Genomic DNA, 111,360 nt, shown 5'->3' on the forward strand with positions numbered 1-111,360 from the left:
CGCACATTACTCCGGCGGCAATACCTTGCCCGGGTTGAGAATCCCATCGGGATCCAACGCAGCCTTGATCGCGCGCATCGTCGCCAGCGTGGCCGGGCTGAACGCCTGCGCCATGAAGTCACGCTTGGCCAGTCCAATGCCATGTTCACCCGACAAGGTGCCGCCCAGCGACAGTGTCAGTTCGAAGATCTTCGGCAGCGCGGCATGCGCGCGTGCGTTCTCGTCGGCGTCATCGGGGTGATAGAGGATGTTGACGTGCAGGTTGCCGTTGCCGGCATGGCCAAAGGTGACGATGGTCAGCGTGTACTCGCGCGCCAGCGCCTGCACCCCGGCCACCAGGTCCGGAATGCGCGACACCGGCACCACCACGTCTTCATTGATCTTGCCGGGCGCTACGGTGCGCAGCGCGGGCGACAACGCCTTGCGTGCGGCCCACAGTTGATCGCGCGCGCGGCCTTCCATCGCCACGTCCAGTTCGATCATGCCGTCGCCTTCAGCAGCGCTGGCCAGCGCCTGCAGCAGGTAGGGCAGGGTGTCGTGGTCGCCATCGGCTTCCACCAGCAGCATCGCGCCGGCTTCCGGTACCTCCGCACCATTCAAGCGCAGCAGCTCCAGGCTGCGTGCATCCATGAATTCCAGGCGCGTGGGCACTACCGGCTGCGACATCAGCCGCGACACCGCAGCGGCCGCAGCATCAGCATCGCGATACAGCACGCGCAGTCCGGCCTGGCTGACCGGCAGCGGGGTCAGCTTCAGGGTGGCTTCCACGATCAGCGCCAGCGTGCCTTCGCTGCCGACCAGCAGGTGGGTGAGGTCGTAGCCGGTGGAATCCTTGGTATAGGCGCCACCGCAGCGGATCACCTCGCCGCTGCCGGTTACGGCGACCAGTCCCAGCACGTTGTCGCGGCTGGTGCCGTACTTCACCGCGCGCGGGCCGCCGGCATTACAGGCCAGGTTGCCGCCCACGCTGCAGATCTCCGCGCTGGAAGGATCGGGCGCCCAGAACAGGCCATGCGGCGCCAGTGCCTGCTGCAGGGTGCCATTGAGCACTCCCGGCTGCACCACGGCGCAGCGGTCGCCGGCACGGATCTCGACGATGCGGTCCATGCGGGTGAACGACAGTACGATGCTGCCCGGCAGCGGCACGGCCGCACCGGTGGTGCCAGTGCCCGCGCCGCGCGCGACCAGTGCCACGTGATGTGCACGGCACACGCGCACCAGTGCCTGTACCTGTTCAACATTGGCGGGCAGCGCGACGGCGGCAGGGCGCTGGTGGCGCCACGAGTTGTCCTGCGCGTTTGCCTCCAGCGCGTTGTCATCCATGCGCCAGCCCTCCGTGCCCAGCAGGGCGGACAGTTCGGCAACCAGGGCGGTGGGCAGGGCAGTACTCATGACGGTTCTCGCGGGACAGCAGGGGCAGGTTGGATCAGTTTCCAGGCGATAACCGCACCGGCCAGCGGCAGCCATACCCAGCGCAGTTCCGACAGCAGCGTGGCCAGGCCACGTGCGCTGAAGAACTGCGGGGCGAAGGGCGATACGCGGATCGGCCGCCACGGCGCGAAGAAGCGGTGTTCGCTCCACGGCCAGGCCAGGGCAACACCCAGGCCGCCGGAAGTCATCGCGTCGAGCAGGGGATGGCTGGCCGCGCAGACGAAGACGAACGCTATCGCCTGCACGGTGGATACCAACGTTGGCCCCCGCTGGGTAGGTGCCAACCTTGGTTGGCACAGGAGGCACCACAACGCTGCCAACACCGCCAATACCCCGGCAAACAACAGCGAATGGCTGGCCCCGCGATGGCCGAACGCATTGGCATAGGGAATGTGCAGGGCGAACGCCAGCACATCGGCGTCGGGCAGCATTGCCGCGACCACGCCGGCGGCCAGCAGCCACGGTGGAATGCGGCCGCGATCGGCGGCGCACCACAATGCCAGCGGCACCGCGGCATGGGTAATGATCGAAGGCATCAGTCACGCACCATCGTAGTGTCGGCCAGGCTGCGCTCTGGTAGGTGCCAACCTTGGTTGGCACAGAAGCGCCGACCAAGGTCGGCCACTACCAAAGCAAACGGTACCCATCAGCAATCATCCAACCGGAAGGCGTCGCGCAGCCACCGCAGTTGCGGCGGCTCGCCCGTGGCTTCCACTACATCGAAACGGCAGGGCGCATTGGCCAGGGCAGGGTGGTCCTGCAGGTAGAGCTGCGCGGCATGGGCCAGGCGTCGGCATTTGCGCGCATCGATGGAAGCGGCACCGCCACCGAAGTCCGAACGCGCGCGGTAGCGCACTTCCACGAACACCACGGTGCCGGCGTCCTCCATCACCAGGTCCAGTTCACCGCCGCGATAACGCACGTTGCGTGCGCGCGGCAATAAACCGGCCTGTTGCAGGTGCTGCTCGGCGGCGGCTTCCACCGCCGAGCCCCGTTGCAGGTGCTCAGCGACCACCGGCGATCGGCATCGGGCGGCCACCGCTGAAGGTGGACCACGCCGGCTGGCGCAGGATGTTGCCATTGCTGTCCAGGTACAGCGTGCCGGTGGCGCCATCCAGGCCGCCTTCGTTGGACAGCTTTTCCAGGTAGGCGCTGATTTTCCAGGCATCGGCGCCGAAGGCGAACAGGCGGCTGGCCGCACCGCGCGCGCTGGGCAGCGTCTGCGCCACCTGCGCGGCCGACGGCAGGCCGGACACGCTGCGCACGTTCCAGGCTTCGTTCGGGTAGATGATGCCGTCCAGCGCCACGTCTTCCTCCACCTTGCCGCTGCCGGTGGTCAGCTGCGAGGTGCCCACGCGGGTGGCGCCACCGGCACCGGCCAGGGCCAGCTGCGGGGCCAGCAGGCGGGCCTGCGGCGCACGCACGGCCAGGAACACGGCATCGACCTGGCCCGCATTGCGGACCTGTGCGCCCACATCACCCACTGCGTCGCTGATGCTGACGGTGGCGGCAACCGTGCCACCGCGCTGGGCGAAGCGCTGCGCGAAGGCGGCGGCGGCGCGGCGGCCGGTGTCGTCACTGCTGTTGATCACCAGCGCCTTGCTGCGCTCGCGGCCACGCAGGTATTCGGCGGCGACGATGCCATCGTCTTCCGGCGCCAGCGAGAACCCGGCGCTGCCGGCCGGCGGCGCGTCCTTGCCGCGGTTCAGGCCCAGCACCGGCACTGGCAGCTGCGCGCGGCCGTACACCGCGTCCACCTCGTCGCGACCCAGCGGGCCAACCACGAAGTCGACGCCCGAGGCGACCGCCTTGTCATAGGCGGCCAGGGCGCCGGCCGGGGTGCCGGCGGTATCGAAGAAGTTGATTTCCGGGCGGCGCCGGCTTTCGCCGTAGTACGCGGCCAGCAGGCCATCACGCACCGGCTGCGCAGCGGTGGCGAGGCGGCCACTGAGCGGCAGCAGCACGGCCATCTTCGCCGGCGGACGGTAGCCATCGCTCATGGCCGGCGGGCGCTTGCTGGTGTCGAACTGGGCTGCGCCGTCGCGGTCGAACGGGCGCGGCAGCGGCAGGCCGCGCGCAATCAGGGCGCGGCCGGCGAAGTTGTACAGCGGGTCGTTGGCCGGCAGCGCGGCGGCGCGGCTGCGCAGGGTGGCATCGTCGAGCGTGCCCAGCAGACCGGCGATCGCGGCCTGGTTCTCGTTGCGGGCGGTGCCGGTCAGCCCGGCATGGGCGCGGGCACGCTCGGTGGCGGCGGCGAAGCTGTCACCGCTGGCCTGCAGGGCGCTGGCGCGGGCCAGGTACCAACGGGTGCGCAGGCTGGGGTGCACGCTGTCGCCGTGCTCCTTCAGCAGGGCCAGGGCCTGCGCCGGCTGCTTGTCGGCCAGTGCCAGCTCGGCGCTGGTCAGCTGGAAGCGCTGCAGGCTGGCACCGCTCAGCTGGCGGGCGGTCAGCTGGCCCAGCAGGCTGCGCGCGCGGGCGCTGTCACCGGCCAGGTGCCAGGCCCAGGCCGCGTCGGCCAGGGTGTTGCTGCGGGCGGTGCCGCGCAGGGTCGCGGCCTGCGCTTCCAGCTGCAGGGCGGCGTCGCGCGGCTTGCCCTGTTCAATCAGCGCCAGCGCCTGGCTCTGGGCCGGCGATTCAGGGGCGCTGGTCAGGCTGGTGGTGGCACAACCGGCCAGCAGCATCAGCGAGAGCGACAGGGCGGAGATCCGTGCGGCGGGCTTGTTCATGATCGGGTCCATGCGATGAGGGCAGCGGCCTTGGCCAGGTACACGCTACGATTCTACCCTTGCCCCGTGAGTACCGCTGAAATGAGTGTGCCAACCCTGTACGTCGTCGCCACGCCGATCGGCAACCTGGCCGATCTGAGCCCGCGCGCGCAGGAGGTGCTGCGCTCGGTGGCGGCCATCTGTGCCGAAGACACCCGCCGCAGCGGCCAGCTGCTGTCCCATTTCGGCATCCAGCAGCCGCTGGTGGCCCTGCATGAACACAATGAAGAGGCCCTGGCGCAGCGCCTGGTGTCGCGGCTGCAGGCCGGTGAATCGCTGGCACTGGTCAGCGATGCCGGCACCCCGCTGGTCAGCGACCCCGGCTTCCGCCTGGTGCGCGCGGCCCGTGCGGCCGGCATCAAGGTCAGCCCCATTCCGGGCGCCTGCGCCGCCATTGCCGCGCTGAGCGTGGCCGGCCTGCCCAGCGACCGCTTCAGTTTCGAAGGCTTCCTGCCGGCCAAGGCCAGCGGCCGCCGCGACCGCCTGCAGGCGCTGGCCGGTGAAGTGCGCACGATGGTGTTCTATGAATCCTCGCACCGCATCGCCGAATCGCTGGCCGACATGGCCGCGATCTTCGGCGGCGAGCGCCCGGCAGTGCTGGCGCGCGAACTGACCAAGCTTTTCGAAACCGTGCTCGATGGCGATCTGGCCAGCCTGCTGGCGCGGGTGGAAGCCGACGACAACCAGCGCAAGGGCGAGTTCGTGGTGATGGTGCAGGGCGCCGGCGATGATGAAGAAGCCAAGCTGGCCGAGGGGCGCCGGGTCTACGCCAAGCTGAGCGAGCACCTGCCGCCGTCCACCGCCGCCAAGCTGGCCGCCGAGCTGACCGGCGCCCCGCGCAAGGCATTGTACGGCCGGTAGCGCCGGGCCATGCCCGGCGAGCGCGTAGCGCGGCGGGAATGAAGGATCTCCGATCCCAGCAGGGGCTCCGACCTCACGCGCCGGGGCGTCCCTGCATGCGCAACGCGAGGACGAAGGCGCTGATTTCAGCTATGACAACGTCCAGGGGCGGTGCCTGCAGGCGATTCCGGCGCAGGAAGGCTCTCCACTGTGCCTGCTTCTGGACCATGCGCAATCCCTGGTAGTGGGAGCCTTCGCGTATCGCGTCGATAGCCACCGAGGCCGTGTCGAACTGCAAGCCATCGTCCAGCTCGATCGCACATAGATCGTGCACGATCCGCATGAGCTGCTGCGGGTCAGCCGCTCCATGCCCCAGGAAGTCGGCGTCGCGGGTCGGTCGATGGGGTGCGTCGAACCAGATCGCAAAGAGCATCGCGCCCTTCAGCAGGAACTGCTGCTGGTAGCGGGACATCGACAACCGGTACAGCAGGCGCTCTACCGCGAAGCGATCAAGGACGAACTGGAACTCTTCGTCGCGCTCGCGGGCGCGGTCACGCAGCCGCTGCCGTAGGGAGCGGATGCGGTCTGACGAGGGCGTGGAGGTCATGCCAGTGCTTCAAGGTACGGACGCATCAGTCTGGCAACGCGGCACCGGCGTGCATACAACCACAGCTCATCGGCGGTGGTCGCGCCCTCGCGCAGCGCGTCCCGCAGCGCTTCGATGGCAACGTCCATCCCCACCAGATTCCGGTACTTGAAGCAGTCGGCAACGGTTTTGGCCACGCACGTCGTGCGCATCGACCGCGGTCCGGCCGGTAGGGGCTCCAGCCCCGCCTCCAGTGTCTTTTCCGACATGCGGACAACACGTAGCGGCGGCCAGTCGATACGGGGAGCACGATCCTTGTTGCCAATGGCAATCCAGACCTCGAACGGGTTCTGGGTGGTCAGGCCGTGCTGGCGCAAGGCGCTCAGCAGGCACAACCGCGGCGAAGCCGAGCGCGCTGCGACAACCTGCAGCCCGTCTTGCTCGTCCACCGGATCCTGGTCCGGCAGGACGTAGACGCCTCGGGACAGTCGCTGCAGGTCGCCAGCAGCGACCAGACGTGACAGCTGCGCGCGGGCAACCCCAGCGCGCACCAGATCGCGCGAGCGTGCCGCGCCCGTTCGCTGGATCAAGGCCTTTGCAAGGGCAAGCGGGTCCGTCATGCGCGGAGTGTTCCATAGTGCAGGTGATAAGTGAACAAATACCGACATTATGGAACGGCGCTAAGATGCGGGGTTCCGGGGGCAGGCCGCCAGGGCTGCAAACCGGGTCGGATCCCCGAAGGGGCTCCGGCCCGTCCCCTTCAAGGAGGAATGAGGATGTTGGCAATTGCACTGCCCCTGCTGCTGGCCGTGGCCGGCACAAGCGAGCCCATGAGCGAAGCGGACCTCGGCCCGGAGTATGTCGGCTACGCGCTGTTCGATCCGGGGCTGGTGGAATTCAAGCGGCTGCAGTCGGCCGGCCATTACGGCAGGTACCTGACCTACCGTATGGCACGCGACGCGCTGGAGAACTACGACGCGTGTCTGCAGGGCGACGCCGGCAACCGCGTACAGATCGAGGCGGCCTACCAGCAGTTGGTGGATAGCCAGCAGCGCCATGTCAGTGCGGCGCAGTGGCGCGAGCTGCAGCAGGCCCTGCGCGCGGCGCGCACGCGGGTGCCTGAGCGTACGCCATGGGAATGTGCCGGGTTCGTGGACAACGCGCCCTATTTCGATGCGGCGCTGGACGATGCCCTGCTGGGCGCCGCCGAGCTGGCGCGCGAGAAGGCCGGGGAAGGGGAGACGCGCAGCGATGCGCTGCGTCCTGTCCTCGGCGTTCAGATGGGTGGGCCGGCCTTGATCGAGTCCGAGCCTGGCCCAGGCCCGGCCCGCCGGGCGGGCCTGCGCATGGGCGATGAAGTGTTGGCGGTGGCAGGGACCCGGGTGAAAACCGTGTTCGGTGTCGGCCAGGCGTTGAAATCCCATGCGCCGGGCGACCGTGTGGACGTGCGCGTGCGACGTACGGAGTGGAACGGCTCGCAGCCACAGGTGCGCGAACTGACAGTGGTGGTGGAGCTGGAGTCGCGGGCGGCGGTGATGGCGCAGGAGAAGGGCCGGTAGATCCACGCCACGCATGGAATAAAGCGCCGCATGCCGCGATCAACCCGGCAGGAAGGCCGCGCGTAAGCTAGAATGTGCGCTGGCGGAGTCGGCCAGACAGTCGCGTCATCCCTTCGGGGGTGCCGAGGAAAGTCCGGGCTCCATAGGGCAAGGTGCCAGGTAACGCCTGGGCGGCGCAAGCCGACGGAAAGTGCAACAGAAAGATACCGCCTACGTCTTCTTCGGAAGGCCGGTAAGGGTGAAATGGTGCGGTAAGAGCGCACCGCGAGTCTGGCAACAGACCGGCACGGCAAACCCCACCTGGAGCAAGACCAAATAGGGATCCTTTGGCGCGGCCCGCGTTGGATCCGGGTAGGTTGCTTGAGCGTTGCGGTGACGTAACGCCTAGAGGAATGACTGTCCACGACAGAACCCGGCTTATCGGCCGGCTCCGCCTCCTTTTTCGAGCGGCGTATCCACGCATGGCGTGGATCTACTGGGCACGTTCACGCATGGCGTGGATCTACCACGCACGCCCACGCATGGCGTGGATCTACCGGGCGTGCAGTCGAGCAAGCTCGACTCTACCTAGAATGTGACGCGGCTTTCGCCGAGGAACGCGCCCTGCGCGCCGAAGCGGCGCTCGTGCATCTGGCCATGCCCGTCGTGGTCGATCAGCAGCACAGTGCTGGCGCGGGTGCCGTAGTCGTCACCGCGGATGAAGGCCGGGCTCAGCCAGCGTTCGCGCTCCAGGCCGATGCCGGTGTCGGGCAGGTCGCTGTCGGCCGGGCGGTGTTCGTCGGCCAGGGCATTCCAGAGTGGGGTCAGAGCCCTTTCGCGTTGCGAAAGGGATCCGCCCCCTTCTTCTTGCAGCCACGCCGAGAGCGCGGCCATCAGTCGCCGGGTCTTCGGCCACGGGGCGTCCAGGGCGCCGTTGGACATGCCATGCACGCCGGCCTCCAGGGTCTGCCGTTCGGCGGGGTGGTTGCCCAGGTACTCCAGGGTCTGGCCGTCGGCCAGCAGCAGGTTGAACGGCGCGTAGGCACCGGCCACGGCGGCCAGCCGGTCCATGTGCGCGCCCGCGGGATCGCGCCCGCGCAGGAAATCGGCCACCAGCGCGCCGCGCGAGGGGCCGCTCTGTGCCGCCAGCGGGTCGCGCACGTTGGTGACCACGGCCATGCGGCCGGTCGCACCCACCCCGGCCCAGCCACCACCCGAGCGCAGGTCGCGCCCGCCGAGGATCGCCGGTTCGTTTTCCCAGGGGGCCAGCGCCGCCGTCGGGCGGGCGTGGAACTCATCGCGGTTGCCGACCATCACCAACCGCCAGTGCGGGTGCTGAAGCCAGCCAAGAGCAAGCAGGCACATGGCGTCATTGTGCCCGGTTTGCGCAGTCTGTCGCCGCTTTCAGCGCGTTCCGGATGAATGCGCGGCCAATGTTTCACGCCGTCTACACGCCCCTGAACTTCGGTTCAATCTCAAAAATTGAGACGGATCAGCAACTTGTGGATAAGCCTTGAACAATTCTCTAAACATTGCTGCAAGCCATTGATGCGGCAGGCGATTTCCCTGCTGAAAAGTTGTTGACAACCCTTGGCCCGCTGCTAAGGTGGGCATCAGAGGGAAATCCGGGTGTTTTGTGGGTTTTCGTGGTTCAATGTTTCACCGGGCGAAGGAAGGGTGCACGCGTCGTGTTCCAGGGCGAGACGGCCATCACAGTTGACGACAAAGGACGCATGGCGGTTCCCACCGCCTACCGCGACCTGGTCGCGCGTGCCAGCAACAACCGTCTTGTCCTGACCTACAACCCGTTCGAAGCCGGCTGCCTGTGGCTGTACGCCGAGTCGGAATGGGAACGGGTCCGCGACGATGTGATGTCCAAACCCAACACCCAGCGCGTCGTGCGCCTGTTGCAGCAGAAGCTGGTCGGCTCGGCCGCCCACCTCGAGCTGGACGGCAACGGTCGAATCAGCATTCCCGCCAGCCACCGCGGTGCGGTGGGCATTGAAAAGAAGGCGGTATTGCTCGGTATGGGCGACAAGTTTGAATTGTGGAGCGAGCAGGCGCATCGGGCCCTGATCCAGCAGACATTGTCTGACGAGGATCTGGGTGATGGGCTTCTCGACCTGAAGTTGTGAGCCGGGGTGCCCGGATGCGCCCAGAAGCGCAGACCGGTCACCTTCCGGTGTCGCAGTCGCCGGCGGTGCACCTGCCGGTCCTGTACACCCAGGTCATCGAAGGCCTGAGGGTGATCGAAAACGGACGTTATCTGGATGGCACGTTCGGTCGTGGCGGTCATGCACGTGGCGTGCTTTCCCAGCTCGGTCCCGAGGGGCGCCTGCTGGTCATGGACAAGGATCCGGAAGCCATTGCCGTAGCCGAGCGCGATTTCGCGCCGGACCCGCGCGTGTCCATCTTCCGTGGCAGCTTCGCCCAGCTGCTGCAGTGGAACGAGACGGCCGAAGGCCTGGACGGCGTGCTGTTCGACCTGGGCGTGTCTTCGCCGCAGCTGGACGTGGCCGAGCGCGGTTTCAGCTTCGGCAAGGACGGACCGCTGGACATGCGCATGGACCCGGACAGCGGTGAAAGCGCCGCGCAGTGGATCAACCGCGTGGAAGATCGCGAGATCGCCGACGTGCTGTGGACCTACGGCGAAGAGCGGCAGAGCCGCCGCATCGCCCGTGCCATCGTGGCCCGCCGCGAGAAGCAGCCGTTCACCCGCACCGCCGAACTGGCCGAGCTGATCGCCTCGGTGATGCCGCGTGGAAAAGACAAGATCCACCCGGCCACGCGCAGCTTCCAGGCCATCCGCATCCACATCAACCGCGAGCTGGCCGATCTGGAAGCCGGCCTGGATGCGGCCGTGGAACGCCTCAAGCCCGGTGGCCGTCTGGCGGTGATCAGCTTCCACTCGCTGGAAGACCGCATCGTCAAGCAGTACATGAACCGCCTGGCCAAGGCGCCGCCGGCCAACCGCCGCCTGCCCGAAGCCGAGGTGTTCGTGCCGACCCTGGATCTGATCGGCGGCGCCATCAAGGCCACCGACGAAGAACTGGCCGCCAACCCGCGTGCCCGCAGCGCCGTGCTGCGCGTGGCGCAGAAGCGGGAGGCCGATGCATGAGCCGGCTGCTGCTGATCATCCTGTTGGCCTGCACCGTGGCCTCGGCGATCGGCGTCGTGTTCGTGCGTCACCGTCACCGGCAGACGTTCATCGAGCTGTCGCGCGCTGAGCGCACGCGCGATGACATCAACCTGGAGTTCGGCCGCCTGCAGCTGGAACAGGCCACCCTGGCCGAGGCCAACCGGGTGGACCGCATCGCGCGCGAAAAGCTCGGCATGAAGTTCCCTGAAGCCGCCGACGTGGTGGTGGTGCGCCCATGAGCAAGACCGGCCGCAACCGCCCGCGCAACGCCTTCAACCTGCGCCAGCGCCTGCGCTGGGTGGCCCTGGCGCTCGGCCTGTGCTCGGTCTCGCTGGTCGGCCGCGCCGCCTACGTGCAGATCGTCAACGCCGATTTCTACCAGCGCCAGGGCGAGGCCCGCTACCTGCGCGAGCTGCCGATCAAGACCTCGCGCGGCATGATCACCGACCGCAACGGCGAACCGCTGGCGGTGTCGACCCCGGTCGCCTCGATCTGGGTGAACCCGCAGGACCTGCTGCGTTCGCCCGAGCGCATTCCCGAACTGGCCCAGGCCGTGGGCATGTCGGTGGACGAGCTGAGCAGCCGCCTGTCGCAGAAGTCGGACAAGGAATTCATGTACCTGCGCCGTCGGATCAATCCGGACGAAGCAGAGAAGGTGGTGGCGCTGAAGATTCCCGGCGTGGCCGCACAGCGCGAGTTCCGCCGCTTCTACCCGCAGGGTGAGGCGATGGCGCATGTGCTGGGCTTCACCAACATCGACGACCGCGGCCAGGAAGGGCTGGAGCTGGCCTTCGACGAATGGCTGCGCGGCAAGGCCGGTGCCAAGCGGGTGATCCGCAACCGCAAGGGCGAAACGGTGGAAAGCGATCTGCTGCGCGCCGCCGAGCCGGGCAAGGACCTGACCCTCAGCATCGATCGCCGCATCCAGTACCTGGCGTACAAGGAACTGCGCAACGCGCTGGTGGCCAACAAGGCGGCCGGCGGTTCGATGGTGATCATGGACGTGGCCACCGGCGAGATCCTGGCCATGGTCAACCTGCCGACCTACAACCCGAACTCGCTGACCGGCGCGGTGCCCGACACGCGCCGCAACCGCGCGGTGACCGACCTGGTCGAGCCGGGTTCGACGATGAAGCCGCTGACCATTGCCACCGCGCTGCAGGCCGGCGTGGTGACCAAGGACACCGTCATCGACACCAACCCGGGTTACATGACCCTGGGCCGCTTCACCATCCGCGACGTGCCGCGCAACAACGGCGTGCTCAACGTGACCGGCGTGATCACCCGCAGTTCGAACGTGGGTGCAGCCAAGGTCGCGGCCAAGCTGCCCGACCAGACCTTCTACGATTCGATCCGCAGCTTCGGCTACGGCTCGGCACCGCACAGCGGCTTCCCGGGTGAATCGGGCGGCGTGGTGCTGCGCCCGGCGCGCTGGTCGGGTACGTCCAAGACCACCATGTCCTACGGCTACGGCCTGTCGGTCACCCCGCTGCAGATCGCCACCGCTTACTCGGCCCTGGCCAACGGCGGCAAGCTGATCGCGCCGACCTTCGTCAAGGGCCAGCGCAACGAAGGCAAGCAGATCATCGATCCGGCGGTGGCCAAGGAAGTGGTGGCCATGATGGAAACCGTGGTGACCCAGGGCGGCGCCAAGCAGGCGGCGGTGCTGGGCTACCACGTGGCCGGCAAGACCGGTACGGCGCGCAAGGCCGGCCCCGGTGGCTACGAGCGCGGCCACTACAACGCGCTGTTCGCCGGCGTGGTGCCTGCCACCAGCCCGCGCTTCGCCACGGTCATCGTCATCAACGATCCGCAGGCCGGCAAGTTCTACGGCGGCCTGGTGTCGGCGCCGGTGTACCACAACGTGATGGAAGGCACCCTGCGGCTGATGGATGTGCCGCTGGATGACCTGCAGTCCTGGCTGGCCGCCCAGCAGTCCGGAAAGATGGGGCACTCGGCCTCGATCCTGCCGGCGCCGCCGGCGGAAACCGCACTGCCGGCCGATGCCGCCGCCGAATTCGACGCCGCGCTGCCCAGCGCGCAGACCCATGTGCCGGCCCCGCCCGCGGGAGGCACGCAATGAGCCCTTCGATGTTGCTTTCGCAGTTGCTTCCCGACGTTGCCCTGGCCGGGCACGACCCCGTTCTGACCGGCCTGGTGCTGGACAGCCGTGCCGTGCGCCCCGGCAATGCCTTCGTGGCGATCGCCGGTTTCGGCGCCCATGGCCTGGGCTTCGTGGAACAGGCCCGTGCCGCCGGTGCCAGTGCCATCCTGTTTGAACCGCCGGCCCCGGCCGAGCTGCCGGCGCCGGCCGATGCCATCGCAGTGCCCGGTCTGCGCGCCCGCCTGGGCGCGATGGCCGACCAGTTCCATGGCGCGCCGTCGCGCGCGATGACCATGGTGGGCGTGACCGGTACCAACGGCAAAACCTCCACCGTGCAGCTGCTGGCCCAGGCCTGGCACCTGCTCGGCACGCCCAGTGGAAGTATCGGCACGCTGGGTGCCGGTCTTTATGGCGCGGTGGAACCGACCGGCTTCACCACCCCGCTGGTGCTGCAGATGCATGCGCTGCTGGCGCAGCTGCGCGCCGATGGTGCGCAGGCCGTGGCGATGGAAGTCAGCTCGCACGCGCTCGACCAGGGCCGCGTGGACGCGGTGCACTACGACGTGGCGGTGTTCACCAACCTCACCCGCGACCATCTGGATTACCACGGTGACATGGCCAGCTACGGCGCGGCCAAGGCACGCCTGTTCCATCGCCCTGGCCTGAAGGCCGCGGTGGTGAACCTGGACGATGCGTTCGGTCGCCAGCTGTTCGCCGGCCTGCCCGCCGGTGTGCAGCCGATCGGCCTGAGTTCGCGTGGCGCCGAGGGCGCCCACGTGCGTGCCGAGGCACTGCAGCTGGATGGCCGTGGCATCGGCTTCGACCTGGTCATCGACGGTGCGCGCGCTGCGGTGCAGTCGCCGCTGCTGGGCCGCTTCAACGTGGACAACCTGCTGGCCTTGGCCGGCAGCCTGCATGCGCTGGGCCAGCCGCTGCAGCGCATTGCGGCGGTGTTGTCGGCGCTGCAGCCGATCCGCGGCCGCATGAACCGGCTGGGCGGCGAGAACGGCCTGCCCACCGTGGTGGTGGACTACGCACACACCCCCGACGCGCTGGAACAGGCGCTGGACAGCCTGCACGGCCACCTGCAGGGCACGCTGTACTGCGTGTTCGGCTGCGGTGGCGAGCGCGATACCGGCAAGCGCCCGCAGATGGCTGCCATCGCCGAGCGCCTGGCCAACCAGGTCATCGTCACCGACGACAACCCGCGCGGCGAAGACGGCGACCTGATCGTGGCCGATATCCTGGCGGGATTCACCGACGCCTCGGCCGTGACCGTGCAGCGCAGCCGCGCGCGGGCGATCGGCCTGGCGGTGAAGCGCGCCGGCGCGGGCGACATCATCCTGATCGCCGGCAAGGGCCACGAGCCCTACCAGGAAGTCAACGGCGTGCGCCACGACTTCGATGACACCGAAGTGTCGGCTGCCGCGCTGGCCGCCAAGGCCGGGGTTCTCAGCGCGCAGGCAGGGGAGGGCATCGCATGAAGCGCACCCTGCTTTCGCTGATCGCACACTGGGCCGGTGGCGAGATCCATGGTGACGACGTGGCCATCGATGCGGTCAGCAATGACACCCGCAGCCTCGGCGCCGGCAGCCTGTACGTGGCCCTGCGCGGCGAGCGTTTCGACGGCCATGACTTCGCCGCCGATGCGCACGCGCGCGGCGCCAGTGCGCTGCTGGTCGAGCGCCTGCTGCCGCTGGACGTGCCGCAGGTGCTGGTGGCCGACAGCGAGCTGGCCCTGGCGAAGATCGCTGCAGGCATGCAGCGCGACCGTGGCACCGAGGTGTTCGCGATCACCGGCAGCAACGGCAAGACCAGCGTGAAGAGCCTGCTGCTGTCGATCCTGCAGCAGGTGGCCGCGCACGCCCACAAGGTGGTCTATGCCAACCCCGGCAACCGCAACAACGAGATCGGGCTGCCGCTGGCGGTGATCGATGCGCCGGAGGATGCCGACTACGCCGTCTACGAGATGGGCGCCGGCAAGCCGGGCGACATCGCCTACCTGACCGACATCGCCCGCCCGCGCTACGCGCTGGTGAACAACATCGCACCGGCGCACCTGGAGCGCATGGGCAGCCTGCTCGGCGTGGCGGTCACCAAGGGCGCGATCTACGCGGCGCTGCCGGCCGATGGCGTGGCGGTGATCAACGTGGACGATGCCTACGGCCGCTGGTTCGAACAGCATTTCATCGGTACCCCGGCCCGTTGCCGGGTGCTGCGCTATGGCCTGGAGCACAGCGCCGACGTGACCGCGCGCGATATCCGCGCCGGTGCGCAGGGCAGCCAGTTCACCCTGGTGTCGCCGCAGGGCGAGGTGGGCGTGGTGCTGGGTCTGCCGGGCCGCCACAACATCAGCAATGCACTGGCAGCTGCCAGCCTGGCGCTGGGTGCAGGCATCGGCCTGGACCTGGTGGCTGCCGGCCTGGCCGCCGCGCAGCCGGTACCGGGCCGCCAGATCGCCCACACCCTGCACAGTGGTGCGGTGCTGGTCGATGACAGCTACAACGCCAACCCCGGTTCGCTGGCCGCGGCCATCGATGCCCTGGCCGCTGCGCCGGAAGAGGGTTGGCTGGTGCTGGGTGACATGCGCGAGCTGGGCCCCGATGCCGAGGCCCTGCACGCACAGGCCGGCCTGCGCGCGCGCGCGGCCGGTCTGAAGCGTCTGTACGCGCTGGGCCCGCTCAGCGCCGCCGCCGCGGTTGCCTTCGGTGAAGGTGGCCGCCATTTCGCCACCCATGATGCGCTGTCGAAGGCGCTGCAGGACGAGTTGCACGCTGGTGTGCGCTGCCTGGTCAAGGGTTCCCGTGGCAGTGCCATGGACCTGATCGTCAAAGCGCTGCTGGCGCAAGGAGAGGAATCCCCGCATGTTGTATGAACTGGCTCGATGGTTGCAGCAGTTGGAGAGCCTGTTCGGGCTGTTCAACTACCAGACCTTCCGCGCGATCCTGGCCGCGCTGACGGCGCTGTTCCTGTCGCTGTGGCTTGGCCCGGCGGTGATCCGCCGGCTGGCCCAGTTCAAGGGCGGCCAGCCGATCCGTACCGACGGCCCGCAGACCCATTTCTCCAAGGCCGGCACGCCCACCATGGGCGGTTCGCTGATCCTGCTCACCGTCACCCTGTCGGTGCTGATGTGGGCCGACCTGCGCAACCGCTACGTGTGGCTGGTGCTGGCCGTCATGCTGTGCTTCGGTGCCATCGGCTGGTATGACGACTGGATCAAGATCGTGCGCCGCGACCCGAACGGTCTGAAGTCGCGCTGGAAGTACCTGCTGCAGTCGATCTTCGGCCTGGCCGCGGGCATCTTCCTGTTCCAGACCGCCGATGTGCCGGCGGCGCTGACCTTCTACATCCCGATGTTCAAGTCGGTGGCGCTGCCGCTGGCCGGCATCGGCTTCGTGGCCATTGCCTATTTCTGGATCGTCGGCTTCTCCAATGCGGTGAACCTGACCGACGGCCTGGACGGCCTGGCGATCATGCCGACGGTGCTGGTGGCCTGTGCACTGGGCGTGTTCGCCTATGCCTCGGGCAACGTGGTGTTCGCCAACTACCTGCAGATTCCGCAGATTCCCGGCGCCGGTGAGCTGGTCATCATCTGCGCGGCCATTGCTGGCGCGGGCCTGGGCTTCCTCTGGTTCAACACCTATCCGGCCATGGTCTTCATGGGCGATATCGGCGCGCTGTCGCTGGGCGCGGTGCTGGGCACGATCGCCGTGATCACCCGCCAGGAGCTGGTGCTGGTGATCATGGGCGGCGTGTTCGTCATCGAAACGCTGTCGGTGATGATCCAGGTCGCCTCGTTCAAGCTGACCGGCAAGCGCGTGTTCCGCATGGCGCCCATCCACCACCACTTCGAACTGAAGGGCTGGCCCGAGCCGCGCGTGATCGTGCGCTTCTGGATCATCTCGGTGGTGCTGGTGCTGATCGGCCTGGCCACGTTGAAGGTGCGCTGAGCATGAACGACCTGTCCCGCCAGGCAACACGCCTTGAGGCCATCGAAGGCAGCTACGACAAGTGGCTGCTGGGCGCGATCATCGCGCTCACTGGCGTGGGCGTGGTGATGGTGGCGTCCAGTTCGATCGCGCTGATGAGCAGCCCGTTCTACTACCTCAATCGCCACCTGATCTTCCTGGCGGTGGGCATCGTGCTGGCGGTCATCGCCGCGCGCACCGAGCTGAAGTCGATCGAGCAGTACAACCAGGTGCTGCTGCTGGGCTGCTTCGCGCTGCTGCTGGTGGTGTTCATTCCCGGCCTGGGCAGCAGCGTGAACGGCGCCCGCCGCTGGATCAACCTGGGCATTTCCAAGTTCCAGACCGTGGAAGCGGTGAAGGTGCTGTACATCGTCTGGCTGTCCAGCTACCTGGTGCGCTTCCGCGATGAAGTGAACGCGACCTGGCCGGCCATGCTGAAGCCGCTGGGCGTGGCCGGTGCACTGGTGGTGCTGCTGCTGCTGCAGCCCGACTTCGGTTCGTCCACCCTGCTGCTGGCGATCACCGCCGGCATGCTGGTGCTGGGCGGGGTGAACATGCCGCGCATGTCGATGCCGGTGGTGATCGGCCTGGTGGGCATGAGCGCGCTGGCCATCATCGAGCCGTACCGCATGCGCCGCATCACCTCCTTCCTGGACCCGTGGGCCGACCAGCAGGGCGACGGCTACCAGCTGTCCAACGCGCTGATGGCGGTCGGCCGCGGTGAGTGGACCGGCGTGGGCCTGGGCAATTCGGTGCAGAAGCTGTACTACCTGCCCGAAGCGCATACCGACTTCATCTTCTCGGTCACCGCCGAGGAATTCGGCTTCCTGGGCACCTGCGTGATCATTGCCCTGTATGCACTGCTGGTGGGCCGTACCTTCTGGCTGGGCATGCGCTGCGTGGAAATGAAGCGCCACTTCTCCGGCTACATCGCCTTCGGCATCGGCCTGTGGATCAGCATGCAGACCTTCGTCTCGATCGGCGTGAACCTGGGCATCCTGCCGACCAAGGGCCTGACCCTGCCACTGATCTCTTCCGGCGGTTCGTCGGTACTGATGACCTGCGTGGCAATGGGCCTGCTGCTGCGCGTGTCCTACGAACTGAAGCGCGCCGAGCGCCGCCAGGCCGTGCGCATCGGCGCGGCCGACGACAGCGTGCCGGCGGCACCGGCCAGCGCGCCGGCCGCCCCGGCTGCACCGGCCGCGTCGCCTTCGGTGGCCAACGCTGCGGCCAGCACCGCGGCTGCGGCAGCGCCGGTTGCGGCTGCGCGTGGCACCAGCCGCCTGCAGTCGCGCATTGAACCGACCTTCGGGAGGCTGTCATGAGCGCTGTCCCGACCACCACCGCCAACAACCGCCCGGTGATGATCCTGGCCGGCGGTACCGGCGGCCACATCTTCCCCGGCCTGGCCGTGGCCCGCGTGCTGCGCGAACGTGGCGTGCCGGTCACCTGGATGGGCGCCGACGGCGCGATGGAAACCCGCCTGGTGCCGCAGCACGGCATCCACATCGATACGCTGGCCATCACCGGGCTGCGCGGCAAGGGCAAGCTGGCCCTGCTGGCCGCACCGTGGCGGCTGATGCGCGCACTGCGCGCGGCCGGCATGATCATCCGCAAGCGCCAGCCGCGTGCGGTGGTTGCCTTCGGTGGCTTCGCCTCCGGTCCCGGTGGCATGGCCACGCGCCTGCATGGCCTGCCGCTGATCGTGCACGAACAGAACCGTGCGCCGGGCCTGACCAACCGCATCCTGTCGCGCTATGCGCGCCGCCTGCTGACCGGCTTCCCCGGCACCTTCGCCAAGGGCGAGGAGTTCGTCGGTAACCCGGTGCGCGCGGAGATCGGCGCCATTGCACCGCCGGAACAGCGCTTCGCCGACCGCCACGGTCCGCTGCGCGTGCTGGTGGTCGGTGGCAGCCAGGGCGCGCGTGCGCTGAACACCGGCGTGCCGCAGGCGATTGCCGCGCTGGGGGCCGACATGCCGGTGCAGGTGCGCCACCAGAGCGGCGAGAAGATGCATGCCGAAGCGGTCGAGGCGTATGCCAAGGCCGGCGTGCAGGCTGAAATCACCCCGTTCATTGCCGACATGGCCGATGCCTTCGCCTGGGCTGACCTGGTGGTGTGCCGTTCCGGCGCGTCCACCCTGGCCGAACTGTGCGCGGTGGGCGTGGGCAGTGTGCTGGTGCCATTCCCCGCCGCCGTTGATGACCACCAGACCCGCAACGCGGAGTACCTGGTGGAGCGCAACGCGGCCGTGTTGCTGAAGCAGGACGGAACGCTGGCCGACGGCATTGCCGCACTGCTGCGCGAACTGTCCGAAAATCCCGCCCGCCGCATGCAGATGGCGCAAGCCGCGCGTGCCCTGGCCAAGGTCGATGCCGCCGAGCGCATCGCCGATATCATTCTTGAGGAAGCAGTATGAAGAAGGCCTGCCATAGCGCCTGCCACCCGCGAGGCCGCGCATGATCCGCCGCCTGCATGACACCAACGATCTGGTGCGCGCGTTCCCGCGCGTGCATTTCGTCGGCATCGGCGGCACCGGCATGAGCGGCATCGCCGAAGTGATGCTGACGCTGGGCTACGAAGTGTCCGGTTCGGACAACGCCGACAATGCAGCCACCCGCCGCCTGGCCGGGCTGGGTGCGCGCATCATGCGCGGCCATTCGGCGGCCAACGTGCTGGGTACCGACTGCGTGGTGGTGTCCAGCGCCATCCGTGAAGACAACCCGGAGCTGATGGAAGCCCGCAGCCAGCGCATTCCGATCATGCCGCGCGCGGCGATGCTGGCCGAGCTGATGCGCTTCCGCCGCGGCATTGCCGTGGCCGGCACCCATGGCAAGACCACCACCACCAGCCTGACGGCGGCGGTGCTGAGCGAAGGTGGCCTGGACCCGACGTTCGTGATCGGTGGCCAGCTGCTGGCCGCCGGTGCCAACGCCAAGCTGGGCGGTGGCCAGTGGCTGGTGGCCGAGGCCGACGAAAGCGATGGCAGCTTCCTGCGCCTGAACCCGCTGATGTCGATCATCACCAACATCGATGCCGATCATCTGGAGAACTACGGCAACGATTTTGCCCGCGTGCAGGCCGCGTTCGCCGAATTCCTGCAGCGCCTGCCGTTCTATGGCCTGGCCGTGCTGTGCATCGACGACCCGGAAGTGGCCGCGCTGGCCGCCAAGACCCCGCGCCACGTGATGAGCTACGGCATGAGCCCGCAGGCCGATGTGCGTGCGGAAAACGTGGTGCAGGAAGGTTCGCGCATGCGCTTCACCCTGCGCCTGCCGCAGGGCACCAGTCAGGAAGTGGTGCTGGCCCTGCCGGGCAAGCACAACGTGCTGAACGCGCTGGCCGCTGCGGCGGTGGGCTGGCAGCTGGGCGTGGCGCCGGACGCGATCGCGCGTGCGCTGGAAAGCTTTGCCGGCGTCGGCCGTCGCTTCAACGATCTGGGCGAAGTGACCACCGCCAGCGGCGCCAAGGTGCGCATCATCGACGACTACGGTCATCACCCCAGCGAGCTGGAGGCGGTGTTCGCCGCGGCACGCGGCGGATGGACCGACAAGCGCCTGGTGGTGGCCTTCCAGCCGCACCGCTACAGCCGTACCCGCGACCAGTTCGACAAGTTCGCGGCGGTGCTGTCCAGCGTGGATGCGCTGGTGCTGAGCGAGGTCTACCCGGCCGGTGAGGAACCGATTGCCGGTGCCGATTCGCATGCGCTGGCCCGCGCCATCCGTGCGCGCGGCCGCAGCGAACCGGTGGTGGTGGGCAAGGCCGCCGAGCTGGCCAGCGTGCTGCCGGACGTGCTGCAGGACGGTGACCTGCTGCTGATGATGGGCGCCGGCGACATTGGTGCCGTCGCCAGCCAGATCGCGGTGGAAGGCTTCAAGGTGGAGGGCCAGGCGTGAGCACGCTGACCTTCCCGCCGCTGCGCAGCACCGACCCGGCCGTGTTCGGCCGCGTGGCCGTGCTGCTGGGCGGCACGTCCAGTGAACGCGAGGTCTCGCTCGATTCCGGCCGCAATGTGCTGGAAGCGCTGCAGGCGCGCGGCGTCGATGCGTTCGCTGTCGATGGCATTCCGGCGCTGGCCAAGGCGCTGGCCGCCGGCGGCATCGACCGTGTGTTCAACATCCTGCACGGCCACAACGGTGGCGGTGAGGACGGCATCGTGCAGGGCCTGATGGACGCCTTCGGCGTGCCGTACACCGGCTCCAACGTGCTGGGCTCGGCGCTGAGCATGGACAAGATCCGCACCAAGCAGGTGTGGCTGTCGCTGGGCCTGCCGACCCCGCAGTACCGCAAGGTGACCGCCGAGAACGTGCACGCCAACGCGGCCGAACTCGGCCTGCCGGTGGTGGTCAAGCCGGCCAACGAAGGTTCCAGCGTGGGCATCAGCCGGGTGACCGACGACGCCGGCCTGGACGAAGCGGTGGCCCTGGCCGCGCGCTACGACGGCCAGCTGCTGATGGAACAGATGGTGCTGGGCGACGAACTGACCGTGGCCATCCTGGGCGACGTGGCACTGCCGTCGATCCGCATCGTGCCCAAGGGCCAGTGGTACGACTACAACGCCAAGTACATCGCTGAAGACACCCAGTACCTGTGCCCGGGCCTGGACGGCGCCGACGAGGAAGAGATCGGCCGCATCGCGCTGGCCGCCTTCCGCGCGGCGGGCTGCCGTGGCTGGGGCCGGGTGGACGTGATGCGTGACCGCGCCAGCGGCCGCTTCTTCCTGCTGGAAGTGAACACCGCCCCGGGCATGACCAGCCATTCGCTGGTGCCCAAGGCAGCGCGCCAGGCCGGCATCGGTTTCGAGGAACTGGTGTGGCGCGTGCTGGAACAGACCCTGGAGGCATCGCACGCATGAACGCGGTGCTGCGCATCTTCGTCTGGCTGTTGGCGCTGTCGGTGGTTGCACTGCCGGTGGTGGCCGTGGTCAATGGCTGGGTTGGCGCCGAGCGCTGGCCGCTGGCGAAGCTGCGCGTGCACGGTGAATTCAAGCGCGTGCCGCCGGAGCAGCTGCAGCAGGTGCTGCTGCCGTATGCACACGCCGGCTTCTTCGCGGTGAAGCTGCAGGACGCGCAGGACGCGCTGGAAAAGCTGCCCTGGGTGGAAAGCGCGCGCGTGCGCAAGCAGTGGCCGGATGTGCTGGAAGTGACCCTGGTCGAGCACAAGCCGTTCGCCCGCTGGGGCAACGACCGCCTGCTGTCCGAGCAGGGCAAGCTGTTCCCCACGCCGAAGAAGCTGGCCGACCTGCAGCTGCCCGAGCTGGACGGCCCTGACAGCCAGACCGAAGAAGTGGTGAAGCTCTACAACGATTCGCGCGCGCTGTTCGCGCCGGCCGGCGTGGATGTGCGCCGGTTGAGCATGGACGCGCGCGGCAGCTGGTCGCTGCTGCTGAGCAATGGCACCGAAGTGGTGGTGGGCCGCGACGATGCCCGCTCGCGCCTGCAGCGCTTCGTGCGCGTGCTGCCGCAGCTGGCCAACCAGGCCGCACCGATTGAACGGGCGGACCTCCGCTATACCAATGGTTTCACGTTGAGCTGGGGCACCCCGCCCCCGGCCGACGCGCCGGCCACCCCGGCACGAAGGACGCAGGAAAGGACATGAATCGCAAGGGTGACAAATCGCTGATCGTCGGCCTGGATATCGGCACCTCCAAGGTGGTGGCGCTGGTGGGCGAGTATTCGCCGGGCAACCCGATCGAAGTGATCGGCATCGGCTCACATGAATCGCGCGGCCTGAAGCGCGGCGTGGTCGTGGACATCGAATCGACCGTGCAGTCGATCCAGCGCGCGGTGGAAGAGGCCGAGCTGATGGCTGGCTGCGAGATCCGTTCGGTCTACGCCTCCATTTCCGGCAACCACGTGCAGTGCAAGAACTCGCCGGGCATCGTGCCGATCCGCGACGGTGAAGTGACCTGGGGCGACCTGGATCGCGTGCTGGACGCGGCCAAGGCCGTGGCCATTCCCGCCGACCAGAAGATCCTGCACGCCATTCCGCGCGAGTACGTGCTGGACGATTCGCAGGAAGGCATCCGCAACCCGGTGGGCATGACCGGCGTGCGCCTGGAGGTGCATGCGCACCTGGTGGTGTGCGCGCAGTCGGCTGCGGCCAACATCAGCAAGTGCGTGCAGCGCTGCGGCCTGCAGGTGGACGACCTGGTGCTGTCCTCGCTGGCCTCCAGCGTGGCCGTGCTGACCGCCGACGAGAAGGAACTGGGCGTGGTGCTGGTGGACATGGGCGCGGGCACCACCGATATCGCGGTGTTCGTGCAGGGCGCGATCTGCCACACCGCATCGCTGCCGATCGCCGGCGACCACGTGACCAACGACATCGCGCACATGCTGCGCACGCCGACCCCGGAAGCGGAGCAGATCAAGGTGCGCTATGCCTGCGCGCTGGCCCAGCTGGCCACCGCCGAGGAAAGCATCCAGGTGCCGTCGGTGGGCGACCGCCCGCCGCGCCGCATGCCGCGCCATTCGCTGGCGCAGGCAGTGCAGGGCCGCTACGAGGAAATCTTCGAGATGGTGCAGGCGGAACTGCGCCGCTCCGGCTTCGAGGAACTGGTGCGTGCCGGCCTGGTGCTGACCGGTGGTGCATCGAAGATGGAAGGCGTGGTCGAACTGGCCGAGGAAATGCTGCAGATGCCGGTGCGCGTGGGCATTCCGCAGCACGTGACCGGGCTGGGCGAGGTGGTGGGCAACCCGGTGCATGCCACCGGCGTGGGCCTGCTGCTGATGGGCAGCCAGAACGAACACCCGCGTCGCCCGTCGCTGCCCACCGGCCGCGCCGGCAGCATGTTCAAGAAATTGAAGACCTGGTTCCGCGGCGAGTTCTGACGCGCAACCTGCAGCACCCGGGCATGCCCGGTCGCAACACCTGCAACACCCGCACTACTGCTTCAAGGCAACACACAACCCACACAGCCGCAACGGCAACATGACGCGCAAAGGCAGGAGGCCTGAACGCCCATGCCACCGAAAGCGGATACAACGAGGACACGGACATGGCGCATTTTGAACTGATCGAAAAGATGGCACCCAATGCGGTGATCAAGGTTGTTGGCGTGGGCGGCGGCGGCGGCAATGCCGTGGCGCACATGGTCAACTCGGCCGTGGATGGCGTGGAATTCATCACCGCCAACACCGACTCGCAGGCCATCAAGAATTGCGGTGCCAAGCTGCAGCTGCAGCTGGGTACCAACGTCACCAAGGGCCTGGGCGCAGGCGCGAATCCGGAAGTGGGCCGCCAGGCCGCGCTGGAAGACCGCGAGCGCATCATGGACGCCCTGCAGGGCGCGGACATGGTGTTCATCACCGCCGGCATGGGCGGTGGCACCGGCACCGGCGCAGCACCGGTGGTGGCCCAGCTGGCCAAGGAAATGGGCATCCTGACCGTGGCCGTGGTCACCAAGCCGTTCCCGTTCGAAGGCCGTCGCCGCATGCAGGTGGCGCTGAAGGGCATCGAGGAACTGAGCCAGCACTGCGACTCGCTGATCACCATTCCCAATGAAAAGCTGATCACCGTGCTGGGCCGCAACGCCACCATGATCCAGGCGTTCCGCGCGGCCAACGACGTGCTGCAGGGCGCCGTGCAGGGCATCGCCGACCTGATCGTGCGCCCGGGCCTGATCAACGTCGACTTCGCCGACGTGCGCACCGTCATGTCCGAAATGGGCCTGGCGATGATGGGTACCGGCACCGCCCGTGGCGATGACCGCGCCCAGGCCGCCGCCGAATCGGCGATCCAGAACCCGCTGCTGGACGATGTGAACCTGGCCGGTGCCAACGGCATCCTGGTCAACATCACCGCCGGCGCCGACTTCACCATGGCCGAGTTCGACGAGATCGGCCGCACCATCGATGGCTTCGCTTCCGAAGATGCCACCGTGGTGGTCGGCACCGTGCTCGACCCGGACATGCAGGACGAAGTGCGCGTGACCGTGGTCGCCACCGGCCTGAACCGCGTTTCGGCCAGCAAGAGCCAGCGCCCGGGCGAGCGTGCACCGATCAAGCTGGTGCGCAACGCGACCACCGGCCAGCCGGAATTCGGCGACTTCGACAACGGCGGCGACGCCGTGTCCAAGGCGGTGGGTGGCATGGGCCTGGGCCTGCGTCGTGCCAGCAGCGACAGCGTGGCCGCGTCGACCCCGTCGGCGCCGAGCGCTTCGTCGCCGGCGGCGGCAGAACTGCCGAACGATTACCTGGACATCCCGGCGTTCCTGCGCCGCCAGGCGGACTGAGCGGGGTAGCCCGGGGCTTGTCCCCCCCGGGTTGCGCCACCATGTCCTGAAATGCGGGCGCCGGGCCAGGATGGGCCCGGCCGCCTTGCTTCACGCGGTCCCACCGGCGTCTGTACAGACGTTTCAGCCGGGGTACGGGACCCTGCGTGTTAATCTAGTGTGTCACTTCCGGTCTGCCCCCCATGATCCAGCAACGCACTCTCAAGAACACGATCCGCGCCACCGGCGTTGGCCTGCACAGCGGCGACAAGGTCTACATGACCCTGCGCCCGGCACCGGTCAACCATGGCATCGTGTTCCGTCGCGTCGATCTGGACCCGGTGGTGGAAGTGCCCGCCAAGGCCGAACTGGTCACCGAAGTGACCCTGTGCACCGGCCTGACCTGCAACGATGCCAAGATCCAGACCGTCGAACACCTGATGTCGGCCCTGGCCGGCCTGGGGGTGGACAACATCATTGTCGAACTGTCCTCGCCGGAACTGCCGATCATGGACGGTTCCTCCGGCCCGTTCGTGTTCCTGCTGCAGTCGGCCGGCATCGTGGAACAGAACGCGCCCAAGCGCTTCATCCGCGTGCTGAAGACCGTGGAAGTGACCGAGGGTGACAAGGTGGCCCGCTTCACCCCGTACGAGGGGTACAAGCTGGGCTTCACCATCCAGTTCGACCACCCGATGATTCCGGCCAAGCAGTCGCGCCAGGAAATCGAGTTCTCCACGCAGGCCTACACCAAGGAAATTTCCCGCGCACGCACCTTTGGTTTCATGCGCGACCTGGAATACATGCGCGAGCGCAACCTGGGCCTGGGCGGTTCGATGGACAACGCCATCGTGCTGGACGAGTTCCGCGTGTTGAACGAAGACGGCCTGCGCTACGCCGACGAATTCGTGCGCCACAAGATTCTTGACGCGATTGGCGACCTCTATCTGGCCGGTGGCCAGGTGCTGGGGGCCTACGAGGGCTTCAAGTCCGGCCATGCGCTCAACAACAAGCTGGTGCGGGCGCTGATGGCCGATGCCACCGCCTGGGAGTGGGTGACCTACGAGTCGCCCAGCGTGGAAGATCCGGTGGTGTACGCCATGCCGGCCTACGCCTGACCTTTCAAGTTATTGAATTTGAATGAAAAGACGCCGCCCCTGAGGGCGGCGTTGTCGTTTCTGCAGGCGAGATCGTCCGCTCGGCAAGGCGTGACGTGAATGCGCTCACCGGGTCACGGTTTTGTGAACATGGCCGATTGAAAGCCTGAATTTAACGTTGTTTTAACACCAATCTAACGACTCGACCACGGGGTGCCGCTAGGATGCGACCCGGCCCCCGAAAATGTTTCACGCTGCGGTGACACGCGCGACGGGGAGCGGAGCCGGATGCTCCGCTGCCATCAGGACCCTTTTCCCGCTTTACCGGGGACATCCTGCAAGGCTGCCAAGGCGTCGCGTAGCCCTTTGTGCGTGGCGGCTGAAACTGCGTGGGGGCCATTCCGGTTGTCGTGCGCTGGGGAGCGCGAGGGAGTGGGAGACGCAGTTTTGATGGTCACCTTGGTGGCCTTCAGCCCGATGGACCGGGCCGCGTCGAGCAACTGGGCTTCGGCAAGCCGCAACTTGGCATGCCAGACCGGGGATTCGACGAGAAAAACGAGGTGTTCGCCGTCCACATTGGCCAACCGGCAACGGTTGCGCAGCGGGGGCGGCAGTTGGGGGCGCAACTGACGGTCCAGCGCGTCGAGCCACAAGGCACGCCGCAGCGGGTTCCCGCTTTTGTCCGCCATCACTGCATCCAGGGCCGGCTTCGGCTGGGACGCAGGGCGAACGCTGGATTTCGGCTCAGACATGAAAACTCACTGATGGCATTCAAAAAGATCGTAATCAAAACGCGTGAACGTCAGGCCAAATCGCCGCTCACGCGTCTGCGGTTCTACTTCGAGGACCGCCCCCGCGCCCTGCTGGGCAGCGTGCTCGGGGTAGGCTGCATTATCGGCCTTGCCGGCGGCTTCGGCGCCAGCGCGCTGAACGACTCGCGCCTGCAGGCCAAGGTCGACCGCCAGGAGGCCGAGCTGGCCAAGGTCCAGCGCGATGCGCAGACCCAGGTCAACGCACTGGCCGCACGCCTGGGCGAGCTGCAGGCCCAGGCCACGCGCCTGAACGCGCTGGGCGAACGGCTGACCCAGATGGGCAAGCTGGAAGATGGCGAATTCGACTTCAACGAGACCCCCGGCCTGGGTGACGGCGATGCCGGCGGCCCGACCGCGGACATCCCGGTGAAGGACGTCAACGCCGACTTACAGGTGCTGGAGCAGCGTTTCGCTGCTTCAGGCCGCCAGTTGTCGGTGATGGACTCGCTGATGTTCGACCACCAGCTGCAGCAGAACGCCGTGCCCTCGCGCATGCCGATCCGCAACACCTACATCACGTCCAATTTCGGTACCCGTGCCGACCCGTTCGGTCGCGGTGCCGCCACCCACAAGGGCATGGACTTCCACGCCCGCGTCGGTGACCCGGTGATGTCGGTGGCCGATGGCGTGGTCAGCTTCTCCGGGGTGAAGGGCGGCTACGGCAACGTGGTCGACGTGGACCATGGCAACGGCTACGTGACCCGCTATGCGCACAATTCGCGCCTGGTGGTGAAGGTGGGCGACCTGGTGCGCGCCGGCCAGGAAGTGGCCAAGGCCGGTTCCACCGGCCGCTCGACCGGTGCCCACGTGCACTTCGAAGTCTGGGAAAACGGCAACGTGGTCAACCCGCGCAAGTTCCTGGGTGACGGCGGCAATACGCCGGTGGGGCGCGTCAGCCGCGGCTGAGCCCTCGTCCGGGGTCAACGCGGGGGTCAGAGCCCTTTCGCCGTGGCGAAAGGGATCCGACCCCATCGCGCAAGGGTTGAAACCCCTGCCGCCCGTCCCAAGCTACAATGGGTGTTGCCATCGACAGGGCGCAAGGCGCCCTGTTTCGTTTGCGGCGGACGGATCCCCAGGGGGACGACCGGGCCGCTGTGTCCATCCAACCCGGTTCCTTCAATGATCAACAGCCTGCTTACCCGCGTATTTGGCAGTCGTAACGAACGACAGCTGCGCCAGCTCAACCGCATCGTCGCCAAGATCAATGCGCTGGAGCCGGAGATCGAGAAGCTTTCCGACGAGCAGCTGCAGGCCAAGACGCCGGAGTTCAAGCAGCGCATCGCCGGTGGTGAAGCCCTGGACAAGGTGCTGCCCGAAGCCTTCGCGGTCTGCCGCGAAGCCGGCCGCCGCGTACTGGGCATGCGCCACTACGACGTGCAGCTGATCGGCGGCATGGTGCTTCACCTGGGCAAGATCGCAGAAATGCGCACCGGTGAAGGCAAGACCCTGGTGGCGACCCTGCCGGTGTACCTGAACGCGCTGGAAGGCAAGGGCGTGCACGTGGTCACCGTGAACGACTACCTGGCCCGCCGCGACGCCGCGCAGATGGGCAAGCTGTACAACTGGCTGGGCCTGAGCGTGGGCGTGGTGTACCCGGGCATGCCGCACAGCGACAAGCGCGAAGCCTACGCCGCCGACATCACCTACGGCACCAACAACGAATTCGGTTTCGACTACCTGCGCGACAACATGGCGCTGTCCAAGGCCGACCGCTACCAGCGCGGCCTGCACTACGCCATCGTCGACGAAGTCGACTCCATCCTGATCGACGAAGCGCGTACCCCGCTGATCATCTCCGGCCCGGCCGACGATTCCCCGGAGCTGTACATCCGGGTGAACCGCATCGTGCCGAACCTGGTCAAGCAGGAAGTCGAAGACGGCGAAGGCGACTTCTGGGTCGATGAAAAGGGCAAGCAGGTGCACCTGTCCGAAGCGGGCATGGAGCACGCCGAGCAGCTGCTGGTCGACGCCGGCATCCTCGACGGCCAGACCGAAGGTCTGTACGCGGCGCAGAACCTGACCGTGGTCCACCACCTCAACGCCGCGCTGCGCGCGCACGCCATCTACCAGCGTGACGTCGACTACATCGTGCGCGACGGCGAAGTGGTCATCGTTGACGAGTTCACCGGCCGTACCCTGTCCGGTCGCCGCTGGTCCGACGGCCTGCACCAGGCCGTGGAAGCGAAGGAAGGCGTGCCGGTGCAGCGCGAGAACCAGACGCTGGCCAGCATCACCTTCCAGAACCTGTTCCGCATGTACAAGAAGCTGTCCGGCATGACCGGTACGGCCGATACCGAAGCATTCGAATTCCAGAGCATCTACGGCCTGGAAGTGGTGGTGATCCCGACCAACCGTCCGACCATCCGCAAGGACAGCCCGGACCAGGTGTTCCTGAACCGCAAGGGCAAGTTCAATGCGGTGCTGGCCGACATCGAAGAGTGCGCCAAGCGCGGCCAGCCGGTGCTGGTCGGTACCACCTCGATCGAAACCTCGGAAATGCTGTCCGAGCACCTGCGCAAGGCCGGCGTGAAGCACGAAGTGCTGAACGCCAAGCAGCATGACCGCGAAGCGACCATCGTCGCCAACGCCGGTCGTCCGGCCGCAGTGACCATCGCCACCAACATGGCCGGCCGTGGTACCGACATCGTGCTGGGCGGTTCGCTGGAAGCGGAAATCCACGAGCTGGGCGAGGGCGCGACCGACGAGCAGAAGGCCGCGATCAAGACCGAATGGCAGAAGCGCCACGATGCAGTGAAGGCCGCTGGCGGCCTGCACATCGTCGGTACCGAACGCCATGAATCGCGCCGCATCGACAACCAGCTGCGTGGTCGTTCCGGCCGCCAGGGTGACCCGGGTTCGTCCCGCTTCTACCTGTCGCTGGAAGACAACCTGATGCGCATCTTCGCCTCTGACTGGGTGCAGAAGGCCATGCGCATGATGGGCATGAAGGAAGACGACGTCATCGAGGACCGCCTGGTCAGCCGCCAGATCGAAAAGGCGCAGCGCAAGGTCGAAGCGCACAACTTCGATATCCGCAAGAACCTGCTCGACTTCGACGACGTCAACAACGACCAGCGCAAGGTGATCTACTCCCAGCGCGATGAACTGTTGGACGCCGAGTCGGTGAAGGACAACGTCGATGGCATCCGCGACGACGTGATCTTCGACGTGGTGGCGCGCTTCGTGCCGCCGAACTCGATCGACGAACAGTGGGACCTGCGCGGCCTGGAAGCCACCCTGGAATCGGATTTCGGCCTGCAGATGTCGCTGGTCGACATGGTCAAGTCGCACGAAGAACTGGACGCCGAAGCCATCGCCGCCAAGGTGCTGGAGCGCGTGAACCAGCACTTCGCCGAGAAGGAAGCCGGCGTGGGCGAAGAAACCATGCGTGCGCTGGAAAAGCACGTGATGCTGACCGTGCTGGACCAGAGCTGGAAGGAACACCTGGCCCGCATGGACTACCTTCGCCAGGGCATCTACCTGCGCGGTTACGCGCAGAAGCAGCCTAAGCAGGAGTACAAGAAGGAAGCCTTCGAGCTGTTCTCGGACATGCTGGAAAACGTGAAGCGCGAAGTGGTGACCCTGCTGGCCCGCGTGCGTATCCGCAGCGACGAGGAAGTGCAGGCACTGGAAGCGGCCGAGCGCCAGCAGGCGCAGGCGCGCCTGAGCCAGTCGCAGTTCCAGCACCAGGACGCCGGTGGCTACAGTGCCGACGAAGAAGCCGCCCAGGTGCAGGCCGCACAGCAGGGCGTGGCGCAGCGCCAGCGCGACGAGCCCAAGGTCGGCCGCAACGATCCGTGCCCCTGCGGCAGTGGCAAGAAGTTCAAGCACTGCCACGGCCAGCTGAGCTGATCCAGGAAGCCCCGCGAAAGCGGGGCTTTCCCGTTGTGGCCGCGGCGACGTCCCGCTGGCTGCCGGCCGCCGGCATTGCGCGAAGCCCTGCCGATTCGGCATCCTGCCCCCATGCCATCCCCGAAACGATCCATTCATGTGGTGGCCGCCGTCATCACCGATGCCCGCGGCCGCCTGCTGCTGAACCGCCGCACCGAGAACAGCGACATGGCCGGGCTGTGGGAATTTCCCGGCGGCAAGCGCGAACCGGGCGAGACGTCCGAACAGGCCCTGGTACGCGAGCTGCGCGAAGAGCTGGGCATCGAGGCCGACATCGGCGACTGGCTGATGGAGGTGCCGCAGCAGTACCCCGACAAGCACCTGACCCTGGAGGTGCGCCATGTGCGCAGCTGGAAGGGCAGCCCGCGCGGTCGCGAGGGCCAGGCCATCACCTGGGTGGCCCCGGACAAACTGGGCCGCTATTCCATGCCGCCGGCCGATCTGCCGGTGGTGGCCGCGCTGCGCCAGCCCGACCAGTACCTGATCACGCCAGCGCCGGCCGAAGACGATGCGATGGCGCAGCAGTGGCAGCAGCAGCTGCAGCAGGCGGTGGCGCACGGCCATGCGCGCATCCAGCTGCGCCTGCCGCCGCAGCACCCGCAGCGGCAGGCCTTGATTGAAAGCGCCGTGCGGTCGCACGGGCGGGGCGGGCCGCAGTGGTTGCTGAACCGCGATATTGAACTGGCGCGTGCGCTGGGGGTAGGCGTGCACCTGGGCAGCGAGCAGCTGCTGGCGCTGGCCGAACGCCCCTTGCCCGTGGGGCAGCTGGTGGCCGCATCCTGCCATGACCTGGCGCAGCTGCAGGCCGCGCAGCGCATGGGCTGCGATTTCGCGGTGCTGGGCCCGGTGCAGGCGACCGCCAGCCATCCTGGCGCGACCCCGCTGGGCTGGGAGGGCTTCGCCGCGCTGCGCGCGCAGGTGTCGCTGCCGATCTACGCACTGGGGGGCATGGGCCCGCAGCATGTGGCCGACGCCCGCCGCCATGGCGCGCAGGGCATCGCCGCCATCCGCGGCCTGTGGCCGGTGTGACGTGGCGGGGTCAGATCCCTTTCCAGGGGAAAGGGCTCTGACCCCGCGGGGTGCGGGAATGGGGTGCGGGAAGGGGGCAGAGCCGCGCTGCGCGCGGATCCGACCCCGTCCTCACAGCGTGATCCAGAAACACCCGTACTGCCGCCGCAGGCCCACCACCGTGGCCGCGCGCGTGGCGCTGCCCGGCAGCGTCTGTTCCAGCCGCAGGCCCACCGGATGGCGCCGCGCAGGCGCCTCAGCGCTCTCAGGGTCGGATCCCTGCGCAGCAGGGCTCTGACCCGCATCCACCACCTCCCGCGGGTACACCGGCACCACATCCACCAGCGGCCGTCGCACCACCGATTCCAGCTGCCCCAGGATGCGCTGCGCCCCGGCATCGGACACCGCGCCCCACAGGTACAGCGTCGACAGCCGGTTCACATCGCCGGTTGCCACGGCGGTCTGCACCGCCTGCACCAGTTCGCTCAGCCGGCGCGGGCACTGTGCCCCCAGCGTGTCGCGCTGTGCGATGGCACCGGCGGGCGTGGGCGGGGGTTGCCGCGACCGTGCCCCCAGGCTGTCGCAGGGGCGGTCGGTGTACACGCTCTGGCCCTGCGCATCAGTGCAGCGGTTCAAGCGCGAGGCCTGGGCGTGGGCCAGCACCGGCAGACTGGCCAGCACTGCAGCCAGCACGGCGGGAATGGCGAGGTTCATGGGCCCAGCGTAACGCCGAAGCCGACACAGTTGTGCGTAATCAGCCCTGCAACAGCTTCAGCACCGACACCGTCGGCTTGGCCAGGTTCAGGGTGTAGAAGTGCAGCCCCGGTGCACCGCCGTCCACCAGGCGCTGGCACAACCCCGCCACCACTTCGGCACCGAACGCCCGCACCGATTCCGCATCGTCGCCGTAGGCCTGCATCTTCCGCCCGATCCAGCGCGGGATTTCGGCGCCGCATTGTTCGGAAAACCGGCGAAGCTGGCTGAAGTTGGCGATGGGCATGATGCCCGGCACGATCGGCACGGTGACGCCCAGCTTGCGCACGGCGTCCACGAAGTGGAAATACGCATCGGCATTGAAGAAGTACTGGGTGATGGCGGCATCGGCACCGGCATCGATCTTGGCCTTGAAGTGCTTCAGGTCCGCCAATGCGTCCGACGCCTGCGGGTGGGTTTCCGGGTAGGCACCCACCTCGATGCGGAAGGCATCGCCGTGCTCGGCGCGGATGAAGGCGATCAGTTCAGCGGCGTAGCGCATGTCGCCGGGGAAGCCCATGCCCGACGGCAGGTCGCCGCGCAGCGCGACCAGGCGCCGGCAGCCGATGGCGCGGTACAGCTTCAGCAGTTCGCGGATCTCCTGGCGGGTGCCGCCCACGCAGGACAGGTGCGGCGCCGCTTCGAAGCCGTGGTGCTGGTTGAGATGGCGCACCGTTTCGGAGGTGTAGCTGAGCGTGGAGCCCCCGGCGCCGAAGGTGCAGGACACGTATTCGGGCGCGTAGGTCTTCAGCTTGGCCGCGGCGCGGTCCAGCTGGCCGCGCTGCTCATCGGTCTTGGGCGGGTAGAACTCGAAGCTGATGGCGGTCATGGCACGGGCGGCGGCGGCGGGTGCGGTTGAGTATATCGCTTCATCAAGATGGATGTGAACTGGCGCGGGTGGGCGTGGCGCCTGGATGGCGGCAGCTCCAGCAAGCACTCACAGCTCGGCACTGACCGGGCTGCTGAGAAATCCCCACAGCAGCCGCGCCATCACTGCCGGTGAGCGTGCCTGCGCGCGCGCATGGTCCAGCAGCGCATCCAAGCGCGGACGGTCATAAAGGTGGCCTGCGAGCAGCACCGCGTGGATGCGGCGGGTATTACGGATGTCCTGCAGGGGGTTGCCGTCGAGCAGCACCAGGTCGGCTGATTTGCCTACCTCTACGCTGCCGTGCACGGACTGCAGTTCCAGGTGACGCGCAGCCTGCAGTGTGGCGGCGCGCAGCACGTCAGCCTGTCCCAGGCCGGCCTGCTGCAGCCACTGCAGTTCATCGTGGTAGCGAAAGCCGCCCAGGCCCGTGTCGGTACCGACCAGTACCTGCACGCCAGCGCGATGGGCGGCACCGGTCAACGCAAGGCCATGGCGGAAGTACGCCTGCAGCGCGGCATCGCCGCGGGGGCCTGGATAACGTGAGACGGTAGCCTGAAGATCATCGCGCCATGCCCAGCGCGACAATGGATCCAGATAGGCCAAGCGCGGGTCGTTGATGAAATCCGGATCGCGGGCGCGCGCATCTTCCTCGCGGGTGACATGGGTGGGCACGAATACGGCACCACGCGCGTGCATCAGTGCGAACGCCTCCTCGCAGACTGCGGGCTGATGACCCGCAACGATGTGCTCGGCCAGCAGCGTTGGATCCTCATCATCAAGCGCACCGTGGCGCCATTGCGTGGCATTGTCGAAGCAGTGACGGGCAAACACGTGGGCATGCTCGAAGCTTCGCTGGCCGGCCTGCAGCGCATCCTGCAGCGAAACTTCCTTGGGCAGGTGGCCGACCAGCGGACGCTGCAGGCGCTTAGCCTCGATGGCCAGCTGTTGGTAGGTATCCGCGCGCAACCGGTTGTAGACCTTCAGTGCATCAATACCGCGTAGATCGTATTCGCGTGCGCGGCGCACCGCTTCATCGGCCCGCATCGCAGGGTCTTCGAAGTAGAAACTGGCCACCTGCACGAAGCGGGGCGCGACCTGCTGCCCTGCAATGGCCTGGGTGGTCCAGCGGCGCTTGTCGGCCACGCAGGCGATCAACGGATCAGTGCGCTGCGGGCAATCCATCATATCGCGTGTGCCGGTGATGCCGTTGGCCACCATCAGTGGGAATTGAAGCTGGGGTGACAGCTGCAAGGCGTGGGTGTGCATGTCCCAGAAGCCCGGCGACAGCCAACGGCCGCCGGCATCAAGCACCGGTAGCGCGGGATCGGGGGTGGCATCGCCAATGGCGGCGATGCGTCCTTCGCGTACAGTCACCGTGGTGGCCTCGCTGGCCTGTCCCTTCACCACATCCAGCACCCGCACATTCACGATCACCCGGCTGTTTCCGGCTTCTGGCTTCGGCGGTGCCTGCAGTGGCCAGAACAACGCGGCGGCGAACAGCAAGGGAAGCGTCGCCAGACCGGCGGCCAACACCAAGGCCAGGCGCGTCCAGCGGCGACGACGGGAGGGGCGCAATGCGCGTGCTGCTTCCATGAGCCGGCGATCCTTGCAGGAGGTTACCGGCAGGGTGCGGCAAGGGCGTTGCTGGCGCCAGTGACCTCTGCTTCGCCGCCCCTATGCAGGGCCGCGGCGGTTACGCTGTGCGGCAGATACTCCAACCGCAGCACACCATGTCCATCGTCCTCACCGAATTCGCCCGTCCCCGCCTGTTTCCGCGCGTGCCGCGCGGCAACACCATCCAGGACGTCAGCGCCGAGCAGTTCCAGGCGCACTTGAACGCGCACGCGCCGTTCAAGGTGCTGGATGGCTACGCGCCGTTCTGCAAGCTGTTCGTCTACGAGAACTGGACCAGCACGCGCTGCCTGACCGTGCCGGTCACCGAGGCCAACCGGCACCTGCTGCGCAGTGGCTATGAAGCGCGCAACCGCGAGGAGCTGCCGGTCCTGGTGCGCTGGTTCGAAGGCGTGCAATCGCCGCGCGCGAACTACCTGGTGGTGATCCTGTACAGCGCCGAGCAGCTGGCGAAGGAAGGCTCGCCGATCGAGGCCGACTGGGGCATCGTCGGCTGCATATACACCGCCGAGCCAGAGGAAGTACCGATGGCACCGATCACCATGATGCGCAATGCGCTGGGCGTGGAGGAAGGCGGTTCCGGCGTACCGCTGGATCGCGAGGCGTACCAGCGTTCGGTGGAATTCTGGGACAACAACGCCAATTGGCGGCCGTAAGGGCAGGCCAGTAGAGCCACGCCATGCGTGGATGCAGTAGAGCCACGCCATGCGTGGCTGCTTCACCGTTCAATGGTTTTCCACTCCCACCAAGGGTAGTGATACTCGCGGTCGATGGCCTGCCAATGCTGGCCGCAGTGCGCGCAGGCCACGGTATGGCAATCACCCCAGCCATCCTCCGACGGGTTCAATGACAGCAGCTGCATCTGCCCGTGTTCGATCAGCCGACGGGGATCGAAGAATGGATAGCCGGGATTGAGCGCACACAGGCAGCCACGGCCCGCCTGCCAGTAGCGCAGCCGCTGCAGTGCCGCCTTCAGATGCGCCTGGTTGCTGACCAGCATGCCGCCCAGCGCAATGCCCGCGGTGCGCTGCTCGATCAACGCCGCATGCGGCGCCAGCGCATCCAGCGGCGCCGCATCGAACAGCCGGGCGAGCGTGCGTGCAGCGTCGGTAATGCGCCCGCCGTCGCCTGACAGCAGGTCCTGCAGCAGCGCCTGGGCCTGGGCATCGTCTAGCAGGGGGGCTGGCGCCGCAGACCAGGGCCAGCGCATCAGCGGGCCTTGCCGATGGCCGCGAACTGGCCGCCGGTCAGCCGCAGCAGGTCGGCCGGTGCCAGTTCCACCTCCAGGCCGCGACGACCCGCACTGACATGCAGCGTGTGCAGGGATTCCGCACTGGCGTCGAGGAAGGTACGCAGGCGCTTCTTCTGGCCCAGCGGGCTGATGCCACCGACCAGATAGCCGGTCGCGCGCTGTGCGGCATCGGCAGCGGCCATCTCGCATTTCCGGCAGTGGGCGGCTTCGGCCAGCGCCTTCAGGTCCAGCTGGCCAGCCACCGGCACGATGGCCACCAGCAGCTCGTGGGTGTCGGTGCTGGCCAGCAGGGTCTTGAACACCTGCGCCGGGTCCAGGCCGAGCTTTTCCACGGCTTCGCTGCCATAGGAGGCGGCGTGGGCATCGTGCACGTAGCTGCGCACGGTGTGGGCGATCTTCTCGCGCTTGAGCAGATTGATGGCGGGGGTCATGCGTGCATCGTAGCGCGCAGCCGCGGGCCTGCCTTGACCGAGGCTACTGGCGGGCCCCTGCGATAATGCGCGCTGCACACCGTCTGGAAGTTCATCATGCGCGCACCGCCCCTGCTTCATGGCCTGACCCTGGATAGCGAGCCGTGCGCGGGGTCCTACCCACCGCAGGGCTTCTGGCCGATCGCCGAAGGTGCGCTGGGCAACGGTGATCAGTTCGGTCTGTACTGGCCATTGGGTCGCGAGGCTGAGCCGCCCGTGGTCTGCGAAATGTTCCATGACGAAGGGCGCATGGTCTTCCGCCATTCCTCGCTGGATGTCTTCGCGCAGTGGCTGGATGCCGGTGGCGCAGAGGAAGACGACGATGAGGGCGGGGCGCCGCATGCGCACGCGGTCCCGGATGCAGAATCGCCGTTGCCCTTGATCGAGCGCGCGCAGCGGCATGTACAGGCCGCTGAACCGGCCCAGGCAATCGTGCTGCTGGAAGCTGCCTGCAGCCGCTTTGCGGAACTGCCGCGCGCGTGGGCCATGCTGGCAGGGCAGCAGATGCGCCTGGGCCAGCATGCGGCGGCCGTGGCGGCGGCACGTGCGGCGATCCTGGCGAACTGGGCATTCGGCATTCCCGAACCCGGCGTGCTGCGCCTGCTTCGGGCTGCCGATGCGGCCGGCGATCCTGTGCTGGCGATGGCCCAGCAGATGGGGTTCGCCTTCGGTGGTGCCAAGACCAACCCGGACTATGCGCTGATGCAGGCGTGCATCGATCAGTGCTGGGATGCGGGAGATACGCTGGCGGCACTGCGCGTGAGCCAGAACCGCTGCTACGCGTTGAGCAGCGAGACTGTTTCCTTCCAGCAGCGCGAAGGCTTCGACCTGGAGGCCTGGCGGCGCGACTTCGCCGCACGGTGCCAGACTGCGCTGCACGATGACCGGCAGCGCATGTAGATCCAGGCCATGGGGTCGGAGCCCTTTCCGCTGGAAAGGGATCCGACCCCGATGCGCGGGATCAGCGCGACATCGACTGCTGGGTCTGCATCTGTTCCTGGGTCTGCCGCTGCGACAGGTCGTTGTCCAGCGCCTGGCTCTGCCGCGTGCTGTCCTGCAGGTTCTGGTTCACCGCCTGTGACAGGTCGACGTAGGTGCGGTGCATGGCGGGATCGCCAAGCTGGCCCTGCACCGCGAACACGCCCTGGTTGTCCGGCCGCGCGAGAACGGTGTCTACCTGGCTCATGCCGGCCACCTTGGACTCGTAAGCCACCTGGCCAGCAGCGTTCTCGAGCTGGTTGCGGTCATTGAACAGCGGCGACAGGCCGCCCTGGCGGCGCTGTTCTTCCAGCGCTTCCAGCTTTTCCACGACCTGCTGGTAACGCGGGTTGTCGGCGTGGCCCGGGGTGGCCATGGTCGGTTCGGCCGCGGCGCGTTCCTGTTCGGCCGCCTGCGTGCGCTGCTGGGTGGCTGCATCCAGCGCGCCCAGGGTGCCACCGCCGGCCTTGCCGTCGACCGTCAGCTGGTGGTCGCGCTGGAACTGCTTGACCGCTTCCAGGGTGCCGGGGCCGAAATCGCCATCGGCCACCAGCGGCTTGCCGTCCTTGCCCAGGTAGCCCAGGTCGGACAGCTTCTGCTGCATGGCCTGCACCTCATCGCCCTTGCTGCCGTTGACCAGCACGCCGTTGCCCGCAGGCGTGCCGGGCGAACCGTGCGAGGGGGCATGGGTGGGGGTGATGCCGATCTGGGTCATGGCCCGGTCGAAGCGCTCATCGCGGCTGGCCACGGCGCCCGGCGCCTGGATGCCGTACTTGGTGGCATCGACGAAGTTCTGCACGTCGCCGCGGGTCGGCGGATTGCCGGCCTGGATGGTGCCGCCCTGCAGCTTTTCCGCGTTGCCGGCCAGATAGTTGATGAACTGCGGGCCCATGCTGCCGAACTGGTTGTCGTAGTCAGCCATCGCCAGCTGCAGCTCCGGGTTCGCCGCGATGGCATCGGCGGCGGCCGGGTTGGTGGCACGCACCTTGGCGATGGCATCGTCGACGCGCTCGATGGCGCTGTCCAGCTTGGCGTTGGTGAGCTCGTCCATCTTCGCCTGCGGAATGGCCTGCAGCTTGGCGTCGAGCGCCGCCAGCTGCTGGGTGCTCAGCCCGCCCTGCTGCGACAGCAGTTCGATGTCACCGGCGGTGAAGCCGTTGTCGCGCAGGAAGCGTCGGGCCTGCGGGTTGCCGCCGACGTCGAACTGCACCAGCCCGAACGAGTAGGTGCTGGCGCCCTTCTGCGCGTATGCGAAATGGTCCAGGTGGCGGGTGTTGCCGCCCAGTTCGGTGTTGAGGAACAGCGTGGACAGCTGTTCGCGGGTAAGCGTGGAATCCGTTGCCATGGTCATGGTCCTTCAAAGAGGGAAAAGAGCCGGGCGCGCCCGGCGCATATCAGCCGGCGCAGTGCTGCTGGGTGAAGCCCAGCAGCTGGCGGGTGGCCTGGGTGCCGTAGGCGGCCGGTGCCGGCTCCAGCGCGAACTGGCCGACCATCTGGTTGCTGCACAGCTGCACGTTGCGCTTGCCGGCGGTGGTTTCCTGGGTGCAGTTGGCTGCCAGCAGGGCGTTGGGGCCACCGCCCATGTTGGTGGCGGCGCTGCAGCCCAGCAGGCGGCCTTCCTGGCCGTTCTCGCCCAGCAGCGTGTTGAAGGCTGCCAGCTGGCTGTTGGGGTCGCGCAGGACCAGCGTGTCCACGCACTGCTTCTGGCCGTCGGGCGTTTCGCAGGCATCCTGGTCGACCAGGCCGTCACGGGTGGCGGTCAGCACCTGGATGCGGTCGGCGAACACCTGCTGCAGGCACTGTGCGTCGCCGCACAGGTCGCGCGTGTGCTGGATCCAGCGCTGCTGCTCGGCCTGCAGCCTGGCCTGGCCCGCACTGTCCAGGGTGGCCTGTGCGGCGGCCAGGGCCTTGCCCAGGTCCGCGTCCAGGCCGGTCAGGGCCGGATCCTTGCAGACCAGAGTCTGCGCCGGCGATGCGCCATCGGCGCAGGCGGCACTGCCTGCGGGGGCGGCGGCCGGGGCGGTGGCGGTCTTGCCGTCGGCGCTGGCCGCTTCGCTGGCTGCCGCCGGGGCGGTGGCCTGGGCGTCGCCGGACGGCGGGGTGCAGGCGGCCAGCAGGGCCACCCAGCACAGGGTCATCAGGGGCTTCAGGGCCCGGGTCATACGTTCACTGCTGCGCTGCATGTCGATCCTTTGATGTCTGCGTCCTGGCGCATGGCCTGCGGGCGGCAGGCATGGGGCGAACCATGGAACGGGGGGCGCCGTGGCGGCCGCACGAGGCGGGCTGGGCACTGGAACACCTGCGGCGGGGGCCGCAGGGGGGGGAAAGCGTAGCAAGCGACTTGGTAGGGCTCTGTGACAGGGCGCGCGGAACGCAGAACGGGCGCCCGAAGGCGCCCGTTCTGTGTGCGTCGTTGGGGGGCAGAGCCCTTTCCTGCGGAAAGGGATCCGACCCCGGCACGATCAGTAGCGGTAGTGGTCCGGCTTGAACGGGCCCTGCACCGGCACGCCGATGTAATCGGCCTGTTCCTGGGTCAGGGTGGTCAGCTTCACACCGATCTTTTCCAGGTGCAGGCGGGCCACTTCTTCGTCCAGGTGCTTGGGCAGCAGGTAGACCTTCTTCTCGTAGCTGTCCTTGTTGGCCCACAGGTCGATCTGGGCCAGGGTCTGGTTGGCGAACGAGTTGGACATGACGAAGCTCGGGTGGCCGGTGGCGCAGCCCAGGTTCACCAGGCGGCCTTCGGCCAGCAGGAAGATCGCGTTACCGTTGGGGAAGATGTACTTGTCCACCTGCGGCTTGATGTTCACGTGCTTCACGCCCGGGAACGCCACCAGCGCATCGACCTGGATCTCGTTGTCGAAGTGGCCGATGTTGCAGACGATGGCCTGGTCCTTCATCGCGCTCAGGTGCTCGATGCGGATGATGTCCTTGTTGCCGGTGGTGGTGACGTACAGGTCGGCACGGCCCAGGGTCGATTCGATGGTGTTGACTTCGTAGCCTTCCATCGCCGCCTGCAGGGCGCAGATCGGGTCGATCTCGGTGACGATCACGCGCGCGCCGTAGGCACGCAGCGAGGCGGCGCAGCCCTTGCCTACGTCACCGTAGCCGCAGACCACGGCCACCTTGCCGGCCAGCATCACGTCCATCGCGCGCTTCAGGCCGTCGGCCAGCGATTCACGGCAGCCGTACAGGTTGTCGAACTTGCTCTTGGTGACCGAGTCGTTGACGTTGATCGCCGGGATCAGCAGAGTGCCGGCCTGGGCCAGCTGGTACAGGCGGTGCACGCCGGTGGTGGTCTCTTCGGAGACGCCCTTCCAGTCCTTCACCACGCGGCCCCAGTAACCCGGGCGCTCGCTGGCAACGCGCTTGAGCAGGTTCTTGATGACCTGTTCTTCGTGCGAGGACGAAGCGGTGTTGACCCAGTCGCTGCCGTTTTCCAGCTCGTAGCCCTTGTGGATCAGCAGGGTCACGTCACCGCCGTCGTCCACCACCAGCTCCGGGCCGGTCAGGGTGCCATCGGCCAGGGTGAAGGTCAGCGCGTCCAGGGTGCAGTCCCAGTACTCTTCCAGGGTTTCGCCCTTCCAGGCGAACACCGGGGTGCCGGTGGCGGCGATGGCCGCGGCGGCGTGATCCTGGGTGGAGAAGATGTTGCACGAGGCCCAGCGCACATCGGCGCCGATGTCCTTCAGGGTTTCGATCAGCACTGCGGTCTGGATGGTCATGTGCAGCGAACCGGTCACGCGCACGCCCTTCAGCGGCAGGCTGGTGGCGTGCTTGCGGCGGATCGACATCAGGCCCGGCATTTCATGCTCGGCGATGTCCAGTTCCTTGCGGCCCCAGTCGGCCAGGGTGATGTCGCGGATCTTGTAGTCGCCTTCGGTGGAGAAGGACTTGGCAACAGCGTTCATGCAGTAGCTCCGGTTGTGGACGAGCAGATGCTCGTATCTAGCCGGGCGCCGTTGTTACAAAGCCACCTTACCGAGCCTGGCCGGGCCTCATGGGTTCCGGTCGCAGCGCCCCTCGGCAGGGGAGAACGCCCAGTATATCGCGGCCCCCAACCATCGGCAGATGGGGGCCGTGGCGCTGCCTGTTAAGGTCGGGGTCTTCACGCACTGGAACAGGAACAATGATGAGCAAGCACGCGCGCCGCCCCCGGCGCTGGACCGGTCTGGTTCTGTCGATGGCCCTGCTGGCCGTGGCACCGCTGGCCTGGTCGGCCGGCACGGCACCGGCGGCCGCCGCCCAGGGCGCTGCCGGCTATGAGCTGCCGTCGGCCGCGCTGCAGGCGGTGGTGGACGCGCCGCGTGCTCCCACGCTGTACCTGTCGCCGCGCCGCGACGTGGCCGCGCTGATGCAGATGCCGCCGCTGCCGTCGATCCAGGTGGTGGCGCAGCCGGAGTTGAAGCTGGCCGGCGTGCGCATCAACCCGCGCACCTTCTCCGACAGCCGTTTCAGCTTCGGCCAGAAACTGTGGCTGATGAACGTGGCCGACGGCAGCGAACGGCAGATCAGCGGCCTGCCGCCGCAGTTGTCGGTGGCCGGCCTGGCCTGGTCGCCGGACCAGAAGTGGCTGGCCTTCAACCAGGTGGACGCGGCCAGCGGTGCCAACGAGCTGTGGCTGGTGGACGTGGCCGCGGCCAGCGCCCGCCGCCTGCAGACGGGCTTGAACACGGTGTTCGGCGACGGCTACCAGTGGCTGCCGGACAGCCGTGGGCTGATCGTCATGAGCCGCGTGGCAGGTGCCGGCGATCCGCCGCCGGCCGATGGCGTGCCCACCGGCCCGGCCGTGCAGCAGACCGGCAAGAGCAGCGGCGTGGTGTCCATCCGCACCTATCAGGACCTGCTGAAGAACGAGGCCGACGCGCGCCTGTTCGATTACTACGCCACGGCCCAGCCGATGCAGGTCGGCCTGGATGGCCAGACGCGCACCTTGGGTGCGGCAGGCATCTACCTGGACTTCAGCGTATCGCCCGACGGCAACTACCTGCTCAGCCAGCGCGTGCAGCGCCCGTACTCCTACGTGGTGCCGGTGGGCAGCTTCCCGCGCCGCATTGAAGTGCTGGACCGCAACGGCCAGTTGGCCCATACCGTGGCCGTGCGGCCGCTGGTGGAAGGGTTGCCGACCGGCAACGATGCCGAAGTGACCGGCGTGCGTGACATCAGCTGGCGCGCTGACGCCGACGCGACGCTGGTCTGGGCCGAGGCGCAGGATGGCGGCGATCCGAACCGCGACGCCAAGGTGCGCGATGCGGTGTTCATGCAGGCCGCGCCGTTCGAGAAGCCGCCGGTGACCCTGGCCCAGCTGGGCAGCCGTTTCGCCGGCATCACCTGGGGCCGCGGCGATCTGGCCCTGCTCAATGAGTCGTGGTGGAAGACCCGCAACAGCAAGACCTGGCGCATCGCCCCGGACGACGCCGCGCAGGCGCCGCAGCTGCTGTGGGACCGCGATGCGCAGGACCGCTACAACGATCCGGGCCGCGCCGGTGTGGTGCGCGATGTGAATGGTCGCGCCCGCCTGCAGACCACCGCCGATGGCCGCAGCATCTTCCTGTACGGGCAGGGCGCCTCGCCGGAAGGCGACCGTCCGTTCGTGGACCGCTTCGACATCGAAAGCCGCAAGGCCACCCGTCTGTTCCATTCACAGGCACCGGCCTATTCGCTGCCGGTTGCGCTGCTGGACCAGGAAGGCACCTCGCTGCTGCTGACCCGCGAGAGCCCGGACGAGCCGGCCAACTACCAGGTGCAGTCGCTGGCCGATGCCAGTGCCGCGCCGCGCGCGCTGACCCACTTCGCTCATCCGTTGCCGCAGTTGAAGGGCGTGCAGAAGGAGCAGATCCGCTACAAGCGTGCCGACGGCGTGGACCTGACCGCCACGCTGCTGCTGCCGCCGGGCTACGACCCCAAGCGCGATGGCCCGCGCCCGCTGCTGATGTGGGCCTACCCGGGTGAGTTCAAGAGTGCCGCCGCCGCCAGCCAGGTGACCGATTCGCCGTACCGCTTCAACGCGGTCAGCTACTGGGGGCCGCAGGCATTCCTGGCCAAGGGCTACGTGGTGCTGGCCAGCCCGACCATGCCGATCATCGGCGAGGGCGACAAGGAACCCAACGACACCTACATCGAACAGCTGGTGGCCAACGCGCAGGCCGCCGTGGACGAAGTGGTGCGCCGTGGCGTGACCGATCGTGACCACATCGCCATCGGTGGCCATTCCTACGGTGCGTTCATGACCGCCAACCTGCTGGCCCACACGCGCCTGTTCAAAGCGGGTATCGCCCGCAGCGGCGCGTACAACCGCACGCTCACCCCGTTTGGTTTCCAGGCCGAGGAACGCAACTACTGGCAGGCGCAGCCGGTCTACCAGCAGATGTCGCCGTTCAATTACGCCGGTGACATCAAGGATCCGATCCTGTTCATCCACGGCGTGGACGACAACAACTCCGGCACGTTCCCGATCCAGAGCGAGCGCATGTTCGCGGCGGTGAAGGGCCTGGGCGGCACGGCGCGGCTGGTGATGCTGCCCAACGAATCGCATGCCTACCGCGCACGCGAATCGATCATGACCATGCTGGCCGAAAGCGAGCGCTGGCTGGAACAGACCCTGGGCCCGGTGCCGCAGGGCAAGGCGAAGAAGAAGCGCTGAGGCGTGTGTGATGGCGGCCCCTGCAATGGGGGCCGCCGGGGGTAGAGTCGACCGTTGGTCGACTGCCGAAATCCCGGGCTGCGCGCGATAGTCGACCAACGGTCGACTCTACCCCGTCGGTATTTCCGCGATGGGTGTATCCGTAGCCGGACGATACGTGCAGATGAAACCATTTTCGCGCCGCAGCAACGGCGGTGAACTGGGTTAGGCTTGGCGACGGATCATGCCCCGAGGTTCGTGCGTCGCCGATGAACGAGTACCGCAGCAGCATCGAATTCGCTTCTCCCGATCTTCCCCTTCGCGATGATGTGCGCCAGTTGGGTGCACTGGTTGGCGACCTGTTGGTGGAACAGGTATCGACCGCCTTCCTGGACGACGTGGAGGATGTGCGCACCCGCGCCATTGCCCGCCGTGAAAACCAGGCGCCGCTGGCCGAACTGGCGCAGGGCCTGGCCGGGCGTACGCCGCAGCAGGCCGAAACCATGGTGCGTGCGTTCAGTACCTACTTCCAGGTGGTGAACATCGCCGAGCGCGTGCATCGCATCCGCCGCCGCCGCGACTACCAGCGTGCCGGTACCGCCGCGCCGCAGCCCGACGGGCTGCAGGACGCACTGCAGCACCTGAAAGCGCAGGGCGTGAGCCTGGACGAGCTGGCGCAGTGGTTGCCGCGCATCGACATCGAGCCGGTGTTCACTGCCCATCCGACCGAAGCGGTGCGCCGCGCGCTGCTGGAAAAAGAACAGTTGATGGTGGCCAGCCTGGTAGACAACCTGGATGGCCAGCGCACGCCCGGTGAAGCGGCAGCCGATGCCGCGCGCTTCCGCATGGCGCTGACCGCGTCGTGGCAGACCACCGACTCATCGCCGGTACGGCCCACGGTGGATGACGAACGCGAACACGTGGGTTTCTACCTGGTGCAGGTGCTGTACCGGGTGATTCCGGTGTTGTACGAATCGCTGCAGCAGGCGCTGCGCGATACCTATGGCCAGGAACTGCCGCTGCCGCGCCTGCTGCGCTTCGGCACCTGGGTGGGCGGCGACATGGACGGCAATCCCAATGTCGATGCCGGCACCATCCGCAACACGCTGGATGCGCAGCGCCAGGCGGTGCTGGGGCGTTACCAGAAGGAACTGCTGCAGCTGGCCAGCCTGCTCAGCCAGTCCACTGAGCGGGTGGGGGTGAGCGAGGCACTGCAGGCGCGCGTGGCGCAGTACCAGCAGCAGTTGCCGCAGGTGCAGTCGCGGCCGCGCCATGCCGACATGCCATACCGCCTGCTCAACGACCGCATGCGTGCGCGCCTGCAGGCCACGCTGGATGATGGCCAAGGCGCCTACGCTGGCCCCGATGAACTGATCGAGGATCTGCAGCTGATCCTGGACAGCCTGCGCGCCAACCGCGGTGAGCACGCCGGTGGCTTTGCCGTGCAGCGACTGCTGTGGCGGGTGAAGACCTTCGGCTTCCATCTGGCGCGCCTGGATGTGCGCCAGGAATCGAGCGTGCATGCGCGCGCGCTGGCCTCGGTGCTGGGCGGCGAGGATGCATGGCAGGCGCTGGATGCGCTGGGCCGGGCGCGGCTGCTGGGCCCGCACGCCAGCGGTGAGGCACCGCTGCCGGCCGGCAACGACGAAGGCAATGCGCGCCTGGACGCGGTGTTCGCGGCCCTGGCCGATGCCCGCACGCGGCATGGCGGTGATGCGCTGGGCAGCTACATCATTTCCATGGCGCATGACCGCAGTGACGTGCTGGCGGTGCTGGCACTGGCGCGGCGCGGCGGCCTGGTCGATGGCGAAGGCGCGGTGCCCCTGGATATCGCCCCGCTGTTTGAAACCGTGGACGATCTGAAGCGCGGCACCGCTACCCTGCGCGACCTGCTGGCCGACCCGGTGTACCGCGCACACCTGCGCGCGCGGGGCGATGTGCAGATGGTGATGCTGGGCTATTCGGACAGCAGCAAGGACGGCGGCATCGCGGCATCGCGCTGGGGCCTGCAGCGTGCCCAGGTGGAACTGCTGGAGGTGGCCGCCGAACACTCCATCGGCCTGACCTTCTTCCATGGCCGTGGCGGCTCGATCAGCCGCGGCGGTGGCAAGACCACCCACGCGGTGGATGCCTCGCCGCGTGGCAGCATCGATGGCCGCCTGCGGGTGACCGAGCAGGGCGAGGTGATCCACCGCAAGTACGGCATCCGCGCGCTGGCATTGCGTTCGCTGGAACAGTCCACCGGCGCGGTGCTGCGCGCCAGCCTGCGCCCGCGTGCGGCCGAACCACGCGAAGACGACTGGCGGCCGGTGATGGACCAGGTGGCTGCAGCGAGCAGTGACGTCTATCGGGCGTTCGTGGGCCAACCGCAGTTCATGGACTACTTCCGCACCGCCACGCCGATCGATGTGATCGAGCGGATGACGCTGGGCTCACGGCCCTCGCGGCGGCTGGGCCAGGATGCCGCACTGGGCAACCTGCGCGCGATTCCCTGGGTGTTCGCCTGGAGCCAGGCGCGTGCGGTCATTCCCGGCTGGTACGGCGTGGGCAGCGGCCTGCAGGCGGCGGTCGATGCGGGCCATGAAGCGACGCTGCGCACGATGGCGCGTGACTGGCCCTTCTTCCGCACGTTCCTGGATGACATCGCCATGGTGTTGTCCAAGGGCGATATCACCATTGCCGAGCAGTTCTCGCTGCTGTCCGGCGACCTGCACGCGCGCTTCTTCCCGCAGGTGCAGCGCGAACTTGAACTGACCCGGCACTGGTTGCTGGCGCTGCTGGACCAGCAGACCCTGCTGGACCACGACGCGCGGCTGGCGCTGTCGATCCGCCTGCGCAATCCCTACGTGGACCCGATCAGCGTGCTGCAGGTCGATCTGCTGCAGCGCTGGCGGGCCAGCGGGCGCGAGGATGACGATCTGCTGCGTGCGCTGGTGGCCTGCGTGAACGGCGTTTCGCAGGGCGTGCAGAACACCGGGTGATCTTCTGCATCCGCCGGGCATGGCCCGGCGAGCGCGGTCAAACCTCCGGCGATGGCGGGTTCGCAACGGTAGAGTCGAGCTTGCTCGACTGACGCGGAACCCCGTCGAGCAAGCTCGACGCTATTCCGGAGACGGCGGGTTGGAGGCCAGCAGTTCCAGATGCCGCTGTTCCATTTCCTGGCGCAGCTGGCGGCGGATCAGGGCTGCGGCATGGCGGCGGCGCTCGTCGCTGGTTTCCAGCTGCAGCGGCGGCACGGCGGTCGGCTTGCCGGCCTCGTCCACCGCCACCATCGTGAAGAAGCAGCTGTTGGCATGGCGCACGCTGCGCTTGAGGATGTCCTCGGCCACCACCTTCACCCCGATCTCCATCGATGAGGTGCCGGTGTAGTTCACCGAGGCCAGGAAGGTGACCAGTTCACCCACCGCAATGGGCTGGCGGAACATCACCTGGTCCACCGACAGGGTGACCACGTAGCTGCCGGCGTAGCGGCTGGCGCAGGCATAGGCCACCTGGTCGAGCAGGCGCAGGATCGCGCCGCCGTGCACCTTGCCGGAGAAATTGGCCATGTCCGGCGACATCAGCACGGTCATGGACAGCTGGTGGGATTTGAGTTCGGTCGACATGGCCCGATTGTATCGGGCATGCAACGCCCTTGTAGAGTCGAGCCATGCTCGACTGCCGTAGCCAGGAGCAAAGCAGAAGGGCCGCTTTCGCGGCCCTTCTGGAAGGTCAGCCGACTAACAGTCGGCTCTACCAAGTCGGCTCTACCCGTCGGCTCTACCCGTCGGCTCTACCCGTCAGCTCTACCCGTCGGGCTTACTTCAGCTTGGCGTCGGCGCGCAGGGCGGCGGCGCGGTCGGTCTTCTCCCAGGAGAAGGCCGTGGCGTTGACGGTCTCGCCTTCGCCGTTGAGGTAGCTGAATTCCTTCGGCTTGCGGCCGAAGTGGCCGTAGGCCGCGGTCTGCTGGTACATCGGGTGGATCAGGTCCAGCATCTTGATGATGCCGTACGGACGCAGGTCGAAGTGCTTGCGGATCAGCTTCTCGATCTTGTCGTCGCTGATCTTGCCGGTGCCGAAGGTGGTGACCGAGATCGAGGTCGGCTCAGCCACGCCGATGGCGTAGGAGACCTGCACTTCGCAACGGTCGGCCAGGCCGGCGGCAACGACGTTCTTGGCAACGTAGCGGGCAGCGTAGGCGGCCGAACGGTCGACCTTGGACGGGTCCTTGCCGGAGAAGGCGCCACCACCGTGACGGGCCCAGCCGCCGTAGGTGTCGACGATGATCTTGCGGCCGGTCAGGCCGCAGTCGCCCACCGGGCCGCCGATCTCGAACTTGCCGGTCGGGTTGATGTGGAACTTGGTGCCCTTGTGCAGCCACTTGGCCGGCAGCACCGGCTTGATGATCTCTTCGCGGACGGCCTCGATCAGGTCCTTCTGCTTGATGCCCGGGGCATGCTGGGTCGACAGCACCACCGCGTCGATGGCCGAGACTTCGCCGTTTTCATAGCGCAGGGTGACCTGGCTCTTGGCGTCCGGGCGCAGCCAGGACAGCGGCGAGTTGCGCTTCTTGCGGATCTTGGCCTGCTGTTCCACCAGGCGGTGCGACAGGTGGATCGCCGCCGGCATGAAGCTGTCGGTTTCGTTGGTGGCGTAGCCGAACATCAGGCCCTGGTCGCCAGCGCCCATTTCTTCGGGCTTCTTGCGGTCCACGCCCTGGGCGATGTGCGGCGACTGCTTGCCGATCAGGTTCAGCACGCCGCAGGTGGCGCCGTCGAAGCCGACGTCGGAGCTGTCATAGCCGATGTCCGTGATGACCTTGCGGGTCAGCGCTTCCAGGTCGATCCACGCGCTGGTGGTGATTTCACCGGCGACGATGGCAACACCGGTCTTGACCATGGTCTCGCAGGCCACGCGGGCGCGCTGGTCCTGGGTCAGGATCGCGTCCAGCACCGCATCGGAGATCTGGTCGGCAACCTTGTCCGGATGGCCTTCGGAGACCGACTCGGAGGTGAAGAGATAGCTGGACATCAGGCGGTATATCCCTTGATTCGGATGGAAAGATGGGCGCGCATGATACACGGGGTGCGCCGCCTGTGCATTGTGAACCCGGACAGGTTGCCGGTGGTTAAGGCGGTGTGCCCATCTTCACGGGCCCTGCGCGGCGCAAGTGCCTGACGTTGCAGGGGCAGTGTTCCACTGGCGTGACCATTGAAGGCCCGGCCAGACCGCCCGGTGCGCGGGGCCGGGCCGTCATTTTTCTGCCGCCAAACCGCCATCTGCCTGCCTTGGCCGGGGCGCAGGCTCTGCGCCAATCCGGCCGCCGGGCATCCGTGAGCACGCCATGCAGGACCTGCAGCAGCGCCTCCAGCAACGCTTCCCCGAATGGTTCCATGGCCGCCGGGGGCAGCTGGCCCGGCCCCTGCTGCGCGGTATCGGTCGCTGGTCGCGGCTGGACCGCATCGAGGCCTTCCTGCAGCGCAGCGAGGGCCTGCGCGGCTTCGACTTCGTCGCTGCCAGCCTCGATTTCCTCGGCAGCCCCTACCAGCTGGAAGCCGGTGCGCTGGAGCGGATTCCGGCCCAGGGGCGCCTGCTGATCGTGGCCAACCATCCGTCCGGCGCGCTGGACGCGCTGGCCCTGCTGGATGCGGTGGGCCGGGTGCGGCGCGACGTGCGCATCGTGGCCAACGATCTGCTGGGCGCGCTGGCGCCGCTGCAGGAGCTGCTGCTGCCGGTGCGCATGCTGGGCGGCAAGGTGCAGCGCGCCAGCCTGCAGGCGGTGGAACAGGCGCTGGCCGCCGAACAGTGCGTGATCGTGTTTCCCGCCGGTGAAGTGTCGCGCCTGTCGGTGCACGGCATCCGCGATGGGCGCTGGCAGCGTGGGTTCGTCCGCTTTGCCCGTGCGTCGTCGGCGCCGGTGCTGCCGGTGCGGGTGCAGGCGCGCAATTCACTGCTGTTCTACAGCGCTTCGGCGTTGTTCAAGCCGGCCGGCACGGCCTTGCTGGCGCGCGAGATGTTCGCCCGCCGCGGCCGCCCGCTGCGGCTGCAGATCGGCCAGCCGATGCAGCTCGCCCACGGTGATGCCAGCGCCCAGTTGCTGGCGGTGCGGCGCGCGCTTTACGCCCTGCGCTGCAGCGAATCGGCCGCGTTGGCGCAGGAGCCGCTGGCCGCACCGCTGCCGCCGGCCGAGGTGGCCAGGGCCGTTGCGGCCGCCGAGCGGCTGGGCCAGACCGGTGACGGCAAGCAGATCCTGCTGGCGCGCTGCGCAGCGGGCTGCCCGCTGCTGCTGGAACTGGGGCGCCTGCGCGAGCTGACCTTCCGCCGCGTCGGCGAAGGCACCGGACGCGCCCGTGATCTGGATGCGTTCGACCTGGACTACCAGCACATCGTGATCTGGGACGCAGCGGCGCAACGCATTGCCGGGGCCTACCGCATCATGCGTGGCGCCCAGGCGCTGGCCCGCCGCGGCCTGGGCGGCCTCTACAGCGCCTCGTTGTTCCGCTATTCCGACGATGCCATTGCGCGCATCGCCGAAGGCCTGGAACTGGGCCGCAGCTTCGTGGTGCCCGACTACTGGGGCAGCCGCAGCCTGGACTACCTGTGGCAGGGCATCGGTGCCTATCTGCAGCGCCAGCCGGGCGTGCGCTACCTGTTTGGTGCGGTGTCGATCAGCGCGGCGCTGCCGCGCGATGCGCGCGAACAACTGGTTGCCTACTACCAGCGCTACCACGGCGGCGCGCAGGGGCTGGTGGAATCGCAGCGTCCGTTCCAGTACGTCGCTGCGCCGCCGAGCTTCGGCGAACTGGATGCCTCGGCCGCCTTCGAGGTGCTGAAGGCCAACCTGGCCACGCTGGGTACGGCCGTGCCGACGTTGTACCGGCAGTACACCGAGCTGTGCGAACCCGGCGGCGCGCGCTTCCTGGCCTTCGGTGTCGATCCGGATTTCAGCGATTCCATCGACGGCCTGATTGAAGTGGACCTGCAGGCGATCCGGCCGCACAAGCGCAAACGCTACCTGCGCGATGCGGGGGCGGTGGCATGAGCGCGGTGGCGCCGTTGCCGCCGCGCCATCGGGCTGTCTTTGTTTCCGATGTGCATCTGGGCTCGCCCCATTGCCATGCCGCCGAACTGGCGAGCTTCCTGGGCCGGCTGCGCTGCGAGCGGCTGTACCTGGTGGGCGACATCATCGACCTGTGGTGGATGGCCCACCGCGGCGCGCGCTGGCGGCAGTCGCACAGCGATGTAGTGCAGGCATTGCACGCGCTGCGCAGGGCAGGCACCGACATCATCTACATTCCGGGCAACCACGATGCCACGCTGCGCCAGGTCTGCGGCATGATGCTGCCGGCCATGCAGGTGCGCCGGCGCGCCATCCATGTCACCGCCGATGGCCGTCGCCTGCTGGTGGTGCACGGTGACGACTACGACGGCGTGACCCACTTCGGCGGCCTGCAGGAGCGCTTCGGCGATTGGCTGTACTACCGCATCCTGACCGGCAACCGCCTGTTCAACGCGGTGCGCCGCCCGCTGGGGCTGCGTTACTGGTCGCTGTCGGAATTCCTTAAACGGCGCAGCGGTGCCGCCGAGCGCTACATCGCGCGATTCGTGCAGGCCGGATTGGACGATGTGCGCCGGCGCGGGCTGGATGGGATCGTCTGCGGGCACATCCATCGCGCGGCACTGATCGAACGCGATGGCCTGGTCTATGCCAATGATGGGGACTGGGTGGAAAGCCTGAGCGCGCTGGCCGAGGGCCACGATGGCAGCTTGCGCCTGCTGGACCACACCGGCCGGACCCTGGTGGAGCTGCCGGGCGCACGCATCCAACAGGCCGCGTGATGCAGCGCGAGGGGTAGAGTCGACTGTCAGTCGACTATCGCGCGCAGCGCGGGATTTTCGCGGTATGACGGAAGAGCAGTCGACTGACAGTCGACTCTACCGTCGTTTCGCCGTTTCGCCGTTTCGCCGTTCCGCCGTTCCGTCGTTCCGCCGTTCCGCCGTTCCGTCGTTCCGCCGTACGTCGACCCTGCGCGCGCCTTCGCGCTAGCATCGCGGCATGGACTCCTTGACCCAGATCGTACTTGGTGGCGCAGTCGCCGCTGCCATCGCTCCGCCCGGCCATCGTCGCGCGGCCCTGTTGGCCGGTGCGGCGCTGGGCACTCTGCCGGACCTGGACGCGCTCTGGCTCGGCTTCACTGCCAGCGACCCGGTGGCGAACATGGTCGAGCACCGCAGCTTCAGCCACTCGCTGCTGGTGCTGCCGTGGATCGCGGCTGCGATCTGGTGGTTGTTCAAACGCTTCGGCCACGGACGCGTGGCGCAGTCACCGGTGCGCTGGTTCTGGGCGATCCAGCTGGCGCTGGTGACCCATCCGCTGCTGGATGCATTCACTGTCTACGGCACGCAGCTGTGGTGGCCGCTGCAGCCGCATCCTGCGATGGGCTCCAGTGTGTTCATCATCGATCCGGCTTACACGGTGTGGCTGCTGCTGGGCTGCGTGCTGGCCTGGTTCGGTCGCGCGCGGCCCTGGGTCGGCCAGGTGCTGGGCGTGGCGCTGCTGGTCAGCAGTGCGTACCTGGGCTGGGGGCTGGTGGCCAAGGCGCAGGTGGACAAGGCCGCGCAGCAGAGCCTGGCTGCGATGGGGCTGGGCGATGCGCCGCGCTTCTCGGTGCCGATGCCGTTCAACACCCTGCTGTGGCGGGTGGTGGCGATGACGCCCAACGGCTACGTGGTGGGCGACCGCTCGCTGTTGGCCGATACCGGTCCGATGCAGTTCGAAGGGCATGCGTCGAACGTGCAGGCGCTGCGCGAGGCGGCGGATGTGCCTGCGGTGCAGCGCCTGCAATGGTTCAATCGCGGCTTCATGCGCGCGCAGGTGGTGGACGGCGCACTGGTGCTGAGCGACCTGCGCATGGGCCTGGAACCGGACTACACCTTCAACTTCGCCGTGGCCCGGCAGGTGGATGGGCAGTGGCAGCCGATGGTGCCCGAGCAGCGGCGTACCGACTACAGCAGTCCGCAGGCGCGGGCCGAGATGAAGGGCCGGCTGGCGGCCATGTGGCAGCGCATCTGGCACCCACAGTAGATCCACGCCATGCGTGGATGGGTGCTCAATACACCGTGGCGCGGCCCTGCACGAACGAATAGAAGAACACCGCGTTGGGGTCGTTCTGCACCAGCCGGAATTCGCGGCGCATGCCTTCCACGGTGTCCTCGTCCACCGCACCGGCCTGCAGCAGCTGGTCGGCGGCCGACAGCAGCAACTGTTCCCAGAACGCAATCATGGTCTTGCGGCGCGCCGGTTCGCGGTTGTCCAGGTGGATGGTCTTGATCTCGGTATGCACGTCGCGGAAGCCGCCGGCCAGCAGCAGGTTGCCCAGCTTGGCGCCCACGAACGGGTCGCCGCCGTGGTCGTACTGGAAATCATTGAAGGCCATCCAGTAGCGCCAGATGTGCGGCGAATACGGATCGAGCAGGAACGAGGCATTCATCACTTCGGTGATGTACACCGGCGAGCCCGGCGCCAGCACGCGGCGGACTTCGCTCAGCACGCGGGCAGGGGAGGGCACATGCTCCAGCACCCAGCACAGGAACGCCGAATCGAAGCTGCGTGCCTCGAACGGCAGTTCACCGGCATCGGCCTGCTGCAGGGTGTAGCGATCGCTGCACCACGGCGTGCGCGCCAGGTTTTCGCGCGCCGTGGCCAGCTGTGCCTCGCTCAGGTCCACGCCGGTTACGTGCAGGTCCGGGAAGCGGCGCAGCAGGATCTCGGTCTGCGCGCCCACGCCGCTGCCCACTTCCAGCAGGCGGCGGGCGCCGCTGTAGTCGATCTGGCCGAAGATGCTCGATTCCAGCAGGCGCGCCTGGGTCATCAGGCGCTGCTGTTCGGTGCCGGAAAAACCGTGCAGATAGGTGGGGGAAGAGATCGGCGGGGTCATGGTGTTCTCTTGTAGAGTCGAGCACGCTCGACGTTGCGCAGGGGCTGGCGGTCAGGCGGCTGTGGGCATGGCCGGCTCCCCGGCGATCAGGCGGTCGAAGTACTCGGCGGTCAGTGCGATCTGGCTGTCCGGGTCCTCGGCGCGGTTCACCACGGCGCGGAACGCCGCGTTCTCCGGTCGATCCTTGGCATACCAGCCCAGGTGCTTGCGGGCGATGCGCACACCCTGCGGTTCACCGTAGAACGCGTGCAGCGCATGCAGGTGGCCCAGCAGGATGTCGCGCACTTCGGCCAGCGACGGCGGCGGCAGCTCCTGGCCAGTGGCCAGGTAGTGCGCCACTTCGCGGAAGATCCACGGCCGACCCTGCGCGGATCGGCCGATCATCACCGCGTCCACGCCGGTCTGCTGCAGCACCTGCGCGGCCTTCTGCGGCGAATCGATATCGCCATTGGCGATGACCGGAATGCGCAGCGCGGCCTTGATCTCGGCAATGGTGCTGTACTCGGCCTGGCCGGTGTAATGCTGGTCGCGGGTGCGGCCGTGCACCGCCAGCGCGGCAATGCCACTGTCCTCGGCAATGCGCGCGATCAGCGGGCCATTGCGATGATCGCAGTCCCAGCCGGTGCGGATCTTCAGGGTAACCGGCACCGGCACCGCATTGACCACGGCCTCCAGGATGCGCGCCACCAACGCCTCGTCGCGCATCAGCGCCGAGCCGGCCCAGGCGTTGCAGACCTTCTTGGCCGGGCAGCCCATGTTGATGTCGATGATCTGCGCGCCGTGGTCGACGTTGTAGCGGGCGGCCTCGGCCAGCTGCTGCGGCTCGGTGCCGGCAATCTGCACACTGATCGGCGCCGGCTCACCTTCGTGGTCCATGCGATGGATCGATTTGCGCGTGTTCCAGAAGCGCGGGTCGCTGATGGTCATTTCCGAGGCAGCCAGACCCGCGCCAAGCCGTTTGCACAGCAGGCGGAAAGGCTTGTCGGTGACGCCGGCCATGGGCGCCAGCACGACGTTGGGGGCAATGGTGTACGGGCCGATCTGCATGTGCCCATTGTAGGGCGCGGGCGGGGCGAAGGCCCGGCGATACGGGCACCCATTCAGGCCGATCCGGACCGAGGTCATGCCGGACGGGAATCAGCAGATGCTTGACGGTTGCTTCCGCCGCCCCAAGGGCTGGGGCATGGTGGGCGGCTGGGCCAGGCGCCAACGCCCATCCACGCATGGCGTGGATCTACTGCCCCTGCAGCGGCGGGACACAAAAAACCCCGGGCATTCGCACGCCCGGGGTTCTCATCCACGCACGGCGTGGATCTACACGTCGGCCGGGGTGAAGCGCGGCATGGCCGCTGCAGCGCCTTCCTTTTCGGTGGAACGGCCGGCGAACTGGTTGGCGAAACGCACGTGGCGGGCGAACGGGGCCTCCGGCGCCTGGGCCATTGAGGCGGCCAGGGCACCGTTGAAGGCATCACCGGCACCGGTGGTGTCGATGGCCTGCACCTGTTCGGCACCGACGCGGTAATACGGCTGGGTATCACCGCGCAGGTTCTCGTCGGCATGCGATACGAACACGCCCACCGCACCCAGGGTGACCACCACGGTGCCGTTGCCCACCAACTTGCGGCACAGCGCATGCAGGCTGGCACCATCCAGCGCGGCCACGTCGTCGGCGTCCACGCGTTCGCCCACGTGGCGGCCGAGCAGGGCGGCGAACTCGGTTTCGTTCGGGGTGATCACATCGGCCAGCTTCAGCAGGCCGATGGTGGACGGTGCATCCGCCGGGGCGGCATTGAGCACCGTGGTCACACCGGCTTCGCGGGCCGCGGCCAAGGCCGCTTCGATGGTCTGCACCGGCGATTCCAGCTGCACCAGCACGACCTTGGCGTCGGCCAGCACCGATTGCTGCTGCAGGAACTCGGTGCTCAGGGCGGCATTGGCGCCGGGGCCGATGACGATGGTGTTGCGGCCACGCGCGTCCACGTAGATGCCGGCGGTGCCGGTCGGCTCGGCGCTGGCTTCGGCGATCAGGGCGAAGCCGTCCTGCGCGGCCAGGTCACGGGCCATGGCGCCACCGACGTCATCACCCAGCGCGCACAGGAAGTGCGTGTCGGCACCGGCGCGGCTGGCAGCCACCGCCTGGTTGAAGCCCTTGCCACCGGGGCCGGTGCTGTAACGGCCGGCAATGGTCGCGCCCGGTGCCGGCAGCGCTTCGCACCGCCACACGTGATCGACATTGAAGGAACCGACGACAACGACACTGCTGCTCATAGGGAATCTTTTCTCAAACAGGGGTTCAGCTGAAATGGGTCAGCACGCCGGCGATGGTGGCCGTCATGAAGGTAGCAATGGTACCGCCCAGCACCGCGCGCAGGCCGAACTTGGCCAGGTCGTGGCGACGTTCCGGGGCCAGGCCACCGATGCCACCGATCTGGATGGCGATCGAGCTGAAGTTGGCAAAGCCACACAGGGCATAGGTTGCGATCAGGCGGCCCTCGTCGGACAGGCTGACGCCTGCGACCTGGCCGTTCACGATCTGCGACAGTTCGGTGTAGGCCACGAACTCGTTGATCACGACCTTCTGGCCGATCAGCGAGCCCACCGTGGTGGCGTCGGCCCACGGGGTGCCGATCACCCAGGCGATCGGGGCCAGCACGTAGCCGAAGATGGTGGACAGGTTGGTCGGCTTGCCGATGGCCGCGGCCAGGCCGGTCACATCACCGATCCAGGTCAGCGGGGCGTTCAGCAGGGCGATCAGGGCGATGAAGGCCAGCAGCATGGCGCCGATGTTCAGGGCCAGCTTCAGGCCATCGCCGGCGCCGGCGGCCGCCGCGTCGATGATGTTGCTGGAGGTCTTTTCGACTTCCATCTTCACCGTGCCGCGGGTCAGCGGGGTGCCGGTTTCCGGAATCAGCAGCTTGGCCACCACCAGGGTGGCCGGGGCGGCCATGATGCTGGCGGCCAGCAGGTGCTTGGCGTAGAACGCCTGCTGCACCGGGTCGCCACCGCCGAGCATGCCCACGTAGGCCGCCAGCACGCCGCCGGCGATGTGGGCCATGCCGCCGATCATCATGGTCAGCAGCTCGGACTGGGTCATCTTCGGAATGTACGGGCGCACGGTCAGCGGCGCCTCGGTCTGGCCGATGAAGACGCTGGCGCAGACGCTGGTGGTTTCCGCGCCGGACACGCGCATCACCTTGGTGATCGACCACGCCATCACGCGGACGATGCCCTGCATGATGTTCAGGTGGTACATCACGCCCATCAGCGCCGAGAAGAAGATGATGGTCGGCAGCACCTGGAAGGCGAAGATGAAGCCGTAATTCTTGGTGTCCATCAACGAGCCGAAGATGAAGCCCGAGCCTTCGTTGACGAAGCTCAACACCTTCACGAAGCCCTTGCCCAGGGCATCGAACACGTCACGGCCGCCCGGCACCAGGATCACCAGCGCCGCAAACGCGATCTGCAGGGTGATACCGGTGACGACCAGCTTCCAGTCCACCGCGCGCTTGTTGTTGGAAAACAGCCAGGTGATGCCGATCAGCACCGCCAACCCGAACAGGCCGAAGCCGATCCTGCCCAAACCTTCGACCATGTGGTGACTCCCCTGGGGCGTCGCGAAAAACGGGAAGCCTAGTGCAGGGCAGGGGCCGGAGCAAGGAAAAGCCGCCTGCCGGTACCCATCGGCACCGAACAAGCCAGCAACGGCAAGGGCTTGGCCGTTGGCAGGGCAGGTAGAATGGGGGCTCGATCCCGGCCCGGATGCGGGCCTGCAGCAGGAGATTGTCATGCTCTACCGTCGCCTGGGCTCCACCGGCCTGCCGATTTCCGCCCTGTCCTTCGGCGCCTGGGTGACCTTCGGCGATCAGGTTGCCCGCGACGAGTCGCGCAACCTGGTGGCCGCCGCCTGGGACCATGGCATCAACTTCTTCGACAATGCCGAGGGCTATGCCAACGGCCGCGCCGAGCAGGTGATGGGCGATGTGATTGCCGACCTGCGGCTGCCGCGCGACGGCTTCTGTGTGTCCAGCAAGGTGTTCTTTGGCAGTGCCAAGGACCCGCGGCCGACCCAGCGCGGTCTGTCGCGCAAGCACGTGACCGATGCCTGCCATGCCGCGCTGAAGCGCCTGCGGGTGGACTATCTGGACCTTTATTACTGCCACCGCCCGGATCCGGATGCGCCCATCGCCGAGACCGTGCACGCCATGGATACCCTGGTGCGGCAGGGCAAGGTGCTGTACTGGGGCACGTCGGAATGGTCGGCGGCGCAGATCCAGCAGGCGCTGGAAGTGGCCGCGCGGCACAACCTGCAGGGCCCGTCGATGGAGCAGCCGCAGTACAACCTGCTGCACCGCGAGCGGGTGGAAGTGGAATATGCCCCGCTGTACGAGGCGCCGGGGCTGGGCACCACCATCTTCTCGCCGCTGGCCTCCGGGCTGCTGAGCGGCAAGTACGACGACGGCATTCCCGCCGACGCGCGCCTGGGCCGTGACGGCATGGGCTGGCTGCAGGACCTGGTGCTGGGCGACAACGCCGCCGCGCGCCTGGCCCAGGTACGCCGCTTCAGCCAGGTCGCCCGTGAGCTGGGCCACGCCCCGGCCAGCCTGGCCATTGCCTGGTGCCTGCGCAACCCGAACGTATCCAGCGTGATCCTCGGCGCCAGCCGGGTGCCGCAGCTGCTGCAGAACCTGCAGGCGCTGGATGTACTGGCGCAGATGGACGAGGCCGGCTGGGCACGGGTGGAAGCCGCGTTTGTCTGACGCCGGTGGGGCGCCGAACGTGCTGGCCCTGCCTTGGTAGCGTCGAGCTTGCTCGACGGCTCTAGGCTTTTCGTAGCGTCGAGCTTGCTCGACGGCTTCTGAGCGAGAGCAGTCGAGCAAGCTCGACTCTACGATTGCGATAGTTCATATCAATTGAAATTCGCAGTTCAATAGATAATCGCATCGTCCGAATTGAGAATGGTTGTTGATTGTCAACTGAGAATCATTATCATCTATCGCGTCCCTCGCACGAGTCCAGACGCTCATGAATGCTCAACCTGTACTGCTGCGCCCCGAAACGCTGACCCTCCGCGACCGCCCGGTGCGTGCCGTTCCCGCCGAAGAGGTCATCGACAGCGAAGCCCTGCTCAAGGGCCGTCGTGAAATCCTGATCCAGCACGGCGACCGCTTCTATCGGCTGCGCCACACCAGCAACGACAAGCTGATCCTGACCAAGTAACGCGGCCCGGTCGCCCGCACCCCTCCCACCTGCCGGCCCGCTGGCAGGGTGGGCGACCCGTCCGCTCCCGCTCTCTCCCCCTCGGCTGGCCGTGCACGTTCTGCGTGCCGGTGGCCGGGGGTTCCCCCTGTGTGCCCGACGACCCAAGACCGATGACCCGCCAGACCGCCCTGTCGATCGCCCTGTGGATGGCCCTGCCGCTGTCCGCCCATGCTGCCGCCGAAGCCGATGCCGCGCCCGATGCGCGCGAATTCGACCGCGTGCAGGTCACCGCCACCCGCACCGAACGCGCGGTGAGCGATGTGGCCGCCACGGTGGATGTGATCGACCGCGAGCAGATGGACCGCCATCTGGTGCAGGACCTCCAGGACCTGATCCGCTACGAACCGGGGCTGTCGGCCAGCCGCAGCGCCACCCGCTTCGGCCTGGGCAGCATCCGCATCCGTGGCCTGGACGGCAACCGCGTGCGCATCCAGACCGACGGCATCGCCATGCCGACCAGTTTCAGCATCGGCTCGTTCTCCAACGCCAACCGCAACTTCACCGATCTGGACACGCTCAAGCGCGTGGAAATCGTGCGGGGCCCGGCCAGCTCGCTGTACGGCTCGGACGCGCTGGGCGGCGTGGTGGCTTTCGTCACCAAGGACCCCACCGACTACCTGAAGGATGGCAAGAACAGCTACGTGGGCCTGAAGTTCGGCTACGACGGTGAGTGGCAGGGGCTGCTGGGCGGGATCACCACGGCGTTCGGCGGCGACCGCTGGAGCGGCATGGTCAACATCAACCATCGGCAGGGCCAGGAAACGGACAACCAGGGCGACGTGCGCAGCAGCAACAACACCCGCACTGCAGCCAACCCGCAGGACCGCGATGGCCGCAGCGGCCTGGCCAAGCTGGTGTTCGCGCCCAGCGCGGACCAGCGCTTCCGCCTGACCGTGGAAGGCAATGAAGACAGCACCGATACCGATGTCCTGTCGCTGATCGACCGCACCACGACCACCGGCATGAAGGCGCGCGACACGCAGGAACGTACGCGCGTGTCCTTCGCCCATGAAATGGATGCACTGGACAAGGCCTTCGCCGACAGCCTGCACTGGCAGGTCTACAGCCAGCACAGCGAAACCACCCAGATTACCGACGAAGACCGGGCCAACCGCACGCGCCGCCACCGCGAGTTCAACTTCGACCAGCAGGTGTACGGTCTGCAGGCGCAGTTCAACAAGGCCTTCAGCACCGGCAGCGTCGAACACGCGCTGACCTACGGCTTCGAAGGCGCGCGCACCGAGATCCGGCAGAAGCGCGATGGCTACCAGGTGCTGGCCAATGGCCAGGTGACCAGCACGCTGCTGCCTGATGTGTTCCCGGTGCGCGATTTCCCGATCAGCAAGACCACCGAGCTGGGCCTGTACGCACAGGACGAAATGCGCATGGCCGGCGGCAAGCTGTCGCTGGTGCCGGGCGTGCGCGTGGACCGCTACGAGCTGAAGCCGGAGGTGGATACGATCTTCGCCCAGGACAATCCCGGCGTTGCGGTCACCAAGCTGGAAAAGACCAGCGTCTCGCCCAAGCTGGGCATGGTCTATCGCTTCAGCGATGCCTGGTCGCTGTTTGCCGGCTACTCGCGCGGCTTCCGCTCGCCACCGTACAACGACGTCAACCTGGGCTTCACCAACTTCGCCTTCGGCTACACCGCCATTCCCAACCCGGATCTGAAGCCGGAAACCAGTGATGGCGTGGAACTGGGCCTGCGCTTCCTGTCGCCGGCGGCGTACGTCAGCCTGAGCGGCTACTACAACGATTACAAGGATTTCATCGAGTCGCAGTCGCTGGTCGGTACCAATGCGCAGGGCCTGATGGTGTTCCAGTCGCGCAACATCGCCGACGCGCGCATCTACGGCGCCGAACTGAAGGCCGGCGTGGATTTCGGCCAGATCAGTCCGGCGCTGCAGGGCTGGGCGCTGCGCAGCGCGGTGGCCTGGTCGCGCGGTGACAACAAGACCGAAGACACCCCGCTGGATTCGGTGGACCCGCTGCGCGGCACGGTCGGCCTGATGTACGACACCGATGCCTGGGGTGTCGAACTGGCCGGTACCTTCGTCAAGCGCAAGGACCGGGTCGCCTCGGCCACGGCCTATCGCCCGGCCGGCTACGGCGTGGCCGACCTGATGGCGCACTGGAACTTCGCCCCGGGCGCCACCTTCAACGTGGGCGTGTTCAACCTGGGCGACAAGCGCTACATCGACTGGTCCAACGTTGGCTCGACCCTGTCGGCCAGCAGCAGCGTGCTGGACCGCTATACCAGCCCCGGCCGCACGCTGTCGGCCAGCCTTGCCGTTTCCTGGTGAATCCCATGAGCCGAGCCCTGTCTGCACGTCGTCTGTCGTCGTCCCTGCCGCGGGTGCCGCTGCAGGTCTGGCCCACGCCGGCGCAGCTGGCTGCGCTCGGCACCGTGCTGTGCCTGTACCACGCCGATGGTAGCGAGATCGGTGGCTGGCGCCAGGCCGTTTCAGTGCACGCCTGCCAGGGCGTGGACAGCGAAGGCCTGCGCGAAAGCCTGTGTTTCCTCGATGCCCGCGGCCGCTGCGTATGGCGCCTGTACCTGCTGCCGGACAGTGATTTCCTGGCCTGGGACCGGCTGGTGGCTGCGTTGCCGTCGGCGCCGCCGCGCGATGCCGATGGCAGCGTCGGTGAACGGCTGTGGCGACGCCTGGCCGGCCACCTCGGTGGCCAGCGCTGGCGCCTGTGCGCACTGCGCCTGCATGCGGCCGAAGAGGGCCGCACGCTGGCCGCCAGCCTGTCCACGCTGTCCTCGCTGGGGGCGGCCACTGCGCGCCGCATCGCCCGCCTGGAAGGTGCCGAGGGCGAACTGGCCATCGATGACTGCTGCTGCGCCGACGCCGCCCGCCGCCCGGCCCCGCGCGCGCCGGACGATCTGCCGCTGGTGCGCCTGTAAGCGCGCCCTCGGCACCGATCCTGATGGAACGACTGCTGGCCACGGACGGCCTCTCCAAGACCCTGTAGAGCCCAAGGACCCTTCAATGAAGTTGCAGACAGCCAGTGCGATGCTGCTGCTCGCCGCCACCGGCGCAGCCCACGCCCAGCCCTCCGACATTGCCCGCGACCACGCCAGCATCCTGGCCATGCAGGGCGAGTACACCGTCGATTTCGCCTTCGATGAAACCGTCTTGCTGAAGCCCGGCTACGAGCGGGCACCGGCCATGCGCAGCGGCGGCAACGAAGTGGTGGTGGTGGTGGAAGACAGCCCCAGGCGCGTGGTGCTGCAGCACCTGCTGCTGGATGAAAAGAGCGGCCACGTCACCAAGCACTGGCGGCAGGACTGGGTGTACGAAGCGCCGAACCGCTTCGAGTTCAGTGCCGAACAGACCTGGCAGGTGCGTGCCATTCCGGCCGCGCAGAACCAGGGCGCCTGGACCCAGTGCGTGTACGAAGTGAGCGATGCCCCGCGTTACTGCGGCACCGGCCGCTGGAGCTACGACAACAACGTGCCGACCTGGACCAGTGATCTGAGCTGGCGCCCGTTGCCGCGCCGCGAGTACACCAAGCGCAGCGACTACAACGCGCTGGCGGTGATCAACCGCCACACCCTGACCCCGAACGGCTGGACCCACGAGCAGTTCAACACCAAGGTGCAGCGCAACGCCGACGGCAGCCAGGTGGAGATCGCCCGCGAGTTCGGTTTCAACGACTACATCAAGACCACCGAGGTCGACTTCACCCCGGCCCGCGATTACTGGAAGGCCACCGCCGGTTACTGGGGCAAGGTCCGCCAGCGCTGGGACGGCTTCCTTGGCCAGGCCCCGGGCGTGCACCTGAAGACCAAGCTGGACGGCATGGCGATGATCATCCCGCTGTTCACCCAGGCCCAGGACATCCAGGACGGGAAGAAGGTGAAGGACGCGCAGATCGACGAGGTCTTCGCCAAGTACGTGGAAAAAGCCCCCTTGTAGCGTCGAGCCATGCGCGACTGCCTCGGCCAGGCACCGCATCCACGCATGGCGTGGATCTACCGGGGTTCTGCATCCACGCATGGCGTGGATCTACTTCCGCTCCTGGTAGGTGCCGAGCTTGCTCGGCACGCTTCCCTCGCAATCGTGCTTGATGCGCAATGAATTGACGCATCTCGCCGCAATGGGTCGGAAAACCCGCTGCGGCTTTCGCCATGCGGTAGGGTGGCTGCCCACCCACGGACTGTTCATTCGATGAAGCTCTCTGCCCTTCAAAGCCGCAGCGAGGACCCCGCGGGCAGCGACGTGGTTCGCGTCTTCGCACTTCCCGTGTTTGGGAATGAGGTCCGCTGATGCCGTTGGCAGCACATCGCAGGTTCGAAACCTATCTGTCTGATCCGCAGGTCTACGATCGTCTCGAACAGCATGTCCACGACCACTTCATGGCGGCAATCGGCGCTGCCAGGCTGCGCGCGGAAGACTTCCGCAGCCCGCATTACAACGTGTTCTTCGCCGATGGTACGAAAGACCGCGAAGCCAACCCCATCTTCTCCGCCAGGCACCTGCCCAGCGGCAATATCGTCCGCATCGTCATTTTCGAAAGCCACCCGGAGTACACCGAAGTCCACAACCGGGTAGGGGATGACAATGCCAACGACGAGCTCTGCGTGTTCACCACCTTGTCGGGCATCGAACGGGCGATGGACCGGACCGTGGCCTGGGCCACCGCGGCCAACCGGTAGATCCACGCCACGCGTGGATGCCCCGCACTCAGGATACCGGCCCACCCAACGTGCTCAGGTCCAACCCCGCGTCCTGGAACGCACGCAGGGTGGCCTGCAGGCTCGCCTCGTCATCGCGCGTGCGCACGCCCTTGATGGCTTCGCTGCAGCGCGCGCGGTCGGTGCTGCACGCCGTGCGGTCGGGCAGCAGCAGTGCGGTCTGCCCGACCAGGATCGCTATGTGCGCCACTTCCTTCCGCGGTTTCGGTTGGCCCTGGTAGAACCGGTCGAACTCCATACGCAGCCCGGCCAGGACCTCGGCATCGCTGCGCGTGCGCGCCCCGTCGGCGGTGACCAGATAGGTCGGATGGCCCTCGTGGAAGGCGCGCACCTCATCGGCCAGCACCGTTTCCAGCACGAAGGCCTGTATCGGGTCCGGGACCAGGCCCGGCGCAGTGCGGGCAGATGCGGCCGGCATCGCCAACAGCAGTGGCACGCCGACCAGAAGCGCGCGCAGGCAGAAGCGGTACTTCATTCCTATTCCTTGAACATCAGAAACGCGGCGACCACGATCAGCCCGAACGCGGCCCAGTGGTTCCACTTCAGCGGCTGGTCCAGGTAGAACGCGGAAAACACCGCGAACACCAGCAGGGTGATCACTTCCTGCATGCCCTTCAGCTGCGGCGCCGAGTACACCGCGCTGCCGAGGCGGTTGCCCGGCACCTGCAGGCAGTATTCGAAGAAGGCGATGCCCCAGCTGACCATGATGACCAGCATCAGCGGCGCGCTCTTGTACTTCAGGTGCCCGTACCAGGCGAAGGTCATGAACACGTTGCTGGCGACCAGCAACAGCACCGGGTACAGGTAAGCGGTGAACGGCATTGGCGTACGCCCTGGGGGAAAGGCGGCAAGCATACGCAGCGCGGCGTGGACTGCACATCCACGCCGCGCGGCCGCCGCTCAGGCCTCGCGCAGGGCCAGTGCCGGCGGCGTGTGCAGGATCCGCCGGGTGCCCCACCAGCCGGCCAGCAGGCTCAGGCCGATGCCCAGCACGCCGCCCAGCAGCAGGCCCGGCCACGGCGGCAGCAGCGGCAGTTCGAACACCTTCTGCGACACCAGCAGGCCGATGGCTGCCGCTGCGCCCACCGCCAGCACGGCGGCCAGGGTGCCCAGCGCACCGAATTCCACCAGCACCGCACCGCGCAGCTGGCGGCGGGTGGCGCCCAGGGTGCGCAGCACCGCGCTGTCATACCGCCGCTCGCCGGCGGTGGCCTGCAGGGCTGCCAGCAGCACCAGCACGCCGGCCAGCAGGCTGAACACCATCACCAGCTGCACCGCCTGTGCGACGCGGTTCATCACATCGCGGACCTGCGAGATCACCGCGTCCACATCCAGCAGGGACAGGTTGGGCTGCGCCCGAACCAGCTCACCCAGGCCAGCGGCCTGGCCGGCGGGCAGATGGAAGGCTGACAGCAGGTTGTGCGGGGTATCGCCCACCGCGTTGGGGTTCAGCAGCACGAAGAAGTTCGGCCGGAACGTGTTCCAGTCGGCCTTGCGGATGCTGGTGACGGTGAATTCGCGCTGCTGCTCGCCGACGGCAATGGTGATGCGATCGCCCAGATGCGCGCCATAGCGCCGCGCCCAGCCGGTTTCCACCGACGCTTCCGCAGCGCGGCTGTCGGCCTGCCAGAAGCGGCCTTGCAGCAGCGCATTGGCCGGTGGGAAGGTGCTGCGCCAACTGAAGTTCAGCGGGCGGTTCTCGTCGTCGTCCTCACGCGGGCCGTTGTTCGCCCCGTTGCCTTCGGCAGCGGCCTGGTCCACGCGCAGCGGCGGCTTGCCGTTGATCGCGATCAGGCGGCCGGTGGCCATCGGCTCGATGCTGGCGTCGTCCGCGCCGAGGCCACGCAGGGTGGCCAGCACGCTCTCACGCTGTTCGGGCTGGATGTTGATCAGGAAGTAGTTGGGGGTGTCGGCCGGCAGGCGCTCGCGCCATTGCTGCAGCAGGCCGGGTCCGGTCACCGCCAGCAACAGCAGCGCGCACAGTGACAGCGACAGGCCCACCAGCTGCATCACCGCCAGCAGGCGACGCCGGGTCAGTGCGGCCAGGCCCAGCCGCCAATTGCCGTGCAGGCGGTGCTGCAGGCCACGCAGCACCTGCAGCAGGGCAAAGCCGAGCACGCCGGCAGCCAGGGCCAGCGCGGCCAGCCCGCCCAGCACCCACAGCGCCAGTTTCAGATCGCCGGTGACCTGCACCGCCAGCAACAGGCTGGCACCCAGCGCGGCCACATTGGCCAGCAGCGAGGCCGGTGGCAGTGCGGCGAACGAGCGGTTCAGCACGCGCATCGGCGGCACCCCGCGCAGGCGCAGCAGCGGCGGCAGTCCGAAGCCGAACAGCAGCAACAGGCCAATGCCGGCGCCGGTCAGTGCCGGGGTGGCTTCGGGCAGGGGCAGGCGCTGCGGCACCAGACTGCCCAGTGCCTGCACCAGGCCTTCCTGCGCGGCCATGCCCAGTGCGATGCCGACGGCACAGGCGGGCACCGCCAGCATCAGCAACTGCAGGGCCAGGCCCAGCAGGATGTCGCGCTGGCGCGCACCCAGGCAGCGCAGCACGGCCACCTGGTCGATGCGGCGCAGGGCGAAGCGGTTGGCGGCCAGCGCCGTGGCCACGCCGGCCAGCAGCACCGCCAGCAGCGCGCTCAGGCCCAGGAAACGGCCCGCCAGATCGAAGGCCTGGCGCACCCCGCGCTGGGTGTCATCCACGCTCAGCACGCGCATGCCCTTGGTCTGTGGCAGCAGCCACTGCCGGAACGCGGCGATCTGCGCAGGTCCGCCGGCGAACATCAACCGGTAGTTGATGCGGCTGCCCGGACCGAGCAGGCCGGTGCCGTCCACGTCGGCGCGGTTCACCAGCAGGGTAGGGGACAGCGTCAGCAGGTCGCCGCCGGTATCGGGCTCGGCCTCGATGATGCCGGCGATGCGCAGCGTGCCCGCACCGAATTCCAGATCGTCGCCGGCCTTCAGGCCCAGCGCCTGCAGCAGCCGTGGGTCGGCGTAGGCCTGGCCCTTCGGCGGCATGCCGGCGCGCTCGATCAGGGTCCCGCCGGGGGTGGCGCGCACGCGCAGGCTGCCGCGCAGCGGATAGCCCGCTTCCACTGCCTTGATGCTGGCCATCTGGCTGGCATCGCCCTGGAACAGCACGCTGCCGAAGCCGGCAATGCGGGTATGGGCCAGGCTGCGCCGCTGCGCTTCCTCGGCGAAGGCCGCCGGCGGTTCGTTGCGGCTGCCCACGCCCAGGTCGCCGCCCAGCATTTCCGCCGCACTGCCGGTCAGGGCCAGATTCACCCGGTTCACCAGGGTGCCCACCGCGGTCATCACCGCCACGCCCAGCACCAGCGCGGCGAACACGGTCAGCAGGTCGCCGGCCAGCGCCTCGCGGCGCAGCGCACGCCAGGCATGGCGCAGCAGGTTCATGCGCGCGCCTCGTGGGCGACGTCCTGCAGGCGGCCGTTGTCGATGCGGTGGATGTGCTGGCAGCGCTGCGCCAGGCGCAGGTCGTGGGTCACCAGCACCAGGGTGGTGCCACTGCTGGCATTGAGTTCGAACAGCAGGTCGCTGATGTGCTGGCCGGTGGCCTGGTCCAGCGAGCCGGTGGGCTCATCGGCGAACAGGATGCGCGGGCGGCTGACGAAGGCGCGGGCCAGGGCCACGCGCTGCTGCTCGCCGCCGGACAGCTGGCGCGGGTAGTGGCGGGCACGATGGGCCAGGCCCACCGCTTGCAGTACCTGCTGCACGCGCGCCGGGTCTTCGCGGCCCGCCAGTTCCAGCGGCAGGGCCACGTTTTCGGCGGCGGTCAGCGCCGGCAGCAGGTGGAAACTCTGGAACACAAAGCCCACCTCGCGCGCGCGCAGCTGCGCCCGGGCTTCTTCGTCCAGCGCGCCCAGATCCTGCCCGGCCACGCTGATGCGGCCGTGGCTGGGCAGGTCCAGTCCGGCCAGCAGGCCCAGCAGGGTGGTCTTGCCGGAACCGGAGGCGCCGACAATGGCCACGCTGGTGCCTTCATGGACGGTCAGGGTGATGTTGTCCAGTATGTGGACTTCACCCTCCGGGCCCTGCACGGTTTTGCCGACCTGGTCGACGGCGATGGCGACGGGCGCGCTGCGGGGGGACAGGCTGTCGATGAGGAGACTCCAATGCGCGTTACAGGATGGAGCCGGCAAGCCGGCACGATGATGGTGCTGCTGCTAGGGTTGCTGCTGTGGTCCGGGCTGGCCTGTGCCAAAGGTCCGGGCGGCACCGTGCTGGTGCTCGGTGACAGCCTCAGTGCTGCCCACAATATCCCGGCCGATGCCGGCTGGGTCAGCCTGCTGGACAAGCGGGTCAGGCAGCAGTCGAAAACCCCGCCGCGCATCGTCAACGCCAGCATGAGCGGGGAAACCACCGCCGGCGCGCTGACCCGCCTGCCGGGCCTGTTGGCCAGGGAGAAGCCCAGCGTGGTGGTGATCGCGCTGGGCGGCAACGATGCCCTGCGTGGGCTGACCCCGGTGCAGGTGCGCGGCAACCTGGAAAAAATGGTGCAGGCCAGCCAGAAGGCCGGGGCCAAGGTGCTGCTGCTGGGCATCGACGTACCGCCCAACTACGGCCCCGGCTACCGCCAGCGTCTGGCCGCCGCCTACCGCGGCCTGGCCGACCAGTACAAGGTGCCGCTGCTGCCGTTCCTGCTGGAGGGCGTGGCCCTGCAGCCCGGGCTGATGCAGGCCGACGGCCTGCACCCCACCGCGCAGGCGCAGCCGAAGGTGCTGGACAACGTCTGGCCGCTGCTCAAACCCCTGCTATGAACCGTTTCCGCGCGTCTTGACGGAACTTCACATCGCGTCCACCGTCGATGGGGCATGTTTCACAAAGCTGAAGACAGAGGGAATCACATGCGTCAGACGAAGGAGACTTCCGGCTTGGTGCTGGTGGTCGAGGACAACCGCAACATCTCCGAGATGATCGGCGAGTACCTGGAAGGCCGCGGCTTCGAGGTGGACTATGCGCAGGATGGCCTGGACGGCTACCGTCTGGCGGCCGAGAACAGCTACGACGTGGTCGTGCTGGACCTGATGCTGCCGCGCCTGGATGGCATCGAAGTGTGCCGCCGCCTGCGCAACGATGCGCGCAAATCGACGCCGGTGCTGATGCTGACCGCGCGCGACACCCTGGACGACAAGCTGACCGGCTTGGGCTTTGGTGCAGACGATTACCTGACCAAGCCGTTTGCCATCCAGGAACTGGAAGCCCGGTTGCGCGCGCTGATCCGCCGCGAGCGCCGCCAGGTGGGTTCGGAAGTGCTGAAGGTGGCCGACCTGGTGCTCGACCCGGTCAGCATGCGGGCCACCCGCGCCGGTACCGAACTGCAGCTGTCGCCGATTGGCCTGCGCCTGCTGACCATCCTGATGCGCGAATCGCCGCGCGTGGTCACCCGCCAGGAAATCGAGCGCGAGATCTGGGGCAACGGCCTGCCCGACTCGGACACCCTGCGCAGCCACCTGTACAACCTGCGCAAGATCATCGACAAGCCGTTCGACCGCCCGCTGCTGCACACCGTGCAGAGCGCCGGTTACCGCATCGCCGATATCGCCCAGCCGATGGCCTGATCGGTGCAGGCGCAGGCACAGACCCGCCCCGGCCCTGGCCGGGGCCCGGGGCAGGGGACGGGCCGCATGCTGTCGCGGCGGTCACCGTCCGTGCACGACCGTGGCACGTGGCGCTGCCTATAATCGCAGCGCTTCGACCGGGACCCCGCAATGCCGCACGGCCTGCCGCGCAAGATCCGCATCGTTTTCATCCTGCAGGCCGTGCTGGCCAGCCTGGGCATCCTGCTGGGTGCCTGGCTGGTGGCGCTGGTGATCAAACACAGCCTGGTGGGCGCGGCCCTGCGCGAAGAGGCGGCCTACTACTGGACCCTGCACGCGGCCTCGCCGGTGCAGCCGCCGCCCAATACCCAGAACATCCGCGGCTATCTGCTGGAGCGCGGGCAGTCCAGCCTGTCGCTGCCGGCCAACCTGCGCACGCTGGAACCGGGCTTCCACGAACTGCCCGGCGAGGACCAGCTGGTGCTGGTGGACGCGCGGCCCGAGGGGCGCCTGTACCTGGTGTTCCTGCGCTCGCGCGCGGAAATGCTGGCGTTCTGGTTCGGCATCGTGCCAGTGCTGCTGACCCTGCTGGCCGTGTACGGCGCCAGCTGGGTGACCTACCGCGCCTCCAAACGTCTGGTTTCGCCGGTGAACTGGCTGGCCCGGCGCGTGTCACGCTGGGACCCGGGGCACCCGGAAGCGGCCGACCTGGAGCCGGACAAGCTGCCCGCCGACATGCAGGGCGAGACCCGGCAGTTGGCCGCGGCCCTGCATTCGCTGGCCACCCGGGTCAGTGACCACGTGGCCCGCGAGCGCAACTTCACCCGTGATGCCAGCCACGAGCTGCGCACGCCGCTGACCGTCATCCGCGTGGCCAGTGACATGGCGCTGGCCGACGATGGGCTGGAACCGCGCCTGCGCCGCAGCCTGCAGCGCATCCAGCGCGCCGGGCGGGACATGGAAGCGGTGATCGATGCGTTCCTGATCCTGGCCCGCGAGGCCGACATCGAGCCGCAGATCGAACTGTTCGATGTGAACGATGTGGTGCGCTACGAAGTGGACAATGCGCGCGAACTGCTGGGCAGCCGCCCGGTCCAGATCGCCCTGCACAGCGCAGAACCGGTGCAGCTGCACGCGCCGCCGCGGGTGCTGCAGGTGGTGGTCAGCAATCTGGTGCGCAACGCCTGCAACTATACCGACGAAGGGCGCATCGACGTGGATGTGCAGGCCGATCGGGTGGTGGTGCGCGATACCGGCATCGGCATGTCCGAAGAGGCGCTGGCGCGTGCGTTCGAGCCGTTCTACCGCGCCGAACCGGATCGCCCGCAGGGCACCGGCCTGGGCCTGTCGATCGTGCGCCGCCTGTGTGATCGCTTCGGCTGGAAGGTCAGCCTGGCCAGTGAACCGGGCAAGGGCACCGAAGCGACGGTCATCTTCCGCTGACCCCGGACCGGGGTCGGACCGCCACGGAGTCGAGCATGGCTCGACTCTACACGGGTGATTGGCCGGGGTCGGATCCCGTTGCCATGCAACGGGCTCTGACCCCACGCCCGATCCCGGTAGATCCACGCCATGCGTGGATGGGGGGCTCAGTTGCAGTTGACCTTCGGTGCCAGCGCCTTGGTCCAGATCGCATAGCCGGCCGGGGTCATGTGCAGCATGTCCTCGCGGAACAGCTTCGCATCGGGCTGGCCATCGGCACCCAGCATGGGGGTGTAGATGTCGGTGTAGCCGGTGTTGGGCAGCTTCGCCAGCGCCGCCTTGATCTGCGCGTTGGCTTCGTTGATCGCCGGCAGCAGGTGGGCGCGCGACGGGCTCGGCTTGATCGACAGGTATTCCACCTTCGTCTTCGGCAGGTCGCGGTGCACGCGCTGCACGAAGGCCAGCACATCGTCGCGCACCTGGCTGGCGCTGCGGCCGCTGTTCAAATCATTGTCGCCGGCATAGAAGAACACCTTGCACGGCGCATACGGCACCACGATCTGCCCGGCATACCAGGTGCTGTCACGCACTTCCGACCCGCCGAAGCCGCGGTTGAACACCGGCTGGGTGGGGAAGTCCTGGGCCAGCGTCTCCCACATGCGGATGGACGAGCTGCCAATGAATTCGATGCCACCGCGCGGCGGCGGCGAGGTGCGGTCGGTCTGGGCGAAGGCGGCCATGTCGCCGGCCCAGGCCACGTTGGACACCTGCTCGGGCACGGACGGCGAGGCCGGCGGGCTGAGCGCCTGGGCCAGCGGTGCGGCAGTCAGCAGGCCCAGCATCAGCAGGCAGGTACGGCGACGGGTCATCAGGCTCTCCAGCGCAACAGTAAGGACGTTCATCATAGGAGCTGCGCCCAGCCGCTGCTTGTCCGTGTCAGGCGGCGCGGCGGCATGGCCGGGGTGCCTCGGCGCCCCTTGTGGCAAAATGGGCGCCATCTGTCCCTCCCTGTGCCTTCATGATCTCCTGCCGTGCGTCTGAGCGGTCGCTGCGCCGCGCCCCCATTGCTGGAACCGTTGCCCGTGGCTGACAACTTCGGCCACCTGCCCCGCGGCCCGCGCCGCATCTTCCAGGCCGCCCGCTGGTCCTGGCAGGGCCTGCGCGCCGCCTGGCTGCACGAGTCCTCCTTCCGCCTGGAGGTCTACCTGCTGGTGGTGCTGGCACCGTTGGCGCTGTGGCTGGGCCAGACCCCGGTGGAGCGCGCGCTGCTGATCGGCTCGATGCTGCTGGTGCTGGCCATGGAACTGGCCAATTCGGCCATTGAAGCGGTGATCGAGCGCTACGGCGCCGAGATCCACGAGCTGGCCGGCCGCGCCAAGGACATGGGTTCGGCGGCGGTGTTCGTGCTGATGATGAACGTACTGCTGTGCTGGGCCCTGGTCGTGGTGCCGCACCTGCTGGCCGGCACCTACGGCTGAACCTCCCATTCCCCACTGCCTTGAAGAGTTTCCATGTCCTTTGAGTTCCTCGCCGACCCCAATGCCTGGGTGACCCTGTTCACCCTGAGCGCGCTGGAAATCGTGCTCGGCATCGACAACCTGGTGTTCATCTCCATCGCCGTCAGCAAGCTGCCGGAAGAGCGCCGTCCGTTCGCCCGCAAGCTCGGCATCGCCGTGGCCTGCATTACCCGCATCGCGCTGCTGGTGTCGCTGGCCTACCTGGCGCACATGTCGGCCAACCTGTTCAACGTGGCCGGCATGGGCATCTCCATCCGCGACCTGGTGCTGATCGTCGGTGGCCTGTTCCTGATCATCAAGGGCTACATGGAGATCAAGGAACTGATCACCGGTGGCGACGATGAAAACCCCGCTACCAGCAAGGCCTCGGGCGTGTTCGGCATGGTCATCCTGCAGATCGCGATCATCGACATCGTGTTCTCGCTGGACTCAGTCATCACCGCCGTCGGCATTGCCGACCACATTCCGGTGATGGTTGCTGCGATCCTGCTGTCGGTGCTGGTGATGCTGCTGGCCGCCAATCCGCTGGGCCGCTTCATCGACGCCAACCCGACGGTGAAGATGCTGGCGCTGGCCTTCATCCTGCTGATCGGCGCGGTGCTGATCCTGGACGGCCTGGACGTGCACGTGCCCAAGCCCTACATCTACGCCGCGATGGGCTTCTCGGTGCTGGTGGAGTGGCTGAACCTGCTGATGCGCCGCCGCGCACGCGAACACCACGTGCCGGGCGCCGGCGACTGGTAAGCGCGTTTCCTGGAACCCCCGGCCTGGCCGGGGGTTCTGCGTTCTGGGCATCTGTGAACCGGGGTCAACACTGTTTCCCCGCTACGGGGCTTAATCCGGCGGGGCAAAGCGCGCACCCTGTGCGCTTCTTTTCACAGGCCTGCCTCACGCAGGAAACGCCCATGAACTCCAGAGCCGCTCTATTGGCCCTTGCCGTCGGCGCCTTCGCCATCGGCACCACTGAATTCGCCCCCATGGGCCTGTTGCCGGTCATCGCCGACGGCGTGGGCGTGGGCATTCCTACCGCCGGCATGCTGATCACCGCCTACGCGGTAGGTGTGATGCTGGGCGCACCGGTGATGACCCTGCTGATGGGGCGCTTCGGCAAGCGCACCGCGCTGATGCTGCTGATGTCGATCTTCGTGGTCGGCAACCTGCTGTCGGCGCTGGCCCCGAACTATGGCCTGCTGCTGTTGTCGCGGCTGGTCACCAGCCTCAACCACGGTGCCTTCTTTGGTATCGGTGCGGTGGTCGCCGCCAGCCTGGTACCGAAGGACAAGCAGGCGGCGGCGGTGGCGACCATGTTCATGGGCCTGACCATCGCCAACATCGGCGGCGTGCCGCTGGCCACCTGGGCCGGGCAGCAGCTGGGCTGGCGCCTGTCCTTTGCCGGCACCGCGGTGCTGGGCGTGGTGGCGATCACCGCGCTGGGCCTGGCCCTGCCGGCCTCGGCGCCGGGCCCGCGCCCGGACGTGCGGCGTGAACTGAAGGCGATCCTGCAGCCGCAGGTGCTGCTGGCCATGGCCACCACGGTGCTGGGCGCCGGTGCGATGTTCACCCTGTACACCTACGTGGCGCCGGTGCTGACCGAGCTGACCGGTGCCTCCAATGCGTTCATCGCGGTGTCGCTGGCGCTGGTGGGCATCGGTTTCACCGTGGGCAATGGCATTGGCGGGCGTCTGGCCGACTGGTCGCTGGACGGTGCCACGCGCATCCTGCTGGCCGTGCTGGCGCTGTTGATGCTGGTGCTGCCGCTGGCGTTCATGAGCCACGCCACCGCTGCGGTGGGGCTGCTGTTGTTCGGTGCGGCCACCTTCGCCATCGTGCCGCCGTTGCAGATCCGGGTGATGCAGGCGGCGACCGAGGCGCCGGGCCTGGCGTCGTCCATCAACGTGGGCGCGTTCAACCTGGGCAATGCGCTGGGGGCTGCGCTGGGCGGGGCGGTGATCAGCCTGGGCCTGGGCTATGCGGCCATTCCGGTGGCCGGCGGGTTGCTGGCGGCCGCAGCGCTGGTGCTGGCGTGGTGGGGGCGGGTGCGCGCCCCGGCCGCCGAAGCCTGCTGAGGGGGTGGGTTGCGGCAGGGCTTGCAGCCCTGCACCCGCCGAATCAAAGTCAAGAGCGGGTTTGCTGAGGGATGGCGGGGTGGGTCCGGTTGAGGGGGACGCTGCAAGTACGTCCATGTAAGCTCGGTCGCCGCATCCATGCGGCTCACGCCCCCTCAACCGGACCCACCCCGCCTTCGACAGTTTCCCGCCGTCTGCCGGAACGGCATCCCGCTCTGGTAGGTGTCGACCTTGGTCGACACGAATGCCTGAAGCATGGGCTTTTGCTCTTGTTCTTGCTCTTTTTGATCTTCCCGCGGTGCGCAGGAAACCGTACGAGGCCGGGCGGGTGGGCGTGGCGGGGGTATCCGCGCCATGGATGGCGCGGCTAAGCCTACAAGGACGTATTCACGGCGTCCCCCGCCATGCTCACCCGCCCGGACTACCCCGACGATCCATGAGCACCACCACCGCGGAGGGGGCACCGCCCGATGGCCGACCTTTCACCGCGTCCGTGGCATGCTCGGCACATCGTCCACCCGGAATCGCCACCATGCGCCTGCTCACCCGTGTCCTGCCCGTGCTGCTACTGGCCGGCCTGCTCTCCGGCTGCGGCTACAACACCATCCAGCAGAAGGACGAGGCCGTGAAGGCCAGCTGGTCCGAAGTGCTGAACCAGTACAAGCGCCGCGCCGATCTGGTGCCCAACCTGGTGCAGACCGTGAAAGGCTTCGCCAGCCAGGAAGAGCGCGTGCTGACCGAAGTGACCAACGCCCGTTCGCGGGTCGGCCAGATCAACGTCAATGCCGACGACGAAGCCTCGCTGAAGCAGTTCCAGCAGGCGCAGGGCGAGCTGGGCAGTGCGCTGTCGCGGCTGCTGGTGGTGACCGAGAACTACCCGGTGCTGAAGTCCGACGCCAATTTCCGCGACCTGCAGGCGCAGCTGGAAGGCACCGAAAACCGCATCACCGTGGCCCGTGGCCGCTACATCCAGCAGGTGCAGGACTACAACACCTACATCCGCTCGTTCCCGCAGCTGATCACCGCCAAGATCTTCGGCTACCAGCCCAAGCCGAACTTCAGCGTGGAAAACGAAGCGCAGATTTCCAATGCGCCGGCGGTCGATTTCGGCAACGCGCCGCAGCAGGCGCCGGCACCGCAGCCGGCGAACTGATCCATGCGCTGGCTGACCGCGCTGCTGGTCCTGCTGCTGTGGCTGCCGCTGGCATCGCAGGCGCAGCAGCTGGCGCCGATTCCGGCGCTGGATTCGCCGGTGGTCGACACCACCGGCACGCTGGATGCCGCGCAGAAGCAGGCGCTGGTGCAGCAGGCGCTGGCCCTGCAGCAGCGCAAGGGCAGCCAGCTGCAGGTGCTGGTGGTGCCCAGCACGCAGCCCGAGGACATCGCGCAGTACACCACCCGCGTGTTCGATCAATGGCAGATCGGCCGCAAGGGCGTGGATGACGGCGTGCTGCTGGTGGTGGCCAAGGATGATCGACGGGTGCGCATCGAGCCGGGCTATGGGCTGGAGGGGGCCATTCCCGATGCCATTGCCAACCGGGTCATCCAGGAATACCTGGTGCCGCGTTTCCGTGCCGGCGACTACGCCGGCGGCATTGCCGAAGCGACCGCGGTGCTGGTCACGCTGATCGATGGCGAGGCGCTGCCGGCCCCGGTCAGCAGCCAACGCGGGACTGACAGCGGCGATGGTGGCGATACCTGGGCGCTGGCGCTGTTCATCGGCGTGTTCGCTGGCAGCATCCTGCGCGGGGTGTTTTCGCGGGTGCCGCGGCCGCTGCGCGGCCTGCTGGGCGGTGGCGGTGCCGCGCTGGCCGCCTTCCTGTTCACCTCCACCCTGCTGGCCAGTGGCCTGGCCGGCATCGTTGGCCTGATCGTGGCCATGCTCTCGGGTCACCCGGGCCGCTTCGCCGGTGGCGGCGGCTGGGGCGGGGGCAGTTGGGGCGGCGGTGGCGGCGGTGGATTCGGCGGTGGTGGCGGCAGCTGGGGCGGCGGCGGCGGCCGTTCCGGTGGCGGTGGCGCTTCGGGGGGCTGGTGATGATCAGGCGTATCGGGCGGCACCTGTTTTCCCCGTCGCTGCGGCGGGCCTTCCCGCCGGCGGCACTGCAGGCCATTACCGAGACCATCGCCAGTGGCGAACAGCGCCACGGCGGCCAGGTCATGTTCGCGGTGGAGGCCGATCTGCCCCTGCACGCGCTGTGGCGGCGGGTAACCCCGCGGCAGGCGGCCGAACAGGCCTTCGCCCAGCTGCGCACCTGGGATACCGCGCACAACAACGGCGTGCTGATCTACCTGCTGCTGGCCGACCACGCCATCGAAATCGTGGCCGATCGCGGCCTGCACGGCCGGGTCAGCCCGGCGCAATGGCAGCGCATCTGCACCCATCTGCGCGAAGGCCTGCGCGGCAGCGAACCGGTGCAGGCCCTGCGCGATGCCATCGACGAGGTCTCCGGGCTGCTGGCCGGGCACTTTCCGCCGGGTTCGGGGTCCGACGATGACGGGCTGCCCAACACCCCGCAGCTGCTTGGTTGAGCCGCGGCGGCGCTGGCCCGAGAATAGGCGTTCAACCGCAAGGCACCTTTCATGATCTATTTCCACGATATCGACCCCATTGCCCTTTCGCTGGGGCCGATCAAGGTGCACTGGTACGGCATCATGTACCTGCTGGGCTTCACGGCAGCCTGGCTGCTGGGCCGCAAGCGCATCGCGCAGGGCCGCCTGCCGGGCGTCGATGCCAATGGTTTTTCCGACCTGCTGTTCTACGCCATGCTGGGCGTGGTGCTGGGGGGGCGCATCGGCTACATGCTGTTCTACGCGCTGGGCGATTTCCTGGCCAACCCGGTGCTGCTGTTCAAGGTGTGGGACGGTGGCATGAGCTTCCACGGCGGCCTGCTGGGTGTGGTGGTGGCGTGCTGGTGGTGGTCGCGCAAGCAGCGCCTGCACCTGTTCGACACGGTCGACTTCATGGCGCCGCTGGTGCCGATCGGCCTGGCACTGGGGCGGGTGGGCAACTTCATCGGCGCCGAGCTGTGGGGCAAGTACACCGACGGTACCTGGGGCGTGGTGTTCCCGTCCGGGCTGCCGGCCCCGCTGAACCAGCTGGATGCGGCCACGCTGAAGGCACAGTTCGCCACCGGTGCGCTGAACCCCTACGCCCGCCATCCGTCGCAGCTGTATGAAGCGGCGCTGGAAGGCCTGGTGATGTTCACCGTGCTGTGGCTGGTGTCGGCCAAGCCGCGCCACCGCTACCTGGTGTCGGGCCTGTTCGCGCTGATGTATGGCATCTTCCGCTTCGGCCTGGAGTTCGTGCGCATGCCTGACAACGGGGTCTACATCGCTTTCGGTTGGCTGACCAAGGGCCAGTTGCTCAGCCTGCCGCTGGTGGCGCTGGGCCTGGTGCTGCTGGCGCTGTCGCGCCGCGCGCCGGTGCTGCAGCCGCAGCCGGTGGTGGCGGCGGAGGGCAAGGCATGAAGGCCTACCTGGACCTGCTTTCGCACGTACTGGAACACGGCACCGAGAAGAGCGACCGCACCGGTACCGGCACCCGCAGTGTGTTCGGCTGGCAGATGCGCTTCGATCTGAACGAAGGCTTCCCGCTGGTCACCACCAAGAAGCTGCACCTGCGCTCGATCATCCACGAGCTGCTGTGGTTCCTGAAGGGTGACACCAACATCGGCTACCTGAAAGACAACCAGGTGCGGATCTGGGACGAGTGGGCCGATGCCAATGGCGATCTTGGTCCGGTCTACGGCAAGCAGTGGCGCAGCTGGGCCACTGCCGATGGCCGCGAGATCGACCAGATGCAGTGGCTGGTGGACGAGATCAAGCGCAACCCCGATTCGCGGCGGCTGGTGGTCAGTGCCTGGAACGTGGGCGAGCTTGCGCAGATGGCGCTGATGCCGTGCCACAACCTCTTCCAGTTCTACGTGGTGGACGGCAAGCTGAGCTGTCAGCTGTACCAGCGCAGCGGCGACATCTTCCTGGGCGTGCCGTTCAACATCGCCAGCTACGCGCTGCTGACCCACATGGTGGCGCAGGCCACGGGCCTGGGCGTGGGCGACTTCGTGCATACCCTGGGCGATGCCCACCTGTATTCGAACCATTACGAACAGGCCCGCGAACAGTTGTCGCGTGAACCGCGCGCGCTGCCCACGCTGTGGTTGAACCCGGAGGTGACCGACCTGTTCGGCTTCCAGTTCGACGACATCCGCATCGACGGCTACGACCCGCACCCGGCCATCAAGGCCCCGGTGGCGGTATGAGTTTGCGCAGGTGTGTGTTTCCGCTGCTGCTGGCCAGCGCGCTGTGCACGGGCGCCTACGCGGCACCGGCCGATACGCTGGGCTTGGCCCGTGAAGTCAACGCACAGATCGTGCACGCGCAGATGCGCGAGGAAGTCCACGCGTTTGCCGCGGCATTCGATGGCGGTACGATGATGCCTGAGGACATTCCGGCAGGTTGCCAGGCGCAGATGCGCGAAGCGGTGACCGGCATGTACGCGGCGATGACCGAGCACCTCAAGTCGGGCATCGAGGAGCCAGAGTACCAGCGCGCGCTGGAGCAGCAGCTTGCCAGCGTCTACTCCAGCGACCAGCTGCAGGCGTTCCTGGCGCGGGCTGCCGACAGCGGCACCGACAGGGAGGCGTTGTCGGCAGACATCCTCTCAGGCCCGGGCCTGAAGGATATCGAGGAAGCGCAGAAGCAGAAGATCGTCGCGGACATGGATGAGAAGTCCCTGTCCAGCCCGGCGCTGGCGGCAGCGTTGCAGGCGGCCAGTGCCGCCAAGGCGGCCTGCGAACGGCTGCAGATCGATGCCGGTTGAGGAGGTCGCAGCGATGAAACTTTCGATGGTCGTAGCACTGGACCGCAACCGTGGCATCGGCCAGGGCAATGCCATGCCCTGGCACCTGCCGGACGACTTCAAGCACTTCAAGGCGTTGACCCTGGGCAAGCCGATCCTGATGGGGCGCAAGACCGCCGAATCGATCGGCCGCGTGCTGCCGGGGCGGACCAACCTGGTGCTGACCCGCAGCGGCCAGGTGCCGTTCGAGGGCATGCGCGCGGTGGCGTCGCTGGACGAAGCCAAGGCCATTGCGGCGGGCGAGGGCGCCAGCGAGCTGTGCATCATTGGGGGGGGCGAAATCTTCCGCCAACTGCTGGACCAGGCCAGCGACCTGTACCTGACCTGGGTGGACGCCGAGGTGCCGGCCGATACGCATTTTCCCGAAGTCGACCCGGCGGTGTGGCAGGAAACCAGCAGCGAGCCGCATCCGGCCGACGCGCGCCACGCCTACGCGTTCCGCTTCGCCCACTACACGCGCCGCTGATCGCCGAAATACCGACGGAAATACCGGCGGAAACACCGACCGAAACACCGGCGGAAACACCGACGGAAATACCGGCGGGGGGGGGGTAGAGTCGACTGTCAGTCGACTGCGCTTGGCGCCCCCCGAACCCCCCGCGCTTCGCGCGATAGTCGACTGACAGTCGACTCTACCGGGGCATCCAGTCGTGCCCGATGATGGCGTGCTGGAACGGCAGGAGGGGGGTAGAGTCGACTGTCAGTCGACTGCTCTTGGCGCCCCCCGAACCCCCCGCGCTGTGCGCGATAGTCGACTGTCAGTCGACGCTACCGGGACTGGCGCGACGGCCCACGCTCGACGCTACAAACGGCGGCGTGGGGCCTTCGGCGGCTTGATCCCCAGCAGCTTCAGCGATGCGGCCAGGCGCTCGGCGCTTATCCCATGGTCGAGACCATCCCTCAGGTAGGCTTTCTCGTCAGGGGTCAGCGCTGCGTCCAGTTGCAGATCGGGCAGTGCGTAATCCCGGTCCGGGGCGTCCAGCAGGGCATCCACCGTGGCGAAGCGTTGGAACCAGGGTTCCTGCACATCATCGAAGTAGCGCACCAGGTCAGTGACGGTGCGATCGAACATGCTGTCGCTGCTGGCATTGAAGCGGTGGTGGTAACGCGCTTCGCGGAAGTGCAGCACGGCCCGGCGGTGCGGCGGCGCGTTGAGCGGCAGGCGACGAGGATCATTCAGCACATGGATGCCGGCGTCCAACACCGGTTCCACCGAATAGTTGTTGATACTGCCAACCCGCGTCAGAGTGAACCAGTCGGCGGTGAACTCGCGGCGTCGCACCCACATCTTGGACGTGCTGCGCACGAAACCGAGTGCTGCCACGTGGGGATGGAACGCCACGCGCGCGCGTTCCATCGCGGCGTGGACGATCTTGCGGGAATAGACCTTGGGCTCGGGCAGTGGCGGTGTTTCGGTCATGGGCTTCCGTGTCGTGTGTTCAATGATGGGTCAATCTGCTGCGCGGGCTGCTTTTTCAGTGAGCGCGCCGTGCCAGGATGGAGTGGCGGCAGGTAGCGTCGACTGTCAATCGACTGCGCTTGGCGCCCACTGAACCCCCCGCGCTGCGCGCGATGGTCGACTGACAGTCGACGCTACCGGGAGAGTCGCTACGGCATCCGGTAGTGCCCGATGATGGCGTGCTGGAACAGCAGGTTCTCTTCGCGCGTGCCGCGGGCGATGTTGTGCAGGATCAAGGGCGTGCCATCGGCCAACCGGCGATCGGACACGATGCCCACGTGCAGCAGGCCGTTGCCCCTGAGCTTCCAGGCGACGATGTCGCCGGCCGCGTAGTCCACCGAAGTGCCCGTGATCGGCTGCTGCCAGCCCTGCCGCTCGAACCAGCGCATCAGGTTCGGCACGCGCCGATGATCGATGTTGCGGTCCGGTCGTGACAGGCCCCAGATCGCCGGATAGGCACTGAAGTCCGCGCGCATGTCTTCATGCACGCGCGCCTGCAGGTCCACGCCCTGGCTGCGCAGCGCGCGCACTACGACGTCGGTGCAGACGCCACGATCAGCCGGCACATCACCGCCGGGATAGGCCAGTACCTGGTATGCGGGGTCGTAGCGCGTGGTCACGCCCACCTGTGCGCGCGCCGCGACCACCAGTGGCGGCGACGACGAAGGGGCAGCGGGCGTCGGCGCCGATGCGTGGGCATCGGCAGGCGGCGGGGGCGGGGACGCGGGCTGGCAGCCACTGGTACAGACCAGGGCAAGCAGCAGCACCGTCCATGGTGCATCGCGTCGCTGGCTCATGCCGTCGGCGGGGCTCCATTGCCGGGAGCGGTGCCCCCGCCACCACCACCACCACCACCACCACCACCGCCACCGCCGCGACGGCGGCGGCGGCGCGGGCCGCGGTTGCCGGGAGCGGCAGGCTGGCCGTTGCCGCCTTCCTTGCCCGGCGCAGCGGCAGGCGCACGCGGCTGCGGCGGGCGTGCCGGCGGCCGTGCGTTGGGGACTGGCGCCGGCACATCACGGCCAGGCACCTGCACCACGCGCAGCTCGTCGGTATCCAGCTGCAGGGCGGTCAGCTTGCCGCCCCACACCGCACCGGTGTCGATGGCGTGCACGCCCTGGGTGATGGTCAGGCCCAGCGCCGACCAGTGGCCGCACACGACCTTCAGGTCGCGCTCGACCCGGCCGGGGACTTCGAACCAGGGATACAGCCCCTGTTCCTGGGTGCCGGGCGTGCCCTTGTCTTCAATGCCGATGCGCCCGCGCGGGGTGCAGTAGCGCATGCGGGTAAGCACGTTGATGATCGCGCGCGAGCGGTCATAGCCGGCCAGGTTCGGTGCCCAGCTGGGCTTGTCGCCGTACATGTTGCGGAACAGCTTGCGGTAGCCGGCACCGTGCAGCTGCACTTCCACTTCGGCGGCGTGCTTCTCGGCCATCTGCGTGGTCCACTTCGGCGCCAGGCCGGCATGCACCATCATCCAGCCCAGCTCGCGGTCCACGTGCACCAGCTTCTGCAGGCGCAGCCACTCCAGCAGTTCGTCGCGGTCCTCGGCCTGCACGATGCGCAGCAGGTCCGGGTTGACCTTGCGCTGTTCCTCTTCGGTGCGGGCGCCAACGGCCAGCAGCGAAAGGTCATGGTTGCCCAGCACCACCACGCTGTGCGCGCGCAGCGAATGCACCAGGCGCAGGGTTTCCAGCGATTGCCCGCCGCGGTTGACCAGATCGCCACAGAACCACAGGGTGTCCTGCGCCGGGTCGAAGCGGATCTTTTCCAGCAGGCGCTGGGTTACGTCGTAGCAGCCCTGCAGGTCGCCGATCGCCCACACACTCATCGTCCGGCCTCCGTGTCAGTGCAGGGTACGCGGGATGGCCAGCACGAAAGGTGCGACCGGCGCGGCAAATTCAGTGCCATCGTCGGCAACCATGTCGTAGTGGCCCTGCATGGTCCCGTGGTCGGTGCCCAGCATGACACCCGAGGTGTAGTGGAAGTCTTCACCGGGGCGCAGGCGCGGCTGTTCGCCGATCACGCCATCGCCATCGACATGCTCGACGCGACCGTTGGCGTCGGTGATGCGCCAGTGGCGCGCAACCAGGCGGGCCGCCACGCGGCCACGGTTGCGGATGCGGATCGTATAGGCGAACGCATAGCGGCCGTCTTCCGGCGCGGATTGGTCGTCGAGGAAGCGCGGGGCAACTTCAACGGAGATGGCGTAAACGTCAGCGTCTTCCATACCGGCAGTGTAATCAGGTGGCATTGGCCAAAGCGATGAATTCAGCCACATCCAGCTGTTCGGCACGGGCATCGGGGCGCACACCGGCAGCGGTGAACTGTTCGGCGGTCACCACCTTGTTCAACGCGTTGCGCAGGGTCTTGCGGCGCTGGCCGAAGGCGGCCTTGACGACTTCTGCAAAGCGCGCGTGATCGTGGATGGCGATCGTGGCCGGATCGCGCGGTACCAGCCGCACCACGGCCGAATCGACCTTCGGCGGCGGCCGGAACGCACCCGGCGGCACCACGAACAGCGAGGTGACCTGGCAGTACGCCTGCAGCATCACGCTCAGGCGGCCATAGACCTTGCTGCCCGGGCCGGCGGCCATGCGATCGACCACTTCCTTCTGCAGCATGAAGTGCATGTCGCGGATGACCGCGGCATGTTCCAGCGCGTGGAACAGGATGGGCGAGGAGATGTTGTAGGGCAGGTTGCCGACCAGGCGGATCGGCTGGCCGGCGGCCAGTTCGGTGAAATCCACGCGCAGCACGTCGCGATGGACGATGGTCAGTTCGCCCAGCGGTTCGGCGGCCGCGGTGAGCGGCGCGATCAGGTCGCGGTCGAACTCGATCACGGTCAGCTTCGGGTGGACACGCAGCAGCGGCAGGGTGATCGCGCCCTGGCCCGGGCCGATCTCGACCAGGCGGTCACCATCCTTGGGGTTGACCGCCATCACGATCTTGTCGATGTAGTGGCGGTCGGCCAGGAAATGCTGGCCAAGCTGCTTCTTGGCCGGGGCGGTGAACACCGGGCCGGAGGGGGAATGCGGGGAATTCATACGCTCAGTGTACGTTGCCGGGCCAATTGCGCACACAGGGCGGTGGCAGCCTGCAGGCTGGAAGGATCGGCAACGCCGCGTCCGGCCAGGTCCAGCGCGGTGCCATGGTCGACTGCCACGCGCGGGTAGGGCAGGCCCAGGGTCAGGTTCACGGCCTGTTCGAAGCCGGAGTACTTCAGCACCGGCAGGCCCTGGTCGTGGTACATGGCCAGCACGGTGTCGAACCCGGCCAGCTTGGCCGGCAGGAAGGCGGTGTCGGCCGGCAGCGGCCCGACCAGATCCATGCCTTCGGCGCGCAGGCGCTGCAGCAGCGGGATGATCAGGTCCAGTTCCTCGCGGCCCAGGTGGCCGTCTTCGCCGGCATGCGGGTTCAGGCCCAGCACGGCGATGCGCGGTGCGCCCAGGCCGAATTCGCGGCGCAGCGCGGCATGCACGGTGCGCAGGGTGTGCTCCAGACCAGGCGCGGTGATCGCATCGGCCACCTCGCGCAGTGGCAGATGGGTGGTGGCCAGCGCCACGCGCACGATGTCGTTGGCCAGCATCATCACCACCTTCACCCCGGCCTGGTCGGCCAGCAGTTCGGTGGTGCCGCTGTAGGCGATGCCGCCTTCGTTGATGACGGCTTTGTGCACCGGGCCGGTGACCACGCCGTGCAGCTCACCGGACAGGCAGGCCTGGCCGGCGCCGAGCAGGGCGCCGATGACCGCGCCGGCGTTGGCCGGGTCGGCCTGGCCGAAGCGGCTGGGCACGGCATTGGCGACCGCGCGCAGGCGCAGATCGCCTGGCAGGCGCGCTTGCGCCTCTTCCGGCAGCAGTTGCAGGGGCAGGTTCAGCGCGGCAGCGGCCGCGCGCAGGGTGTCCGGGTCGGCGAAGGCCAGCAGCCGGCAATCATCACGCGGCTGCTGGACCAGGCGGACACACAGTTCCGGACCTATCCCGGCGGGCTCGCCCGGTACCAGCGCGAGCTCGGGGCGCATGGGTCAGGACTGCGGCGGGGTGGCGGTGTTTTCCGCCCGGTCGCCGCTGCGGAAGCTGACGTAGGCTTCGCCACGCAGTTCCTGCAGGAAGCGGTTGTATTCCTCTTCCAGCTTGCGGCGGCCGATGGTTTCACGCACCTGGGCACGCTGGTTGTCGTTGGTCACATCGGTCTGGCGCGTGGCAACGCGTTGCACGATGTGCCAGCCGGCATCGGTACGGAACGGCTGGCTGACGCCGCCGTCCTGGATGCCTTCCACCTGCTGGCCGAAGGCCGGACCGAAGGCATCGGCCGGGAACCAGCCCAGATCGCCGCCCTGGCCCTTGCTGTTGTTGTCTTCCGACGATTCCTTGGCGACCTGCTGGAAGTCGGCACCACCGGCCACGCGGGCGCGCAGGGTGTCGATCTTGGCCTTGGCTGCGGCGTCGGTCTGGTTGCCGTCCACGCGCACCAGGATATGGCGGGCGTGGTACTCGGTAACGGTGTGGGCACCACCGGCGGCGGCGTTGGCATCGCGCACTTCCACCAGCTTCAGCAGCTGGAAGCCGCTGGGGCCGCGGATCGGGCCGACCACATCGCCTGCCTTCATCTGCTGCATCATCTGCGCGAAGGCGGCCGGGATCTCGTCCAGGGTACGCCAGCCCAGATCGCCGCCTTCCAGCGCGTTGGGGCTGTCCGAATAGCGCACGGCGGCGGCGTTGAAGTCCAGCTCGCCCTTGTCCAGCAGGGTCTTCACGCCGTCGGCCTTCTTCTGGCCGGTGGCGATCTGGTCGGCGTTGGCGCCGTCGGGCAGGGCGATCAGGATGTGCGCCAGGTGGTACTGGTTGCCGGCGGTGGCCTGCTGCTTCAGCGCGGCATCCACTTCACCCTCGCTCACGCTGATGCGGCTCTGGGCGAAGCTCTGGCGCAGGCGCTGCACGGTGATTTCATCGCGCACCGACGAGCGGAACTCTTCGAAGTCGATGCCGTCGTGGGCCAGGCGCTGGCGCAGGGTGTCCAGGTTGGAGCCGTTCTGCTGGGCGATGGAGTTCATCGCCTGGTTCAGCTCCTGGTCGCTGACACGGATGCCGCTGCCCTGGGCGCGGGCGACCTGCAGCTTCACCAGGACCAGACGCTCCAGCACCTGGCGGCTGAGCACGTCGTCCGGCGGCAGCTGGTTCTCGCGGCCGGCGTACTGGGCCTTGATGTTGGCGATGGCGCGCTGCAGTTCGCTCTGCAGGACCACGTCCTCGTCGACGATCGCCGCAATGCGGTCCAGCGGCTGGGCCTCCTGCGCGATGACCTGCAGGGGGGCGGACACGCTGGACACCGCCAGCAGCGAGGCGAGAAGAACGGGGAAGCGCTTGGTCATGGGATCAGATTCGGATCGTAGTCGTCCCGGGTCACCCCGGTATTGCTGGGCGGCACCAGATAAAGGTCGTCGCGGTTGTACCCGAGGATAGCACGGCGCAGGGTACGGTCCGTGTCCTGGCCCAGCGAGCTCAGGCCCTTCAGCACGAACTCGATCTGGATGGAATTGTTCAGCTCGCCTTCGCGGTTGCGCACGTAGCGGCGGGCCACGGCGCGCACGGCCAGACAGCAGCTGTCCCACTGCACGCCGCCGATGATTTCCAGCGGGGCCTTGTCTTCCAGCGAGTAGTAGTAACGGCCGACCAGGCTCCAGCGCGCATTCAGCGGGTACAGGAACGACAGGTCGGCCTGCTTCAGCAGATCGGTGCCGTCGGGGTTGATGCGGTGGCGGTAGGTCAGGTTGACCACGCCATCGTTGGACATCAGGTAACGGGCGCGGAAGCTGGCCAGGTCTTCACGCTTGTACTTGGGGTCCCACTGGTAGGTGGCGCTCAGGGTCCAGCGGTCGTTCACCATGTAGTTGGCATCGGCGATCCAGGCCGATTTGCCCTTTTCCACCGGCGCGCCGCCCGGGGTGGTGGTCACCCGCGACTCGTCGAAGTACTGGATCTGGCCGATGCTGGCCGAGAACCGTTCCTTGCCGGTGGTCTGGTCGATGAAGCGGGTACCCAGCGCCATGGTCAGCTGGTTGGCATCGTTCTGGCGGTCGGCACCGGTGTAGCGCGAATCGCGGAACAGCTGGCCCCAGCTGAAGGTGAAGTCGCGGGTGTCGAACAGCGGCAGGTCGTCCTGGTTGCGGTAGGGCGTGCGCAGGTAGAACAGGCGCGGCTCCAGGGTATGCAGGAACGACTTGCCACCGATGGTGGTCTCGCGGTCGAAGAACAGGCCGGCGTCCAGGCTGGCGATCGGCAGCGACCGGCTGGGCGAGGTATTGCCGCGCAGCTGTTCGGCGCTGGCCGTGGCCGGGTCGATGCCCTGCGAGGTCAGCACGGTCTTGCGGATGCTGTCGGCCAGTCCGCGGTCCAGGTTGTAGGCGGTGTAGCGGTAGGCCAGGGTGGGGGTGACATACCAGGCCGCGCCGCTGAACGGGAACGAGATGGACGGCTTGATGTCCAGGCGCGAGCCGCCGTCCATGCGGGTCACGTTGCCGGTGCGCGCGTACTCCAGGTCCGAGCCGTACTTCTCATGCACGTCATCGTGGGTGAAGCGCACCGCTTCGGCGTACAGGTTGGTCTCCACCCACGGCAGCAGCGCCTTGTCCCAGGTGAAGTACAGGCGCGGCTGGCGGTTGTAGGCCAGTGCCGACTCGGTCAGGGTGTAGTCGGTCAGCTGCCAGCGGTCGGCCATGATGCCGGCCGTCCAGTCCTTGCCGGTGCCGTACAGGCCAATGGTGCTCTGCAGGTTCGATGCGGTCACGCCCTGCAGGCGGTTGGCGAAGTCCTCGACGTAGCGCTCGTCGCTCACCCAGGCCAGGTTGGCACGGGCCTGCCAGTGGTTGTCCACGTTGTGGTAACCGCTGTACATCACCCGCCCGCGGTCGCGGTCGCGCAGTTCGTCGTTGGGGATGTAGGCGGTCAGCAGCTCGCCGCGCCCGCCGTTGTAGAGATAGCGGAACTCGTTGTCCAGCATCAGGCCGCGCTGGCTCATGTAGCGCGGCATCAGCGTGTCGTCGTAGTTCGGCGCCAGGTTCAGGTAGATCGGCTGGGTGTAGTCGAAGCCGTTGCGGCCGGACATGCCCAGCTGCGGGAACAGCAGGCCGGTCTTGCGGCGGTCGTCGATCGGGAACTTGAAGTACGGCGCCCACAGCACCGGCACCTTGCCGATGCGCAGCACGGCATTGCGGGCCGTGCCGAAGCCTTCGTCGTTGTCCACGTCGATCTGCGGCGCGGTCAGCTTCCATACCGGCTGCGACGGATCGCAGGTGGTGTAGGTGGAGCGGTGCATCTGGCCGACGGCGCCCTGCAGGTCGACCGATTCGGCTTCGCCGTTGCCCCGGCGCGACACCAGCTGGTACTGGATGTCGGTGATCTTGTGGGTATCGCTTTCCTGGTTGCCCTCGGCGCGCTTGGCCACCATGCGGATCGAGGAATCCTGGTAGCGCACGTTGCCGTCGGCGATGTAGTTGCCGGTGTCGGTATCGAAGCTGAGCTTGTCGGTGCCCACGAACTGGTCGCCGCGGCGCAGCGCCACGTTGCCCTGGTACTGCGGCACGGTGGTGGTGCCCAGCAGCTGGTCACCCTCGATGTCGGTGGGCTGCTGCTCGCGCTGGGCGCTGACGGCGGCCTTGTCCTGCCCCGGCACCGGGGTGGGGGCATCGGTGAAGGCGGGAATGACTTCGGTGGCCGGGCACAGGCCCCAGTTGAGCGGCTTGTCATCGGCCATCGCCGGCAGGCAGACAGCGATGCTCAGGGGCAGGGGAAGCAGGCGGAGGGCTCGGCGCACGCGGTTCGGATTCGGGCGAAAACGGACGGTAGATTGCCCCATCCCTTGCATAGGGGCAATGAAGGCGTCCGGCCGAGGCCGGTTCGGGTTCATCCTGGACCGGCCGCGGCGGTGCCCTGCAGCAGGGCCTGCACGTGGGCCACGGTGCACTCGGAAAGGGCCTGCAGGTCGTAGCCGCCTTCCAGCATGGACACCACGCGGCCGGCCGCATGGCGCCGTGCCAGGGCGTGCAGTTCGCCGGTGATCCAGGCGAAATCCTCGGTTTCCAGCATCAGGTCGGCCTGCGGGTCGCGCAGGTGGGCATCGAAACCGGCCGAAATCAACAGCAGCTGCGGGCGGAAGTCGTCAATGGCCGGCAGCATCTCGTCGGCCCAGACGTTGCGGAAGCGGAAGCCGCCACTGCCCGGCGGCAGCAGGATGTTCATCAGGTTGCCTGCGCCACGGTCGCGGCGCAGGCCCGAGTTGGGGAACAGGCCGGCCTGGTGGGTGCTGTAGTACGACACCCGCGCGTCGTGCTGGAAGATGTCCTGGGTGCCGTTGCCGTGGTGGACATCGAAGTCCACTACCGCGATGCGCTCCAGCCCGTGGCGGTCGCGGGCGTAAGCGGCGGCCACCGCGATGTTGTTGAGCAGGCAGAAGCCCATCGCGGTGCTGCTGGTGGCGTGGTGGCCGGGCGGCCGCACCGCGCAGAACGCCAGCGGGTCATCGCCCAGCATGACCGCATCGACGGCGGCCACGCCGGCGCCGGCGGCGTGCACGGCGGCGCTGGCCGAACCGGGCGAGGTCCAGGTGTCCATGTCCAGCTGGCGCAGCGGCGCGGTCTGCGGCTGCAGCACGAAGTCGAGCAGGGCGCTGTCGTGGACCCGGCTGAGCTCGCCGAACTTGGCCGGCGGCGCCTGGCGCCAGTCCAGCTGGGTGGGAAAGGCCAGGTGCAGGGCGTCGAGCACCACCTGCAACCGTTGCGGGCACTCGGGATGGCCGGGGCCCGGATCGTGCAGCAGGCAGGACGGGTGGCTGAAGACCAGCATCTGCGCTCAGGCCTGCCGGTGCTGCGGTTGCCACAGCGCTTCGCCGTGGCCATCGGCACGGGCCAGCACCCGGCACAGCACGAACAGCAGGTCCGACAGGCGGTTGAGGTACTGCAGCGCTTCACCGCGCACGCTCTGCACGCGGGCCAGGCTGACCGTTTCGCGTTCGGCCCGGCGCACGATGGTGCGGGCCAGGTGGCAACGCGCAGCGGCCTCGCCACCGGCAGGCAGGATGAATTCCTTCAACATCGGCAGGTCGGCGTTGTACTGGTCCAGCTGCTGTTCCAGCGCCGACACGTCGGCGGCGTGGATGGCGGCATGGCCGGGCACGCACAGTTCGGCGCCCAGATCGAACAGCTGGTGCTGCAGGTGGACCACCAGCGCGCGCACATCGTCGGGCAAGGGCGCAGCCAGCAGCAGCCCCAGGGCGGCATTGGCTTCGTCCACGGTGCCGTAGGCGGCCACGCGCAGATCGTCCTTGGCGACCCGGCTGCCGTCACCCAGGCCGGTGCTGCCGTCGTCGCCGGTACGGGTGTAGATGCGCGAAAGCCGATGACCCATGCCGGTGCTCAGTGGTGGATGTCGCGGCGGGCCTGATGCAGCTTCAGCATCTGCTCGACGGCCAGCTGCAGCGCGGCGGCCAGCGCCACATACAGGGCGGTGGTGCGCAGGTAGGGCCCGAACCACTGGGCGTAGTTCTGCGCCCAGCCGGCCAGGGTCGGTTCGGCCACGTTGCGGCTGGTCCAGTAGAACCCGCCCTGGGCCAGCAGGTGGCACAGCGCCACCGAGGCCACCAGCAGCACCACACCCCTGGCCAGCACCGACCACTGCGCACCCTGGTAGTTGCGGCCCAGCAGCAGGCCGCCGGCCCACAGCGAGAAGTACGCCGGCAGCAGCAGCCAGTAGCCCGGCGACACGCAGTAGTGCTGCCAGAAATCCAGCCCGGCGCTGCGGATCACGATCCAGTCCACCAGCACGGCGAACACCATCAGCAGCGGGAACGCCCAGCGGGTCCAGCGGCCGAGATGGAAGCCGCCGATGAAGAACACCGCCCAGGAGGCATCGGGGATGGCCGCGAAGTGGTTCACGCGCGTCGCCGCCAGCAGCAGCACAAGCACGGACAGGACGAAAGCGCGATGGGCGGTGTCGGACATGACGGGGAACCGTGGGGCGGATTCAGCTTCCATTCTAGCCCGCCGCGCGCGCTGGCGCAGGGTCGGCCGGGCGGGGGCTGCCGGTGCGGTGAGCGCGTATCATTGGCCCATGAGTGAACGACATGACGTGCTGATCGTCGGTGGCGGTCTGGTCGGTGCCAGTCTGGCCATCGCCCTGGACCGGCTGGGCCGCAACGTAGGGCTGCTGGAAGCGAGCCCGGCCGGTGAACTGCCGGCCGTGTTCGACCAGCGCAACCTCAGTTTCGCCGCGGCCACCGTGAACGCACTCACCGCCTTGGGGGTGATGCAGAAGCTGGCCATGCCGCCGGGGCCGATCCGGCGCATCCACGTCAGCCGTGCCGGCGACTTTGGTCGCGTGCAGATGGATGCGGCCGATTACGACCGGCCGTGGTTCGGCCAGGTGGTGGTCGCGCGCGATTTCGGCCAGGCGCTGGAGGCGCGGCTGCAGGAACTGCCGCAGCTGCACCGCTACCGCCCGATGCGTTTCATCGGACTGGGTGCGGTGGTCGACGGCTACCGCCAGGTGCACGTGGCTGACGATGCGGGCGAGCGTGTCCTGCTGGCCCGGCTGGTGGTGGGGGCCGACGGCACCGCCAGCGGCGTACGCGATGCGCTGGGCATTGCGGTGGATCGCCACGATTTCCAGCAGACCCTGTTCGTGGCCCGCGTGCGCAGCCAGCGCGCGCCTGATGGCAGCGCGTGGGAGCGTTTCACCGACACCGGCCCGACCGCGCTGCTGCCGCGCGGCGACCGCCACTTCGGCTGCGTGCATGGCGTGGCCCGTGACCAGGCCGAGGCCGTCATGGCGCTGGACGACGCGGCCTGGCTGCAACGCCTGCAGCACACGCTGGGCTGGCGCGCCGGGCGCCTGCTGGAATCGGGCCCGCGCAGCGCCTACCCGTTGGTGCAGGTGCTGGCGCGCGCGCTGGTGGGCGAACGCGCGGTACTGCTGGGCAATGCCGCGCAGACCATCCATCCGCTGGGGGCGCAGGGTTTCAACCTGGGCCTGCGCGATGCGCTGACCCTGGCCGAGCTGCTGGAAACGGCCGCCGACGATGCCGGCAGTGACGCGCTGCTGCAGGCCTACGTGGCCCGGCGCACGGAAGACCGGCAGCAGACCGTGGCGTTCTCCGGTGGGCTGGCCCGGCTGACCAGCAATCCGGCACCGCTGCTGCGCCCACTGCGCAGCCTGGGGCTGGTGGCGGCACAACGCGCCTCGGTGCAATCGATGCTGGTGGGGGGCGCCATGGGCTTCCGCGGCGACGTACCGCGCCTGTGCCGTGGGGAAGCCGCATGAGCCGGCGCATGCGCCTGGATGTGGTGGTGGTCGGTGGCGGCGTGGTGGGTGCAACCTGCGCCCTGGCGCTGGCCGATGCAGGCCTGTCGGTGGCGCTGGTCGAAGGCCGCGAGCCGACGGCCTGGCAGGCCGCGCAGCCGGATCTGCGCGTGTTCGCCTTCGCCGCCGACAACGTGCAGCTGTTGCAGCGCCTGGGGGTCTGGCCGGCCATCGCCCAGGCCCGTGCCTGGCCGTACCGGCGCATGCAGGTGTGGGATGCGGCCGGCGGCGATGACCTGCTGTTCGACGCAGACCGCTTCGGCCGGCGTGAGCTGGGCTTCATCGTTGAAAACGGCTTGCTGCAGGACCGCCTGTGGGCAGCGTTGCCAGCGGCGGGTGTGCAGGTGCACTGTCCGGCGCGGGTGGAAGCGCTGGAGCAGGACGAAGACGGCGTGCGCCTGCGGCTGGACGATGGACGCAGGCTGGAGGCGGCGCTGGCGGTGGCCGCCGATGGCGCCGAATCGACCCTGCGCCGCCTGGCGGGCATCGACGTGGAATCGCACGACTACCACCAGCGCGGCGTGGTGGCCTATGTGGACAGCGAACTGCCCAACCAGGCCACGGCCTGGCAGCGCTTCCTGCCGACCGGGCCGCTGGCGCTGCTGCCGGTGGCCGAGCGCCGCAGTTCCATCGTGTGGACCCTGCCCGAGGACGAAGCGGCACGCGTGCTGGCGCTGGACGACGCCGCGTTCAATCGCGAACTGACCCGCGCCTTTGCGGGGCGGCTGGGCGAACTGCGCCTGGCCTCGGCGCGCGCGGCGTTCCCGCTGCGCCGGCAGCTGGCTCGCTACTATGTGTCCGGTCGCGTACTGGCGCTGGGCGATGCGGCGCACGTGGTGCACCCACTGGCGGGGCAGGGGGTGAACCTGGGCCTGCGCGACGTGGCCGCCCTGCAGCAGTGGTTGGCGCCCTCTGCCCAGCGCCGTGGGCAGCCGCGTCTGTCGCCGCAGCGGTTGCAGCGCTGGGCGCGCGAACGCCGCAGTGACAACCAGATTGCCGCGTACAGCTTCGATGCGATCAACCGGCTGTTTTCCAACGACGAGATGCACCTGACCCTGGCCCGCGGCCGCGCGCTGGGCTGCGTGGGCAAGTGGCCGCCTCTGGTGCAGGCGTTCTGGAAGCGCGCCGCCGGCGTCTGAACGGCACGCCGCTCGGCTACCACCCACCGCAGGACGCCGCTCTGGTAGGTGCCAACCTTGGTTGGCACGTCTGTCAGGCCATGTCGGCCCAGATGGGGCGCAGGTGTTTCAGAGGCTGTGCCAACCAAGGTTGGCACCTACCCACCGCGGGACGCGTTGCTCTGCCACCTGCCGACCGGGCGGCACGCCGCTCTGGTAGGTGCCAACCTTGGTTGGCACGTCTGTCAGGCCACGTCGGCCCAGATGGGGCGCAGGCGTTTCAGAGGCTGTGCCAACCAAGGTTGGCACCTACCCACTGCGGGACGCGCTGCTCTGCCAACTACCGACCGCGCGGGATGCCGCTCTGGTAGGTGCCAACCTCGGTTGGCACATCTGTCAGGCCATGTCGGCCCCGATGGGGCGCAGGTGTTTCCGAGGTAGTGCCAACCAAGGTTGGCACCTACCTACCGCGGCACGCCGCTCTGGCACCCGCCCACCGCAGGACGCCGCTCTGGTAGGTGCCAACCTTGGTTGGCACATCTGTCAGGCCACGTCGGCCCAGATGGGGCGCAGGTGTTCCAGAGGTTGTGCCAACCAAGGTTGGCACCTACCCACCGCGGGACGCGTTGCTCTGCCACCTACCGACCGCGCGGGACGCCGCTCTGGTAGGTGCCAACCTTGGTTGGCACGCCTGTCAGGCAACATTGGCCCAGATGGGGCGAAGGTGTTCCAGAGGTTGTGCCAACCAAGGTTGGCACCTACCCACTGCGGGACGCGTTGCTCTGCCACCTACCGACCGCGCGGGATGCTGCTCTGGTAAGTGCCAACCTTGGTTGGCACGTCTGTCAGGCAACATTGGCCCAGATGGGGCGCAGGCGTTTCAGAGGCTGTGCCAACCAAGGTTGGCACCTACCCACTGCGGGACGCGTTGCTCTGCCACCTACCGACCGGGCGGCACGCCGCTCTGGTAGGTGCCAACCTTGGTTGGCAGGTCTGTCAGGCCACGTCGGCCCAGATGGGGCGCAGGCGTTTCAGAGGTTGTGCCAACCAAGGTTGGCACCTACCCACTGCCGGACGCGTTGCTCTGCCACCTACCGACCGCGCGGGATGCTGCTCTGGTAGGTGCCAACCTTGGTTGGCACGTCTGTCAGGCGACGTCGGCCCAGATGGGGCGAAGATGTTTCCGAGGTTGTGCCAACCAAGGTTGGCACCTACCGACGGCGCGGTACGCGCCTCAGCGCAGCGGCGAAGCCAGCACCGTGATCTCCTCACGGTCGTGGTACAGCTGCTTGGCCCGCACCACCAGGGGTTTGCCGGCCTGTTCCTGGAACAGATCCAGGCACAGCCGGGTTTCGTCCCAGCGCTTCTTCATCGGCAGCTTCAGGTTGAAGATCGCGTGCCGGCACCAGCCTTCGCGGAACCACGTCGCCATGCGTTCGGCCACGCGGCGCGGCTGTTCCACCATGTCACAGACCATCCAATCCAGTGCCTGGTCGGGGTGCCAGTGGAAGCCGTCGGCGCGCAGGTGCTCGACCAGGCCGGTGTCCAGCACGTGCTGGCGCAACGGCCCGTTGTCGATGCTGAGCACGTGCACGTGCTGGCGGGTCAGCACCCAGGTCCAGCCGCCGGGGGCGGCGCCCAGGTCGGCCGCGCGCATGCCCGGTTTCACCAGGGCCTCGCGCTCGTCCGGTGCCAGCAGGGTCAGCAGGGCTTCGTCCAGCTTCAGCGCCGAACGCGACGGTGCTTCGGGAAGCAGCTTCAGGCGCGGAATGCCCAGTGCCCACGGTGCACTGTCGGCCGGGTCGGCCACGCAGACGAACGCATGGGTGCCATCGACGAAGACCACATGCAGCCGCGGCAGGCGCGGGTTCGGCTTGTCGGTCAGCTTGCCGGCCTTGCGCAGCGCCGGGCGCAACGCATTGCCGAACGCACGGGCCAGGCCGGACAGCGGTTTGCCGGCATCCGAATCGGGGTGTTCCACCCACAGATCGCCGAAGCGCGGCGCATCGGCCAGCACCTCCAGCATCGGGGTGATGCGGTCAGCCGGGTCCAGCTGCGGCAGCTCGGCCAGCACCACCAGCTTCTGCCGCGCGAAGATCAGTTCGCGCCACGGCAGGCGCGGGGCCAGCGTGGCGGCTTCGTCGCACATGAACAGCACGTAGCCATCATTGCGCTGGGTGCGCGCATAACCGGCGAAACCGGCCTGGCCGGCGCGATGCTGCAGTTCGCCGGCCAGCTCGGGTTCGAAACCCTGCCGGCACAGGCAGAGCAGGCCAATACCGGTCTCAGTAACGGGTGCCATCGGCTTCCCCATAGGCACGCAGCACGCTGCGCGCGGCATCGCGGTTCAGGCCCTGCACCACTTCAATGCCGCGCTTGTTGAGTTCGCCGACCCAGTCGGCCGGCAGCGGGCCTTCGTCGAACGGGGTCAGTTCTTCCACGTCGGCCGAACTGGCACCGATCAGCAGGCGGTCGATGCCGGCCCACACCGTGGCGCCGTAGCACTGGCAGCACGGCTGCGAGCTGGTGGCCAGGGTGACCGGCGACAGCACCGCGTTCAGGCGCGGGGTCTGCAGGCGCTGCTGGGCCAGCATGTAGGCCATGTTTTCGGCGTGTGCCAACGAGGTGGCGTGCGGCACGACGCGGTTCACGCCGGCGGCGATCACCTTGTCATCGGGGCCGAACACGACGGCGCCGAACGGGCCGCCACTGGCGTGTTCGACATTCAGCCGCGACAGCTCGATCGCCAGTGCGACCTTGGCCTCGTCGCCCGGATAGCGACGATCCAGGTCGATCTGGTCGTGGATCCAGGCGGGAAGGGTCAGGTGGACTTGCGCGTACAGCATCGCGGGGGTGCCTCGTAGGTGGAGAGATGGGGCAGGAACAACAGCCGGCGCGCAGTGTAGCCGCAGCGGCATGCAGCGGGGGTGTCGGCGCGGGATCAGGCGTCGGCTTCAGCGTCGGTGTCGGTGCGGATCACTACGTACTGCTTGCGGAATTCCAGCCCGGCCTGCGGCCAGCGCGCGGCGTAGGCGCGCAGCAGGGGCAGGGCGGCGGGGAAGTCATGGCCGTTCACCCGGCAGTCGGCCTCGCACTGGCCGTCGGCATCGCGCGAGGCGAACAGGCGGATGCCGAGGAACTGGCGGGTCTTCAGCAAATCGTTGAAGGCTTCCAGGCTCTGGGTGAACAGGCAGCAGGGGCAGGAACCGTGGTCGTCCTCGCTGCAGGCGGCGGCCTCGTCGCGCGGTTCGCCGCGGTAGTGGGCCAGCGGCCCCAGCACCACCGCGCGCGCCAGCGCCGTGCCGGTTTCTTCGGCCGGGTAGCGCAGGGTCAGCATCTGCAGTTCCGGCGCATCGTCGGCGCCGACGGCGGCCTGCAGCGTCGCCAGGTCCACCCGCACCCAGTTTTCGAAGCCGGACAGCACCGCCTCCTGCTCGCTGTCGCCGGCGGCGTGCTGGTACTCGAACAGGCCATCGGCGAACAGGTCCGGGTGGCGTACTTCGATCACGGTGGAGGTCTGCCAGCCGCCGTTGTCGCGGGCGTTCGAGGCCACCCCATGCGCGGCCAGGCGCAGGCCGCTGTCCAGCACCAGTTCAGCGCCGTCGACGCTGCAGGCAATGTCGCGCCCCTGCAGAACCTGCATCAGCAGCGGAAGGAAGGGATTGGCGGTAGCAGTCATGTCAGGCCTGTCAGTAGGGATGGGGTTGCGGTCACAGGGCTTCGCGGTCGTCGCGGTAGCGCTGCGCCTGCGCCTGCTGTTCCGGGTCATCGCCATGGTCGCGCAGCCAGGTGTCCAGTTCGCGTCGGTAATCGGCGCGGAAGCGCTCGTTGCCGGGGCTGAAATGCAGCCTGCGCGCGGCCACGTCCACCCGCTCGCGTGCACGTGCGCGGGACTGGGCGATGCCATGCGGCGATTCGTTGGTGAGGATCACGATGCTGCGCGGGAAGCCGGGTGCGTACTTCACCGCGAAGGGCTGGCCCTGCGCGGGAATGCGGATCGCGTTTTCCAGCGGCCACAGCGAGATGGTGTTCGTATGGAACACCACGTCCACATCCTGCCCATCGGCGGTATGCACCACCGCCTCGTAACGCCAGATGTAGCGGTCGTTGAGGGTGGAACTGGTTTCCTCGGCCTTGACGATCACCGCCTCGCCGCGCTCGCCGATCCAGTTCACCCAGGCCGCGTTGACGAACGCGCCCAGGAAGACGTTCAGCATCGCCAGCGGAAACATGGCGATGAGGTAGAGCGGCGTGCGCCGCCACCACGACAGCAGGCCGGCCAGCGCCATCAGCACCGGCAACGCCAGCAACGGGTGCTGGGACAGGAACCAGAGCAGGGCGGAGGGGGCGGCGGTCATTGTCGGGGGCAGGCGGGCGCCGTCCTGGCGCCCGCGCGGTTCCTCAGGCCGACCAGGTGTCGCGCAGGGTCACGCTGCGGTTGAACACCGGCTTGGCTTCGGTGTGGTCGCGGCGGTCGGCAACGAAGTAGCCGGTGCGCTCGAACTGGAACGACTGTTCCGGGGCCGCGCTGGCCGCGGCCGGCTCGACATAACCGGTGACGGTGCGGCGCGATTCCGGGTTCAGGTAGTCGCGGTAGGTCTTGCCTTCCGATTCGTCGTCCGGGTTCGGCACCGAGAACAGACGGTCGTACAGGCGGATCTCGGCCGGCACGCCGTGCACGGCGCTGACCCAGTGGATGGTGCCCTTCACCTTGCGGTTGGCGCCTTCCATGCCCGGGCGCGATTCCGGATCCAGCCAGCCGCGCAGTTCGGTGATGGTGCCGTCGGCATCCTTGATCACTTCATCGCAGCGGATGATGCCGGCGCCGCGCAGGCGCACTTCACCGCCCGGCACCAGGCGCTTCCAGCCCTTCGGCGGTACTTCGGCGAAGTCCTCGCGGTCGATCCACACTTCGCGTGCGAACGGCACCTGGCGGCTGCCGAAGCTCTCGTCCTTCGGATGGTTGCTGAAGGTCAGCTGCTCTTCGTGGCCCTCGGCCAGGTTGGTCAGCACCAGCTTCACCGGGTCGATCACCGCCATGCGGCGCGCCGCGGCGCTGTCCAGGTCTTCGCGCAGCGCGCCTTCCAGCACGCTGAAATCGATCATCGAGTTCTGCTTGCTGATGCCCACGCGCTCGGCGAACAGGCGCATCGCCGCCGGGGTGTAGCCGCGGCGACGCAGGCCCTGCAGGGTCGGCATGCGCGGGTCTTCCCAGCCGTCCACCAGCTGTTCGGTCACCAGCGCCATCAGCTTGCGCTTGCTCATCACCGTGTAGTTGATGTTCAGGCGCGAGAATTCGATCTGGCGCGGCTTGGCCGCTTCACGCGGCAGGCCGGCGTCGACCAGCGGCTGGGTCAGCGCATCGTCATGGGCGAAATCGACGTTGTCCACGCACCAGTCGTACAGCGGGCGGTGGTCTTCGAACTCCAGCGTGCACAGCGAGTGGGTGATGCCCTCGATGGAATCGCCCAGTGCATGGGCGAAGTCGTACATCGGGTAGATCGGCCACGCGTTGCCGGTGTTCTGGTGCTCCACGTGCTTGATGCGGTACAGGGCCGGATCGCGCAGGTTGATGTTGCCGCTGGCCATGTCGATCTTCGCGCGCACGGTACGCGCGCCGTCCGGGAACTCACCGGCGCGCATGCGGCGGAACAGGTCGAGGTTTTCCTCCACGCTGCGGTCGCGCCACGGCGAGGGGCGGCCCGGTTCGGTCAGGGTGCCGCGGTAGGCGCGCACTTCCTCGGCCGACAGGTCGCAGACATAGGCCTTGCCCTGTTCGATCAGCTTCTCGGCCGCCAGGTAATAGGTCTGGAAGTAGTCCGAGGCATGGCGCAGTTCGTTCCACTCGAAGCCCAGCCAGCGCACGTCGTCCTGGATGGCGGCCACGTACTCCGGATCTTCCTTGGCCGGGTTGGTGTCGTCGAAGCGCAGGTTGCACACGCCGCTGAATTCACCGGCCAGGCCGAAGTTCAGGCAGATCGACTTGGCGTGGCCGATGTGCAGGTAGCCGTTGGGCTCGGGCGGGAAGCGGGTCTTGATCGCCTGGTGCTTGCCGCTGGCCAGGTCCTCGCGCACGATCTGGCGGATGAAATCGCGCTTCTCGTGGCTGTCGGCGGGGGTCTCGGGGCTGGCGGGGGTGTGCTCGGACATGAGTCTGGGGCGAAAAAGGGCAGAAAGACCAACAGTCTAGCGCGTACCGGCCAGGGCTGCCGGGGTTTGCCGCCCTGCCCGGCGAGCGCAGCGGCGCGATTCAGGCCCCGGGCGTATGCTGGAACCCTGTCCCGAGGAGCCGCCCATGCACATCGTGTACAAGGCCGACAACCTGTTCGACGCCCACCTGGTGAAGCACGCGCTGGAAGATGCGGGCATTCCCGCCTTCGTGTTCGGCGAATCGCTGCTGGGCGGCATGGGCGAACTGCCGCTGTTCGGCGTGCTGCGGGTGGGCATCCCCGATGCGGCGCGGTCGCAGGCCGAGGACATCGTGGCCGCGCTGGACTTGGGCCAGGGCCCGGCCGACCCCATTTCCGATGCAGACGATTGGGCCGGACAGCCGGCGTAGGAGCGCATCATGTTGGGAATTGGCCAGGGCATCCTCGGCATCGGGGCCTTCAAGCAGCGTCTGCCGCGTGCGGAAGAGGCGCTGCCGGGGCGTGACCAGCCGTTGCCGCTGCACAGCAACCAGCACTTCGTGAACAGCCATCCGCTGAAGGACCGTTTCGCCGGCCTGCAGCAGATCCGCATCGCCTTGGGCTGTTTCTGGGGCGCCGAACGCAAGTTCTGGAGCGAGCCGGGCGTGTACAGCACCTCGGTGGGCTATGCCGGTGGCATTACCCCGAACCCGACCTACGAAGAGGTCTGTTCGGGCCTGACCGGGCACACCGAAGTGGTGCAGGTGGTGTTCGATCCGGCGGTGGTCAGCCTGGAGCGGCTGCTGCAGTTGTTCTGGGAAAGCCACGACCCGACCCAGGGCATGCGCCAGGGCAACGACACCGGCACCCAGTACCGTTCGGCGATCCATGCCACCACCGAGGCGCAGTACGCGGCCGCGCTGGCCAGCCGCGAGGCGTACCAGGCGCAGCTGGACGCGGCCGGTTACGGGCCGATCACTACCGAGATCGTGTATCCGGCACCGGAGTACTATTACGCCGAGGATTACCACCAGCAGTACCTGGCGAAGAACCCGAACGGCTACTGCGGCATTGGCGGCACCGGCGTGAGCTGCCCGATCGGGCTGGATGTGGAGGCGCCGCGCTGACGCGCGGAGGTCCGCCTGCGGCGGGCAACATCAACATCAACATCCAAACCGGCTCTGGGTTTTGATCGGTTTGGCAGGGCGGGCACAGATGGCGGGACACGCCGTAAACCCGTCCATGGGGGCTCGGCCACGGCATCCATGCCGTGGACGGTCCCGCCATCTGTGCCCGCCCGGCCTTCGATCATTTCCCGGTGACGGTGGGCAAGAGCATTGGTTGGTGACGAACTGATGGAAAAGAAAAAGGACGCGGCTTTCGCCGCGTCCTTTTTCTTTGGTCGTGCACGACGCCGTCGCCGCGATCGTGGTCTTTGGTCGTGCATTGTCCCGTAGAGTCGAGCTTGCTCGACTGCGAGCAAGCGAAGCGCGCGACCCGCGTTTGCTCTTCTTTCTTTCTTCCGTGGCGGGCGGCCACCGGAAACTGTCAGAGGGCGGGCGGGTTGGGTTCGCGGGAGTGTCCGCCGCATGGATGCGGCGGCCAAGCCTCCAGGGATGGATTCACGGCGTCTCCCGCGAACCCAACCCGCCCGACCCAGCGCGGCTGTTGTCCCAGCGGTCAGTCGAGCAAGCTCGACTCTACCGAGCCAAGCAGCCCGCCACGAGGGGCTCAGCCGTTGGCTGGAATCACAGTTCCGAGCGGATGCGCTCGCGCAGTGCCTGCAGGTCCTTGGCGAATGCGTCGATACCGGTGGCCAGCTTCTCGGTGGCCATCGGATCGGCCGCCAGGTCCGCCGCGAACTTCGCTGCGTCGATCGGGGTCACCGCCACGCCGTCGGCCGCACCGGCCACCAGCTTGCGCGGCAGTTCGCCGTGGTCGGCGTCCAGCTTTTCCAGCAGGTCCGGCGAAATGGTCAGGCGGTCGCAGCCGGCCAGCGCTTCGATCTGCGCGGTGGAACGGAACGAGGCGCCCATCACCACGGTGGGCGAACCACGGCGCTTGAACTCGGCGTACACGCCGCGCACGAACTTCACGCCCGGGTCTTCGTCGATGTTGGCCGGGGTCTGGCCGTTGGCCACGTACCAATCCAGGATGCGGCCCACGAACGGCGAGATCAGGAACGCGCCGGCTTCGCTGCAGGCCAGCGCCTGGGTCGGGTTGAAGATCAGGGTCAGGTTGCAGTCGATGCCTTCGGCCTGCAGGATGCGCGCGGCCTCCACGCCTTCCCAGGTCGCGGCGATCTTGATCAGGATCTTCTCGCGCGGCACGCCGGCGTCGGCGTACATCTGGATGAACTGGCGGGCCTTGGCCACGGTGGCGGCGGTGTCGTGGGCCTGGTCGGCATCGACTTCGGTGGACACACGGCCCGGCACCAGGGTGCTCAGCAGCGCACCCACGCCGATGGTCAGGCGGTCGGCCACCGCGTGCACCACGGCTTCGCGGTCACCGCTCTGCTGCCGGCCCCAGGCCAGTTCGCGCTCGATCAGTTCGGCATAGACCGGCAGGTCCAGTGCCTTCTTCACCAGGGTCGGGTTGGTGGTGCAATCCACCGGCTGCAGGCGCTTGATCGCGTCGTAGTCACCGGTATCGGCAACGACCACCGACAGTTCACGCAGCTGGGACAGTTTGGACGGGGTACTCATTACGGCTCCTGGTGCAGGGAAATCGAATCGCGCGCGGTGCGCAGCGGGTTTCAGGGACGGTCGTTGTGAACCGCAGTGACGCGCAGCCGCAGCTTGCGGCCGCCGGGTGCGTTCCAGTCGATGCTCTGGCCCACGGCCAGGCCCAGCAAGGCGCTGCCAACCGGGGCCAGCACGGAGACCTTGCCCTCGTCGACATTGGCTTCGCGGGGGAAGACCAGGGTCAGGACGTGCGTCTCGCCCGACACCTCATCTTCGCACTCCACGCGCGAATGCATCATCACGATGCCTTCGGGAATCTGATCCGGCGCCAGCACGGTGGCCCGGTTGAGTTCCTGGGAAAGCGCGAGCGCGGCAGGCGTCTGGCTCAGCGCAGGGGAATCGAGCATGGCCTCCAGGCGGTCCATGTCGAAGCTGGAAACGGTGATCGACGGCGGCAGGCCGCTGGCGGTGTTCATGGTGGTGCTCCTTGGTTGATAGCCATGCAAAAGGCGGCGCTTCGAGCGCCGCCTGGGACTATTGTGGGGACAAATGTGGCCGGAATCGACTCCCGGCACCTCGCGAGGGCGAACGACGGGGATCAGCCGTTCAGCAGCGTCGTCGCTGCGCCAGGCGCTTCGCCGGCCGGCGCGCCCTGCGCGTCCAGGGTGAACAGCGCCTCTGGCAACCGCTTGAACTGTTCGGCCAGCTCGGTCAGGAAGCCATGCATGGCCGAACTGCGGCGCCAGACCATGGCAATGCGGCGGCTGGGCCGGCCTTCGCCGACGAAATCGATCAGGCGGATGTTGCTCGAGCGCGGCACCGGCGGTTGCACCGACAGGCTGGGCAGCAGGGTGATCCCTACATCGGCGGCGACCATCTGCCGCAGGGTTTCCAGGCTGGTGGCGCGGAATTCGGATTTCTCGTTGGCACCGAACAGGCGGCACACTTCCAGCGCCTGGTCGCGCAGGCAGTGGCCGTCTTCCAGCAGCAGCAGCTTCTGCGTGGCCAGTTCCTGCACATCCATGTGCTCGCGCCGGGCCAGCGGATGGCGCCCGGAAACGGCCAGCAGGAACGGCTCTTCAAACAGGAACTCGGCGTGCAGCTGGTCGTCCACCACCGGCAGTGCCAGCAACGCGGCGTCCAGCTTGCCGTCGCGCAGGCGCTCCAGCAGTACGTCGCTCTTTTCTTCCACCAGCAGCAGTTCCAGTTCCGGGAAGCGGCTGCGCAGGCGCGGAATGACGTGCGGCAGCAGGTACGGGCCCAGCGTGGGGAAGATGCCCAGGCGCACGGTGCCTGCTTCCGGATCGCGGTTGCGCCGCGCCGCTTCCTTCAGCTGCTCCACTTCGGACACGATCACCCGTGCCCGTGCGGCCGCTTCCTGGCCGGCGGGGGTCAGCATCACTTTGCGCGGCGCGCGTTCCACCAGCGGCAGCCCCAGCTCTTCCTCCAGCTTGCGGATCTGGGTGGACAGCGTGGGCTGGCTGACGAAACAGGCGGCGGCGGCCCGGCCGAAATGCTTGTGATCGGCCAGGGCCACCAGGTACTTCAGATCGCGTAGGTTCATCCTTCAGACCCCAGGGAAAACGGACCGGCGGTCGGCATGGTCGACCCAGCAGGCTAACGATGTTCCCGGTGGGCTGGGAACGGTGGATCAGGCCGCTTCGGCCACTGCACCACTGCCGGTGTTCACCGACGAGCGGATCAGGTGGTCGAAGGCACTCAGTGCAGCGGTGGAACCGGCGCCCATGGCGATGATGATCTGCTTGTAGGGTACCGTGGTGCAATCACCGGCGGCGAACACGCCCGGCAGGTTGGTCTGGCCACGGTCGTCGATCACGATCTCGCCACGCGGCGACAGGGCCACGCTGTCCTTCAGCCATTCGGTGTTGGGCAGCAGGCCGATCTGCACGAAGATGCCTTCCAGCTCGACGCGGTGGGCATCGCCGCCGACGCGGTCCTTGTAGACCAGGCCGGTCACCTTGCTGCCATCACCCAGAACTTCAGTGGTCTGCGCGCTGGTCAGCACGGTGACGTTGCCCAGGCTGCGCAGTTTCTTCTGCAGCACTTCGTCGGCACGCAGGCTGGAATCGAACTCCAGCAGCGTCACATGCGACACAATGCCCGCCAGGTCGATGGCCGCTTCCACGCCGGAATTGCCGCCGCCGATGACCGCCACGCGCTTGCCCTTGAACAGTGGGCCATCGCAGTGCGGGCAGTACGCCACGCCCTTGTTGCGGTACTGGTCCTCGCCCGGCACGTTCATCTGCCGCCAGCGCGCGCCGGTGGACAGGATGACCGAACGCGACTTCAGCACCGCGCCATTTTCCAGCTGCACCTGCACCAGGCCATCTTCACCGGCCGGCACCAGCGCAGTGGCGCGCTGCAGGTTCATGATGTCCACCTCGTACTCGCGCACGTGCTGTTCCAGCGCGGTGGCCAGCTTGGGGCCTTCGGTTTCCTTCACCGAAATGAAGTTCTCGATGGCCATGGTGTCCAGCACCTGGCCACCGAAGCGCTCGGCGGCAATGCCGGTGCGGATGCCCTTGCGCGCGGCATAGATGGCCGCTGCGGCACCGGCCGGGCCACCGCCGACCACCAGCACGTCGAAGGCGTCCTTGGCGGCGATCTTCTCGGCGTCGCGCTTGCCGGCGTTGGTGTCCAGCTTGGCCACGATCTGCTCCAGGGTCATGCGGCCCTGGTCGAACACTTCGCCGTTGAGGTACACGGTCGGCACCGACATGATCTCGCGCTTCTCGACTTCGTCCTGGAACAGGGCGCCGTCGATGGCCACGTGCTGGATACGCGGGTTGAGCACGGCGGCCAGGTTCAGCGCCTGCACCACGTCCGGGCAGTTCTGGCAGGACAGCGAGAAGTAGGTTTCGAACTTGTATTCGCCTTCCAGGTTCTGCACCTGCTCGATCAGCTCGGCGGTGGCCTTGGACGGGTGGCCGCCCACCTGCAGCAGCGCCAGCACCAGCGAGGTGAACTCGTGGCCCATCGGCAGACCGGCAAAGGTCAGGTGGATGTCCTGGCCCGGGGTGCCCAGGTCGAACGAGGGCACGCGGCCCTGGCCATCGCGCAGCACCTGCAGCGAGATCTTGTCCGACAGGCTTTCCAGGGTCTGCAGCAGTTCCAGCATTTCCTGCGACTTGGCGCCATCGTCGGCGCGCGCGGTGATCTGGATCGGGCGGGTCACGCGTTCCAGATAGGTCTTCAGCTGCGACTGCAGGTTGGCGTCCAACATGGTTCTCTCCTGGTTTCAGGCAAAGCGTGGGCGTGGCACCGCTGTAGAAGGTAGCGGACCAGCAGGGGGTAGGGGTGAACCCAAGACAGCGACCGTGGAAGGGGCTGGCTGGCCAAGGCTGGCGTGCGTTGGCTGTCTTGGGTTCACCCCCACGCCGGCGTGGGGCCGGCACGGGGATGAAGGGCGCGCCGCGGCGTGGGGCCGCGGCAGGCCGGTACGACTTAGATCTTGCCGACCAGGTCCAGCGACGGGGTCAGGGTCTTTTCGCCTTCCTTCCACTTGGCCGGGCAGACCTGGTTCGGGTTGGCGGCGGTGAACTGGGCGGCCTTCAGCTTGCGCAGGGTCTCGGCCACGTCACGAGCGATCTCGTTGGAGTGGATCTCCTGGGTCTTGATCACGCCTTCCGGGTTGATGATGAAGGTGCCGCGCAGGGCCAGGCCTTCTTCTTCAATGTGCACGCCGAAGGCGCGGGTCAGCTTGTGGGTCGGGTCGCCCACCAGCGGGAACTGGGCCTTGCCCACGGCCGGCGAGGTTTCGTGCCAGACCTTGTGCGAGAAGTGGGTATCGGTGGTGACGATGTAGACCTCGGCGCCAGCCTTCTTGAACTCGGCGTAATGGTCGGCCGCGTCTTCGATCTCGGTCGGGCAGTTGAAGGTGAAGGCGGCCGGCATGAAGATCAGGACGGACCACTGGCCCTTCAGGCTGTTGTCGGAAACCTTGATGAACTCGCCGTTGTGGTAGGCATTGGCTTCGAACGACTGGATCGGAGTGTTGATCAGGGACATCGTTTTTCCTCTGGGTGAAGGGGAGTGGGTGAATCGACAGGAGCTAGGTTACCGATTCCGCATCGATAAGAACAATGCATTGATTTCATCTATTCAATAGATGTTGTCTATTGAATTTCAAGGGGCGGGTTTCTGTTTGGACGCTCCTGGCCCTGCAACTGTTTGTATGGAAAGGAAAAATTCCTGAATCCGCGGCGTGGAACTGATAGCCCCTTCTTATCCCACCCTGGCCAACCTGAACGAACCCCGCTTTTTGTAGAGTCGAGCCATGCTCGACTGCCTTTGCTTGCTCGACCGCTTTGCCGAAGCAGTCGAGCAAGCTCGACTCTACAATTGCGGCATGTCCATCGAATCCGATTCTTCGCTGCGCCAGATCGTGGCTGCGGCCAGTGCCCGCCTTGGCGGCATCGACGCCCGCCACGAGGCCGAACTGCTGCTGCTGCACGTGCTGGACCGCCCGCGCAGCTGGCTCTTCGCCCACGCCACCGATCCGCTGCCGGAAGCTGAACAGGTCGCCTTCGAGACATTGCTGGCCCGTCGCATCGCCGGTGAGCCGGTGGCCTACCTGACCGGCCGCCGCGGCTTCTGGACGCTCGATCTGGAAGTGGATGCGGCCACCCTGATCCCGCGCCCGGAAACCGAGCTGCTGGTGGAACTGGCGCTGGACCGCCTGCCGGCAGATCGCGCGCTGCAACTGGCCGACCTCGGCACCGGAAGCGGCGCCATTGCCCTGGCGCTGGCCAGCGAACGGCCGCAGGCGCAGGTGCTGGCCACCGATGCCAGCCCCGCTGCGCTGGCCGTCGCCGCGCGCAATGCCACGCGCCATGCACTGCGCAACGTGCGCTTCGCCGAAGGCGGGCAGGACTGGTATGCACCGCTGCAGGGCGCGCGCTTCGACCTGATCGCCAGCAATCCGCCCTATATCGCCAGCGACGATCCGCACCTGCAGCAGGGCGACCTGCGCTTCGAACCGGCCACGGCACTGGCGTCGGGCGTGGACGGGCTGGATGACATCCGTGCGATTGCCGAGGGAGCCTGCGCGCACCTGCAGCCCGGTGGCTGGCTGCTGGTCGAACACGGCTGGGACCAGGGCGCGGCGATCCGCGCGCTGTTCGACGCCGCGGGCCTGGCCGAGGTATGCACCGCGCAGGACCTTGAACACCGCGACCGGGTCACCCTGGGGCGGCGACCGGCCTAGAATGGGGGTTCTCCTGCCAGCGGCAGGGCACCACCACGGAGCTGCAAGCATGCGTACGTTGTACCCCGCCATCACCCCCTACGACGTCGGCACCCTGAAGGTCGACGACCGCCACACGCTGTACTTCGAACAGTGCGGCAACCCGGACGGCAAGCCGGTGGTGATGCTGCACGGTGGCCCGGGTGGCGGCTGCAGCGACAAGATGCGCCAGTTCCACGACCCGTCCAGGTACCGCATCATCCTGTTCGACCAGCGCGGTGCCGGCCGTTCCACCCCGCATGCCGACCTGGTGGACAACACCACCTGGGACCTCGTCGCGGATATCGAAAAGCTGCGCGAGCACCTGAACGTCGATCGCTGGCAGGTGTTCGGTGGCAGCTGGGGTTCGACCCTGGCGCTGGCCTATGCGCAGACCCACCCGCAGCGGGTGACCGAACTGGTGCTGCGCGGCATCTTCATGCTGCGCCGCTGGGAACTGGAATGGTTCTACCAGGAAGGCGCCAACCGCCTGTTCCCGGATGCCTGGGAGCACTACCTGAAGCCGATTCCGCCGGTGGAGCGCCATGACCTGATCTCGGCCTTCCACCGCCGCCTGACCAGTGAAGACGAAACCACCCGCCTGGACGCGGCCAAGGCGTGGGCGGTGTGGGAAGGTGCGACCAGCTTCCTGCATGTCGATGACGACTTCATCAACAGCCACGAAGACCCGCACTTCGCCCTGGCCTTCGCCCGCATCGAAAACCACTACTTCGTCAACGGCGGTTTCTTCGAAGTGGAAGACCAGCTGCTGCGCGACGCACATCGCATTGCCGATATCCCGGGCGTGATCGTGCACGGCCGCTACGACGTGGTCTGCCCGCTGGCAAACGCCTGGGACCTGACCAAGGTCTGGCCGAAGGCGAAGCTGGAAATCACCCCGGCCTCGGGTCATTCGGCGTTCGAGGCGGAGAACGTGGACGCGCTGGTGCGCGCCACCGACAGCTTCGCGTAATGCCGAAGGGGTCAGATCCCTTTTCCACGGAAAGGGCTCTGACCCCGTGCGCAATCATCCACGCATGGCGTGGATCTACCAATCCCCGGCCAGCAGCGCGTCGGCCAGCACCTGCAGCTTCGGTGAGTGCTGCCGCGACGGCGGATAGATCAGTGACAAGGCGCGGCTGCGACCTTCGAAGGGTTGCAGCACGCGCTGCAGGCGGCCGTCGGCCAAGGCCTCGGCCACCGCGAAATCCATCACCTGCACGATGCCGATGCCGGCAATCGCCGCTTCCACCAGCGGGTCGCCACTGTCGAACACCATCCGTGCCGGCGGCGTAACCTCGCGCAGCTGCCCGTCCTGCACGAACTGCCAGTCCACCAACCGTCCGCTGCGCAGGTTGCGCACGGCCAGGCAGGCATGGTCCTGCAGATCAGCCACGTGCTGCGGACGGCCGTGCGCGGCCAGGTAGGCCGGGCTGGCCACGGTCACCCAGCGCAGCGGTCGCAAAGCGCGGGCCACGATGCGCTGGTCGGCGATCGGGCCGGTGCGCACTGCCGCGTCGAAACCCTCTTCCACCAGGTCCACCAGCCGGTCACTCAGCACGGCGTCCACCTGCAGCTGCGGGTGTCGTTCCAGCAATCGCCCCAGCAAGGGCACCAGCACCTTGCGCCCGAACATCGATGGCGCGCTGATCTTCAGCACACCCGACGGTGTGCAGGGGCGGTCGGCCAGCAGCCGTTCGGCATCTTCCATGCCGCACAGCAACGGCCCCACCTGCTCGACGAACTGCTGGCCATCCGGGGTGAGTGCAACGTTGCGCGTGTTCCGCTGCAGCAGCTTCACTCCCAGCGAGGCCTCGAGCCGGCCAATGGCCCGCGACAGCCCGGACTGGCTCAGGCCGAGCTGGCCAGCCGCCACCGTGAAGCTGCGCGCTTCGGCCACCTGCACCAGCATGCGCACCGCGTTGAGATCCATCGATGATCCATTCATGCCAAAAATCATGACAGATATGGCTCCGATGGGGTTTATTGATGCGTCCGCATCAATGAGACTGCCGTCCCCCCCCCCCACCGAACCGTGCGCCGAATGCCTCCCCTGAAATACCCGCGCTGGGCGCTGACCCTGCTGGCCACCGCGCAGCTGATCATCGCCCTGGACGCCACCATCATCTTCGTTGCCCTGCATGACATGGGCCGTGCGCTGCAGATCAATGCGCAGCAGCTGCAGTGGGTCGTCAGCGCCTACACCGTGGCCTTCGGCGGCTGCCTGCTGCTGGGCGGGCGCGCAGCGGATCTGATCGGGCGCCGCCGCTTCTATCGGCTGGGCATGCTGCTGTTCGCGCTGGCGTCGCTGCTGGGCGCGCTGGCCCCGAACGCGCCACTGCTGATCGTGGCCCGTGCCGCACAGGGCATCGGCGCGGCATTGCTGTTCCCGGCCACGCTGGCCCTGATCAATACGCTTTATGCCGAAGGCCCGGTGCGTAACCGCGCGCTGGCGATCTGGAGCATGGCCAGCGCGGTTGGCCTGGCCCTGGGCACCCTGTTGGGCGGGGTGCTGACCCAGGCCTTCGGCTGGCCGGCCGTGCTGGCGGTGATCGTGCCGCTGGCCACCGCCTGCGCGGTCGCTGCCGGGGCGTGGTTGCCGGCCGATGGTCCGCGCGCGCAGGGCCGTTCGTTCGACCTGGCCGGCTGCATCACCGTCACCGTGGGCGGTAGCCTGCTGGTGACCACGTTGGTGCAGGGGCCCGAATGGGGCTGGACCGCGCCGGCCACGCTGGGCTGTCTGCTGGTGTCGGTGCTGCTGTTGGCCGTGTTCGTGCAGATCGAGAAGCGCAGCCGCGACCCGCTGATGCAGTTCGGTCTGCTGCGCCTGCGCGGGTTGCGTGCCGCCATGGGCCTGACCTTTGCCTTCATGAGCAGCTATGGCGTGCAGTACTACTTCCTGGCGCTGTATTTCCAGGATGGCTATGGCTGGAGCCCGCTGCAGGCCGGCCTGGCCTTCCTGCTGCCCACCGTGGTGTGCACCTTCGGCATCCGCATTGCCGAACGCATGCTGCGGCGGCAGTCGGCGCGGCAGGTGCTGGGCTGGGGCTTTGCCGCAGGCGCGGTCGGCATTGCCGCCGTGGCCTGGGCGCTGCCGCAGGGCAGTGGCTACTGGCCGCTGCTGCCGGGCATCGTGGTACTCAGCGTGGGCCAGGGCATGAGCTGGACGGCCATGTGGATCGTGGCCGGGCAGGGCGTGCCCGCTGCGCAGCAGGGCGTGGCCTCCGGCATGGCCGCCACCGCGCAGCAGATTGGTGGAGCGCTGGGCCTGGCGGTGCTGGTGATGGTGGCCAATGCGGGTGGCGGCACGGCGTCGTCGCCTGCGGCGCTGGCCGGGCTGGTGCATGCCGAGTACGGCGCGGCGCTGTTCGCCCTGTTCGGGGTGGTGATCGCGCTGGGCCTGCGCCCGGCAGCGGTAGACTCGAACGCCCCCGCCTGCCTGGCCAATGACGCATGATCGAACTGCTGGACCTGGAACAGACACTGCTGGCCTTCGCCGCCTGCAACGACGACCACGATGTGTTTGCTTCCTTCGGCTGGGTGCACGCCACCGATGGAGATCTGCTGCAGGCGCGCTTCTGGCTGCCGCCTGATGAGGAGACCGCCTTCGACGATGACAGCCAGGTGCCGGCCGCGGCGCGCGCGCTGGGTCTGACCACCTACCTGGAGCCGGCCACGTTTGCCGATGTGCTGGAGGTACACAAGCGCCAGCGCCCGCAATCCACCCTGGCCGAGTACGCGCAGGCGCTGGCGTACTACCACGAGTACGACGCGTTCCAGCAGGTGGAAGGCATCGACGAGGCACTGGGCGAAGCCACGGCCGCCGAGCAGGCCGCTGCGCGCGCGGCCGGCGTGGGTGCGGGCATCTTCGCGTCCTTCGATCTGCAGCTGTCGGCGTGCCCGGAGACGCAGGTGAAAGCCGCCGCACAGCGCGTGTCGCGCCTGCACCAGGTGCCGGTGGGGCAGGCGCTGGCGCGCTGCCGCGCATTGCCGTTGTTGCTGGGCCAAGGCCTGGATCGCAACCGCGCGCAAGCCATCAAGGACGACTTCGAGGCCATCGGCGCGACCGTGCAGGTGCACGGGTTCAAGCCGTTCCCGTGGATGGACGCGCCC

General features: G+C 67.8%; 103 protein-coding genes, 1 other RNA gene and 1 riboswitch (1 of these 105 only partly in view). Of the genes, 55 read left to right on the forward strand and 49 right to left on the reverse strand.

Annotation, left to right across the window (positions count from 1 at the left end):
• Positions 1-6 precede the first annotated feature (6 nt).
• The 4 genes from AC06FA_RS04725 to AC06FA_RS04740 all read right to left on the reverse strand — a co-directional run bounded on the left by AC06FA_RS04725 (position 7) and on the right by AC06FA_RS04740 (position 4,157).
• The gene (locus AC06FA_RS04725; protein WP_478067339.1) at positions 7-1,392 is read right to left on the reverse strand and encodes an FAD-binding oxidoreductase; all 1,386 of its coding nucleotides are present in this window, start codon (positions 1,390-1,392) and stop codon (positions 7-9) included.
• Positions 1,389-1,967 (reverse strand): metal-dependent hydrolase, encoded by a 579-nt coding sequence (locus AC06FA_RS04730; protein WP_478067340.1) that lies wholly within the window; start codon positions 1,965-1,967, stop codon positions 1,389-1,391. The genes AC06FA_RS04725 and AC06FA_RS04730 overlap by 4 nt, the downstream gene beginning before the upstream one ends.
• Positions 1,968-2,077: 110 nt before the next feature.
• Positions 2,078-2,446 (reverse strand): YraN family protein, encoded by a 369-nt coding sequence (locus AC06FA_RS04735; protein WP_478067341.1) that lies wholly within the window; start codon positions 2,444-2,446, stop codon positions 2,078-2,080.
• Complete coding sequence (locus AC06FA_RS04740; RefSeq protein ID WP_478067342.1) at positions 2,436-4,157, reverse strand: penicillin-binding protein activator; 1,722 nt, start codon at positions 4,155-4,157, stop codon at positions 2,436-2,438. Before AC06FA_RS04740 ends, AC06FA_RS04735 begins: the two co-directional genes overlap by 11 nt.
• A gap of 81 nt (positions 4,158-4,238) precedes the next feature.
• Between AC06FA_RS04740 and rsmI the strand changes: the two genes are divergently transcribed.
• Complete coding sequence (gene rsmI / locus AC06FA_RS04745; RefSeq protein ID WP_478067343.1) at positions 4,239-5,057, forward strand: 16S rRNA (cytidine(1402)-2'-O)-methyltransferase; 819 nt, start codon at positions 4,239-4,241, stop codon at positions 5,055-5,057.
• A gap of 73 nt (positions 5,058-5,130) precedes the next feature.
• On the opposite strand, the gene AC06FA_RS04750 is transcribed toward rsmI, so the two are convergent.
• Together AC06FA_RS04750 and AC06FA_RS04755 are read right to left on the reverse strand one after the other, a co-directional pair.
• The gene (locus AC06FA_RS04750; RefSeq protein ID WP_478067344.1) at positions 5,131-5,643 is read right to left on the reverse strand and encodes a nucleotidyl transferase AbiEii/AbiGii toxin family protein; all 513 of its coding nucleotides are present in this window, start codon (positions 5,641-5,643) and stop codon (positions 5,131-5,133) included.
• Positions 5,640-6,242: a type IV toxin-antitoxin system AbiEi family antitoxin domain-containing protein gene (locus AC06FA_RS04755; RefSeq protein ID WP_478067345.1), complete on the reverse strand. Its 603-nt coding sequence runs from the start codon at positions 6,240-6,242 to the stop codon at positions 5,640-5,642. The genes AC06FA_RS04750 and AC06FA_RS04755 overlap by 4 nt, the downstream gene beginning before the upstream one ends.
• A 156-nt stretch (positions 6,243-6,398) precedes the next feature.
• Here AC06FA_RS04755 and AC06FA_RS04760 point away from each other — a divergent pair, with 156 nt between their 5' ends.
• Complete coding sequence (locus AC06FA_RS04760; RefSeq protein ID WP_478067346.1) at positions 6,399-7,181, forward strand: PDZ domain-containing protein; 783 nt, start codon at positions 6,399-6,401, stop codon at positions 7,179-7,181.
• Between the two features lie 84 nt (positions 7,182-7,265).
• Positions 7,266-7,617: RNase P RNA component class A (rnpB, locus tag AC06FA_RS04765), an RNA gene on the forward strand.
• 131 nt (positions 7,618-7,748) lie between these two features.
• Here the strand turns inward: rnpB and AC06FA_RS04770 are convergent.
• Positions 7,749-8,525, reverse strand: coding sequence for an NRDE family protein (locus AC06FA_RS04770; RefSeq protein WP_478067347.1), 777 nt, complete (start codon positions 8,523-8,525; stop codon positions 7,749-7,751).
• Positions 8,526-8,848: 323 nt separating this feature from the next.
• Here AC06FA_RS04770 and mraZ point away from each other — a divergent pair, with 323 nt between their 5' ends.
• The 15 genes from mraZ (at position 8,849) to lpxC (ending at position 25,698) form a co-directional block, all read left to right on the forward strand.
• Positions 8,849-9,295 carry a division/cell wall cluster transcriptional repressor MraZ gene (gene mraZ / locus AC06FA_RS04775; RefSeq protein ID WP_004143635.1) on the forward strand — a complete coding sequence of 149 codons (447 nt, stop codon included), beginning with the start codon at positions 8,849-8,851 and terminating at the stop codon, positions 9,293-9,295.
• Positions 9,296-9,309: 14 nt separating this feature from the next.
• Positions 9,310-10,278, forward strand: coding sequence for a 16S rRNA (cytosine(1402)-N(4))-methyltransferase RsmH (rsmH, locus tag AC06FA_RS04780; protein WP_478067348.1), 969 nt, complete (start codon positions 9,310-9,312; stop codon positions 10,276-10,278).
• The gene (gene ftsL / locus AC06FA_RS04785; protein ID WP_108748523.1) at positions 10,275-10,538 is read left to right on the forward strand and encodes a cell division protein FtsL; all 264 of its coding nucleotides are present in this window, start codon (positions 10,275-10,277) and stop codon (positions 10,536-10,538) included. The genes rsmH and ftsL overlap by 4 nt, the downstream gene beginning before the upstream one ends.
• The gene (locus AC06FA_RS04790; RefSeq protein ID WP_478067349.1) at positions 10,535-12,382 is read left to right on the forward strand and encodes a peptidoglycan D,D-transpeptidase FtsI family protein; all 1,848 of its coding nucleotides are present in this window, start codon (positions 10,535-10,537) and stop codon (positions 12,380-12,382) included. Before ftsL ends, AC06FA_RS04790 begins: the two co-directional genes overlap by 4 nt.
• Entirely contained in the window at positions 12,379-13,887 is a 1,509-nt protein-coding gene (locus tag AC06FA_RS04795) for a UDP-N-acetylmuramoyl-L-alanyl-D-glutamate--2,6-diaminopimelate ligase (protein ID WP_478067350.1), read from the forward strand. Before AC06FA_RS04790 ends, AC06FA_RS04795 begins: the two co-directional genes overlap by 4 nt.
• Complete coding sequence (locus AC06FA_RS04800; RefSeq protein ID WP_478067351.1) at positions 13,884-15,278, forward strand: UDP-N-acetylmuramoyl-tripeptide--D-alanyl-D-alanine ligase; 1,395 nt, start codon at positions 13,884-13,886, stop codon at positions 15,276-15,278. Before AC06FA_RS04795 ends, AC06FA_RS04800 begins: the two co-directional genes overlap by 4 nt.
• Positions 15,268-16,353: a phospho-N-acetylmuramoyl-pentapeptide-transferase gene (gene mraY / locus AC06FA_RS04805; RefSeq protein ID WP_108752178.1), complete on the forward strand. Its 1,086-nt coding sequence runs from the start codon at positions 15,268-15,270 to the stop codon at positions 16,351-16,353. The genes AC06FA_RS04800 and mraY overlap by 11 nt, the downstream gene beginning before the upstream one ends.
• Positions 16,354-16,355: 2 nt before the next feature.
• A complete protein-coding gene (gene ftsW / locus AC06FA_RS04810) occupies positions 16,356-17,696 on the forward strand; it encodes a putative lipid II flippase FtsW (RefSeq protein ID WP_478067352.1) in 1,341 nt (446 codons plus the stop codon).
• Positions 17,693-18,790 (forward strand): undecaprenyldiphospho-muramoylpentapeptide beta-N-acetylglucosaminyltransferase, encoded by a 1,098-nt coding sequence (murG, locus tag AC06FA_RS04815; RefSeq protein ID WP_478067353.1) that lies wholly within the window; start codon positions 17,693-17,695, stop codon positions 18,788-18,790. Before ftsW ends, murG begins: the two co-directional genes overlap by 4 nt.
• 40 nt (positions 18,791-18,830) lie before the next feature.
• A complete protein-coding gene (gene murC, locus AC06FA_RS04820; protein ID WP_108748530.1) occupies positions 18,831-20,267 on the forward strand; it encodes a UDP-N-acetylmuramate--L-alanine ligase in 1,437 nt (478 codons plus the stop codon).
• Entirely contained in the window at positions 20,264-21,226 is a 963-nt protein-coding gene (locus AC06FA_RS04825) for a D-alanine--D-alanine ligase (protein WP_343653300.1), read from the forward strand. Before murC ends, AC06FA_RS04825 begins: the two co-directional genes overlap by 4 nt.
• Positions 21,223-21,969, forward strand: a complete 747-nt coding sequence (locus tag AC06FA_RS04830) for a cell division protein FtsQ/DivIB (protein ID WP_108748532.1) — start codon at positions 21,223-21,225, stop codon at positions 21,967-21,969. Before AC06FA_RS04825 ends, AC06FA_RS04830 begins: the two co-directional genes overlap by 4 nt.
• Positions 21,966-23,201, forward strand: coding sequence for a cell division protein FtsA (gene ftsA / locus AC06FA_RS04835; RefSeq protein ID WP_079220634.1), 1,236 nt, complete (start codon positions 21,966-21,968; stop codon positions 23,199-23,201). Before AC06FA_RS04830 ends, ftsA begins: the two co-directional genes overlap by 4 nt.
• 167 nt (positions 23,202-23,368) lie before the next feature.
• Positions 23,369-24,604, forward strand: a complete 1,236-nt coding sequence (gene ftsZ, locus AC06FA_RS04840; protein ID WP_108748533.1) for a cell division protein FtsZ — start codon at positions 23,369-23,371, stop codon at positions 24,602-24,604.
• A 182-nt stretch (positions 24,605-24,786) separates the two neighbouring features.
• Positions 24,787-25,698: a UDP-3-O-acyl-N-acetylglucosamine deacetylase gene (lpxC, locus tag AC06FA_RS04845; protein WP_108748534.1), complete on the forward strand. Its 912-nt coding sequence runs from the start codon at positions 24,787-24,789 to the stop codon at positions 25,696-25,698.
• A 281-nt stretch (positions 25,699-25,979) separates the two neighbouring features.
• Here the strand turns inward: lpxC and AC06FA_RS04850 are convergent, their stop codons facing one another.
• Positions 25,980-26,429: a DciA family protein gene (locus AC06FA_RS04850; protein ID WP_478067354.1), complete on the reverse strand. Its 450-nt coding sequence runs from the start codon at positions 26,427-26,429 to the stop codon at positions 25,980-25,982.
• A gap of 12 nt (positions 26,430-26,441) precedes the next feature.
• Here AC06FA_RS04850 and AC06FA_RS04855 point away from each other — a divergent pair, with 12 nt between their 5' ends.
• The 3 genes from AC06FA_RS04855 to AC06FA_RS04865 all read left to right on the forward strand — a co-directional run bounded on the left by AC06FA_RS04855 (position 26,442) and on the right by AC06FA_RS04865 (position 31,409).
• Positions 26,442-27,395, forward strand: coding sequence for a M23 family metallopeptidase (locus tag AC06FA_RS04855; RefSeq protein WP_478067355.1), 954 nt, complete (start codon positions 26,442-26,444; stop codon positions 27,393-27,395).
• 213 nt (positions 27,396-27,608) lie between these two features.
• Positions 27,609-30,341 (forward strand): preprotein translocase subunit SecA, encoded by a 2,733-nt coding sequence (secA, locus tag AC06FA_RS04860; protein WP_478067356.1) that lies wholly within the window; start codon positions 27,609-27,611, stop codon positions 30,339-30,341.
• Between the two features lie 111 nt (positions 30,342-30,452).
• Positions 30,453-31,409 carry a Nudix family hydrolase gene (locus AC06FA_RS04865; protein ID WP_478067357.1) on the forward strand — a complete coding sequence of 319 codons (957 nt, stop codon included), beginning with the start codon at positions 30,453-30,455 and terminating at the stop codon, positions 31,407-31,409.
• Positions 31,410-31,520: 111 nt separating this feature from the next.
• On the opposite strand, the gene AC06FA_RS04870 is transcribed toward AC06FA_RS04865, so the two are convergent.
• The 3 genes from AC06FA_RS04870 to AC06FA_RS04880 form a co-directional block, all read right to left on the reverse strand.
• Positions 31,521-32,102 carry a DUF4124 domain-containing protein gene (locus AC06FA_RS04870; protein WP_478067358.1) on the reverse strand — a complete coding sequence of 194 codons (582 nt, stop codon included), beginning with the start codon at positions 32,100-32,102 and terminating at the stop codon, positions 31,521-31,523.
• A 40-nt stretch (positions 32,103-32,142) separates the two neighbouring features.
• Positions 32,143-32,970 carry a methylenetetrahydrofolate reductase [NAD(P)H] gene (gene metF / locus AC06FA_RS04875; RefSeq protein ID WP_478067359.1) on the reverse strand — a complete coding sequence of 276 codons (828 nt, stop codon included), beginning with the start codon at positions 32,968-32,970 and terminating at the stop codon, positions 32,143-32,145.
• A 108-nt stretch (positions 32,971-33,078) separates the two neighbouring features.
• On the reverse strand, positions 33,079-34,602 hold the full coding sequence (locus AC06FA_RS04880; protein WP_478067360.1) for an amidohydrolase family protein: 1,524 nt from the start codon (positions 34,600-34,602) through the stop codon (positions 33,079-33,081).
• A gap of 137 nt (positions 34,603-34,739) precedes the next feature.
• Between AC06FA_RS04880 and AC06FA_RS04885 the strand changes: the two genes are divergently transcribed.
• Complete coding sequence (locus tag AC06FA_RS04885) at positions 34,740-35,297, forward strand: DUF3228 family protein (RefSeq protein WP_478067361.1); 558 nt, start codon at positions 34,740-34,742, stop codon at positions 35,295-35,297.
• 62 nt (positions 35,298-35,359) lie between these two features.
• Here the strand turns inward: AC06FA_RS04885 and AC06FA_RS04890 are convergent, their stop codons facing one another.
• Together AC06FA_RS04890 and ybaK are read right to left on the reverse strand one after the other, a co-directional pair.
• The gene (locus tag AC06FA_RS04890) at positions 35,360-35,851 is read right to left on the reverse strand and encodes a hypothetical protein (RefSeq protein ID WP_478067362.1); all 492 of its coding nucleotides are present in this window, start codon (positions 35,849-35,851) and stop codon (positions 35,360-35,362) included.
• Positions 35,851-36,324, reverse strand: a complete 474-nt coding sequence (ybaK, locus tag AC06FA_RS04895) for a Cys-tRNA(Pro) deacylase (RefSeq protein WP_478067363.1) — start codon at positions 36,322-36,324, stop codon at positions 35,851-35,853. Before ybaK ends, AC06FA_RS04890 begins: the two co-directional genes overlap by 1 nt.
• Before the next feature lie 96 nt (positions 36,325-36,420).
• Here ybaK and AC06FA_RS04900 point away from each other — a divergent pair, with 96 nt between their 5' ends.
• On the forward strand, positions 36,421-37,263 hold the full coding sequence (locus AC06FA_RS04900) for a hypothetical protein (protein ID WP_478067364.1): 843 nt from the start codon (positions 36,421-36,423) through the stop codon (positions 37,261-37,263).
• A 61-nt stretch (positions 37,264-37,324) separates the two neighbouring features.
• Here the strand turns inward: AC06FA_RS04900 and AC06FA_RS04905 are convergent, their stop codons facing one another.
• The 3 genes from AC06FA_RS04905 to ahcY all read right to left on the reverse strand — a co-directional run bounded on the left by AC06FA_RS04905 (position 37,325) and on the right by ahcY (position 41,249).
• Positions 37,325-38,686 (reverse strand): peptidoglycan-binding protein, encoded by a 1,362-nt coding sequence (locus AC06FA_RS04905; RefSeq protein WP_478067365.1) that lies wholly within the window; start codon positions 38,684-38,686, stop codon positions 37,325-37,327.
• 49 nt (positions 38,687-38,735) lie between these two features.
• Entirely contained in the window at positions 38,736-39,503 is a 768-nt protein-coding gene (locus AC06FA_RS04910) for a lysozyme inhibitor LprI family protein (RefSeq protein WP_478067366.1), read from the reverse strand.
• 300 nt (positions 39,504-39,803) lie between these two features.
• Positions 39,804-41,249 (reverse strand): adenosylhomocysteinase, encoded by a 1,446-nt coding sequence (ahcY, locus tag AC06FA_RS04915; RefSeq protein ID WP_478067367.1) that lies wholly within the window; start codon positions 41,247-41,249, stop codon positions 39,804-39,806.
• A gap of 36 nt (positions 41,250-41,285) precedes the next feature.
• A riboswitch (S-adenosyl-L-homocysteine riboswitch) is annotated at positions 41,286-41,369 on the reverse strand.
• Between the two features lie 101 nt (positions 41,370-41,470).
• Here ahcY and AC06FA_RS04920 point away from each other — a divergent pair.
• Both AC06FA_RS04920 and ppc read left to right on the forward strand, forming a co-directional pair.
• Positions 41,471-43,981: a S9 family peptidase gene (locus tag AC06FA_RS04920; protein WP_478067368.1), complete on the forward strand. Its 2,511-nt coding sequence runs from the start codon at positions 41,471-41,473 to the stop codon at positions 43,979-43,981.
• Positions 43,982-44,229: 248 nt separating this feature from the next.
• Positions 44,230-46,941, forward strand: coding sequence for a phosphoenolpyruvate carboxylase (gene ppc, locus AC06FA_RS04925; protein WP_478067369.1), 2,712 nt, complete (start codon positions 44,230-44,232; stop codon positions 46,939-46,941).
• Between the two features lie 120 nt (positions 46,942-47,061).
• On the opposite strand, the gene AC06FA_RS04930 is transcribed toward ppc, so the two are convergent.
• Complete coding sequence (locus AC06FA_RS04930) at positions 47,062-47,565, reverse strand: acyl-CoA thioesterase (RefSeq protein WP_108752201.1); 504 nt, start codon at positions 47,563-47,565, stop codon at positions 47,062-47,064.
• 193 nt (positions 47,566-47,758) lie between these two features.
• A complete protein-coding gene (metK, locus tag AC06FA_RS04935; protein ID WP_478067370.1) occupies positions 47,759-48,970 on the reverse strand; it encodes a methionine adenosyltransferase in 1,212 nt (403 codons plus the stop codon).
• A gap of 313 nt (positions 48,971-49,283) precedes the next feature.
• Between metK and olsF the strand changes: the two genes are divergently transcribed.
• The 3 genes from olsF to AC06FA_RS04950 all read left to right on the forward strand — a co-directional run bounded on the left by olsF (position 49,284) and on the right by AC06FA_RS04950 (position 53,024).
• Entirely contained in the window at positions 49,284-50,981 is a 1,698-nt protein-coding gene (gene olsF / locus AC06FA_RS04940) for a bifunctional ornithine lipid synthase OlsF (RefSeq protein ID WP_478067371.1), read from the forward strand.
• On the forward strand, positions 50,978-51,778 hold the full coding sequence (locus AC06FA_RS04945; RefSeq protein WP_478067372.1) for a UDP-2,3-diacylglucosamine diphosphatase: 801 nt from the start codon (positions 50,978-50,980) through the stop codon (positions 51,776-51,778). The genes olsF and AC06FA_RS04945 overlap by 4 nt, the downstream gene beginning before the upstream one ends.
• A gap of 217 nt (positions 51,779-51,995) precedes the next feature.
• Positions 51,996-53,024 (forward strand): metal-dependent hydrolase, encoded by a 1,029-nt coding sequence (locus AC06FA_RS04950; RefSeq protein WP_478067373.1) that lies wholly within the window; start codon positions 51,996-51,998, stop codon positions 53,022-53,024.
• Positions 53,025-53,049: 25 nt separating this feature from the next.
• On the opposite strand, the gene AC06FA_RS04955 is transcribed toward AC06FA_RS04950, so the two are convergent.
• The 4 genes from AC06FA_RS04955 to AC06FA_RS04970 all read right to left on the reverse strand — a co-directional run bounded on the left by AC06FA_RS04955 (position 53,050) and on the right by AC06FA_RS04970 (position 57,469).
• Positions 53,050-53,877, reverse strand: coding sequence for a methyltransferase domain-containing protein (locus AC06FA_RS04955; protein WP_108748562.1), 828 nt, complete (start codon positions 53,875-53,877; stop codon positions 53,050-53,052).
• Positions 53,878-53,928: 51 nt separating this feature from the next.
• Positions 53,929-54,924 carry a tRNA dihydrouridine synthase DusB gene (gene dusB, locus AC06FA_RS04960; protein WP_478067374.1) on the reverse strand — a complete coding sequence of 332 codons (996 nt, stop codon included), beginning with the start codon at positions 54,922-54,924 and terminating at the stop codon, positions 53,929-53,931.
• A gap of 267 nt (positions 54,925-55,191) precedes the next feature.
• Complete coding sequence (locus AC06FA_RS04965; RefSeq protein WP_478067375.1) at positions 55,192-56,145, reverse strand: ribokinase; 954 nt, start codon at positions 56,143-56,145, stop codon at positions 55,192-55,194.
• A 25-nt stretch (positions 56,146-56,170) separates the two neighbouring features.
• Positions 56,171-57,469: a NupC/NupG family nucleoside CNT transporter gene (locus AC06FA_RS04970; protein ID WP_108748564.1), complete on the reverse strand. Its 1,299-nt coding sequence runs from the start codon at positions 57,467-57,469 to the stop codon at positions 56,171-56,173.
• A 193-nt stretch (positions 57,470-57,662) separates the two neighbouring features.
• Between AC06FA_RS04970 and AC06FA_RS04975 the strand changes: the two genes are divergently transcribed.
• The 6 genes from AC06FA_RS04975 (at position 57,663) to AC06FA_RS05000 (ending at position 63,802) form a co-directional block, all read left to right on the forward strand.
• Positions 57,663-58,634 (forward strand): potassium channel beta subunit family protein, encoded by a 972-nt coding sequence (locus AC06FA_RS04975; RefSeq protein ID WP_478067376.1) that lies wholly within the window; start codon positions 57,663-57,665, stop codon positions 58,632-58,634.
• A gap of 265 nt (positions 58,635-58,899) precedes the next feature.
• On the forward strand, positions 58,900-59,094 hold the full coding sequence (gene hemP / locus AC06FA_RS04980) for a hemin uptake protein HemP (protein WP_108748566.1): 195 nt from the start codon (positions 58,900-58,902) through the stop codon (positions 59,092-59,094).
• Between the two features lie 152 nt (positions 59,095-59,246).
• On the forward strand, positions 59,247-61,439 hold the full coding sequence (locus AC06FA_RS04985; protein ID WP_478067377.1) for a TonB-dependent hemoglobin/transferrin/lactoferrin family receptor: 2,193 nt from the start codon (positions 59,247-59,249) through the stop codon (positions 61,437-61,439).
• 5 nt (positions 61,440-61,444) lie between these two features.
• Positions 61,445-62,047: a ChuX/HutX family heme-like substrate-binding protein gene (locus AC06FA_RS04990; protein WP_108771115.1), complete on the forward strand. Its 603-nt coding sequence runs from the start codon at positions 61,445-61,447 to the stop codon at positions 62,045-62,047.
• An 85-nt stretch (positions 62,048-62,132) separates the two neighbouring features.
• Complete coding sequence (locus AC06FA_RS04995) at positions 62,133-63,062, forward strand: DUF6607 family protein (RefSeq protein ID WP_478067378.1); 930 nt, start codon at positions 62,133-62,135, stop codon at positions 63,060-63,062.
• Positions 63,063-63,412: 350 nt separating this feature from the next.
• A complete protein-coding gene (locus tag AC06FA_RS05000) occupies positions 63,413-63,802 on the forward strand; it encodes a hypothetical protein (protein ID WP_478067379.1) in 390 nt (129 codons plus the stop codon).
• Positions 63,803-63,830: 28 nt separating this feature from the next.
• On the opposite strand, the gene AC06FA_RS05005 is transcribed toward AC06FA_RS05000, so the two are convergent.
• The 4 genes from AC06FA_RS05005 to AC06FA_RS05020 all read right to left on the reverse strand — a co-directional run bounded on the left by AC06FA_RS05005 (position 63,831) and on the right by AC06FA_RS05020 (position 67,896).
• Positions 63,831-64,316: a hypothetical protein gene (locus AC06FA_RS05005; protein WP_478067380.1), complete on the reverse strand. Its 486-nt coding sequence runs from the start codon at positions 64,314-64,316 to the stop codon at positions 63,831-63,833.
• A 2-nt stretch (positions 64,317-64,318) separates the two neighbouring features.
• Complete coding sequence (locus tag AC06FA_RS05010) at positions 64,319-64,663, reverse strand: DMT family protein (RefSeq protein WP_164270899.1); 345 nt, start codon at positions 64,661-64,663, stop codon at positions 64,319-64,321.
• A gap of 78 nt (positions 64,664-64,741) precedes the next feature.
• Positions 64,742-67,252 (reverse strand): ABC transporter permease, encoded by a 2,511-nt coding sequence (locus AC06FA_RS05015; RefSeq protein WP_478067381.1) that lies wholly within the window; start codon positions 67,250-67,252, stop codon positions 64,742-64,744.
• Entirely contained in the window at positions 67,249-67,896 is a 648-nt protein-coding gene (locus AC06FA_RS05020) for an ABC transporter ATP-binding protein (protein WP_478067382.1), read from the reverse strand. The genes AC06FA_RS05015 and AC06FA_RS05020 overlap by 4 nt, the downstream gene beginning before the upstream one ends.
• A 75-nt stretch (positions 67,897-67,971) precedes the next feature.
• Between AC06FA_RS05020 and AC06FA_RS05025 the strand changes: the two genes are divergently transcribed.
• The 3 genes from AC06FA_RS05025 (at position 67,972) to AC06FA_RS05035 (ending at position 70,839) form a co-directional block, all read left to right on the forward strand.
• Positions 67,972-68,616 (forward strand): arylesterase, encoded by a 645-nt coding sequence (locus AC06FA_RS05025; protein WP_478067383.1) that lies wholly within the window; start codon positions 67,972-67,974, stop codon positions 68,614-68,616.
• Between the two features lie 87 nt (positions 68,617-68,703).
• The gene (locus tag AC06FA_RS05030; RefSeq protein WP_002811889.1) at positions 68,704-69,417 is read left to right on the forward strand and encodes a response regulator transcription factor; all 714 of its coding nucleotides are present in this window, start codon (positions 68,704-68,706) and stop codon (positions 69,415-69,417) included.
• 150 nt (positions 69,418-69,567) lie between these two features.
• The gene (locus tag AC06FA_RS05035) at positions 69,568-70,839 is read left to right on the forward strand and encodes a sensor histidine kinase (protein ID WP_478067384.1); all 1,272 of its coding nucleotides are present in this window, start codon (positions 69,568-69,570) and stop codon (positions 70,837-70,839) included.
• A 146-nt stretch (positions 70,840-70,985) separates the two neighbouring features.
• Here AC06FA_RS05035 and AC06FA_RS05040 read toward each other — a convergent pair whose 3' ends face one another.
• Positions 70,986-71,687 carry an SGNH/GDSL hydrolase family protein gene (locus AC06FA_RS05040; RefSeq protein ID WP_478067385.1) on the reverse strand — a complete coding sequence of 234 codons (702 nt, stop codon included), beginning with the start codon at positions 71,685-71,687 and terminating at the stop codon, positions 70,986-70,988.
• Between the two features lie 213 nt (positions 71,688-71,900).
• Here AC06FA_RS05040 and AC06FA_RS05045 point away from each other — a divergent pair, with 213 nt between their 5' ends.
• The 10 genes from AC06FA_RS05045 (at position 71,901) to AC06FA_RS05090 (ending at position 79,725) form a co-directional block, all read left to right on the forward strand.
• On the forward strand, positions 71,901-72,296 hold the full coding sequence (locus AC06FA_RS05045) for a diacylglycerol kinase (RefSeq protein ID WP_478067386.1): 396 nt from the start codon (positions 71,901-71,903) through the stop codon (positions 72,294-72,296).
• A 33-nt stretch (positions 72,297-72,329) separates the two neighbouring features.
• Positions 72,330-73,079 (forward strand): TerC family protein, encoded by a 750-nt coding sequence (locus tag AC06FA_RS05050; protein ID WP_478067387.1) that lies wholly within the window; start codon positions 72,330-72,332, stop codon positions 73,077-73,079.
• A 161-nt stretch (positions 73,080-73,240) separates the two neighbouring features.
• Positions 73,241-74,401, forward strand: a complete 1,161-nt coding sequence (locus AC06FA_RS05055) for an MFS transporter (RefSeq protein WP_200734973.1) — start codon at positions 73,241-73,243, stop codon at positions 74,399-74,401.
• 532 nt (positions 74,402-74,933) lie between these two features.
• Positions 74,934-75,554, forward strand: a complete 621-nt coding sequence (locus AC06FA_RS05060) for a LemA family protein (RefSeq protein WP_478067388.1) — start codon at positions 74,934-74,936, stop codon at positions 75,552-75,554.
• Positions 75,555-75,557: 3 nt separating this feature from the next.
• On the forward strand, positions 75,558-76,436 hold the full coding sequence (locus AC06FA_RS05065) for a TPM domain-containing protein (protein ID WP_478067389.1): 879 nt from the start codon (positions 75,558-75,560) through the stop codon (positions 76,434-76,436).
• The gene (locus tag AC06FA_RS05070; protein WP_478067390.1) at positions 76,436-76,930 is read left to right on the forward strand and encodes a TPM domain-containing protein; all 495 of its coding nucleotides are present in this window, start codon (positions 76,436-76,438) and stop codon (positions 76,928-76,930) included. Before AC06FA_RS05065 ends, AC06FA_RS05070 begins: the two co-directional genes overlap by 1 nt.
• Positions 76,931-76,981: 51 nt before the next feature.
• Positions 76,982-77,869 (forward strand): prolipoprotein diacylglyceryl transferase, encoded by an 888-nt coding sequence (gene lgt / locus AC06FA_RS05075; RefSeq protein ID WP_478067391.1) that lies wholly within the window; start codon positions 76,982-76,984, stop codon positions 77,867-77,869.
• A complete protein-coding gene (locus tag AC06FA_RS05080; RefSeq protein WP_478067392.1) occupies positions 77,866-78,660 on the forward strand; it encodes a thymidylate synthase in 795 nt (264 codons plus the stop codon). The genes lgt and AC06FA_RS05080 overlap by 4 nt, the downstream gene beginning before the upstream one ends.
• Positions 78,657-79,220 carry a hypothetical protein gene (locus tag AC06FA_RS05085; RefSeq protein ID WP_478067393.1) on the forward strand — a complete coding sequence of 188 codons (564 nt, stop codon included), beginning with the start codon at positions 78,657-78,659 and terminating at the stop codon, positions 79,218-79,220. The genes AC06FA_RS05080 and AC06FA_RS05085 overlap by 4 nt, the downstream gene beginning before the upstream one ends.
• A 13-nt stretch (positions 79,221-79,233) precedes the next feature.
• Positions 79,234-79,725 carry a dihydrofolate reductase gene (locus AC06FA_RS05090; protein WP_478067394.1) on the forward strand — a complete coding sequence of 164 codons (492 nt, stop codon included), beginning with the start codon at positions 79,234-79,236 and terminating at the stop codon, positions 79,723-79,725.
• Between the two features lie 336 nt (positions 79,726-80,061).
• On the opposite strand, the gene AC06FA_RS05095 is transcribed toward AC06FA_RS05090, so the two are convergent.
• The 11 genes from AC06FA_RS05095 to AC06FA_RS05145 form a co-directional block, all read right to left on the reverse strand.
• On the reverse strand, positions 80,062-80,679 hold the full coding sequence (locus tag AC06FA_RS05095) for a hypothetical protein (protein WP_478067395.1): 618 nt from the start codon (positions 80,677-80,679) through the stop codon (positions 80,062-80,064).
• 188 nt (positions 80,680-80,867) lie between these two features.
• Complete coding sequence (locus tag AC06FA_RS05100) at positions 80,868-81,515, reverse strand: DUF1287 domain-containing protein (RefSeq protein WP_478067396.1); 648 nt, start codon at positions 81,513-81,515, stop codon at positions 80,868-80,870.
• Complete coding sequence (locus tag AC06FA_RS05105; RefSeq protein ID WP_478067397.1) at positions 81,512-82,549, reverse strand: symmetrical bis(5'-nucleosyl)-tetraphosphatase; 1,038 nt, start codon at positions 82,547-82,549, stop codon at positions 81,512-81,514. The genes AC06FA_RS05100 and AC06FA_RS05105 overlap by 4 nt, the downstream gene beginning before the upstream one ends.
• Positions 82,550-82,564: 15 nt before the next feature.
• Positions 82,565-82,948 (reverse strand): Co2+/Mg2+ efflux protein ApaG, encoded by a 384-nt coding sequence (gene apaG, locus AC06FA_RS05110; protein WP_108748588.1) that lies wholly within the window; start codon positions 82,946-82,948, stop codon positions 82,565-82,567.
• Positions 82,949-82,961: 13 nt separating this feature from the next.
• On the reverse strand, positions 82,962-83,765 hold the full coding sequence (gene rsmA, locus AC06FA_RS05115) for a 16S rRNA (adenine(1518)-N(6)/adenine(1519)-N(6))-dimethyltransferase RsmA (protein ID WP_478067398.1): 804 nt from the start codon (positions 83,763-83,765) through the stop codon (positions 82,962-82,964).
• On the reverse strand, positions 83,762-84,742 hold the full coding sequence (gene pdxA, locus AC06FA_RS05120) for a 4-hydroxythreonine-4-phosphate dehydrogenase PdxA (protein WP_478067399.1): 981 nt from the start codon (positions 84,740-84,742) through the stop codon (positions 83,762-83,764). Before pdxA ends, rsmA begins: the two co-directional genes overlap by 4 nt.
• A gap of 3 nt (positions 84,743-84,745) precedes the next feature.
• A complete protein-coding gene (locus tag AC06FA_RS05125; RefSeq protein WP_478067400.1) occupies positions 84,746-86,092 on the reverse strand; it encodes a peptidylprolyl isomerase in 1,347 nt (448 codons plus the stop codon).
• Positions 86,089-88,533, reverse strand: a complete 2,445-nt coding sequence (gene lptD / locus AC06FA_RS05130; protein WP_478067401.1) for an LPS-assembly protein LptD — start codon at positions 88,531-88,533, stop codon at positions 86,089-86,091. Before lptD ends, AC06FA_RS05125 begins: the two co-directional genes overlap by 4 nt.
• Before the next feature lie 89 nt (positions 88,534-88,622).
• Complete coding sequence (locus tag AC06FA_RS05135; protein WP_478067402.1) at positions 88,623-89,561, reverse strand: histone deacetylase family protein; 939 nt, start codon at positions 89,559-89,561, stop codon at positions 88,623-88,625.
• A 6-nt stretch (positions 89,562-89,567) separates the two neighbouring features.
• On the reverse strand, positions 89,568-90,122 hold the full coding sequence (locus tag AC06FA_RS05140) for a cob(I)yrinic acid a,c-diamide adenosyltransferase (RefSeq protein ID WP_478067403.1): 555 nt from the start codon (positions 90,120-90,122) through the stop codon (positions 89,568-89,570).
• Between the two features lie 8 nt (positions 90,123-90,130).
• A complete protein-coding gene (locus AC06FA_RS05145; RefSeq protein WP_478067404.1) occupies positions 90,131-90,715 on the reverse strand; it encodes a hypothetical protein in 585 nt (194 codons plus the stop codon).
• Between the two features lie 109 nt (positions 90,716-90,824).
• Between AC06FA_RS05145 and ubiH the strand changes: the two genes are divergently transcribed.
• Entirely contained in the window at positions 90,825-92,033 is a 1,209-nt protein-coding gene (gene ubiH / locus AC06FA_RS05150; protein WP_478067405.1) for a 2-octaprenyl-6-methoxyphenyl hydroxylase, read from the forward strand.
• Positions 92,030-93,211 carry a UbiH/UbiF family hydroxylase gene (locus tag AC06FA_RS05155; RefSeq protein ID WP_478067406.1) on the forward strand — a complete coding sequence of 394 codons (1,182 nt, stop codon included), beginning with the start codon at positions 92,030-92,032 and terminating at the stop codon, positions 93,209-93,211. Before ubiH ends, AC06FA_RS05155 begins: the two co-directional genes overlap by 4 nt.
• A gap of 1,213 nt (positions 93,212-94,424) precedes the next feature.
• On the opposite strand, the gene rlmM is transcribed toward AC06FA_RS05155, so the two are convergent.
• The 5 genes from rlmM to AC06FA_RS05180 form a co-directional block, all read right to left on the reverse strand.
• Entirely contained in the window at positions 94,425-95,492 is a 1,068-nt protein-coding gene (rlmM, locus tag AC06FA_RS05160) for a 23S rRNA (cytidine(2498)-2'-O)-methyltransferase RlmM (RefSeq protein WP_478067407.1), read from the reverse strand.
• Positions 95,476-96,036 (reverse strand): nucleoside deaminase, encoded by a 561-nt coding sequence (locus AC06FA_RS05165; RefSeq protein WP_108755466.1) that lies wholly within the window; start codon positions 96,034-96,036, stop codon positions 95,476-95,478. The genes rlmM and AC06FA_RS05165 overlap by 17 nt, the downstream gene beginning before the upstream one ends.
• A gap of 95 nt (positions 96,037-96,131) precedes the next feature.
• Complete coding sequence (locus AC06FA_RS05170; RefSeq protein WP_478067408.1) at positions 96,132-96,869, reverse strand: DUF6348 family protein; 738 nt, start codon at positions 96,867-96,869, stop codon at positions 96,132-96,134.
• A gap of 31 nt (positions 96,870-96,900) precedes the next feature.
• On the reverse strand, positions 96,901-97,548 hold the full coding sequence (locus tag AC06FA_RS05175; RefSeq protein WP_478067409.1) for a hypothetical protein: 648 nt from the start codon (positions 97,546-97,548) through the stop codon (positions 96,901-96,903).
• Between the two features lie 43 nt (positions 97,549-97,591).
• Positions 97,592-99,340 (reverse strand): glutamine--tRNA ligase/YqeY domain fusion protein, encoded by a 1,749-nt coding sequence (locus tag AC06FA_RS05180; RefSeq protein WP_478067410.1) that lies wholly within the window; start codon positions 99,338-99,340, stop codon positions 97,592-97,594.
• A 145-nt stretch (positions 99,341-99,485) separates the two neighbouring features.
• Between AC06FA_RS05180 and AC06FA_RS05185 the strand changes: the two genes are divergently transcribed.
• Together AC06FA_RS05185 and msrA are read left to right on the forward strand one after the other, a co-directional pair.
• Complete coding sequence (locus tag AC06FA_RS05185) at positions 99,486-99,749, forward strand: putative signal transducing protein (RefSeq protein ID WP_478067411.1); 264 nt, start codon at positions 99,486-99,488, stop codon at positions 99,747-99,749.
• A gap of 30 nt (positions 99,750-99,779) precedes the next feature.
• Entirely contained in the window at positions 99,780-100,445 is a 666-nt protein-coding gene (gene msrA / locus AC06FA_RS05190) for a peptide-methionine (S)-S-oxide reductase MsrA (protein WP_478067513.1), read from the forward strand.
• A 621-nt stretch (positions 100,446-101,066) separates the two neighbouring features.
• On the opposite strand, the gene AC06FA_RS05195 is transcribed toward msrA, so the two are convergent.
• The 5 genes from AC06FA_RS05195 to ahpC all read right to left on the reverse strand — a co-directional run bounded on the left by AC06FA_RS05195 (position 101,067) and on the right by ahpC (position 106,031).
• Positions 101,067-102,023: a transaldolase gene (locus AC06FA_RS05195; RefSeq protein ID WP_478067412.1), complete on the reverse strand. Its 957-nt coding sequence runs from the start codon at positions 102,021-102,023 to the stop codon at positions 101,067-101,069.
• A gap of 50 nt (positions 102,024-102,073) precedes the next feature.
• Entirely contained in the window at positions 102,074-102,478 is a 405-nt protein-coding gene (gene rnk / locus AC06FA_RS05200) for a nucleoside diphosphate kinase regulator (protein WP_312706682.1), read from the reverse strand.
• Between the two features lie 122 nt (positions 102,479-102,600).
• Entirely contained in the window at positions 102,601-103,566 is a 966-nt protein-coding gene (locus tag AC06FA_RS05205; protein WP_478067413.1) for a LysR substrate-binding domain-containing protein, read from the reverse strand.
• 87 nt (positions 103,567-103,653) lie between these two features.
• Positions 103,654-105,246, reverse strand: a complete 1,593-nt coding sequence (gene ahpF / locus AC06FA_RS05210; RefSeq protein WP_478067414.1) for an alkyl hydroperoxide reductase subunit F — start codon at positions 105,244-105,246, stop codon at positions 103,654-103,656.
• A 221-nt stretch (positions 105,247-105,467) separates the two neighbouring features.
• Entirely contained in the window at positions 105,468-106,031 is a 564-nt protein-coding gene (gene ahpC, locus AC06FA_RS05215) for an alkyl hydroperoxide reductase subunit C (RefSeq protein WP_107229920.1), read from the reverse strand.
• Positions 106,032-106,371: 340 nt separating this feature from the next.
• Here ahpC and prmC point away from each other — a divergent pair, with 340 nt between their 5' ends.
• Complete coding sequence (prmC, locus tag AC06FA_RS05220; protein WP_478067415.1) at positions 106,372-107,229, forward strand: peptide chain release factor N(5)-glutamine methyltransferase; 858 nt, start codon at positions 106,372-106,374, stop codon at positions 107,227-107,229.
• A 49-nt stretch (positions 107,230-107,278) separates the two neighbouring features.
• A complete protein-coding gene (pip, locus tag AC06FA_RS05225; protein WP_478067416.1) occupies positions 107,279-108,220 on the forward strand; it encodes a prolyl aminopeptidase in 942 nt (313 codons plus the stop codon).
• A 75-nt stretch (positions 108,221-108,295) separates the two neighbouring features.
• Here pip and AC06FA_RS05230 read toward each other — a convergent pair whose 3' ends face one another.
• Positions 108,296-109,180: a LysR family transcriptional regulator gene (locus AC06FA_RS05230; RefSeq protein ID WP_478067417.1), complete on the reverse strand. Its 885-nt coding sequence runs from the start codon at positions 109,178-109,180 to the stop codon at positions 108,296-108,298.
• 111 nt (positions 109,181-109,291) lie between these two features.
• Between AC06FA_RS05230 and AC06FA_RS05235 the strand changes: the two genes are divergently transcribed.
• Both AC06FA_RS05235 and AC06FA_RS05240 read left to right on the forward strand, forming a co-directional pair.
• On the forward strand, positions 109,292-110,704 hold the full coding sequence (locus AC06FA_RS05235; protein ID WP_478067418.1) for an MFS transporter: 1,413 nt from the start codon (positions 109,292-109,294) through the stop codon (positions 110,702-110,704).
• Positions 110,701-111,360: the 5' portion of a DUF7716 domain-containing protein gene (locus AC06FA_RS05240; protein ID WP_478067419.1), read on the forward strand. 12 nt of this gene lie beyond the right edge of the window; only the first 660 of its 672 coding nucleotides appear in the window; its start codon is at positions 110,701-110,703; the stop codon falls past the right edge of the window. The genes AC06FA_RS05235 and AC06FA_RS05240 overlap by 4 nt, the downstream gene beginning before the upstream one ends.

The organism is Stenotrophomonas sp. Steno-C17 (assembly GCF_056393165.1).

What these genes read in the sequence shown, in the direction of transcription:
- AC06FA_RS04725 (WP_478067339.1), bottom strand. Translation starts at nt 1,392, where the DNA reads ATGAGTACTGCCCTGCCCACCGCCCTGGTTGCCGAACTGTCCGCCCTG.
- AC06FA_RS04730 (WP_478067340.1), bottom strand. Translation starts at nt 1,967, where the DNA reads ATGCCTTCGATCATTACCCATGCCGCGGTGCCGCTGGCATTGTGGTGC.
- AC06FA_RS04740 (WP_478067342.1), bottom strand. Translation starts at nt 4,157, where the DNA reads ATGAACAAGCCCGCCGCACGGATCTCCGCCCTGTCGCTCTCGCTGATG.
- rsmI (WP_478067343.1), top strand. Translation starts at nt 4,239, where the DNA reads ATGAGTGTGCCAACCCTGTACGTCGTCGCCACGCCGATCGGCAACCTG.
- AC06FA_RS04750 (WP_478067344.1), bottom strand. Translation starts at nt 5,643, where the DNA reads ATGACCTCCACGCCCTCGTCAGACCGCATCCGCTCCCTACGGCAGCGG.
- AC06FA_RS04755 (WP_478067345.1), bottom strand. Translation starts at nt 6,242, where the DNA reads ATGACGGACCCGCTTGCCCTTGCAAAGGCCTTGATCCAGCGAACGGGC.
- AC06FA_RS04760 (WP_478067346.1), top strand. Translation starts at nt 6,399, where the DNA reads ATGTTGGCAATTGCACTGCCCCTGCTGCTGGCCGTGGCCGGCACAAGC.
- AC06FA_RS04770 (WP_478067347.1), bottom strand. Translation starts at nt 8,525, where the DNA reads ATGTGCCTGCTTGCTCTTGGCTGGCTTCAGCACCCGCACTGGCGGTTG.
- rsmH (WP_478067348.1), top strand. Translation starts at nt 9,310, where the DNA reads ATGCGCCCAGAAGCGCAGACCGGTCACCTTCCGGTGTCGCAGTCGCCG.
- ftsL (WP_108748523.1), top strand. Translation starts at nt 10,275, where the DNA reads ATGAGCCGGCTGCTGCTGATCATCCTGTTGGCCTGCACCGTGGCCTCG.
- AC06FA_RS04790 (WP_478067349.1), top strand. Translation starts at nt 10,535, where the DNA reads ATGAGCAAGACCGGCCGCAACCGCCCGCGCAACGCCTTCAACCTGCGC.
- AC06FA_RS04795 (WP_478067350.1), top strand. Translation starts at nt 12,379, where the DNA reads ATGAGCCCTTCGATGTTGCTTTCGCAGTTGCTTCCCGACGTTGCCCTG.
- AC06FA_RS04800 (WP_478067351.1), top strand. Translation starts at nt 13,884, where the DNA reads ATGAAGCGCACCCTGCTTTCGCTGATCGCACACTGGGCCGGTGGCGAG.
- mraY (WP_108752178.1), top strand. Translation starts at nt 15,268, where the DNA reads ATGTTGTATGAACTGGCTCGATGGTTGCAGCAGTTGGAGAGCCTGTTC.
- ftsW (WP_478067352.1), top strand. Translation starts at nt 16,356, where the DNA reads ATGAACGACCTGTCCCGCCAGGCAACACGCCTTGAGGCCATCGAAGGC.
- murG (WP_478067353.1), top strand. Translation starts at nt 17,693, where the DNA reads ATGAGCGCTGTCCCGACCACCACCGCCAACAACCGCCCGGTGATGATC.
- murC (WP_108748530.1), top strand. Translation starts at nt 18,831, where the DNA reads ATGATCCGCCGCCTGCATGACACCAACGATCTGGTGCGCGCGTTCCCG.
- AC06FA_RS04830 (WP_108748532.1), top strand. Translation starts at nt 21,223, where the DNA reads ATGAACGCGGTGCTGCGCATCTTCGTCTGGCTGTTGGCGCTGTCGGTG.
- ftsA (WP_079220634.1), top strand. Translation starts at nt 21,966, where the DNA reads ATGAATCGCAAGGGTGACAAATCGCTGATCGTCGGCCTGGATATCGGC.
- ftsZ (WP_108748533.1), top strand. Translation starts at nt 23,369, where the DNA reads ATGGCGCATTTTGAACTGATCGAAAAGATGGCACCCAATGCGGTGATC.
- lpxC (WP_108748534.1), top strand. Translation starts at nt 24,787, where the DNA reads ATGATCCAGCAACGCACTCTCAAGAACACGATCCGCGCCACCGGCGTT.
- AC06FA_RS04850 (WP_478067354.1), bottom strand. Translation starts at nt 26,429, where the DNA reads ATGTCTGAGCCGAAATCCAGCGTTCGCCCTGCGTCCCAGCCGAAGCCG.
- AC06FA_RS04855 (WP_478067355.1), top strand. Translation starts at nt 26,442, where the DNA reads ATGGCATTCAAAAAGATCGTAATCAAAACGCGTGAACGTCAGGCCAAA.
- secA (WP_478067356.1), top strand. Translation starts at nt 27,609, where the DNA reads ATGATCAACAGCCTGCTTACCCGCGTATTTGGCAGTCGTAACGAACGA.
- AC06FA_RS04865 (WP_478067357.1), top strand. Translation starts at nt 30,453, where the DNA reads ATGCCATCCCCGAAACGATCCATTCATGTGGTGGCCGCCGTCATCACC.
- AC06FA_RS04870 (WP_478067358.1), bottom strand. Translation starts at nt 32,102, where the DNA reads ATGAACCTCGCCATTCCCGCCGTGCTGGCTGCAGTGCTGGCCAGTCTG.
- metF (WP_478067359.1), bottom strand. Translation starts at nt 32,970, where the DNA reads ATGACCGCCATCAGCTTCGAGTTCTACCCGCCCAAGACCGATGAGCAG.
- AC06FA_RS04880 (WP_478067360.1), bottom strand. Translation starts at nt 34,602, where the DNA reads ATGGAAGCAGCACGCGCATTGCGCCCCTCCCGTCGTCGCCGCTGGACG.
- AC06FA_RS04885 (WP_478067361.1), top strand. Translation starts at nt 34,740, where the DNA reads ATGTCCATCGTCCTCACCGAATTCGCCCGTCCCCGCCTGTTTCCGCGC.
- AC06FA_RS04890 (WP_478067362.1), bottom strand. Translation starts at nt 35,851, where the DNA reads ATGCGCTGGCCCTGGTCTGCGGCGCCAGCCCCCCTGCTAGACGATGCC.
- ybaK (WP_478067363.1), bottom strand. Translation starts at nt 36,324, where the DNA reads ATGACCCCCGCCATCAATCTGCTCAAGCGCGAGAAGATCGCCCACACC.
- AC06FA_RS04900 (WP_478067364.1), top strand. Translation starts at nt 36,421, where the DNA reads ATGCGCGCACCGCCCCTGCTTCATGGCCTGACCCTGGATAGCGAGCCG.
- AC06FA_RS04905 (WP_478067365.1), bottom strand. Translation starts at nt 38,686, where the DNA reads ATGGCAACGGATTCCACGCTTACCCGCGAACAGCTGTCCACGCTGTTC.
- AC06FA_RS04910 (WP_478067366.1), bottom strand. Translation starts at nt 39,503, where the DNA reads ATGACCCGGGCCCTGAAGCCCCTGATGACCCTGTGCTGGGTGGCCCTG.
- ahcY (WP_478067367.1), bottom strand. Translation starts at nt 41,249, where the DNA reads ATGAACGCTGTTGCCAAGTCCTTCTCCACCGAAGGCGACTACAAGATC.
- AC06FA_RS04920 (WP_478067368.1), top strand. Translation starts at nt 41,471, where the DNA reads ATGAGCAAGCACGCGCGCCGCCCCCGGCGCTGGACCGGTCTGGTTCTG.
- ppc (WP_478067369.1), top strand. Translation starts at nt 44,230, where the DNA reads ATGAACGAGTACCGCAGCAGCATCGAATTCGCTTCTCCCGATCTTCCC.
- AC06FA_RS04930 (WP_108752201.1), bottom strand. Translation starts at nt 47,565, where the DNA reads ATGTCGACCGAACTCAAATCCCACCAGCTGTCCATGACCGTGCTGATG.
- metK (WP_478067370.1), bottom strand. Translation starts at nt 48,970, where the DNA reads ATGTCCAGCTATCTCTTCACCTCCGAGTCGGTCTCCGAAGGCCATCCG.
- olsF (WP_478067371.1), top strand. Translation starts at nt 49,284, where the DNA reads ATGCAGGACCTGCAGCAGCGCCTCCAGCAACGCTTCCCCGAATGGTTC.
- AC06FA_RS04945 (WP_478067372.1), top strand. Translation starts at nt 50,978, where the DNA reads ATGAGCGCGGTGGCGCCGTTGCCGCCGCGCCATCGGGCTGTCTTTGTT.
- AC06FA_RS04950 (WP_478067373.1), top strand. Translation starts at nt 51,996, where the DNA reads ATGGACTCCTTGACCCAGATCGTACTTGGTGGCGCAGTCGCCGCTGCC.
- AC06FA_RS04955 (WP_108748562.1), bottom strand. Translation starts at nt 53,877, where the DNA reads ATGACCCCGCCGATCTCTTCCCCCACCTATCTGCACGGTTTTTCCGGC.
- dusB (WP_478067374.1), bottom strand. Translation starts at nt 54,924, where the DNA reads ATGCAGATCGGCCCGTACACCATTGCCCCCAACGTCGTGCTGGCGCCC.
- AC06FA_RS04965 (WP_478067375.1), bottom strand. Translation starts at nt 56,145, where the DNA reads ATGAGCAGCAGTGTCGTTGTCGTCGGTTCCTTCAATGTCGATCACGTG.
- AC06FA_RS04970 (WP_108748564.1), bottom strand. Translation starts at nt 57,469, where the DNA reads ATGGTCGAAGGTTTGGGCAGGATCGGCTTCGGCCTGTTCGGGTTGGCG.
- AC06FA_RS04975 (WP_478067376.1), top strand. Translation starts at nt 57,663, where the DNA reads ATGCTCTACCGTCGCCTGGGCTCCACCGGCCTGCCGATTTCCGCCCTG.
- hemP (WP_108748566.1), top strand. Translation starts at nt 58,900, where the DNA reads ATGAATGCTCAACCTGTACTGCTGCGCCCCGAAACGCTGACCCTCCGC.
- AC06FA_RS04985 (WP_478067377.1), top strand. Translation starts at nt 59,247, where the DNA reads ATGACCCGCCAGACCGCCCTGTCGATCGCCCTGTGGATGGCCCTGCCG.
- AC06FA_RS04990 (WP_108771115.1), top strand. Translation starts at nt 61,445, where the DNA reads ATGAGCCGAGCCCTGTCTGCACGTCGTCTGTCGTCGTCCCTGCCGCGG.
- AC06FA_RS04995 (WP_478067378.1), top strand. Translation starts at nt 62,133, where the DNA reads ATGAAGTTGCAGACAGCCAGTGCGATGCTGCTGCTCGCCGCCACCGGC.
- AC06FA_RS05000 (WP_478067379.1), top strand. Translation starts at nt 63,413, where the DNA reads ATGCCGTTGGCAGCACATCGCAGGTTCGAAACCTATCTGTCTGATCCG.
- AC06FA_RS05005 (WP_478067380.1), bottom strand. Translation starts at nt 64,316, where the DNA reads ATGAAGTACCGCTTCTGCCTGCGCGCGCTTCTGGTCGGCGTGCCACTG.
- AC06FA_RS05010 (WP_164270899.1), bottom strand. Translation starts at nt 64,663, where the DNA reads ATGCCGTTCACCGCTTACCTGTACCCGGTGCTGTTGCTGGTCGCCAGC.
- AC06FA_RS05015 (WP_478067381.1), bottom strand. Translation starts at nt 67,252, where the DNA reads ATGAACCTGCTGCGCCATGCCTGGCGTGCGCTGCGCCGCGAGGCGCTG.
- AC06FA_RS05025 (WP_478067383.1), top strand. Translation starts at nt 67,972, where the DNA reads ATGCGCGTTACAGGATGGAGCCGGCAAGCCGGCACGATGATGGTGCTG.
- AC06FA_RS05030 (WP_002811889.1), top strand. Translation starts at nt 68,704, where the DNA reads ATGCGTCAGACGAAGGAGACTTCCGGCTTGGTGCTGGTGGTCGAGGAC.
- AC06FA_RS05035 (WP_478067384.1), top strand. Translation starts at nt 69,568, where the DNA reads ATGCCGCACGGCCTGCCGCGCAAGATCCGCATCGTTTTCATCCTGCAG.
- AC06FA_RS05040 (WP_478067385.1), bottom strand. Translation starts at nt 71,687, where the DNA reads ATGACCCGTCGCCGTACCTGCCTGCTGATGCTGGGCCTGCTGACTGCC.
- AC06FA_RS05050 (WP_478067387.1), top strand. Translation starts at nt 72,330, where the DNA reads ATGTCCTTTGAGTTCCTCGCCGACCCCAATGCCTGGGTGACCCTGTTC.
- AC06FA_RS05055 (WP_200734973.1), top strand. Translation starts at nt 73,241, where the DNA reads ATGAACTCCAGAGCCGCTCTATTGGCCCTTGCCGTCGGCGCCTTCGCC.
- AC06FA_RS05060 (WP_478067388.1), top strand. Translation starts at nt 74,934, where the DNA reads ATGCGCCTGCTCACCCGTGTCCTGCCCGTGCTGCTACTGGCCGGCCTG.
- AC06FA_RS05065 (WP_478067389.1), top strand. Translation starts at nt 75,558, where the DNA reads ATGCGCTGGCTGACCGCGCTGCTGGTCCTGCTGCTGTGGCTGCCGCTG.
- AC06FA_RS05070 (WP_478067390.1), top strand. Translation starts at nt 76,436, where the DNA reads ATGATCAGGCGTATCGGGCGGCACCTGTTTTCCCCGTCGCTGCGGCGG.
- lgt (WP_478067391.1), top strand. Translation starts at nt 76,982, where the DNA reads ATGATCTATTTCCACGATATCGACCCCATTGCCCTTTCGCTGGGGCCG.
- AC06FA_RS05080 (WP_478067392.1), top strand. Translation starts at nt 77,866, where the DNA reads ATGAAGGCCTACCTGGACCTGCTTTCGCACGTACTGGAACACGGCACC.
- AC06FA_RS05085 (WP_478067393.1), top strand. Translation starts at nt 78,657, where the DNA reads ATGAGTTTGCGCAGGTGTGTGTTTCCGCTGCTGCTGGCCAGCGCGCTG.
- AC06FA_RS05090 (WP_478067394.1), top strand. Translation starts at nt 79,234, where the DNA reads ATGAAACTTTCGATGGTCGTAGCACTGGACCGCAACCGTGGCATCGGC.
- AC06FA_RS05095 (WP_478067395.1), bottom strand. Translation starts at nt 80,679, where the DNA reads ATGACCGAAACACCGCCACTGCCCGAGCCCAAGGTCTATTCCCGCAAG.
- AC06FA_RS05100 (WP_478067396.1), bottom strand. Translation starts at nt 81,515, where the DNA reads ATGAGCCAGCGACGCGATGCACCATGGACGGTGCTGCTGCTTGCCCTG.
- AC06FA_RS05105 (WP_478067397.1), bottom strand. Translation starts at nt 82,549, where the DNA reads ATGAGTGTGTGGGCGATCGGCGACCTGCAGGGCTGCTACGACGTAACC.
- apaG (WP_108748588.1), bottom strand. Translation starts at nt 82,948, where the DNA reads ATGGAAGACGCTGACGTTTACGCCATCTCCGTTGAAGTTGCCCCGCGC.
- rsmA (WP_478067398.1), bottom strand. Translation starts at nt 83,765, where the DNA reads ATGAATTCCCCGCATTCCCCCTCCGGCCCGGTGTTCACCGCCCCGGCC.
- pdxA (WP_478067399.1), bottom strand. Translation starts at nt 84,742, where the DNA reads ATGCGCCCCGAGCTCGCGCTGGTACCGGGCGAGCCCGCCGGGATAGGT.
- AC06FA_RS05125 (WP_478067400.1), bottom strand. Translation starts at nt 86,092, where the DNA reads ATGACCAAGCGCTTCCCCGTTCTTCTCGCCTCGCTGCTGGCGGTGTCC.
- AC06FA_RS05135 (WP_478067402.1), bottom strand. Translation starts at nt 89,561, where the DNA reads ATGCTGGTCTTCAGCCACCCGTCCTGCCTGCTGCACGATCCGGGCCCC.
- AC06FA_RS05140 (WP_478067403.1), bottom strand. Translation starts at nt 90,122, where the DNA reads ATGGGTCATCGGCTTTCGCGCATCTACACCCGTACCGGCGACGACGGC.
- AC06FA_RS05145 (WP_478067404.1), bottom strand. Translation starts at nt 90,715, where the DNA reads ATGTCCGACACCGCCCATCGCGCTTTCGTCCTGTCCGTGCTTGTGCTG.
- ubiH (WP_478067405.1), top strand. Translation starts at nt 90,825, where the DNA reads ATGAGTGAACGACATGACGTGCTGATCGTCGGTGGCGGTCTGGTCGGT.
- AC06FA_RS05155 (WP_478067406.1), top strand. Translation starts at nt 92,030, where the DNA reads ATGAGCCGGCGCATGCGCCTGGATGTGGTGGTGGTCGGTGGCGGCGTG.
- rlmM (WP_478067407.1), bottom strand. Translation starts at nt 95,492, where the DNA reads ATGGCACCCGTTACTGAGACCGGTATTGGCCTGCTCTGCCTGTGCCGG.
- AC06FA_RS05165 (WP_108755466.1), bottom strand. Translation starts at nt 96,036, where the DNA reads ATGCTGTACGCGCAAGTCCACCTGACCCTTCCCGCCTGGATCCACGAC.
- AC06FA_RS05170 (WP_478067408.1), bottom strand. Translation starts at nt 96,869, where the DNA reads ATGACTGCTACCGCCAATCCCTTCCTTCCGCTGCTGATGCAGGTTCTG.
- AC06FA_RS05175 (WP_478067409.1), bottom strand. Translation starts at nt 97,548, where the DNA reads ATGACCGCCGCCCCCTCCGCCCTGCTCTGGTTCCTGTCCCAGCACCCG.
- AC06FA_RS05180 (WP_478067410.1), bottom strand. Translation starts at nt 99,340, where the DNA reads ATGTCCGAGCACACCCCCGCCAGCCCCGAGACCCCCGCCGACAGCCAC.
- AC06FA_RS05185 (WP_478067411.1), top strand. Translation starts at nt 99,486, where the DNA reads ATGCACATCGTGTACAAGGCCGACAACCTGTTCGACGCCCACCTGGTG.
- AC06FA_RS05195 (WP_478067412.1), bottom strand. Translation starts at nt 102,023, where the DNA reads ATGAGTACCCCGTCCAAACTGTCCCAGCTGCGTGAACTGTCGGTGGTC.
- rnk (WP_312706682.1), bottom strand. Translation starts at nt 102,478, where the DNA reads ATGAACACCGCCAGCGGCCTGCCGCCGTCGATCACCGTTTCCAGCTTC.
- AC06FA_RS05205 (WP_478067413.1), bottom strand. Translation starts at nt 103,566, where the DNA reads ATGAACCTACGCGATCTGAAGTACCTGGTGGCCCTGGCCGATCACAAG.
- ahpF (WP_478067414.1), bottom strand. Translation starts at nt 105,246, where the DNA reads ATGTTGGACGCCAACCTGCAGTCGCAGCTGAAGACCTATCTGGAACGC.
- ahpC (WP_107229920.1), bottom strand. Translation starts at nt 106,031, where the DNA reads ATGTCCCTGATCAACACTCCGATCCAGTCGTTCGAAGCCAATGCCTAC.
- prmC (WP_478067415.1), top strand. Translation starts at nt 106,372, where the DNA reads ATGTCCATCGAATCCGATTCTTCGCTGCGCCAGATCGTGGCTGCGGCC.
- pip (WP_478067416.1), top strand. Translation starts at nt 107,279, where the DNA reads ATGCGTACGTTGTACCCCGCCATCACCCCCTACGACGTCGGCACCCTG.
- AC06FA_RS05230 (WP_478067417.1), bottom strand. Translation starts at nt 109,180, where the DNA reads ATGGATCTCAACGCGGTGCGCATGCTGGTGCAGGTGGCCGAAGCGCGC.
- AC06FA_RS05235 (WP_478067418.1), top strand. Translation starts at nt 109,292, where the DNA reads ATGCCTCCCCTGAAATACCCGCGCTGGGCGCTGACCCTGCTGGCCACC.